This window comes from Frigoribacterium sp. AC512 (assembly GCF_979258295.1).
The window spans coordinates 3,012,653-3,125,940 of sequence record NZ_OZ409850.1 but is presented as its reverse complement, the minus strand read 5'-3'; the positions used below and the strand labels follow the sequence as shown (position 1 = coordinate 3,125,940).

At 71.0% G+C, this 113,288-nt stretch carries 105 protein-coding genes, 3 tRNA genes and 4 pseudogenes (2 of these 112 running past the window's edge); 58 read left to right on the top strand and 54 right to left on the bottom strand.

Annotated features, from left to right (window positions below; genetic code table 11):
• Positions 1–414, top strand: partial view of an SDR family oxidoreductase gene (locus tag ACZZ97_RS14400; RefSeq protein ID WP_463473810.1) — the 3' portion only. Its footprint begins 306 nt before the window's first position; only the last 414 of its 720 coding nucleotides appear in the window; the start codon falls outside the window, past its left edge; it ends in the stop codon at positions 412–414.
• A gap of 86 nt (positions 415–500) precedes the next feature.
• On the opposite strand, the gene ACZZ97_RS14395 is transcribed toward ACZZ97_RS14400, so the two are convergent.
• Complete coding sequence (locus ACZZ97_RS14395; RefSeq protein WP_463473587.1) at positions 501–938, bottom strand: ferredoxin reductase domain-containing protein; 438 nt, start codon at positions 936–938, stop codon at positions 501–503.
• A gap of 234 nt (positions 939–1,172) precedes the next feature.
• Between ACZZ97_RS14395 and ACZZ97_RS14390 the strand changes: the two genes are divergently transcribed.
• The gene (locus ACZZ97_RS14390) at positions 1,173–1,301 is read left to right on the top strand and encodes a hypothetical protein (RefSeq protein ID WP_463473586.1); all 129 of its coding nucleotides are present in this window, start codon (positions 1,173–1,175) and stop codon (positions 1,299–1,301) included.
• 193 nt (positions 1,302–1,494) lie between these two features.
• Here ACZZ97_RS14390 and ACZZ97_RS14385 read toward each other — a convergent pair whose 3' ends face one another.
• The gene (locus ACZZ97_RS14385) at positions 1,495–2,073 is read right to left on the bottom strand and encodes a molybdopterin-dependent oxidoreductase (protein WP_192170257.1); all 579 of its coding nucleotides are present in this window, start codon (positions 2,071–2,073) and stop codon (positions 1,495–1,497) included.
• A 177-nt stretch (positions 2,074–2,250) separates the two neighbouring features.
• Between ACZZ97_RS14385 and ACZZ97_RS14380 the strand changes: the two genes are divergently transcribed.
• The 4 genes from ACZZ97_RS14380 to ACZZ97_RS14365 all read left to right on the top strand — a co-directional run bounded on the left by ACZZ97_RS14380 (position 2,251) and on the right by ACZZ97_RS14365 (position 6,163).
• Positions 2,251–2,871: a superoxide dismutase gene (locus ACZZ97_RS14380; protein ID WP_314103193.1), complete on the top strand. Its 621-nt coding sequence runs from the start codon at positions 2,251–2,253 to the stop codon at positions 2,869–2,871.
• A 274-nt stretch (positions 2,872–3,145) separates the two neighbouring features.
• Positions 3,146–4,468, top strand: coding sequence for a sensor histidine kinase (locus ACZZ97_RS14375; RefSeq protein ID WP_463473585.1), 1,323 nt, complete (start codon positions 3,146–3,148; stop codon positions 4,466–4,468).
• On the top strand, positions 4,465–5,187 hold the full coding sequence (locus tag ACZZ97_RS14370; RefSeq protein WP_314103187.1) for a response regulator transcription factor: 723 nt from the start codon (positions 4,465–4,467) through the stop codon (positions 5,185–5,187). The genes ACZZ97_RS14375 and ACZZ97_RS14370 overlap by 4 nt, the downstream gene beginning before the upstream one ends.
• 25 nt (positions 5,188–5,212) lie before the next feature.
• Entirely contained in the window at positions 5,213–6,163 is a 951-nt protein-coding gene (locus ACZZ97_RS14365) for a hypothetical protein (protein ID WP_463473584.1), read from the top strand.
• Positions 6,164–6,281: 118 nt separating this feature from the next.
• Here the strand turns inward: ACZZ97_RS14365 and ACZZ97_RS14360 are convergent, their stop codons facing one another.
• Complete coding sequence (locus tag ACZZ97_RS14360; RefSeq protein WP_463473583.1) at positions 6,282–6,935, bottom strand: ScbR family autoregulator-binding transcription factor; 654 nt, start codon at positions 6,933–6,935, stop codon at positions 6,282–6,284.
• A gap of 185 nt (positions 6,936–7,120) precedes the next feature.
• Positions 7,121–8,071: an EamA family transporter gene (locus ACZZ97_RS14355; protein ID WP_463473582.1), complete on the bottom strand. Its 951-nt coding sequence runs from the start codon at positions 8,069–8,071 to the stop codon at positions 7,121–7,123.
• 71 nt (positions 8,072–8,142) lie between these two features.
• Between ACZZ97_RS14355 and ACZZ97_RS14350 the strand changes: the two genes are divergently transcribed.
• Positions 8,143–9,075, top strand: coding sequence for a LysR family transcriptional regulator (locus ACZZ97_RS14350; protein ID WP_463473581.1), 933 nt, complete (start codon positions 8,143–8,145; stop codon positions 9,073–9,075).
• A 190-nt stretch (positions 9,076–9,265) separates the two neighbouring features.
• Here the strand turns inward: ACZZ97_RS14350 and ACZZ97_RS14345 are convergent, their stop codons facing one another.
• Positions 9,266–10,609 carry a peptidoglycan DD-metalloendopeptidase family protein gene (locus ACZZ97_RS14345; RefSeq protein WP_463473580.1) on the bottom strand — a complete coding sequence of 448 codons (1,344 nt, stop codon included), beginning with the start codon at positions 10,607–10,609 and terminating at the stop codon, positions 9,266–9,268.
• Positions 10,610–10,899: 290 nt separating this feature from the next.
• Here ACZZ97_RS14345 and ACZZ97_RS14340 point away from each other — a divergent pair, with 290 nt between their 5' ends.
• Complete coding sequence (locus ACZZ97_RS14340) at positions 10,900–12,018, top strand: glycoside hydrolase family 6 protein (protein WP_463473579.1); 1,119 nt, start codon at positions 10,900–10,902, stop codon at positions 12,016–12,018.
• Between the two features lie 36 nt (positions 12,019–12,054).
• On the opposite strand, the gene ACZZ97_RS14335 is transcribed toward ACZZ97_RS14340, so the two are convergent.
• Positions 12,055–12,465, bottom strand: coding sequence for a MerR family transcriptional regulator (locus tag ACZZ97_RS14335; RefSeq protein ID WP_463473578.1), 411 nt, complete (start codon positions 12,463–12,465; stop codon positions 12,055–12,057).
• Positions 12,466–12,564: 99 nt separating this feature from the next.
• Here ACZZ97_RS14335 and ACZZ97_RS14330 point away from each other — a divergent pair, with 99 nt between their 5' ends.
• On the top strand, positions 12,565–14,172 hold the full coding sequence (locus tag ACZZ97_RS14330) for a SulP family inorganic anion transporter (protein WP_463473577.1): 1,608 nt from the start codon (positions 12,565–12,567) through the stop codon (positions 14,170–14,172).
• A gap of 123 nt (positions 14,173–14,295) precedes the next feature.
• Here ACZZ97_RS14330 and ACZZ97_RS14325 read toward each other — a convergent pair whose 3' ends face one another.
• The 3 genes from ACZZ97_RS14325 to ACZZ97_RS14315 form a co-directional block, all read right to left on the bottom strand.
• The gene (locus tag ACZZ97_RS14325) at positions 14,296–15,336 is read right to left on the bottom strand and encodes a C40 family peptidase (protein ID WP_463473576.1); all 1,041 of its coding nucleotides are present in this window, start codon (positions 15,334–15,336) and stop codon (positions 14,296–14,298) included.
• Between the two features lie 117 nt (positions 15,337–15,453).
• Positions 15,454–16,068 carry a DnaJ family domain-containing protein gene (locus tag ACZZ97_RS14320; RefSeq protein ID WP_463473575.1) on the bottom strand — a complete coding sequence of 205 codons (615 nt, stop codon included), beginning with the start codon at positions 16,066–16,068 and terminating at the stop codon, positions 15,454–15,456.
• A gap of 230 nt (positions 16,069–16,298) precedes the next feature.
• Positions 16,299–17,222, bottom strand: coding sequence for a PfkB family carbohydrate kinase (locus ACZZ97_RS14315; protein WP_463473574.1), 924 nt, complete (start codon positions 17,220–17,222; stop codon positions 16,299–16,301).
• Between the two features lie 335 nt (positions 17,223–17,557).
• Here ACZZ97_RS14315 and ACZZ97_RS14310 point away from each other — a divergent pair, with 335 nt between their 5' ends.
• Positions 17,558–18,079, top strand: a complete 522-nt coding sequence (locus ACZZ97_RS14310; protein ID WP_314103154.1) for an SRPBCC family protein — start codon at positions 17,558–17,560, stop codon at positions 18,077–18,079.
• 174 nt (positions 18,080–18,253) lie between these two features.
• Positions 18,254–19,309 (top strand): TerC family protein, encoded by a 1,056-nt coding sequence (locus ACZZ97_RS14305; RefSeq protein WP_314103152.1) that lies wholly within the window; start codon positions 18,254–18,256, stop codon positions 19,307–19,309.
• A gap of 492 nt (positions 19,310–19,801) precedes the next feature.
• Here ACZZ97_RS14305 and ACZZ97_RS14300 read toward each other — a convergent pair.
• From ACZZ97_RS14300 to ACZZ97_RS14285, 4 genes and pseudogenes are all read right to left on the bottom strand, one after another.
• Positions 19,802–21,303: pseudogene (locus tag ACZZ97_RS14300) on the bottom strand (PTS ascorbate transporter subunit IIC).
• 41 nt (positions 21,304–21,344) lie between these two features.
• Entirely contained in the window at positions 21,345–21,617 is a 273-nt protein-coding gene (locus ACZZ97_RS14295; protein ID WP_123548377.1) for a PTS sugar transporter subunit IIB, read from the bottom strand.
• Between the two features lie 113 nt (positions 21,618–21,730).
• A complete protein-coding gene (locus ACZZ97_RS14290) occupies positions 21,731–22,201 on the bottom strand; it encodes a PTS sugar transporter subunit IIA (RefSeq protein ID WP_123548376.1) in 471 nt (156 codons plus the stop codon).
• Positions 22,202–22,340: 139 nt separating this feature from the next.
• Complete coding sequence (locus tag ACZZ97_RS14285; RefSeq protein ID WP_314103158.1) at positions 22,341–23,531, bottom strand: ROK family transcriptional regulator; 1,191 nt, start codon at positions 23,529–23,531, stop codon at positions 22,341–22,343.
• Positions 23,532–23,622: 91 nt separating this feature from the next.
• On the opposite strand from ACZZ97_RS14285, the gene ACZZ97_RS14280 reads away from it, so the two are divergent.
• The 5 genes from ACZZ97_RS14280 to ACZZ97_RS14260 all read left to right on the top strand — a co-directional run bounded on the left by ACZZ97_RS14280 (position 23,623) and on the right by ACZZ97_RS14260 (position 30,461).
• The gene (locus ACZZ97_RS14280) at positions 23,623–25,812 is read left to right on the top strand and encodes a transketolase family protein (protein WP_463473573.1); all 2,190 of its coding nucleotides are present in this window, start codon (positions 23,623–23,625) and stop codon (positions 25,810–25,812) included.
• A gap of 583 nt (positions 25,813–26,395) precedes the next feature.
• Positions 26,396–27,427, top strand: coding sequence for an iron-siderophore ABC transporter substrate-binding protein (locus tag ACZZ97_RS14275; protein WP_463473572.1), 1,032 nt, complete (start codon positions 26,396–26,398; stop codon positions 27,425–27,427).
• A gap of 18 nt (positions 27,428–27,445) precedes the next feature.
• Entirely contained in the window at positions 27,446–28,492 is a 1,047-nt protein-coding gene (locus ACZZ97_RS14270; RefSeq protein WP_463473571.1) for a FecCD family ABC transporter permease, read from the top strand.
• A 95-nt stretch (positions 28,493–28,587) separates the two neighbouring features.
• On the top strand, positions 28,588–29,619 hold the full coding sequence (locus tag ACZZ97_RS14265) for a FecCD family ABC transporter permease (protein ID WP_463473809.1): 1,032 nt from the start codon (positions 28,588–28,590) through the stop codon (positions 29,617–29,619).
• Complete coding sequence (locus ACZZ97_RS14260) at positions 29,616–30,461, top strand: ABC transporter ATP-binding protein (protein ID WP_314102636.1); 846 nt, start codon at positions 29,616–29,618, stop codon at positions 30,459–30,461. The genes ACZZ97_RS14265 and ACZZ97_RS14260 overlap by 4 nt, the downstream gene beginning before the upstream one ends.
• Before the next feature lie 404 nt (positions 30,462–30,865).
• Here the strand turns inward: ACZZ97_RS14260 and ACZZ97_RS14255 are convergent, their stop codons facing one another.
• The 3 genes from ACZZ97_RS14255 to ACZZ97_RS14245 form a co-directional block, all read right to left on the bottom strand.
• Positions 30,866–31,897 carry a hypothetical protein gene (locus ACZZ97_RS14255; RefSeq protein ID WP_463473570.1) on the bottom strand — a complete coding sequence of 344 codons (1,032 nt, stop codon included), beginning with the start codon at positions 31,895–31,897 and terminating at the stop codon, positions 30,866–30,868.
• A gap of 183 nt (positions 31,898–32,080) precedes the next feature.
• On the bottom strand, positions 32,081–32,494 hold the full coding sequence (locus tag ACZZ97_RS14250; protein ID WP_463473569.1) for a hypothetical protein: 414 nt from the start codon (positions 32,492–32,494) through the stop codon (positions 32,081–32,083).
• Positions 32,495–32,585: 91 nt separating this feature from the next.
• Positions 32,586–33,050, bottom strand: coding sequence for a phage holin family protein (locus tag ACZZ97_RS14245; protein WP_463473568.1), 465 nt, complete (start codon positions 33,048–33,050; stop codon positions 32,586–32,588).
• Between the two features lie 302 nt (positions 33,051–33,352).
• Between ACZZ97_RS14245 and ACZZ97_RS14240 the strand changes: the two genes are divergently transcribed.
• The 4 genes from ACZZ97_RS14240 to ACZZ97_RS14225 all read left to right on the top strand — a co-directional run bounded on the left by ACZZ97_RS14240 (position 33,353) and on the right by ACZZ97_RS14225 (position 35,544).
• Positions 33,353–33,658: a Dabb family protein gene (locus ACZZ97_RS14240; protein ID WP_463473567.1), complete on the top strand. Its 306-nt coding sequence runs from the start codon at positions 33,353–33,355 to the stop codon at positions 33,656–33,658.
• A 6-nt stretch (positions 33,659–33,664) separates the two neighbouring features.
• A complete protein-coding gene (locus tag ACZZ97_RS14235; RefSeq protein ID WP_463473566.1) occupies positions 33,665–34,120 on the top strand; it encodes a hypothetical protein in 456 nt (151 codons plus the stop codon).
• Positions 34,121–34,187: 67 nt separating this feature from the next.
• The gene (locus ACZZ97_RS14230) at positions 34,188–34,724 is read left to right on the top strand and encodes a hypothetical protein (RefSeq protein WP_463473565.1); all 537 of its coding nucleotides are present in this window, start codon (positions 34,188–34,190) and stop codon (positions 34,722–34,724) included.
• Between the two features lie 112 nt (positions 34,725–34,836).
• Positions 34,837–35,544 carry a hypothetical protein gene (locus ACZZ97_RS14225; protein WP_463473564.1) on the top strand — a complete coding sequence of 236 codons (708 nt, stop codon included), beginning with the start codon at positions 34,837–34,839 and terminating at the stop codon, positions 35,542–35,544.
• 122 nt (positions 35,545–35,666) lie between these two features.
• Here ACZZ97_RS14225 and ACZZ97_RS14220 read toward each other — a convergent pair whose 3' ends face one another.
• From ACZZ97_RS14220 to ACZZ97_RS14205, 4 genes are all read right to left on the bottom strand, one after another.
• Positions 35,667–36,569: a phosphotransferase gene (locus ACZZ97_RS14220; protein ID WP_463473563.1), complete on the bottom strand. Its 903-nt coding sequence runs from the start codon at positions 36,567–36,569 to the stop codon at positions 35,667–35,669.
• A 149-nt stretch (positions 36,570–36,718) separates the two neighbouring features.
• Entirely contained in the window at positions 36,719–36,991 is a 273-nt protein-coding gene (locus ACZZ97_RS14215; RefSeq protein ID WP_314100679.1) for a hypothetical protein, read from the bottom strand.
• A complete protein-coding gene (locus tag ACZZ97_RS14210) occupies positions 36,988–38,793 on the bottom strand; it encodes a sensor histidine kinase (RefSeq protein ID WP_463473562.1) in 1,806 nt (601 codons plus the stop codon). Before ACZZ97_RS14210 ends, ACZZ97_RS14215 begins: the two co-directional genes overlap by 4 nt.
• Positions 38,783–39,487, bottom strand: a complete 705-nt coding sequence (locus tag ACZZ97_RS14205) for a response regulator transcription factor (protein WP_463473561.1) — start codon at positions 39,485–39,487, stop codon at positions 38,783–38,785. The genes ACZZ97_RS14210 and ACZZ97_RS14205 overlap by 11 nt, the downstream gene beginning before the upstream one ends.
• Before the next feature lie 133 nt (positions 39,488–39,620).
• On the opposite strand from ACZZ97_RS14205, the gene ACZZ97_RS14200 reads away from it, so the two are divergent.
• The gene (locus tag ACZZ97_RS14200; RefSeq protein WP_463473560.1) at positions 39,621–40,277 is read left to right on the top strand and encodes a hypothetical protein; all 657 of its coding nucleotides are present in this window, start codon (positions 39,621–39,623) and stop codon (positions 40,275–40,277) included.
• A gap of 117 nt (positions 40,278–40,394) precedes the next feature.
• On the opposite strand, the gene ACZZ97_RS14195 is transcribed toward ACZZ97_RS14200, so the two are convergent.
• Entirely contained in the window at positions 40,395–42,236 is a 1,842-nt protein-coding gene (locus ACZZ97_RS14195) for a carboxylesterase/lipase family protein (RefSeq protein WP_463473559.1), read from the bottom strand.
• Positions 42,237–42,337: 101 nt separating this feature from the next.
• Here ACZZ97_RS14195 and ACZZ97_RS14190 point away from each other — a divergent pair, with 101 nt between their 5' ends.
• Both ACZZ97_RS14190 and ACZZ97_RS14185 read left to right on the top strand, forming a co-directional pair.
• A complete protein-coding gene (locus tag ACZZ97_RS14190) occupies positions 42,338–42,964 on the top strand; it encodes a TetR/AcrR family transcriptional regulator (RefSeq protein ID WP_463473558.1) in 627 nt (208 codons plus the stop codon).
• Between the two features lie 365 nt (positions 42,965–43,329).
• Positions 43,330–44,907, top strand: coding sequence for an ATP-binding cassette domain-containing protein (locus tag ACZZ97_RS14185; protein WP_463473557.1), 1,578 nt, complete (start codon positions 43,330–43,332; stop codon positions 44,905–44,907).
• Positions 44,908–44,918: 11 nt separating this feature from the next.
• Here the strand turns inward: ACZZ97_RS14185 and dnaB are convergent, their stop codons facing one another.
• The 7 genes and pseudogenes from dnaB to ACZZ97_RS14150 form a co-directional block, all read right to left on the bottom strand.
• The gene (dnaB, locus tag ACZZ97_RS14180; RefSeq protein WP_314100672.1) at positions 44,919–46,322 is read right to left on the bottom strand and encodes a replicative DNA helicase; all 1,404 of its coding nucleotides are present in this window, start codon (positions 46,320–46,322) and stop codon (positions 44,919–44,921) included.
• Positions 46,323–47,013: 691 nt separating this feature from the next.
• On the bottom strand, positions 47,014–47,466 hold the full coding sequence (gene rplI / locus ACZZ97_RS14175; RefSeq protein WP_123547383.1) for a 50S ribosomal protein L9: 453 nt from the start codon (positions 47,464–47,466) through the stop codon (positions 47,014–47,016).
• Positions 47,467–47,494: 28 nt separating this feature from the next.
• Positions 47,495–47,755 carry a 30S ribosomal protein S18 gene (gene rpsR, locus ACZZ97_RS14170; RefSeq protein ID WP_055964231.1) on the bottom strand — a complete coding sequence of 87 codons (261 nt, stop codon included), beginning with the start codon at positions 47,753–47,755 and terminating at the stop codon, positions 47,495–47,497.
• 51 nt (positions 47,756–47,806) lie between these two features.
• Complete coding sequence (locus ACZZ97_RS14165; RefSeq protein ID WP_463473556.1) at positions 47,807–48,382, bottom strand: single-stranded DNA-binding protein; 576 nt, start codon at positions 48,380–48,382, stop codon at positions 47,807–47,809.
• Between the two features lie 102 nt (positions 48,383–48,484).
• A pseudogene (gene rpsF, locus ACZZ97_RS14160) lies at positions 48,485–48,847 on the bottom strand (30S ribosomal protein S6); the annotation flags it as partial.
• 203 nt (positions 48,848–49,050) lie between these two features.
• Complete coding sequence (locus ACZZ97_RS14155) at positions 49,051–50,457, bottom strand: ABC transporter substrate-binding protein (protein ID WP_463473555.1); 1,407 nt, start codon at positions 50,455–50,457, stop codon at positions 49,051–49,053.
• Between the two features lie 16 nt (positions 50,458–50,473).
• Complete coding sequence (locus ACZZ97_RS14150) at positions 50,474–51,904, bottom strand: CCA tRNA nucleotidyltransferase (protein ID WP_314100669.1); 1,431 nt, start codon at positions 51,902–51,904, stop codon at positions 50,474–50,476.
• Positions 51,905–52,077: 173 nt separating this feature from the next.
• Between ACZZ97_RS14150 and ACZZ97_RS14145 the strand changes: the two genes are divergently transcribed.
• From ACZZ97_RS14145 to ACZZ97_RS14120, 6 genes are all read left to right on the top strand, one after another.
• A complete protein-coding gene (locus ACZZ97_RS14145; RefSeq protein ID WP_463473554.1) occupies positions 52,078–54,345 on the top strand; it encodes a DUF6049 family protein in 2,268 nt (755 codons plus the stop codon).
• The gene (murJ, locus tag ACZZ97_RS14140; RefSeq protein WP_463473553.1) at positions 54,342–56,015 is read left to right on the top strand and encodes a murein biosynthesis integral membrane protein MurJ; all 1,674 of its coding nucleotides are present in this window, start codon (positions 54,342–54,344) and stop codon (positions 56,013–56,015) included. The genes ACZZ97_RS14145 and murJ overlap by 4 nt, the downstream gene beginning before the upstream one ends.
• Positions 56,016–56,240: 225 nt before the next feature.
• Complete coding sequence (gene trxB / locus ACZZ97_RS14135; protein ID WP_194614179.1) at positions 56,241–57,248, top strand: thioredoxin-disulfide reductase; 1,008 nt, start codon at positions 56,241–56,243, stop codon at positions 57,246–57,248.
• Between the two features lie 71 nt (positions 57,249–57,319).
• On the top strand, positions 57,320–57,646 hold the full coding sequence (gene trxA, locus ACZZ97_RS14130) for a thioredoxin (RefSeq protein ID WP_123547390.1): 327 nt from the start codon (positions 57,320–57,322) through the stop codon (positions 57,644–57,646).
• 123 nt (positions 57,647–57,769) lie between these two features.
• On the top strand, positions 57,770–59,077 hold the full coding sequence (locus tag ACZZ97_RS14125) for an aminotransferase-like domain-containing protein (RefSeq protein ID WP_463473552.1): 1,308 nt from the start codon (positions 57,770–57,772) through the stop codon (positions 59,075–59,077).
• A gap of 65 nt (positions 59,078–59,142) precedes the next feature.
• Positions 59,143–60,102 carry a D-alanine--D-alanine ligase family protein gene (locus ACZZ97_RS14120; protein WP_463473551.1) on the top strand — a complete coding sequence of 320 codons (960 nt, stop codon included), beginning with the start codon at positions 59,143–59,145 and terminating at the stop codon, positions 60,100–60,102.
• 406 nt (positions 60,103–60,508) lie between these two features.
• Here ACZZ97_RS14120 and ACZZ97_RS14115 read toward each other — a convergent pair whose 3' ends face one another.
• The 8 genes from ACZZ97_RS14115 to rpmH form a co-directional block, all read right to left on the bottom strand.
• On the bottom strand, positions 60,509–61,471 hold the full coding sequence (locus tag ACZZ97_RS14115; RefSeq protein ID WP_463473550.1) for a ParB/RepB/Spo0J family partition protein: 963 nt from the start codon (positions 61,469–61,471) through the stop codon (positions 60,509–60,511).
• Positions 61,471–62,373 (bottom strand): ParA family protein, encoded by a 903-nt coding sequence (locus ACZZ97_RS14110; RefSeq protein WP_314100662.1) that lies wholly within the window; start codon positions 62,371–62,373, stop codon positions 61,471–61,473. The genes ACZZ97_RS14115 and ACZZ97_RS14110 overlap by 1 nt, the downstream gene beginning before the upstream one ends.
• 509 nt (positions 62,374–62,882) lie before the next feature.
• Positions 62,883–63,533, bottom strand: coding sequence for a 16S rRNA (guanine(527)-N(7))-methyltransferase RsmG (gene rsmG, locus ACZZ97_RS14105; RefSeq protein WP_314100661.1), 651 nt, complete (start codon positions 63,531–63,533; stop codon positions 62,883–62,885).
• A 7-nt stretch (positions 63,534–63,540) separates the two neighbouring features.
• Complete coding sequence (locus ACZZ97_RS14100; RefSeq protein ID WP_314100660.1) at positions 63,541–64,140, bottom strand: Jag family protein; 600 nt, start codon at positions 64,138–64,140, stop codon at positions 63,541–63,543.
• 91 nt (positions 64,141–64,231) lie between these two features.
• Positions 64,232–65,194, bottom strand: a complete 963-nt coding sequence (gene yidC, locus ACZZ97_RS14095) for a membrane protein insertase YidC (protein WP_314100659.1) — start codon at positions 65,192–65,194, stop codon at positions 64,232–64,234.
• Positions 65,195–65,204: 10 nt separating this feature from the next.
• The gene (yidD, locus tag ACZZ97_RS14090) at positions 65,205–65,567 is read right to left on the bottom strand and encodes a membrane protein insertion efficiency factor YidD (RefSeq protein ID WP_123547398.1); all 363 of its coding nucleotides are present in this window, start codon (positions 65,565–65,567) and stop codon (positions 65,205–65,207) included.
• Complete coding sequence (gene rnpA, locus ACZZ97_RS14085; RefSeq protein WP_123547399.1) at positions 65,564–65,899, bottom strand: ribonuclease P protein component; 336 nt, start codon at positions 65,897–65,899, stop codon at positions 65,564–65,566. The genes yidD and rnpA overlap by 4 nt, the downstream gene beginning before the upstream one ends.
• Positions 65,900–65,907: 8 nt before the next feature.
• A complete protein-coding gene (rpmH, locus tag ACZZ97_RS14080) occupies positions 65,908–66,045 on the bottom strand; it encodes a 50S ribosomal protein L34 (protein ID WP_123356527.1) in 138 nt (45 codons plus the stop codon).
• A gap of 307 nt (positions 66,046–66,352) precedes the next feature.
• Here rpmH and dnaA point away from each other — a divergent pair, with 307 nt between their 5' ends.
• From dnaA to ACZZ97_RS14030, 10 genes are all read left to right on the top strand, one after another.
• Entirely contained in the window at positions 66,353–67,768 is a 1,416-nt protein-coding gene (gene dnaA, locus ACZZ97_RS14075) for a chromosomal replication initiator protein DnaA (protein ID WP_123547400.1), read from the top strand.
• Between the two features lie 490 nt (positions 67,769–68,258).
• A complete protein-coding gene (gene dnaN, locus ACZZ97_RS14070) occupies positions 68,259–69,407 on the top strand; it encodes a DNA polymerase III subunit beta (RefSeq protein WP_133739079.1) in 1,149 nt (382 codons plus the stop codon).
• A 56-nt stretch (positions 69,408–69,463) separates the two neighbouring features.
• Positions 69,464–70,348 carry a phosphogluconate dehydrogenase (NAD(+)-dependent, decarboxylating) gene (gnd, locus tag ACZZ97_RS14065; RefSeq protein WP_314100657.1) on the top strand — a complete coding sequence of 295 codons (885 nt, stop codon included), beginning with the start codon at positions 69,464–69,466 and terminating at the stop codon, positions 70,346–70,348.
• A 15-nt stretch (positions 70,349–70,363) separates the two neighbouring features.
• Positions 70,364–71,608, top strand: coding sequence for a DNA replication/repair protein RecF (recF, locus tag ACZZ97_RS14060; RefSeq protein ID WP_463473549.1), 1,245 nt, complete (start codon positions 70,364–70,366; stop codon positions 71,606–71,608).
• Positions 71,605–72,186 carry a DciA family protein gene (locus ACZZ97_RS14055; RefSeq protein WP_463473548.1) on the top strand — a complete coding sequence of 194 codons (582 nt, stop codon included), beginning with the start codon at positions 71,605–71,607 and terminating at the stop codon, positions 72,184–72,186. The genes recF and ACZZ97_RS14055 overlap by 4 nt, the downstream gene beginning before the upstream one ends.
• A gap of 165 nt (positions 72,187–72,351) precedes the next feature.
• The gene (gene gyrB / locus ACZZ97_RS14050) at positions 72,352–74,325 is read left to right on the top strand and encodes a DNA topoisomerase (ATP-hydrolyzing) subunit B (RefSeq protein ID WP_123547404.1); all 1,974 of its coding nucleotides are present in this window, start codon (positions 72,352–72,354) and stop codon (positions 74,323–74,325) included.
• 76 nt (positions 74,326–74,401) lie between these two features.
• Positions 74,402–77,074, top strand: coding sequence for a DNA gyrase subunit A (gene gyrA, locus ACZZ97_RS14045; RefSeq protein ID WP_463473547.1), 2,673 nt, complete (start codon positions 74,402–74,404; stop codon positions 77,072–77,074).
• On the top strand, positions 77,067–77,474 hold the full coding sequence (locus ACZZ97_RS14040) for a DUF3566 domain-containing protein (protein ID WP_123547406.1): 408 nt from the start codon (positions 77,067–77,069) through the stop codon (positions 77,472–77,474). The genes gyrA and ACZZ97_RS14040 overlap by 8 nt, the downstream gene beginning before the upstream one ends.
• A 71-nt stretch (positions 77,475–77,545) precedes the next feature.
• Positions 77,546–77,619, top strand: a tRNA-Ile gene (locus ACZZ97_RS14035).
• A 37-nt stretch (positions 77,620–77,656) separates the two neighbouring features.
• Positions 77,657–77,729: transfer RNA gene (locus ACZZ97_RS14030), tRNA-Ala, on the top strand.
• 330 nt (positions 77,730–78,059) lie between these two features.
• Here ACZZ97_RS14030 and ACZZ97_RS14025 read toward each other — a convergent pair.
• On the bottom strand, positions 78,060–78,605 hold the full coding sequence (locus ACZZ97_RS14025; RefSeq protein ID WP_463473546.1) for a hypothetical protein: 546 nt from the start codon (positions 78,603–78,605) through the stop codon (positions 78,060–78,062).
• 138 nt (positions 78,606–78,743) lie between these two features.
• On the opposite strand from ACZZ97_RS14025, the gene ACZZ97_RS14020 reads away from it, so the two are divergent.
• The gene (locus ACZZ97_RS14020) at positions 78,744–79,283 is read left to right on the top strand and encodes a peptidylprolyl isomerase (protein ID WP_123547408.1); all 540 of its coding nucleotides are present in this window, start codon (positions 78,744–78,746) and stop codon (positions 79,281–79,283) included.
• Positions 79,284–80,129 carry a rhomboid family intramembrane serine protease gene (locus ACZZ97_RS14015; RefSeq protein ID WP_463473545.1) on the top strand — a complete coding sequence of 282 codons (846 nt, stop codon included), beginning with the start codon at positions 79,284–79,286 and terminating at the stop codon, positions 80,127–80,129.
• Positions 80,130–80,331: 202 nt separating this feature from the next.
• Here the strand turns inward: ACZZ97_RS14015 and ACZZ97_RS14010 are convergent, their stop codons facing one another.
• A complete protein-coding gene (locus tag ACZZ97_RS14010) occupies positions 80,332–80,595 on the bottom strand; it encodes a cell division protein CrgA (RefSeq protein ID WP_123547410.1) in 264 nt (87 codons plus the stop codon).
• Positions 80,596–80,709: 114 nt separating this feature from the next.
• Between ACZZ97_RS14010 and ACZZ97_RS14005 the strand changes: the two genes are divergently transcribed.
• The 3 genes from ACZZ97_RS14005 to ACZZ97_RS13995 are packed head-to-tail and all read left to right on the top strand — an operon-like array spanning position 80,710 to position 82,282.
• Positions 80,710–81,483 carry a class E sortase gene (locus ACZZ97_RS14005; RefSeq protein ID WP_314100652.1) on the top strand — a complete coding sequence of 258 codons (774 nt, stop codon included), beginning with the start codon at positions 80,710–80,712 and terminating at the stop codon, positions 81,481–81,483.
• Positions 81,484–81,485: 2 nt separating this feature from the next.
• On the top strand, positions 81,486–81,647 hold the full coding sequence (locus tag ACZZ97_RS14000) for a hypothetical protein (RefSeq protein ID WP_314100651.1): 162 nt from the start codon (positions 81,486–81,488) through the stop codon (positions 81,645–81,647).
• Positions 81,644–82,282 carry an anthranilate synthase component II gene (locus ACZZ97_RS13995; RefSeq protein WP_314100650.1) on the top strand — a complete coding sequence of 213 codons (639 nt, stop codon included), beginning with the start codon at positions 81,644–81,646 and terminating at the stop codon, positions 82,280–82,282. Before ACZZ97_RS14000 ends, ACZZ97_RS13995 begins: the two co-directional genes overlap by 4 nt.
• 55 nt (positions 82,283–82,337) lie before the next feature.
• On the opposite strand, the gene pknB is transcribed toward ACZZ97_RS13995, so the two are convergent.
• The 7 genes from pknB to ACZZ97_RS13960 all read right to left on the bottom strand — a co-directional run bounded on the left by pknB (position 82,338) and on the right by ACZZ97_RS13960 (position 91,465).
• Complete coding sequence (gene pknB, locus ACZZ97_RS13990) at positions 82,338–84,047, bottom strand: Stk1 family PASTA domain-containing Ser/Thr kinase (protein WP_463473544.1); 1,710 nt, start codon at positions 84,045–84,047, stop codon at positions 82,338–82,340.
• Positions 84,048–84,239: 192 nt separating this feature from the next.
• A complete protein-coding gene (locus ACZZ97_RS13985; protein WP_314100648.1) occupies positions 84,240–86,024 on the bottom strand; it encodes a protein kinase domain-containing protein in 1,785 nt (594 codons plus the stop codon).
• Positions 86,021–87,493: a peptidoglycan D,D-transpeptidase FtsI family protein gene (locus tag ACZZ97_RS13980; RefSeq protein WP_463473543.1), complete on the bottom strand. Its 1,473-nt coding sequence runs from the start codon at positions 87,491–87,493 to the stop codon at positions 86,021–86,023. Before ACZZ97_RS13980 ends, ACZZ97_RS13985 begins: the two co-directional genes overlap by 4 nt.
• Complete coding sequence (locus ACZZ97_RS13975) at positions 87,493–88,986, bottom strand: FtsW/RodA/SpoVE family cell cycle protein (protein ID WP_463473542.1); 1,494 nt, start codon at positions 88,984–88,986, stop codon at positions 87,493–87,495. Before ACZZ97_RS13975 ends, ACZZ97_RS13980 begins: the two co-directional genes overlap by 1 nt.
• A complete protein-coding gene (locus tag ACZZ97_RS13970) occupies positions 88,970–90,214 on the bottom strand; it encodes a PP2C family protein-serine/threonine phosphatase (RefSeq protein WP_314100645.1) in 1,245 nt (414 codons plus the stop codon). The genes ACZZ97_RS13975 and ACZZ97_RS13970 overlap by 17 nt, the downstream gene beginning before the upstream one ends.
• Positions 90,215–90,221: 7 nt before the next feature.
• Positions 90,222–90,755 (bottom strand): FHA domain-containing protein FhaB/FipA, encoded by a 534-nt coding sequence (locus ACZZ97_RS13965; RefSeq protein WP_399539835.1) that lies wholly within the window; start codon positions 90,753–90,755, stop codon positions 90,222–90,224.
• Positions 90,752–91,465 (bottom strand): FhaA domain-containing protein, encoded by a 714-nt coding sequence (locus tag ACZZ97_RS13960; protein WP_463473541.1) that lies wholly within the window; start codon positions 91,463–91,465, stop codon positions 90,752–90,754. The genes ACZZ97_RS13965 and ACZZ97_RS13960 overlap by 4 nt, the downstream gene beginning before the upstream one ends.
• A gap of 109 nt (positions 91,466–91,574) precedes the next feature.
• On the opposite strand from ACZZ97_RS13960, the gene ACZZ97_RS13955 reads away from it, so the two are divergent.
• A tRNA-Leu gene (locus tag ACZZ97_RS13955) sits at positions 91,575–91,658 on the top strand.
• Between the two features lie 223 nt (positions 91,659–91,881).
• On the opposite strand, the gene ACZZ97_RS13950 is transcribed toward ACZZ97_RS13955, so the two are convergent.
• Together ACZZ97_RS13950 and ACZZ97_RS13945 are read right to left on the bottom strand one after the other, a co-directional pair.
• Positions 91,882–92,190, bottom strand: a complete 309-nt coding sequence (locus tag ACZZ97_RS13950; protein ID WP_194614162.1) for a pore-forming ESAT-6 family protein — start codon at positions 92,188–92,190, stop codon at positions 91,882–91,884.
• 18 nt (positions 92,191–92,208) lie between these two features.
• Positions 92,209–92,595 carry a WXG100 family type VII secretion target gene (locus tag ACZZ97_RS13945; RefSeq protein WP_314100643.1) on the bottom strand — a complete coding sequence of 129 codons (387 nt, stop codon included), beginning with the start codon at positions 92,593–92,595 and terminating at the stop codon, positions 92,209–92,211.
• Positions 92,596–92,807: 212 nt separating this feature from the next.
• Here ACZZ97_RS13945 and ACZZ97_RS13940 point away from each other — a divergent pair, with 212 nt between their 5' ends.
• From ACZZ97_RS13940 to ACZZ97_RS13915, 6 genes are read left to right on the top strand one after another with little or no spacing between them, the layout of a single operon-like run.
• Entirely contained in the window at positions 92,808–93,923 is a 1,116-nt protein-coding gene (locus ACZZ97_RS13940) for an RDD family protein (protein ID WP_463473540.1), read from the top strand.
• On the top strand, positions 93,913–94,278 hold the full coding sequence (locus ACZZ97_RS13935; protein WP_463473539.1) for a hypothetical protein: 366 nt from the start codon (positions 93,913–93,915) through the stop codon (positions 94,276–94,278). Before ACZZ97_RS13940 ends, ACZZ97_RS13935 begins: the two co-directional genes overlap by 11 nt.
• Complete coding sequence (locus ACZZ97_RS13930) at positions 94,275–95,603, top strand: EsaB/YukD family protein (protein ID WP_194614159.1); 1,329 nt, start codon at positions 94,275–94,277, stop codon at positions 95,601–95,603. The genes ACZZ97_RS13935 and ACZZ97_RS13930 overlap by 4 nt, the downstream gene beginning before the upstream one ends.
• Positions 95,600–96,616, top strand: coding sequence for a hypothetical protein (locus ACZZ97_RS13925; RefSeq protein ID WP_463473538.1), 1,017 nt, complete (start codon positions 95,600–95,602; stop codon positions 96,614–96,616). The genes ACZZ97_RS13930 and ACZZ97_RS13925 overlap by 4 nt, the downstream gene beginning before the upstream one ends.
• The gene (gene eccCa, locus ACZZ97_RS13920) at positions 96,613–100,611 is read left to right on the top strand and encodes a type VII secretion protein EccCa (protein ID WP_463473537.1); all 3,999 of its coding nucleotides are present in this window, start codon (positions 96,613–96,615) and stop codon (positions 100,609–100,611) included. Before ACZZ97_RS13925 ends, eccCa begins: the two co-directional genes overlap by 4 nt.
• Positions 100,608–101,249, top strand: coding sequence for a hypothetical protein (locus tag ACZZ97_RS13915; protein ID WP_463473536.1), 642 nt, complete (start codon positions 100,608–100,610; stop codon positions 101,247–101,249). The genes eccCa and ACZZ97_RS13915 overlap by 4 nt, the downstream gene beginning before the upstream one ends.
• Here ACZZ97_RS13915 and ACZZ97_RS13910 read toward each other — a convergent pair.
• Positions 101,230–101,616 (bottom strand): annotated as a pseudogene (locus ACZZ97_RS13910) (SOS response-associated peptidase); the annotation flags it as partial. The gene ACZZ97_RS13915 and the pseudogene ACZZ97_RS13910 sit on opposite strands and share 20 nt — an antisense overlap.
• 267 nt (positions 101,617–101,883) lie before the next feature.
• On the opposite strand from ACZZ97_RS13910, the gene ACZZ97_RS13905 reads away from it, so the two are divergent.
• Positions 101,884–102,573, top strand: a complete 690-nt coding sequence (locus ACZZ97_RS13905; protein WP_463473535.1) for an SOS response-associated peptidase — start codon at positions 101,884–101,886, stop codon at positions 102,571–102,573.
• A gap of 35 nt (positions 102,574–102,608) precedes the next feature.
• Here ACZZ97_RS13905 and ACZZ97_RS13900 read toward each other — a convergent pair whose 3' ends face one another.
• Positions 102,609–103,409 carry a DUF1883 domain-containing protein gene (locus ACZZ97_RS13900; protein ID WP_463473534.1) on the bottom strand — a complete coding sequence of 267 codons (801 nt, stop codon included), beginning with the start codon at positions 103,407–103,409 and terminating at the stop codon, positions 102,609–102,611.
• An 858-nt stretch (positions 103,410–104,267) separates the two neighbouring features.
• Here ACZZ97_RS13900 and ACZZ97_RS13895 point away from each other — a divergent pair.
• Positions 104,268–104,978 (top strand): DUF6338 family protein, encoded by a 711-nt coding sequence (locus ACZZ97_RS13895; protein ID WP_463473533.1) that lies wholly within the window; start codon positions 104,268–104,270, stop codon positions 104,976–104,978.
• Positions 104,979–105,068: 90 nt separating this feature from the next.
• Here the strand turns inward: ACZZ97_RS13895 and ACZZ97_RS13890 are convergent, their stop codons facing one another.
• A complete protein-coding gene (locus ACZZ97_RS13890; protein WP_463473532.1) occupies positions 105,069–105,686 on the bottom strand; it encodes a hypothetical protein in 618 nt (205 codons plus the stop codon).
• A 257-nt stretch (positions 105,687–105,943) separates the two neighbouring features.
• On the opposite strand from ACZZ97_RS13890, the pseudogene ACZZ97_RS13885 reads away from it, so the two are divergent.
• The 3 genes and pseudogenes from ACZZ97_RS13885 to ACZZ97_RS13875 all read left to right on the top strand — a co-directional run.
• A pseudogene (locus ACZZ97_RS13885) lies at positions 105,944–106,257 on the top strand (ArsR/SmtB family transcription factor); the annotation flags it as partial.
• A 44-nt stretch (positions 106,258–106,301) separates the two neighbouring features.
• Positions 106,302–107,249 carry an LAPAL motif-containing putative phage structural protein gene (locus ACZZ97_RS13880; RefSeq protein ID WP_463473531.1) on the top strand — a complete coding sequence of 316 codons (948 nt, stop codon included), beginning with the start codon at positions 106,302–106,304 and terminating at the stop codon, positions 107,247–107,249.
• A gap of 257 nt (positions 107,250–107,506) precedes the next feature.
• Complete coding sequence (locus ACZZ97_RS13875; RefSeq protein ID WP_463473530.1) at positions 107,507–110,245, top strand: NACHT domain-containing protein; 2,739 nt, start codon at positions 107,507–107,509, stop codon at positions 110,243–110,245.
• Between the two features lie 488 nt (positions 110,246–110,733).
• Here ACZZ97_RS13875 and ACZZ97_RS13870 read toward each other — a convergent pair whose 3' ends face one another.
• Positions 110,734–111,006, bottom strand: coding sequence for a hypothetical protein (locus tag ACZZ97_RS13870; protein WP_463473529.1), 273 nt, complete (start codon positions 111,004–111,006; stop codon positions 110,734–110,736).
• An 82-nt stretch (positions 111,007–111,088) separates the two neighbouring features.
• Positions 111,089–111,778 (bottom strand): hypothetical protein, encoded by a 690-nt coding sequence (locus ACZZ97_RS13865; RefSeq protein ID WP_463473528.1) that lies wholly within the window; start codon positions 111,776–111,778, stop codon positions 111,089–111,091.
• Between the two features lie 60 nt (positions 111,779–111,838).
• Between ACZZ97_RS13865 and ACZZ97_RS13860 the strand changes: the two genes are divergently transcribed.
• The gene (locus ACZZ97_RS13860) at positions 111,839–112,096 is read left to right on the top strand and encodes a helix-turn-helix domain-containing protein (protein ID WP_463473527.1); all 258 of its coding nucleotides are present in this window, start codon (positions 111,839–111,841) and stop codon (positions 112,094–112,096) included.
• A gap of 138 nt (positions 112,097–112,234) precedes the next feature.
• Here ACZZ97_RS13860 and ACZZ97_RS13855 read toward each other — a convergent pair whose 3' ends face one another.
• Entirely contained in the window at positions 112,235–112,534 is a 300-nt protein-coding gene (locus tag ACZZ97_RS13855; protein WP_463473526.1) for an SOS response-associated peptidase, read from the bottom strand.
• A gap of 130 nt (positions 112,535–112,664) precedes the next feature.
• Here ACZZ97_RS13855 and ACZZ97_RS13850 point away from each other — a divergent pair, with 130 nt between their 5' ends.
• Positions 112,665–113,201 carry a universal stress protein gene (locus ACZZ97_RS13850; RefSeq protein ID WP_314103430.1) on the top strand — a complete coding sequence of 179 codons (537 nt, stop codon included), beginning with the start codon at positions 112,665–112,667 and terminating at the stop codon, positions 113,199–113,201.
• A gap of 13 nt (positions 113,202–113,214) precedes the next feature.
• Here ACZZ97_RS13850 and ACZZ97_RS13845 read toward each other — a convergent pair whose 3' ends face one another.
• On the bottom strand, positions 113,215–113,288 hold the end of the coding sequence (locus ACZZ97_RS13845; protein WP_314103428.1) for a cation diffusion facilitator family transporter. 841 nt of this gene lie beyond the right edge of the window; the window shows 74 of its 915 coding nt (coding positions 842–915); its start codon lies beyond the right edge, outside the window; its stop codon occupies positions 113,215–113,217.

Genomic DNA, 113,288 nt, shown 5'->3' with positions numbered 1-113,288 from the left:
CACTACTGGGGCACCCTCGACGTGATCCGCGAGTTCGCGCCCGTGCTCGCGGCCAACGGGGGCGGGGCGATCGTCAACGTCCTCTCCGCCCTCTCGTGGTTCGCCGCCCCCGGCAGCGGGGCCTACGCCGCCGCCAAGGCCGCCGAGTGGAACATGACGAACGCCGTCCGGCTCGAGCTGGCCGCCCAGGGGACGCTCGTCCAGGGCGTGATGCTCGGGGCCGCGGACACCGACATCACGGCGAACTACGACGGGCCCAAGATCGACCCGCGCGACGTGCCCCGGAGCTCGTTCGACGGCCTCGCCGCCGGTGCGATCGAGGTCGTCGTCGACGACTGGAGCGCGATGGTGAAGGCGTCGCTCGCCGGCGACCCGGCCGAGTTCTACACGAAGATGCGCGAGCTGCTCGGCTGAGCTGCCGCTGGTGAGGCCGAGTGGTCAGCACCTGTCCTCGATCGCTCGCGACAGGACCGGACCTGACCACTCGGCGCCGGGCGGCGCTAGACGCCGCCGAAGCGCTCCGTGCGGACGCGGGTCGGGTCGTGGCCGGCGGCGACCAGCCAGCCGGCGACGGTCTCGACGAACGAGTTCGTGCCGCAGACGTAGACGAGCGGGTGCTCGGACGCCGGCAGCACGAGGTCGAGCAGCTCGTCGCGGGTCAGCCTGCCGGAGGCGCGGGTCGCCCCCGCGGGAGCCTCCCGCGTGAAGACCCAGTCGACCTGCACCGCGCCGGCCGACTCCTCGGCGAGCGCAGTCAGCTCGGCCTCGAACCAGCGGTCGGCCGGCGTCCGGACGGAGCAGAGCAGCCGCATCGGCGGCGGCGCCCCGGCCGCGCCGCTGGACGCCGCGTCTCCCGCAGCGGCAGCAGCGTCAGCGACGCCTGCGACATCAGCAGCACCGGCACCAGCACCGGCACCCGCGGCCCGGGCACGCACCATCGCGACGAGCGGGGCGATGCCCGAGCCTCCCCGATCAGCTGCACCGGCGACCGACGCGGCGCCGGTGCGCCGTCGGGCTCGGGCAGCACGGCGTGCACCGCCGAGTCGGGGTCGAACTCGGTCGGCGGCCAGACGAACCAGCCCCCGATCGGGCCGCGCACCTCGACCGGGTCGCCGACCTCGGCCGCCGAGACGAGGTACGGCGAGACCTCGCCGTCGGGGAGCTCCTCGACGGTGAGCTCGATCTGCGGTGCCCGGCCCGCGCCTCCTGCGCTCGCCCGCACGTCCGACAGCGAGGCGTCCGACGACGAGACGTCCGACGACGAGACGTCCGACAGCGAGTACGAGCGGACGGCCTGGTAGCCGTCGTCCGCGGTGAGACGGACGTCGACGTGCTGACCGGCCCGGGCCGGTCGCAGCCCCGGCACCTCGAGCACGATCGAGCGCCCGGTCGAGGTCTGCGCTGCCGCGGCGACGATCGTCGCCGGCAACCACCTGAACGGGTCGTCGGGCGGCGACGCAGGCGAGGAAGCGGCCTCGCCGCCGCCCGGGGCGCTCACGCGTAGCGCTGTTCGCGCCAGGGGTCGCCGAGCGCGTGGTAGCCCATGCTCTCCCAGAAGCCACGGCGGTCGGAGGCCATCGTCTGGATGCCCTGCACCCACTTCGCGCTCTTCCAGAAGTAGAGGCCGGGCACGAAGAGCCGGGCCGGGCCGCCGTGCTCGGACCCCAGGGGCTCGCCCTCGTAGGTGTCGACGACCCACGCCTTGCCGCCGAGCAGCTCGCTGAGCGGCAAGTTCGTCGTGTAGCCGCCGTAGCTCGTCGTCATCGCGAACTCGTGCGTCGTCTCGAGGCCGTCGAAGAGGGTGTCGAGCGAGACCCCCGACCAGTGCGTGCCGAGCTTCGACCAGCTCGTGACGCAGTGGATGTCGGTCTCGATCTGCTCGTGCGGCAGCGCCTGGAAGTCGGCCCAGCTGAGCGAGCGGCTGCCCTGCTCGGTGCCGAGCTGCAGCTCCCACCGCTTGATGTTCGGGGTCGGGCCGGCCGACAGCACCGGGAAGCCCTTCTCGAGGTGCTGCCCCGGCGGGAGGCGTGGGTCGGCCTCGCGACGTCGGCCGAAGCCCGTGAAACCTGCCATGGTGCGCCTCCTCGTGGTCGACGCCAGGCTAACCGGCCCGAGCCGCGCGCGCCGGGGCGTCCCGCTCCGGACCCCCGCGCCTCCACCGCCAGCCTGCGATCCCGCTGGGAGTTGCTCGACACGAGCCCCCGCGGGAGTCGTACGGTGGACGGAGGTCAACTGCGAAAGGACCCCCACATGGCTGAGTACACCCTTCCCGATCTCCCCTACGACTACAGCGCCCTCGCGCCGCACATCAGCGCGAAGATCATGGAGCTGCACCACTCCAAGCACCACAACACCTACGTCACCGGCGCGAACACGGCCAACGCCGCCCTCGCCGAGGCCCGCGAGACCGGCGACCTGGCGAACGTGAACAAGCTCGAGAAGGACCTCGCGTTCAACCTCGGCGGCCACGTCAACCACTCGATCTTCTGGACGAACCTCACCCCCGAGACCGGCGAGCCCACCGGCGACCTGCTCGAGGCCATCGGCCGCGACTTCGGCGACCTCGAGAAGTTCAAGGCCCACTTCACCGCCACCGCGCTCGGCGTGCAGGGCTCCGGCTGGTCGGTGCTCGCCTACGACGTGATCGGTCAGCGCCTCAGCGTCTTCCAGCTCTTCGACCAGCAGGGCAACGTGCCGTTCGGCCTCGTCCCGCTGCTGATGCTCGACGTCTGGGAGCACGCCTACTACCTCGACTACCAGAACGTGCGCGCCGACTACGTCAAGGCCTTCTGGAACATCGTCAACTGGGACAACGTCGGCCAGCGCTACGCCGCGGCGACCAGCAAGACGCAGGGCCTGCTGACCTTCTAGCAGCAGCCTGTCCTCCCAGGGAGGCGCGGTGCGGGATCTCCCGCACCGCGCCTCCTTCGTGTTCTCAGTCCTCGATCTTCGGGATCCAGGAAGTCGTCGCCTCGGGCTCCTGAACCGTGCACGACTCAGGACGATGCGTCCCCTCCTCGCGAGGATCAGGACCGATCTTCCTGAATGAGGGAGGAACAGCAGAGGCGGCGACGGGTCCGACCTCGGGATGAAAACCCGGGGCAGGAGGCGCGCGGCACCCGGCCCTGCACCTAACCTGGCGCACATGGCGGACGCGAGACGGTGGGGACGGCACGTCGTCGCGCCGGCCACCGCCCTCGTGTACTTCGTCTTCTGGGTCGCCAGCTCGTGGGGCCGCGGCGGCGTCGCCGACAACACGGTGGTCTTCGGCCTCTTCGCGATCGGGATCGCCCTCGCCTGGTGGATCCCGACCACGTCGCTCGCGCTCGTCGTGGTCGTCCCGGTGCTGCAGCTGCTCGGACTCGCCGAGGCACCGTCGCAGGACACCTGGACGGCGTACGTCGCCATCGCCCTGGTGATGGCCTTCGTCGCCGTGAAGCCGTCGCCCTGGCTCCGGCTCGCCGCGCTGCTCGTCGCCGCGGTCGCCGCCGGGCTCGCCGCCTGGCTGCTCGCCGTGCCGACGCTGACCCGGCCGCAGAGCTGGAGCACCTGGGTCGGCGCCGGCACGACGGGGCTCCGCATCGAGTTCTCCCTGCTCACCGCGGCCCTGTTCGGCGTCTTCGCCGGTGCGTGGGCGATCGGGGTCGCGTTCGCCAGCCTCCGACGGGTGCTCGTCATCCGCCAGGCCCTGGAGGCGACCGAGACCCGCTTCGAGGCGACCGACCTCGAGCTGCGGCTCGCCCAGGACAGGGCGCGGATCTCCCGCGACGTGCACGACGCCCTGGCGCACTCCCTCGCGGTCGTGGTCTCGCAGGCGCAGGGCGGGCTCGCGCTGCAGGCGACCCGCCCCGAGGTCGCGGAGGAGTCCCTCCGCACCATCGCCGAGGTCGGCCGCACGGCCCTGCTCGACGTACGGCGCCTCGTCGAGCGCATCACGCAGGACGACGACGTCACCGCTCCCCGCGAGACGCTCGCCGACGTCGACGCCCTCGTCGTCGCGATGCGCGAGGTCGGGATGGAGGTGGACGTCACGACCGAGGGAGCCCCCGGGCCCCAGGGGCCGGACGGCGCCCTCGCCCCCTCGCAGGAGCTCGCGGTCTACCGCATCGTCCAGGAGAGCCTGACGAACGCGCTGAAGCACGCGGGCACCTCGAGCCGCGTCGCGGTGCAGCTCGACTGGCGCGGCCGCGGGCTCACGCTGCAGGTCACGTCCCGGGGCCGCGGAGCCCCGCTCGTCGCGGCCCGCACCGGGGCCGACCGCGGCGCCGGCGTCCGCGGCATGACCGAGCGTGCCCGTCTGGCGGGCGGCTGGCTCACCGCGCAGCCCTCGGCGGACGGGACCGCCTTCGAGGTGACCGCGTTCGTGCCGACGACCGACGCCTCCTCGGTCGTCTCGCCCGGCGCCTCCTCCGCCCCTGCCTCTGCCTCTGCCTCTGCCTCTGCCCCCACCGAGAGAAGCTCCTCATGACCGACTCGCCCGCCGCCGGCACCGCCAGCCCGGCCGTCATCACCGTCGCCGTCGTCGACGACCAGCCCCTCTTCGCGTCCGGCCTGCGCATGCTGATCGAGGCGCAGCCGGACCTGCGCTGCGTCGGCACCGCCGTCGACGGACGCGAAGCGCTGGCGCTGGTCGAGCGCGAGCACCCCGACGTGGTGCTGATGGACCTCCGCATGCCCGTGATGAACGGGCTCGAGGCGACGGCTCGCATCCTGGAGGGAGTCTCGCCCGACGACCTGCCCCGGGTGGTCGCGCTGACGACCATCCAGCGCGACGAGGCCGTGTTCGGGGCCCTCAAGGCCGGGGCCTACGCGTTCCTCACGAAGGACGCGACGCCCGACGAGGTGCTGACGACGATCCGTGCGGCGTGGGCGGGCGACCCGGTGCCGACCGCCGCGGCCGCGCTCGACGTCGTGCACGAGTTCGCCGTGCCGACGTCCCCGGCTCCCCGCGTCGACCCGCTCGAGCCGCTGTCGCCGCGCGAGCGCGAGATGTTCACCCTCGTCGCCCGGGGGCTCAGCAACATCGAGATCGCCGGCGAGGCCTACCTCAGCGAGGCGACGGTGAAGAGCCACGTCCGCTCGGTGCTGCAGAAGCTCGGCATGCGCAACCGCGTGCAGATCGTCGTCTTCGCCTACGAGAACGGCCTCGTGCCCGTCTCCGACGGCGGGCCGAGGCTGCGCCGGTGAGGGCCGGTCGCCGAGGGGCCGGCCGGTGAGGGCCGGCGGACGGGAGCGCGTCGCGAAGCGGGTCACCGTCGTCGCCGTGGCCGCGCTCGTCGCCGCGGTCGTGGCCGTCGGCATCCCCGCCAACGCCGCCTGGACCCTGCCCGACCTGCCCGAGAAGGACCAGGCGTCGTGGACGATGCCGCTCGACCAGTACGTCGGGGTCGGCGTCGTCCGCCTCAACTACGCGACCGAGCTGCTCATCCAGGACTGCATGGTCGACGCCGGCCACGACGACGCGGTCGTGCCCTGGCGCGACGTCGACGCGGCCGCCGGCGCGACCGAGCGTCAGCCGCTCCGCGCCTTCGACCTCGACGCCGCCCGGGAACGCGGGTACCACGTGCCTCCGACGTTCGACGCCGGCGCCGACGCCTGGCGGGCCTTCGAGTACCGCGAGACCTCGCCCGACGAGGCGGCCGACCGTGCGACCTGCCTCGAGCGCGCCTACCGCCAGCACCCCGAGCTGTTGACGGGCGCCTCCGCGTCCTCGACCACGGGCTCGGTGGGCGACGTCGCCGTCCGGCTGAGCAACGCGGCGTTCCTCGAGGCCCGGCAGGACGCCTCCGTGCGCCGGGCGGCCGATGAGTGGCACACCTGCATGCTCGACCAGGGTGTCGGCGCCGGGCCCTGGGCCGACGACCTGCCGGACGACCCGGCGGACATGCCCACCACGAGGATGGCCCAGACCTTCACCTCCTACGACCCCGCGACCACCGTCGGCGACGAGGAGCGCGACCTCGCCGAGACCGACGCCGCCTGCCGTGCCGCCTCGGGCTACCTCGACGCGCTCTACGAGGCCGAGTGGCAGCAGCAGCTGACCGTGCCGCACGACTACGGCGAGCGCCTGGCGCAGATCGACACGGGCCCCCTCGTCGCGGCGCAGCAGCTCGTCGACCGCACGATCGAGCGGCTCGGACCCGAGCGGCCGGCGGGCCTGTAGGAGACGAGGACGCCTCGGCCCTCCGACGGGGGGTTACGAAACAGGTTGCGGAGTATGCATGATGGGGTACAGAGGGACACTGACGGGGCGGGGGCGCCTGCCGGTCGGCTGACGCTGGTCAGTCGATCGGGGGACGGTCCGTCGGCCTGATCAGCGCGGCGAGCTCGCCGGCGAGGCCGGCGGACCGCGGCGACAGGAACGACGGCAGCACGAAGCGCATCATGTCCTGCAGCCGCTCGAAGACGTCCGCGTGGCCGGTGCTGAGGGCCGAGAAGGTCTGCACCCCGCTGAAGGCGCCGACGGCGAAGCGGGCCGCACGGTCGACGTCGAGGTCGTCGCGGAACGTCCCCTCCGCGACCGCGCGCCCCACGTGCCCCGCGGTCTCGTCGACCCAGGCGAGAGCCGAGGGCGCCCGGCTCGGCACCTCGCCGATCGACTCGGTCGACAGCCGCAGGCCGGCCGCGACCATCGGCTCGGTCGAGAGCTGCGTCGCGAAGGACGCGCAGGCCAGCATCAGCGCACCGGCCGCCGACGGGGCGTCCGCGATCGCGAGCTCGGTCCACGACTGCGACAGGCGCTGCTGCTCGGCGACGACGGCCCCGGCCAGGTCGGCCTTCGAGCGGAAGTGGAAGTAGAGGGCGCCCTTGGTGACCCCGGCCGCGTCCGTCACCTGGTCGAGCGACGTCTCGGCGTAGCCCCGGGCGAGGAACACCGAGGAGGCGCCCTGCAAGATGGCCGCCCGCGTCTCGCGGGCCCTGCGCTGCTGCGCCACGGTCGCCTCCTGCACTCTGCTCGTCGCGTGCCCGTGGTCGGCGGGCATCGGCGAGGTGATCCCAGGGTAGGGCCACCGACCTCACTGCCCGGGCAGGACGACGCGACGAGACCGTCGTCGCCGTGCCGTCGTCGGCGTGCCGTGGATCCGCTGCCGCGGAGCCCGCACGGTGCCGCGGTGCCCCGTCACGTTCCGAGCGTCGCGTCCCGTCGTGGCGAGACGTCATGCTCGCAACGAGACGGGACAGCACGGCCCCCGGCTGCACGCGCGCCCCGCGGCGGGCGGCTCGCGAACAGCACCCCGGCGACGACGACGACCCCCGCGCAGACCTCCACGAGGTCGGGCACCTCGTCGAATGCGACCCACGACGCGAAGACGCCGACGACGGGCACGAGCATCGAGAACGGGGCGACGGTGCTCGACGGGTACGCCGCGAGCAGCCGGGTCCACAGCCCGTAGCCGAGCACCGTCGCGACGAGCACCACGTAGAGCAGGCCGATCACCGAGGGCAGGGCCGCGACCGTGAACGCGCCCGCGAGGCTGTCGCCGATGCGCTCAGGACCCTCGACGACGAGCGAGAGGGCGAGCATCGGCACGGGCGGAACGACCGACATCCACAGCGTCAGGCGCAGCGGGTCGGGGGCGGCCGCACGCCGGACCGCGACGTTGCCGAGGCCCCACCCGACCGCCGCGCAGAGCGTGAGCACCACGGGCAGCAGGGCCGCGACCTGCGACCGGTGCGCGGCGATCACCGCGAGCGCCAGCACGGCGACGCCGATGCCGATCGCCTGCCGCCGCGTGATGCGCTCGCGCAGCCAGATCGCCGCGATGACGACGGTGGCGGGCGCCGACGCCTGCAGCACGAGCGACGCGAGGCCCGACGGCATGCCCGCGGCCATGCCGAGGTACAGGAACCCGAACTGCAGGATGCCGAGCCCGACGCCCACCATCAGCAGCCGCGACCACGGGATCGCCGGCCGCGGCACGAACAGCAGGGTCGGCACCGCGAGCAGCGCGAACCGCAGCGCCACGAGGAACATCGGCGGGAAGTGGTCGAGCGCCAGCGCCGTCATCGGGAAGTTGACGCCCCAGCACACCACGACGACGAGGGCGAGGAGGCGGTCGCGGGGGCTCATGGGACCAGCTTGCCGGAGGCGCGGATGCAGGACCAGCGCAGGTCTCGTCATCGACGATGTAGCGTCCCTTCATGGAGATCCAGCACCTCGACCTGCTCCGCGAGCTCGCGGACCGCGGGAGCGTCACCGCCGTCGCCGCCGCCGTGCACCGGTCGCCGAGCGCGGTGTCGCAGCAGCTGCGGACGCTCCAGCGCCAGCTCGGGGTCGAGCTAGTGCGGCGGTCGGGACGCGGGGTGCAGCTGACCGACGCGGGGCTGGTGCTGGCGCGCGCCTCCGTGGCGGTCTCGACGGCGGTCGCCGAGGCGGAGGCAGCCCTCGAGGCGCACCGCGGCGGCCGGGTCGGCGTGGTGCGGCTGGCGATGTTCCCCTCGGCGGCGGAGCTGCTGCTGCCGGGCCTGCTCGTCCGGATGCGCGAGCACCCGGGGGTCGAGCTCGAGATCGACGACCGCGACGTCTCGGAGGACGAGTTCGCGCCCCTCACGGCCGACGTCGACGTGGTGATCGGGCACCGGTCGGACGGCGTCGTCCCGGTCGAGCACCCCGGGCTCACCGTCGTGCCCCTGCTGCGCGAGCCGCTCGAGGTCGCGCTGCCCCTCGACCACCCGCTGGCCGGACGCGAGCGCGTCACCGTGGCCGACGTGATCGGCGAGCCCTGGGTCGGCGTGCCGGAGGGGTACCCCATCGACCGCGTGCTCGTCTCGATGGCGCTGCAGTCCGGGGTCGTGCCGCAGGTCGTGCACCGCACGGTCCACCTGCCGGTGATCGAGGCGATGGTCGCCGCGGGGCTCGGCGTCGCGCTCGTCCCCCGGCACACGTCGGCCGGGCGGGCGCCGGGGCGGTTCCGCCTCGCGACGCTCGACAGCGTGCAGGCCGGCCGTCACGTCGAGGCGCTGATGCGGCCGGAGCGGGCGGCCCGGCCCGTCGTGCAGACGGTCGTCGCGGAGATCGCGGCCGAGGCGCGGGCGACCGAGGCCGCCTCCGAGGAGGCGCGTCGCGCCTCCTGAGGCCGGGTCAGGTGGCGCTGAGGCCGGGTCGCGTCGCCCGGAGGCCGGGTCGCGCCGCCCGGGACGAGGGATGGCCCCCGGCTCACGGGAAACGAGTCGGGAGCCGTGCCGCCGGACGGGGACCGGCGCGGTGGGCCCGAGGGCCCGCTGGTGACGACGGTACGCCGCCGGTCGGCCCCGCGGAAGGGGCCTAGCGCACGCCCTTCGTGGCGAGGAAGGCGACGGGGTCGGTCGCGATGCCGCCACGACGGATCTCGAGGTGCAGGTGGCAGCCGGTCGAGCCGCCGGCGGTGCCGACGCCGGCGATGTTCTGGCCGGCCGCGACCGACTGGCCGTTGGCGACGTAGATGCCCGAGCGCTCCATGTGCCCGTAGGCGCTGCTGATGCCGTTGCCGTGGTCGATGATGATGAGGTTGCCGTAGCCGCCGGCCACGCCCGCGTAGGTGACGGTGCCCGCCGCGACCGAGTAGATCGGGGTGCCGCAGCTCGCGCCGAAGTCGGCGCCGGCGTGCAGCTTGTGCTCGCCCGTGATGGGGTGCACCCGGTAGCCGTACGCCTGGTACGACGAGTACGAGCGGATGCCCGCGACCCAGCCCGTTCCCGGGTCGGGCACGGACGTGCCGGGCGAGCCGGGGCCGACCGGGCGCGATCCGCCGCCGCCCCGGGGAGGAGCGGGCGCGGCCGCGGCGGCACGCGCGGCCGCGGCCGCAGCCGCGTCGGCAGCCGCCTTCGCCTGAGCCGACGCGTACGCCTGCTCCAGCGTGAGCCGGTCGTCCTGCAGCGCTTCGGCCTGTGCGGCCAGGGTCGCCTTCTCCTCGTCGACGGCCGCGACGTCGCGCTGCGCGGTGTCGCTCGCGGCCACCGCCGCGTCGAGGGCGTCGGAGGCCTCGTCGGCGAGTTCGTCACGCTCGGCCAGGGCGACCGCCGCCTGGTCGGCGAGCGAGGTCGCGAGGTTCTCGGCCGAGACGGCGCGCTCGCGCAGCGTGCTCAGGTTCTCGCCGATCTTGGTCGACATGCTCAGGCCGCGCAGCACCGTCTCGGCGTCGGCGCCGGACGACAGCAGGTCTCCGGTGAGCCCCCCGCTGCCCGGACGCGCGAGCAACGCGGCGGCCTGGCCGACCACGACCTGTGCGGCGTCGGCGTCGGCCCGTGCGGCCGCGGCCTTCTGCTGCACCGTCTCGTACTCGCCGGTGGCCTCGTCGACGGCGAGCTGCGCCTCCGTCAGGGCGGCACCGGCCTCGTCCGCCGCCGTCTGGGCGTCGGCGGCCCGGCTCGACGCGGCCTCGAGGGCGACCTGGATGTCGGCGAGCGCCGCCTTCTTCGCCTGCTCGGAGCCGCGGGCGTCGAGCACCTGCTGCCAGCTCGGGCCGGCCGCCTGGGCCGGGGCGGGAGCCGCCAGCACGGGGACGGCCGCGAGGCCCACGACGAGCAGGGCGGCGATCGCCGCTCGCGACGCGGTGCGGAAGGCGCCGGCGCGGAACGAGGGAGCGGCGGCGGCGAGCGGGGCGGACGAGGGGGCAGGGCGGCGGAGCATGGTTCTCGGTTCGTCGTGTGGCGGCGGCAGGACCGGTGGTGGGCCGGTCGTGGTCACGCTGCTCGGGCGCGGCGGTCCGTCCACCCTACCGAGCGCCTCCTCGCCGCACCTCCCCCCGTGAGCGGTACACGACACGTGTGGACCATCCCGCCCCTGTGCAGGAGGCGCGGCGCACGCACCGGGGACAGCTCGTGTCCCCCGAAGGGCCCCCTGCGCCCGGGCGCACGCCGTGTTGTCATGGAGGTCCACCATCGTCGGGGCCCTCCCCACGGCGCCCGGGAACGGGCCCGATGTCGCACAGCCTGCCGCACCTCCTCCGCACCGCCCTCGGCGCGCTCGTCGTCGTCGCGGCCCTCGGCACGGCCGGCTGCACCTCCGACGGCCGCGACGCGACGGACCCGCCGGGGAGCCCCACGGCGGCTCCGAGCCGGTCGGACGACGCGACCGACGACACGACGGGCACGCCTGCCCCCACCGGGGAGGCAGCCCCGCGGCCCTTCGGCGCGATCACCCCGGACACGATCCGCTCCGCCCCGAACACCCTCGTCTTCGACGGCGGCCTGGCGGTCGAGCCGAACTCCCTCGCCGCCCGGGCCGCGGACCGCCTCACGGCCGACGGCGACGCCGACGCCGCCCGGGCCGCCGAGCTGATCGCCGAGCGCCCCGTCGCCCTCTGGCTCGGCGACGGCCACGACGACGCCGCGCTCGTCGACGAGATCACCGACTACCTCGTGGCGGCCGAGATCCAGGACGCGACGCCTGTCTTCGTCACGTACGCGATCCCCGACCGCGACTGCGGCAACTACTCGGCCGGAGGCCTCGCGGCCGACGACTACCCCGCCTGGAACCAGCTCGTCGCCGACACGCTGCGCGGCCACCGCGCGGTGGTCATCGTCGAGCCCGACTCGCTCGGCATGCTCACCCGCTGCCCCGACCTCGCCGAGGAGAGGATCCCCCTGATCCGGGAGTCGGTGGCCGCGTTCTCCGACGCGGGGGTGCCCGCCTACCTCGACGGCGGCAACTCGAACTGGGTGCCTGCCCGGGAGATGGCCGAGCGCCTCGAGCAGGCCGGGATCGACCGCGCCCGCGGCTTCTACACGAACGTCGCGAGCTTCTACCCGGTCGACGACGAGCGCGCCTACGCCGAGCGGGTCAGCGAGCTCACCGGCGACAGCCGCTACGTCATCGACGTCTCGCGGAACGGCCAGGGCTGGCGCGGCACCTGGTGCAACCCCGAGGGAGCCGGCCTGGGCCAGGACCCGCACGTCACCGGCGGCAGCAAGGGCCTCGACGCGTTCCTGTGGGTGAAGACGCCGGGCATCAGCGACGGCACCTGCAACGGCGGGCCGCCCGCCGGCGAGTGGTGGGCGTCGTTCGCCGAGGGCCTCGTCGAGCGCCGCAGCGACTAGCCCGCAGGAGGCGCGGGCCGGGCCCGCAGGACCGCGTCAGCGGCTGCGCAGCAGCTCCAGGAACTCGTCGGCCATGGCGAGCTGTCGCTCGAGCCGGGCCCGGCGCTCGGCGGCGTCCGCGATGAAGGCGTCGAGACGGGCGCGGGTGTCGGGCACCGCGCCTCCTCCGCCCTCGGCGCCGTCGGCATCGGCATCGACGGCCCCCAGGGCGTCGACGACGCGCAGCAGCTCGGCCATCTCGTCGAGCGAGAAGCCCAGCGGCTTCATGCGTCGGATCACCATCAGCCGCGAGAAGTCGGCGTCCGTGTAGAGGCGGAACCCGCCGTCGCTGCGCCCCGAGGGGGTGAGCAGCCCGACCTCGTCGTAGTGCCGGATCGTGCGCAGCGACATCTCGGCACGGTCGGCGAGCTCGCCGATCTGCATCATCGGTGCGTCGGCGTCCGTCATGCTCACTGGCCCATCTCTACCCTCACGTGAGGGTAGGGTCGATCACACGGCAGTGTCGCCGGTCCCCCGATCTTCTCACCACACCACCCGGAGCACACCGTGACCGTCGACTCCCCCCAGCCCCGCGCCGTCGCGCCCGCCCGTCCCGACGACAGCGTGCGCGCGGTGCTCCGCTCGCCGCGCCTCCTCACCCGGGAGGCGCTGGCCGGCATCGTCACCACCCTCGCCCTCGTGCCCGAGGTGATCTCGTTCTCGGTGATCGCCGGCGTCGACCCGATGGTCAGCCTGGTCGCGTCGGTCGTGCTCGCCGTCGTGATGTCGCTGCTCGGCGGCCGACCCGCGATGGTGACCGCCGCCGCGGGCTCGGTCGCCCTCGTGATCGCGCCGCTCGTGCGCACCCACGGCGTCGAGTACGTGCTGCCGACGGTGCTGCTGGCCGGCGTCATCCAGATCGTCTTCGGCACCGCCGGCCTGGCCCGCCTCATGCGGTTCATCCCGCGCTCGGTGATGATCGGCTTCGTCAACGCGCTCGGCATCCTGATCTTCGTCGCACAGGTGCCGCACCTGGTCGACGTGCCGTGGATCGTCTACCCGCTCTTCGCCCTCACGATCGCGATCGTCGTGCTGCTGCCGCGGTTCACGACCGTCGTCCCGGCACCGCTCGTCGCGATCGTGGTCGTGACCGTCGTCGTCGTGGCGGCGGGCCTCACCGACGTGCACACCGTCGGCGACGAGGGACCGATGGGAGGCGGCCTGCCGGGACTCACCCCGTGGCTGGTGCCGTTCAGCCCGGAGACCCTCGGCATCATCCTGCCCACCGCGCTCAGCGTCGCGTTCGTCGGCCTGATGGAGACGCTGCTCACCGCGAAGCTCGTCGACGACATCACGGAGACGCCCTCGCACAAGGGCAAGGAGTCGTGGGCCCTCGGCGTCGCGAACATCGCCGCGGGCGCCTACGGCGGCATCGCTGGCTGCGCCATGATCGGCCAGACCGTCGTCAACGTGAAGATCGGCCGTGCACGGACGCGGGTCTCGACGCTCGCCGCCGGGCTCTTCCTGCTGCTGCTGGTCACCGGGCTCAGCTCGGTGATGGCGCGGATCCCGATGGTCGCCCTCGCCGCCGTGATGATGGTGGTCGCGATCACGACCGTCGACTGGCACAGCGTCCGGCCGTCGACGCTGAGGCGCATGCCCGTGCCCGAGACACTGGTCATGGTGGTCACGGTGGGGGTCGTCGTCGCGACGAACAACCTCGCGATCGGCGTCGCCGTCGGCGTGCTCCTCGCCATGGTGCTGTTCGCGCGGCGCATCGCGCACGTCATCCGGGTCGAGCGGACCGTCGAGGCGCCCGCCGTCGAGCCGACGGCCGCCGCCGTCCCGGACGCGGACGGCTCCGCCCGCCCGCGCGCTCGCGTCCGCTACGACGTCGTCGGCCCGCTCTTCTTCGGCAGCAGCAACGACCTCGTCGAGCACTTCGCGTACGCCGACGACGCGGCCCTCGCCGAGGAGGCGGACGCCGCGTCGCGTCCGGACGCGACCGTCCTCGTCGACCTCAGCCGCGCCTCCGTGTGGGACGCCTCGAGCGTCGCGGCACTCGACTCGGTCGAGACGAAGTTCGCCGCGCACGGCCTCGCCGTCGAGTTCGTCGGGCTCGACGAGCGCAGCGGCTCGTTCCACGGCCGGCTCACGGGCAAGCTGGGCAGCTGACCGCGCCGCGACGCCGCCCGCAGCGCACCGCACCGCGTTCCGTGCACTGCACCGTGTCCAGACGCGGCGCAGTGCACGGAACGCGGTGCGATCCGTCAGAGCATGGGGGCGGCGAGCGGCGGGCTACGCGCCGATGCGCACGAAGTGGTGCGGCGAGTCCCAGATGGGCCGCACGCTGACGGACCCGCCGGGCTTCGGCGCGTCGAGGATCATCCCGTTGCCCGCGTAGATGCCGTCGTGGGCGAGGTTGTCGAAGACGACGAGGTCGCCCGGCACGGCGTCGGCTGCCGAGACCCGCGTGCCCTCGGTGTCCTGCGTGGGCACGTAGTGGGTCAGCGAGATGCCGAACTGGGCGTACACGAACGTGATCAGGCCCGAGCAGTCGAACGCGGTCGGGTCCTCGCCACCGTGCACGTAGGGCGTGCCGATGTACTGCATCGCGACGGCGAGCACCTGGTCGCGGTCGAGGGTGTCGTAGAGCGGGTCGGCCAGGTAGGAGGCGGTGGTCCGGCCGTCCCACTCGCTCGAGCTCGCCGCCTTCGCGTTGCGGAGCAGCTGGGTCTGAGCGTCGATCATCGACGTCGCCGAGTACTCGTCGCGCTCGACGTCGTCCAGGACGACCGTCGCGTCGACGGAGAGGTGCTGCTGCCCGCCTGCGGAGGCGGCGGCGGCGAAGCCCGAGCCGCCGGCCGCGGCCTGCGCCTCCTGGTCGGAGCCGGCGATGAGGGGCAGCGTGCCGCTGGCGGCGAAGCCCACGAGCACCGCGACGACGGAGACCTTCTTGACGACGGCGACGAGACGGCGCGAGACGGGAGCCGGCGAGGCCGATGCAGCTGAGGCCGGGGCTCCGGCGGACGACGACCGGTCGGCACGCGCGTCCCGTCGGGCCAGCGCGAGCACCCCGCGACGCTCGACACGGGCCGACAGGGCGGCGCGGGCCGCGCGTCGGCCGCTCAGCCCGGGCACCGTCACGACGGCGGCCTCGGCGGCGGCGACGGACGCGTCGACGAGCGCCTCGGGCTGCACGAACGACGCCCGGCAGCTCTGCGGCAGCACGGCGGCCTCGGCCCGGCGGCGACCTCGGGGACGCAGCAGCGGGGCAGCCTCTCCGCCTCGTCCGTGCGCGTCGTGACCTGACGGGCTCGGGGAGGCGGTGGTCGTCACGCGGGCGGTCCTCACGGTCGGTCGGTCAGGAGGGAACGTCCGACTGTATCGCGGTTCGTCCCCCGAGCCGAGTCCGCTCCCAGGTTCATCCGGGTCAGCGGCGGCGGGTGAGCCGCCTCACCCGTCGCGCCGCCGCCTCCTCAGCTCGCGGCGCAGCGCGCGTCGTTCGCGCCAGGTCGGCGGGGCAGGAGGGACCGCCGCGGCGCGGGCCGCGCGACGGTCCTCGCGGCGCTCGCGCCACCTCCTCAGCTCGTCGTCGACGTCGCGGGTGGGCGTCACGACGGGAGGTCCGCCGGTCAGCTGGCGCCGCGCCTCCACGATCCGGGAGTTGAAGTCGTCGAGGTGCGCGCGCACCGCGGCCTCGGTGCCGAGGCCGTCGAGCACGTCGTCGAGCTGCTGGTGCTCGGTGCGGAGCGAGAGCGCAGGAGGCGCCAGCCCGGTGAGCCCCTCCCTCTCGATCAGGCCACGGATCCACCAGTCGGGGTCGACCGTGCCGCCGGCGAGGCCGGGCAGCGGCTTGCCGGCCAGGGGCAGGTCGTCGAACTCGCCGCGCTGCACCGCGAGGTCGATCGCGGTGCGGGCCCAGGCGCGCATCTCGGCGGCGGTGCGGGTGTCGCGCGGGGCGTCGTCGGGCGGGCGCTCGCCCTCGGCCCGGTAGCGGGCTGCGGCGACTCGCGGGTCGCTGCGCGCCGAGTCGTTCCGGGCCGCCGGGTCGCCCTCCTCCGCTGACATGCCGTCGAGGGTACGCCGAGCCCGCCGAGCGGTCCCAGGCTGCTCGGGGTCGCCGTGGCCCGCAGATGCCGACCGTTGGGGGCTGCACTACGTGGATATCCGGGCATCGCGAGACGCCGAGGGGTTCCCCGGTCGGCATTTGCGGAAACGAGCGGAGGGGAGCCGAGTGAAGACAGCCGAGCCGAGCCGAGCCGAGCCGAGACCAGCCCAGCCCAGCCGGCAGCGACGGGCTACAGGTCGCGCACGCTCACGACCGCGCGCAACGCCGCGATCGCGTCCGGGTCGCCCGAGCCCAGCCCGTGGCGGGTCACGTTCAGCGCACCGGCCGCCGTGCCCGTGACGACCGCCTCCTCGAGTCCGCCGCCCGCGGCGAGCACGGCGGCGACGCCGGCCGTGAGCGAGTCGCCGGCACCGCGGGTGTCGACGACCTGCATCGAGGGCACGCTGACCTCGAACACGCGCGCGCCGGGCCCGTCGAGCACGAAGGTGGGCAGGTCCGAGCAGGTGACGACGACCGACGACGCCCCGCGCAGCCGCAGGTCGCGCATCGCCTCGACGATCCGCTCGGGGGTGCTCTCGGTGATCAGCTCGTCGGCGAGCAGCTCCTGGTCGCTGACCTTGAGCACGTCGACGCCGCCCTCGAGCACCGCCTCCAGCCGCTCGCCGGCGAGGTCCGCGACGACGACGCGGTCGACGGCGCGCAGGTCCGCGGCGAGACGGCGGTAGACGTCGACGGGCAGGGTGTCGTCGCCGGACGGGCCACTGAGCACCGTGACGTCCGACTCGAGCCCGGCCCGCAGCGCGAGCCCGTACAGCTCGTCGAGGTCGTGCCGGCTGAGGGCGTCGCCGGAGGTCTCGACGAGCTCGTCCCGCTCGCCGTCCCGCCGGTCGTGCACGTAGGCCGCGCCGCGCCCCTCGCGGCGGACCGACAGCAGCGGCACGCCCTCGTCGTCGCAGAGGTGCCCGACGACCGCGCCCGTCTCGCCGACGAGCGCGGCGACCACGACGACCTCGGCCCCGAGCGTCTGCAGCATCCGCGCCTGCCAGAGCCCCTGCCCGCCCGCGTGCACGTGCACGTCGGCGCCGGGACCGTGGTCCTCGACGGTGACCGTGAGCACGGGAGAAGGGGCGAAGACGGCGACTCGGCCTGCCATGGTGGTCCGTTCTGTGGGGCCCCGCGGGTGCGACGGCTGACAGGCCGAACGAACCACGTGGTGCGGTGCGCGGCTCCCAGCACTCTCCCGGCCGGCTCTGTGATGCGCGCGGCGGGGCAGGGCCCGCAATTCAGGAAGTGGGCATCCCGTCCTCCTGATACGTGCACGACCCAGGACCGCGCCTCCTGCGTCGTGCGTTCTCAGGACACACGTTCCTGAAGGAGGAGAGACCGAGTCGAGGAGGCGCGGTGGCAGCCCGCAGGCCGAGTCGAGGAGGCGCGAGGTCGCCCCGCAGGCCGACCAGTCCCCCGGGCGGGTGACTCCGAACCATCCTCATGACCACCACAGCGAGCGCGATCCGCGAGGGAGTGACGACGGCGTCCCTCGAGCGGGCGTGGGAGATCGGGACGCCGATGACGCCGGTCGGGTTCTACCCGCGCTCCGGCCCCTTGCCTGCCGTCGTCGCCGTCCACGGACAGACGGGCCCCTGGGACGCCCCGGGCCAGACCCGCCGCCTCGAGCTCTCCGGCGGCGGCCAACTGGTCGAGACGCTCGTGACCGTGGCCCGTCCGGCGCTGTTCGTCTACGAGCTGACCGACTTCCGTGGTCCGCTCCGCTCGCTCGTCGAGCGCGGCCGCGCCGAGTGGTGGTACGAGCCCCTCGACCGCCACGACGAGGAGGGGTCCGGCACCCGTGTCTGCTGGCAGTACTCGTTCGACGCGAAGCCCGGCCGCGGGCTGCTGGTGCGTGCCGTGGTCCGGCTGCTCTGGGGGCCGTACATGACGAAGGTCCTCGGGGGCGTGACCGCCGAGATCGACCGGGTCGCCGCCTCCACCGACCAGGCTCCCGCCGCCTGAGTCGGGCCGGTCCCCTACCGGCTGAAGCTTGCAGGGGCCGCAGCTTCACAGCACTGTCGAGGCTGCTTGGGGGCACGCTGACAGCGCCGATCGCCCTACGGTCGATCAGACCCCCTTCGCCGCGCGTGCGCAGGGCCCGCTGCCTCACAGCCCGACCTCTGCGGAGAGACCCCCGTGAACATCACCCTGACCACCTGGCTCATCACCATCGGTGTGACGATCGCCTTCTTCGTCTACGAGTTCTTCACGCACGTGCGCAAGCCGCACGAGCCCACCATCGGCGAGAGCGCCCGCTGGTCGGCGTTCTACATCGGCCTCGCCCTGCTGTTCGGCGTCGGGATCGGCTTCACGAGCGGCTGGGGCTTCGGCGGCGAGTACTTCGCCGGCTACCTGACCGAGAAGGCGCTGTCGATCGACAACCTCTTCGTGTTCCTGCTGATCATGACCGGGTTCGCCATCCCGCGGATGTACCAGCAGAAGGTGCTGATGATCGGCATCGTCATCGCGCTCATCATGCGTGCCGGCTTCATTGCCGCCGGTGCAGCGCTGATCGAGAACTTCTCGTGGGTCTTCTACATCTTCGGCGCCCTGCTCTTCGTGCTGGCCTACCAGCAGCTCAAGGGCGACCACGGCGGCAACGCGGCCGACAACATGTTCGTGCGCGTGGCACGACGCGTGCTGCCGGTGCACGACGACTTCAACGGCGACAAGTTCACGGTCAAGATCTCGGGCAAGCGCTTCGTCACGCCGCTGCTGCTCTGCGTCATCGCGATCGGCTTCGTCGACCTCGTCTTCGCGCTCGACTCGATCCCCGCGATCTACGGCCTCACCAACGAGGCGTACATCGTCTTCACGGCCAACGCGTTCGCGCTGATGGGCCTGCGCCAGCTGTACTTCCTGATCGGCGGACTGCTCGAGCGCCTCGTCTACCTGTCGCAGGGCCTCGCGGTCATCCTGGCCTTCATCGGCGTCAAGCTCGTCTTCCACGCCCTGCACGTCAACGAGGTGCCCTTCATCAACGGCGGCGAGCCGCTGCTCTGGGTGCCCGAGATCCCGATCTGGCTGTCGCTGCTCTTCATCGGCGCGACGATCACGGTCGCGACCGTGGCGAGCCTCGCCAAGACCCGGGGCGATGCCGAGAAGAAGAAGCGCGAGACCGTCGAGGGCGAGCCGATCACGCACGCGCACGACTCCTCCGCCTCGAAGAAGGACGACAGCGCGGCGCACTAGCCCGCACCGCTCCTCCTCGCACCGCCGCAGAGCGCCGCGTCCCCGTCTCGGGGACGCGGCGCTCTGCCGTGTCCTGCCCGTAATTTGAGAGTGATCTGCGGCGACCGGGCCGCTGATGCAGGCCCCCGCCGCCGCTGACAGCAGGATCCCTCTCGGTTTCAGGCCGCCGGAGTGGTGAATCCCGCAGACGCCGACTGACGCGCCCGGGATGCACCTCCCCACGCCGCGTGTGGACCTCCTGCGGTCGGCTTGTGCGGAGGGGAGCACCTCGTGACGCGAAGAACCGCGTTCCGAACCAAGAACCGGGACAGATCGCGGTTCATGGTTCGGAACGCGGTTCGAGACGCTGAACACCTGCCCACGCGCGCACGTCAGTCGCGGTGCACGCGCGCAGACACGAAGGAGGCGCGGTGCCGGTCAGACCGACACCGCGCCTCCTGCGCGCACCTGCCCCGCGCACCCTGCCTCAGCAGCAGCGCGCGGGGCGCAGGGTCACGACGTGGCTGCCGCCTCCTTGGCGCGCTTCGCCGCGGCGTCCGCCTCGGCCTTCTCGGCTGCGAGGCGCTCGTCGCGCCCCGCGCCGGGCACCCAGCCGCCGTCGACGAGCTTGATCTGGTAGATCGAGGCGCCGATGACGAGGGCCGCGCCGATGACGAGGCTGAGGACGACCCCGACGACGGGGCTGCCGAGGAAGCTCGCGCCGATCAGCGTGCCGAACCAGCCGAAGTCCGCGTCGCCGAACGTGCTGTTCGCGAAGCCGAGGTTGCCGAGCACGAGCAGGAGGATCGCGGGCAGGAACGTGATGATCAGGCCGTTGACGAATCCGCCGACCATCGCGCCGCGACGTCCGCCGGTCGCGTTGCCGAAGACGCCCGCTCCACCGCCGGTGAAGAAGTGGGGCACCATGCCGGGCAGGATCAGCGCGAGCCCGAAGACCGGGTTCAGCCACGCGGCGAGCACGCCCAGGGCGACGAGGCCTCCGGCGAACGACGAGAGGAACCCGATCAGCACGGCGTTCGCGCCGTAGGGGAACACCAGCGGGATGTCGAGCGCGGGCTTGGCGCCCGGCACGACCTTCTCGGCGATGCCCTGGAACGCGGGGACGAGCTCGCCGAGCACGGTGCGCACGCCGTAGAGGATGATCGCGACGCCGACGCCGAACTGCAGCGCCTGGGCGAAGCCGGCCATGATGAACGCGCCCGCGTCGGTCACGCCGAAGATCTCGAACGCCTCGGCCTGGGGCAGGCTGATCAGGCCCCAGATGGTGAAGACCAGGTAGATCAGCACCATCGAGAGGCTCGTGGCGACCATCGAGTCGCGCAGGAACTTGAGCCCCTGGGGAACCTGATCTCCTCCGTCGACTTGCTCTTCTTGCCCACCGCGATGCCGGCCGAGGCCGCCGCGACGTAGCCGAGGGTGCCGAAGTGGCCGATGGCGATCGAGTCGTCACCGGTGATCTTCTTCATGAAGGGCTGCGCGAACGCCGGCATGACGACCATGATCACGCCGAGCAGCACGGCGCCGAGCAGCACGGTCAGCCAGCTGAGGCCGTCGCCGAGGCCGACCGAGAGCACGACGGTGAGCAGCACCGACATGAACACCATGTGGTGCCCGGTGAGGAAGATGTACTTCAGCGGCGTGAAGCGCGCGAGCGCCAGCATCACGAGGAAGCCCAGCACGAGCACGTAGGCGCTCTGCGCGCCGTACTGCTCCTGCGCGACGGCCGCGATGACCTCGTTGGTGGGGATGACGCCCTGGGCGCCGGTGACCGCGAGGATCAGCGTGCCCAGCGGGTCGAGCGCCCCGGTGACGACCGTCGCGCCGGCCCCCAGGATCAGGAAGCCGATGGCCGCCTTGAGCGCGCCTCCCACGACCTGTCCCGCGTTGCGACGCAGGGCGATCAGTCCGATCGCCGTGATGATGCCGATCAGGTAGGCAGGCACGTTGAGGATCTGCTTGCCGATGAAGTCGAGTACGACGACCAGCCACTCCATTGGGACTCCTTAGTTCTTTCTCTCGCTCGACTGACCGGGGGTCAGGCGATCGAGTCCTGGATCTTCTGCTGGATCTCGGCGACGTTCGTGAAGTTGTCGATGACGACGACCTTCGCGGGGACCTGGCCGAGCTCCTCGACGAGGTCCTCGCTGGTGAGCACGAGCTCGGCGGTGCGGGCGGCGCCGCGGGCGGTGCCGATGTCGGCGGCCTCCACGTCGGCGTCGATGTCGAGCGCGCGGAGCGCCTTCTCGGCGTTCATCTTGAGCAGCACCGAGGTGCCGATGCCCATGCCGCAGACGGTGATGATCTTCATGGTGCTGTCCCTTCCGGGGGGGTTGAGTGCTGGTGTTCGGGTGTTCGGGGAGTCGTGGCGCAGGGCCCGTCCCGAGGAGGCGCGGGTCGCGCCGGCCTCGGGAGGCCGGTCGGCTAGACGGCCGCGGCCTGCGCTAGCTCGTGCAGCGTGGCGAGCACCTCGTCGGGCGTCTGCGCGGCACGGAGGCGGGCCAGGCCCTCGTCGTCGGCGAGCACGCCGGCGAGCGCCGACATGACCTCGATGTGGCCGTCGTGGTCGAGGGCGGCGAGGCCGATGACGAGGTCGACCGGGTCGTTCGTCTTGTGGCCGAAGGCGACGGGCTCGGCGAGGCCGACCCACGAGAGGCCGGTGCGCGCGACGGCGGGCGACGGACGGCTGTGGGCGAGCGCGAGGCCGGGGGCGATGACGATGTAGGGGCCGAGCTCGTCGACCGCCGCGATCATCTCGTCCGTGTAGGCGTCGGTGGTGGCGCCCGAGGCGACCAGGCCGGCGCCGGCGAGGCGGATCGCCTCGCGCCAGTCGGCGGCGTGCGCCGCGGTGGTCACGGCCTCGACGGAGAGTTCTTCTGCCAGGTCGACGGTCATGGGCGGGCTCCTTCGCTCGGCGCCGCGGGGGCGCGTGCCTGCTCACGCGAGCAGGGTCGCCCGACAGGTGTCGACGGGCGCGCCCCGACTCTAGCTCGGATCGAGCCTTTTGACCACTCGTGTTCCAAAGTCGAGCGCGTCAGCCCCGCAGCCCCGCGGGAGGCGCGGGCTGGGCGCCCGGGGCGCGCCGGCTCGTCGCGGCGCTCACGCGGGCGACGTCGAAGAGCTCGTCCTGCGCCATGAGGGAGGCGCCGCGCACCCCGGCCTTGTCGCCCAGCCGGGCCCGCTCGACCACGAGGCCGCGGCGCGAGAAGTCGTGCGTGCCCGTGAGCAGCGCCGAGCGGATGCCCGCGACGAGGCGCTCGCCCGTCTCGGCGAGGTTGCCGCCGACGATCACGGCCTGCGGGTTGAGCAGCCCCACGACGTCGGCGAGCGCCTCGCCGATGCGGGTGCCCACGGTGTGCAGCTGCTCGAGCACGAGCGGGTCGTGGGCCCGCGCCGCGGCGACGATGTCGGCGCTGGTGGCGACGTCGTGCCCGGCGTCGCGGAGGGCGCTGCGGATGGTCGCGCCGCTCGCCTCCAGCTCGAGGCGGTGGAGCGGCTCGCGGGAGGCGCGCGGCGCGCTCAGCTGGCCGGCGCCTCCTCGGGCCCCTCGGTACACGTGCCCGTCGAGCACGAAGGCGCAGCCGACGCCCATGCCGACCTTGACGACGGTGAGGTGCGAGTACTCGGGCCAGCTGAGGCGGGACTCGCCCACGGCGAGGATGTTGACGTCGCGGTCGACGGCGAAGACGGCGTCGAAGCCGGCGAAGTAGTCGTCGACCCGCACCTCTTCCCAGCGGGGGTCGAGCTGCGGGCTGCCGAGCCGGCCGGTGACCGCGTCGACCGGCCCGGGCACGCCGACCCCGATCGCGCGCACGTCGGCACGGCTGCGACCGAGATCGGCGAGGAGGAAGTCGAAGACCTGGATCGCCCAGCTGAAGATCTCGTCGGGGCCGTCGTGCAGGCCGATGTCGGCCTCGTCCTCGCTGAGCACGGTCGAGACCAGGTCCGTCACGCCGACGCGGGTGTGCGAGCCGCCGATGTCGATGGCCAGGATCACGCCCGCGTCCGCGGCGACCGCGAACTCCTCGGGCGGACGGCCGCCGCTGCTGCTGAGCTGGCCGGCGCTGACGATGAAGCCCGCCTCGAGCAGGTCGTCGAGCCGGCGGGCCAGGGTGACCCGCGACCAGCCGAGCTGCTCGATCAGGTCGCTGCGGGTCGTCGCCTCGCCCCGGCGGATCAGGTCGAGCACGACGCCGGAGCCGGTGGAAGGCGTCCTGGGGGTCATCACCACGCTGCGCTCCTCTGCGATGGGTGGGCGTCGACTCGTCGGGCCGAGCTCGGTTGACTTCAGTCTAGGTGTAGACGAAAGTGGGGCCATGGCCGACGACGTCCCCTCGACTCCCCCGACAGACACTAGCCGTGAGGCCGCGACCGACGGCGCCGCTGCCGCAGCCGCCTCGCGCGGCGACGCGGCCGCCGAGGCCGACGTGCTGGAGGCCCGTGCCGTCGCCGCCGCGGTGATGATCCCCGCGCAGGTGGTCCAGGCGAAGGGCCACGGCCACGCCGGCACCGCGATGGCGCTGGCTCCCCTCGCGCACACGCTGTTCCAGCACGTGCTCCGCCACGACCCCGCCGATCCCGAGTGGACTGGGCGCGACCGTCTCGTGCTCTCGGCCGGCCACGCCAGCCTGCTGCTCTACGTGCAGCTCGCCCTGACCGGCTACGGACTCGGGCTCGACGAGCTCGCCCTCAGCCGCACGCTCGGGTCGCGCACCCCCGGCCACCCTGAGCTGCACCACACGCCCGGCGTCGAGATGAGCACCGGGCCCCTCGGCCAGGGAGTCGCCTCCGCCGTCGGCCTGGCCCTCGCCGCCCGCCGCGACGAGGCGCTGCACGGCGCGGGCACGGGCCTCTTCCGCAGCACGACCTGGGTGATCGCGGGCGACGGCTGCCTGCAGGAGGGGGTCTCGGGCGAGGCGTCGAGCCTCGCCGGCACCCTCGGCCTCGACGAGCTGGTGCTCATCTGGGACGACAACCGCATCACCATCGACGGCGGCACCGACATCGCCTTCGGCGAGGACGTCCGCGCCCGCTACCGCGCCTACGGCTGGCGGGTGCTCGAGGTCGACGACGCCGCCGACCTCGACGCGCTCCGGTCGACGCTCGAGGAGGCGCGCGAGCCAGAGACGGGCGACGGCGACGGCGACGGCGGAGCAGGTGCCGACGGGTCCGCAGGAGGCGGCGCTCGCGCCGGCCGCCCGACGCTCGTCGCCGTCCGCTCCGTGATCGGCGCCCCCTCCGCCCTGCGCGGCGGCACCTCCGCGGCGCACGCGGGCGGGTTCGGCGACGACGAGGTAGCGGCGGTGGCGACCTCACTCGGGTTCGCGGCGGGCGCCTCCTTGACGGACCTGCTGCCGGACGACGTACGCGACTGGGCGCTCGGTGCCCGCGACCGCGGAGCCCGCCTGCACGCCGAGTGGGACGAGCGCGAGGCCGCCTGGCGCCGCGAGCACCCGGCCGCGGCCGACCGGCGCGACGCGGTCGCCGCGGGCGTGGACGAGGAGGCGGTGGCCGCGGCCCTGGCGAACGTCGCGGTCGACGACGGCGCCGCCACGCGCACCACCTCAGGCGCCGTGCTCAGCGCGGTGCACGGCGCCGCCCGGCTCTGGGGCGGCTCGGCCGACCTCTCGTCGTCGACGAACGTCGCGATCCCGGGCGAGGCCGTCAGCGCCGCCCTGCCCGGCGGGGACTTCGTGCACTTCGGGATCCGCGAGCACGCGATGACGGCGATCATGTCGGGCGTCGCGCTGCACGGGCTGTGGCGTCCCTACGGCTCGACCTACCTCGCGTTCAGCGACTACGCGCGGCCGAGCATCCGCCTCGCGGCGCTGATGCAGCTGCCCGCGCTGTACGTGTACACGCACGACTCCGTCGCCGTCGGCGAGGACGGGCCGACGCACCAGCCGGTCGAGCAGGTCGCGTCGCTGCGGACCGTGCCGGGTCTCGACGTCGTGCGTCCCGGCGACGCGCGCGAGGTCATCGCGGCGTGGCGGCGGCTCCTCGGCTCTGGCGATCGACCCGCGGGCTCGGACCGGACGGTCGCGCCGACCGCGCTCGTCCTGTCGCGCCAGGCCCTGCCCGACCTCGAGGGAGGCGACACCACAGAGCAGGGAACGCCCCGAGGCGGTTACGTCCTCTGGCAGCAGGGAGGCGGTGGCGACCTGGCCCTGATCGCGACCGGCAGCGAGGTGCAGGTCGCGCTCCGCACCGCGCGGCTTCTCGCCGACGAGGGCGTCGACGTGCGCGTCGTGTCGCTGCCGTGCCTCGAGTGGTTCGAGCAGGAGCCCAGGGCCTACCGGGACGAGGTGCTGCCCCCGTCGCTGCGGGCCCGGGTCACGGTGGAGGCCGGCTCGCGGCAGCCGTGGGGCCGCTACGCGGGGCTCGACGGGATCAGCGTCGGCATCGACGAGTTCGGCGAGTCGGGCTCGGGCCCGGAGTTGCTGCGCCTGCGCGGCGTCGACGACGCCGCGGTGCTCGCCGCCGCCCGCGAGCTCGTCGCCCGCTAGCCCCGCCTCCTCCCCCCGCCTCCTCGCCTCTCCCCCGCTAGCCCCGCCTCCTCGCCTCTCGCCCCTCACCCCTGCCCCTGCCCTTGGTCGTGCCCCTGGTCGTGCCCGTAATTTGAGAGTGATCGGCACCGTGCGCACCCGAATTGCCCGGCCCAGCCGCCGCGCGGAGCAAGATCACTCTCCGTGTGAGTTCGCCGGCGTCACCACCTCGGCAAATGCCGACTGACACGCCCGGGATGCACTTTCCTCCGCGGCGTGTCGCGCGAGATGGGAGCCCCCCGGTCGGCATCTGCGGAAAGACGGGTTGCCGACATCCGTCGCCCCAGGTAAGGTAAGGCACACCTAACACGGCGATCACCCGTGAGGGCCCTCGAGCCGGACAGCACCGGCGAGAGGGGCTGTCCGTCGACGCGGCACGCACCCGGCGTGCCCTCCCGACACCGGGCGATCCGTCGTGCCCGCGGTACGTCCGCCACGCCTCCCGCAGTCGTGGCCCGCGCCGCGGCAGGCTCGCGACACCGAGTCGCCTGCACCTCCCTCGCACCGCACATCACCGCCCTCGCCCCACCTCCGGAAGGCCCCCATGTCCCGCACCTCGCGCCTCCTCGCCCTGAGCGCCGCCTCCGTCCTGGCCCTCGGCCTGACCGCCTGCTCGACCGACGCCGGGTCCGCCGGCACCGACGCGGCCGGCACCGGCTCCGGCGACTTCACGCCCGTCACGATCGAGCACGCGCTCGGCACGACGACGATCGACGAGAAGCCCGAGCGGATCGCCACGGTGAACTGGGCCAACCAGGAGGTGCCCCTCGCGCTGGGCGTCGTCCCGGTCGGCATGGCGCGGGCGGACTTCGGCGACGACGACGGGGACGGCGTCCTGCCGTGGGTCAGCGAGAAGCTCGAGGAGCTCGGCGGCGAGGCCCCCGTGCTGTTCGACGAGACCGACGGCGTCGACTTCGAGGCCGTGGCCGACACCGAGCCCGACGTGATCCTGGCCGCGTACTCCGGCCTGACGCAGGAGGACTACGACACGCTCAGCGAGATCGCTCCGGTGGTCGCCTACCCCGAGACCGCGTGGGGCACCTCCTGGCGCGACATGATCGCCTTCAACAGCCAGGGCATGGGCATGGCCGACGAGGGCGAGCAGCTCGTCGCCGACCTCGAGGGCGAGATCGCCGAGGTCGCCGACGCGCACCCCGAGCTGACCGACTCGACCGCGATGTTCCTCACGCACGTCGACACGACCGACCTCAGCGAGGTCAGCTTCTACACGACGCACGACACCCGCGTGCAGTTCTTCGACGACCTGGGCCTGCAGCAGCCCGCGAGCATCCAGGAGGCGTCCGACTCGACCGACCTGTTCTCGCTGACGCAGAGCGCCGAGACGGCCGACACGTTCGACGACGTCGACGTGATCGTCACGTACGGCGACGACGAGCTCGTCCAGACCCTCGAGGGCGACCCCGTCCTGTCGCAGATGCCGGCCGTCGCGAACAAGGCGATCGTCGCGCTGCCGAGCACCGGCCCGCTGGGCACGGCCGCGAACCCGACTCCCCTGTCGATCTCGTGGATCCTCGCCGAGTACGCCGACCTCCTCGCCGAGGCGTCGCAGAAGTAGCGGGCAGCCAGCACCCACGTGACCGTCACCACCACCTCCGGGGCAGCCTCGGACGTCGCCGCCGTGCGCCGTCCGAGGCGTCTCCGTGCCGCCTGGCTGCTCGCGCTGCTGGGCGTGCTCGTCGTCGTCATGGTCCTGTCGCTGACGATCGGCTCGCGGTCGGTGTCGGTCGACGACGTCCTCGCCGCGCTGGGAGGCGCGACCGACGGCTTCGATCGCGCCTCCGTCGCGAAGCGGATCCCCCGCACCCTGCTCGCCGTCGTGGCGGGGGCGGCCCTCGCCGTCGCCGGGGCCGTGATGCAGGGGGTGACGCGCAACCCGCTGGCCGACCCGGGGATCCTCGGGGTCACGACCGGCGCCTCCCTCGCGGTCGTCACCGGCCTCGCGTTCTTCGGCCTGAGCGCCGCGACCAGCATCGTCTGGGTCGCGATCGTCGGCGCCGCCGCCACGGCCCTGTTCGTCTACACGGTGGGATCCCTGGGACGAGGAGGCGCCACCCCCCTCAAGCTGGCCCTGGCCGGGGCCGCGACCTCGGCCGCGCTCGCCTCGTTCATCACCGCCGTCGCGCTGCCCCGCGGCGACATCTCGGCGAGCATCCGCTCGTGGCAGATCGGCGGCGTGGGCGGCGGCACGTTCTCGAGCCTCGGCCAGGTGCTGCCGTTCCTCGCCGCCGGGCTCGTCGTCTGCCTGCTCTCGGCCAAGGCGCTGAACTCGCTGGCACTCGGCGACGAGCTCGCGGCCGGCCTCGGCGAGCGCGTCGCGGTCGTCCGCGGGCTGTCGGCCCTCGGCGCCGTCGTGCTCTGCGGGGCGGCGACCGCCGTCACGGGCCCGATCGGCTTCGTCGGCCTCGTCGTGCCGCACGCCTGCCGGCTGCTGACCGGCGTCGACCACCGCTGGCTGCTGCCGTTCTCGGCGGTCGGCGGCGCGGTGCTGCTCACCGCCGCCGACGTCGTGGGGCGGGTCGTCGCCCGGCCCGCCGAGATCGACGTGGGGATCGTCACGGCGCTGATCGGCGCCCCCTTCTTCATCTGGATCGTCCGCCGCGCGAAGCTGAGGGCGCTGTGAGCGGCGCCGACCTGCGCTCCGCGAGGGGCGCCTCCTCGACGGCTGCCGGTGCCGCCCTCGACGCGGGCGACACCCGCGACGACCGTGCCGCCCGCATCGCGAGCGTCGCCTCCGACGTCGCCCGCGGCCGTGTCCGACGCGGCCGCCGTCGCCGCGTGGTGATCGGCCTGCTGGCCGCCGCCGTGCTGGCCGTCTTCGTGCTCACCCTCATGGTCGGGCGCACCTTCTACGGGCCCGGCGACGTGCTCGGCGTCGTTCTCGGGCAGGACGTGCCGGGCGCCTCCTTCACCGTCGGCCGCCTGCGCCTGCCGCGGGCTGTGCTCGCGATCGCCGCCGGCCTCTGCTTCGGCCTGGGCGGCGTGACGTTCCAGACGATGCTGCGCAACCCGCTAGCGAGCCCGGACATCATCGGCATCAGCTCGGGCGCCAGCGCGGCCGCCGCGTTCGCGATCGTGACCCTGTCGCTCGACGACGCGCAAGTCTCGGCCTTCGCGATCGCTGCAGGGCTCGCCGTCGCCGTGCTCGTGTACCTCCTGTCGAAGAAAGGCGGCGTCGCGGGGACGCGCCTCGTGCTCGTCGGGATCGGCGTCGCGGCGATGCTCGACAGCCTGACGGCGTACGTGCTGTCGGGCGCGGCGCAGTGGGACCTGCAGGAGGCGCTGCGCTGGTTGACAGGGAGCCTCAACGGCACGAGCTGGCCGCAGGTCGTCCCGGTGCTGGTCGCGCTCGTCGTGCTGACGCCCGTGCTGCTCTCGCGGTCGCGCGATCTCTCGGTCACGCAGCTCGGCGACGACACGGCCTCGGCCCTCGGGGTGCGGGTCGACCGCACGCGGCTCGTCGTCGTCCTCGCGGCCGTGGGCCTCATCTCGTTCGCGACCGCGGCCTGCGGGCCGATCGCGTTCGTAGCCTTCCTGTCCGGCCCGATCGCGGCGCGCATCGTCGGTCCGCACGGCTCGCTGCTCGTGCCGTCGGCGCTCGTCGGGGCGCTGCTCGTGCTCGTCGCCGACGTCGTGGGGCAGTTCGCGCTCGGCACGAGGTTCCCCGTCGGGGTCGTCACCGGTGTGCTCGGTGCCCCTTACCTGATCTGGCTCATCGTCCGCACCAACCGTGCCGGAGGCTCGTTGTGACCACCGACCACTCGCTCGTCGCCCGACGACTCACCCTCGGCTACGGCGACCGCGTCGTCGTCGACGACCTCGACCTCGTGGTGCCGCCGGGCCGCATCACCGCGATCGTCGGCGCGAACGCCTGCGGCAAGTCGACGCTGCTGCGCTCGATGTCGCGCCTGCTCAAGCCGCGTGCCGGGCAGGTCGTGCTCGACGGTGCCGAGGTGCACCGGACGCCCGCGCGCCAGCTCGCCCGGACGCTCGGCCTGCTCCCCCAGTCGCCCGTCGCGCCCGAGGGCATCACGGTCGCCGACCTGGTCGGCCGGGGGCGGCACCCGCACCAGGGCCTGCTCTCGCGCTGGAGCTCCGCCGACGACCTCGCCGTCGCGGAGGCGCTCGAGGCGACCGAGACCACCGGCCTCGCCGACCGCTCGGTCGACGAGCTGTCGGGCGGGCAGCGCCAGCGCGTCTGGATCGCGATGGCGCTGGCGCAGCAGACCGACGTGCTGCTGCTCGACGAGCCGACGACCTTCCTCGACGTGAGCCACCAGGTCGAGGTGCTCGACCTGCTCACCGACCTCAACCGCAGCCGCGGCACCACGGTCGTGATGGTGCTGCACGACCTCAACCTGGCCGCGCGCTACGCCGACCACCTCGTCGCCCTGGCCGACGGGCGGGTGCACGCCGCGGGCACGCCGCACGAGGTGCTCACCGAGGACTGCGTCCGGGCCGTCTTCGGCCTCGACAGCCGGGTGGTCGACGACCCGACGACGGGCGCGCCGATGATGCTGCCGCTCGGACGGCACCACGTCGTGGGCGAGGGGCCCGTGCGCCGCGAGTCCCCGTCCGAGGCGACTCCGTAGGAGGCGCGGGTCCGTCCCGCCCGGAGCTCGCGCACCTCCTGCGGTCGCCGCTGCGCACCCTCGCATCTCCGCAAATGCCGACCTTCAGGCCCCCTCGCAGCCCGCACCACTTCAATATCCCGTCATTGCAGGCGCTCAGGTCGGCTTTTGCGGGCTCAGATCCGGCGGCGGGAATTCCGACCGCAGGAGGCGCGGGCGCGTCCCGCAAATGCCGACGGTCGGGCGAGAACGTGGGCTGCAACACCGGGAAATCCAGTTCTCGCGAACGGCGTTGTCGGCATATGCGGACCACACCGTGTTGCATCGACGCGTTTCGCCTGCTGGCGGCGGCGCGAACGACGGAGGGCCGCCCGACGATCTCTCGTCGGACGGCCCTCCGGGTGGTGCAGGTGCTGCGGTGCTGACTAGCCGGTGAACGCGGCGTTCGCGCGCACGGGCACGGCGACCGGGGCGACCGGGCCGGCGGGCACGGGTGCCACCGCGGCGTCGGCGGTGACCGTGACGATGCCCTCGAGCGCGATGCCCGAGTCGTCGCCGATCAGGTTGATGATGTACGTGCCGGGGCCCTGGAGCTGGTCGGCGGGGATGACGATGTTCGCCGCGATGCGACCCTGGGCGTCGGCGGTCAGGACGATGTCCTGGTCACCCGAGCTCTGGGCGTTCTCGTTCGAGAACAGCACGGACAGGGTCTCGCCCGGGAAGAAGCCGGCGCCCTCGACCGCGATGCCGGTCGTGCTGACCTGCGAGACGGTGAGCGTGGCGGGCACGTAGGTGCCGGAGGGCGCGGGGATGAACCACGTGCTCTCGTCACCGAACGCGACGGCCTGGACCGACGAGGTCAGGGGGTCGGGCGTGATGAAGCCGTAGGCGAGGATGGTCGCCGCGGCGGCCTGGTCGCCGCCCGCGTCGATCTGGGCGATCTGGGCCTGGAACTCGGCGAGCGTCGCGACGGCGCCGGCGGCGTAGGTGCCGAGGGCCTGCGAGGTGACCCACTGGCTCGTGGCGGTGAAGCCGGCGTCGCCGGTCGCGACCGGACGCAGCGTCGTGAACTGGGTGCCGGTGCCCGTGGCGTTGGCGAAGATCGGGACCTGGAAGGTCGCGTCCCCGAGCGACGCGAAGTCGGCGTCGAGCACGAGGTCGGTCAGGGTGCTGGCCGGCGCGTCGTAGGCGTTGAGCAGCTGGACGTTGCCGCCGGCCGAGTTGAGGCCGGCGCCGTCGAAGGTGACCGTGCCGGCGGGGGCCGTGACGGCGCCCTGGAACCAGCCGGTGGCGGGGTAGGGCGTGCCGGGCACTTCCTGGCCGAGCTGCGCGTTGGTGGTGACGCGGTCAGCCGTGTCGGGGTCGAATGCGGCGTTCGCCGTGCCGGAGACGGCGACGACGGAACCGAGGACCGCGGCGGACGCCACGGCCACGGAGAAGATGCGGGACTGCTTCACTGGTGATCCTTTTTCTCAGAGTGAGCCGCGCCGGGTGAGGGGCGGCAGAACGGTGATCCCCCCATCACGGCGTCTGCGCAGGGGTGCGCCGTCGCATCGAGAAAGGTTCTGAGTAAGTGTCACTGATTTGCGGCCGCTTGGGAAGTCCTGTGACGAACCAGTGTGCATCCGCGGGGCGCCCGGCTACCGGCTGAGCGTCTTCCCGACGGCGACCCCGACGAGCACGGCCGCCACGACCGTGACGACGGGTCGACGCCGTGCGTTCCGACGCACGAACGCCGCGACCCCCGTGCCCTCGTCGTCCGTGTCGAGCGATCCGACGGTGCGGTCGACGACGTCCGAGGTCGCCCGGCCGGCCTTGTCGGCGAACCGCTCGCCTCGGTCCTGGGCGCGGTCCAGCACCTCGGAGGCCGCCTCCTTCGCCTTCTGCAGCAGCCGGTCGGTGCTGCTCAGCCCACCGGTGTCGCTGTGCCCGTCGCCGTCTCGCCCGGCGGAGCTGCTGCCGTCCCGGTCGCCGGGGGCCGCGTACCGGCGCTCGGCCTCGTCGAGGGCGCGGCTGGCGACGCGCTTGGCCTTGTCGCTGAAGGACTCGCTCATGGGGTGTCTCCTGGTCTGCCCGCCGTGCGGGCGTCGTGTCGTGGGGTTCGTGGTTCCGGTCGAGTCGCAGTGGTGGTGAGCTGCCGGCTGGTCAGTCGCGGCCGGTCGGGGACTCGTCGCCGCGCGACGTGAGCCCGGCGATCGTGTCCCTCGGGACGGGCGGGACGCCGCGTCCCAGCGCCGAGACGCCGACCTTGACGACGACCGCCGCGGCGATCGCGAACACGGCGAAGGCGATGAGGGTCGCGGCCCAGAGCGGCAGCGCCACGGCGAGGGCCGCGACCACGACGGCCGCGAGCAGCCCGACGGTGACGACGGCCAGCACGGCGCCCACCCCCACGAGGACGAGTCCGGTGCGCGCACTTCGGGCACGGTCGGCGACCTCGGCCTTCGCCTTGCCGATCTCGCCGCGCACGGCACGCACGATCGGCTCGATCGCGCGGCTGCTCAGCTGGTCGGCCCGGCTGCTCAGCTGGTCGCGCAGGCGCGCTCCGGTGCGGCCGTCGTCGGTGCGCGTCTCGGCTGCGGCGGTGTCGGTGGTGTCCTTCTCGGCCACGGGGCTCCTCCTGGTCTCGGCCCTGCTCGACGGGCACCTCCCCGGGGGAGGCGCGGTGCAGGACTCCCCATCAAGTCGTGTCCCGCTCCCCTGCCGTCACGCACCTCCGGCTGGCTCCCAGCTTCGCGCGGCCCGGGACTCGCCCCCCGGCCAGCCGCGTCCGACCATGATGCGTCGCTCCTCTCTCTGTGCGCCCGGGCACTCTGCCTGCCCGGGCCGTCGGCGCCCCCGGCGCCGCGCCTCCTCGGGGTCCAGGCTGGGACGAGCGACCGGGAGCCGGTCGGCGACGAGAGGAACGCGACATGGCCGAGACGACAGAGGTGCTGCACGTGGTGCTGGCGGAGTGGAACGACGGGGTCGACGCGACGGCCAGGTCGACGGAGCTGTCGGACGAGCACCTGACCACCATCGACGGCGTGCTGTCCGTGTCGAGCGGCCCCACCGTCAGCGGCGAGGGCCTCGAGGGAGGCTTCGACTGGATGCTCGTGGTCCGCTTCCGCGACCGGGCCGCCCTCGACGCGTACCTCCCGCACCCCGAGCACCTGCCGGTCGCGGGCTTCCTGCGCGACTCGGCCGCCCGGGTCGTCGTCTTCGACATCGCGGCGTAGGGCGCGGTGTTCGAGCGCAGGCGACAGGCGCGTGCCGAGGCCGACGCCGCGGCCGCGGCAGCCCTCGAGGCGACCCTCGACGCGGTCGCTCCGTGGTCGGGAGCGGGGCTGACGGCCGAGGCGGCCACCCTTCGCGAGGGCCCCCGACAGCAACGAGCCCTGCCGGCGGTCGCCCTCTCCGACGGGGTCGCCCGTGTGCTCGTGAGGCACGACGAGCTCACGGACCTCGTGGCGGACCGGCAGGGCATCGTCGAGTCGGTCGGCGCCGAGTGGCCCGTCTACCTCGCGTGGCCCCGGGCGGCCGCGCGGTCGTCGGTCGTGGGCGACGTCACCGCCCACCTCCCCGACCGCTCGCTCGCCTTCGTGGTGAGCCCCGTCGAGGCCGCGCCCCAGGTCGTGCTCGCGGGCGACGACCTCGACTCGTTCACCACATGGGTGGAGTCGTTCCCGCTCCCTCGGTGACGACTCGACCGTGACGAGTCCGCGGCCGTGCGGTCTGTGGCCGCGCAGCCGTCCCTAGAATCGGCGCATGCCCTACGACGAGTGGTACGACGACGACACCCGCGAGGCGGCGACCGCGCGGGTCCTCGAGCGCAGGGCCACGAAGCCGGGCGACCGCAACGTGCTCACGGTGGTCGCCGACGAGTTCGGCATCCCGCAGCAGACGCTGCGCGCCTGGGTCGAGGAGGCGGCACCCGAGCCCGAGAAGTCGGCCCGGAAGCCCCGTCCCAAGTTCTCGCAGGTCGTGACGACGCGGATCGAGCCGGCACCGGTGCCGGCCCCCGAGGTCATGCCGGACGCGGACGTCGAGCCTGACGGAGAACACCAGTCGGAGGCGGAGCCGGAGCCGGAGCCGGACGCGGACGCGGACGCGGAGGCGGAGGCGGACCGCGAAGCCGGACCGGACGTCAAGACCCAGCCCGCACCTCCTGCCCCGACCCCCGTCGCTGCCCGCGCTCCGGTGCCGCACACTGACGAGATCGCGGCCCTCGAGGCGGAGGTCGTCGCGCTCCGTGCCGGCAACCGCGTGCTCACGGAGGCCATGCGAGTCCTGCTCGACCCCTGACCTGAGCCGACGGACTGCTGAGGTAACGGTCAGGTAACGCACCAATCCCATCCAGCGAGGGTGGCGAACCCCTGTCAACTCCCCACCGGGAACCACAGACAAGGAGAAACCCATGAACATCTCGCGCAAGACCATCACCAAGTCCGCCTTCGGCATCGTCGCCTCCGGCGCCCTCATCTTCAGCCTCGCCGCCTGCTCCTCGACCGACGCCGGCTCCGGCTCGTCGTCCTCCGCTGCCCCGTCGTCGTCCTCGTCGGCCGCCAGCACCGAGCCCGTCGCGTCGCTCCCCGACCTCAGCAAGGGCGTCGACACCCAGGTCGCCGTCGACGCGTCCTTCGTCGAGGCACTCACCAGCCTCGGCCTCACCCCCGGAGTCGTCGGCACCGCCGGCTTCGACGCCACCACCGGCACCTTCTCCTTCCCCATCACCGGCGGCAACGTCGACTACTACGACCCCTCCTCCGACGTGCGCCCCTACGTCCAGGGCGAGATCGACCACGACGGCTCCGGCCTGTCGCTGACCGCCGCCGACGGCACCGTCGTCGAGCTCACCGACTTCCGCATCGACCCGGGCGAGAGCAAGCTCTACGGCACCGTCACCGCCAACGGCACCGTCGCAGCAGAAGACGCCTACCTCTTCAACCTCTACGGCGGCTCGCTCAAGCCCCTCCAGATGGAGGGCACCAACGCCGTCCTCGAGGGCACCACCGTGCACATCAGCCCCGACGCCGCCGGCCTGCTGAACCAGACCTTCAACACCGACGCCGTCCAGGACGAGATGCTCGTCGGCGTCGCGAAGATCACCGTCGCCACCGAGTAACTCTCTCCCGCACGGTGTCGACCGCGCCGGTGCTGCGCCGTACCTCGTAGGGCCGGCATCCCGGTGGAACCCCATCCCGCTTCGTGAGCGGGATGGGGTTTTTCCGTGCGCCCGGGCGGGCCTCAGGCCCAGCGCCGCCTCAGCCAGCCCAGGGCGGCCGCGGCCTCTCGCCGTTGGAACTCCCGGAGGGTCGGCATGTCCGCCGGTGCGGGCGTCTGCAGCGCATCCGTCCACGAACCGGCGAGGCCGGCGAGGACCGCGTCGACCGCCTCCGGCGGCACCTCCCGCAGGGAGTCGTGCAGGAGGTGCCCCTCCACGTCGCTGCGCGGGTCGCGCACGAGCACGTCGAGCAGGTAGGTCACCGAGTCGAACCACGGCGCCCCGACCGAGGCCCACGGCCAGTCGACCAGCCACACGCGCGAGCTGGCGTCGAGGAGGAAGTTGTCGGCACGGCAGTCGAGGTGCACCAGGTGCTCCCCCGCCGCTGCGCCCGGGAGCTGCGCAGAGGCGTCGCGCAGCTGGTCGAGGTGCGCAGTGGTCCAGGGTCCGAGCTCTCCCGTCACCCCGGCCTCGCTCAGGCGCTCCCAGCTCGTGGAGTCGGGCGTGAGCTCGTTCGAGAGACGCGGCAGTAGCGACGCCTCGGTGATGCGGGGCAGGCCGGCCAGCGCGTCGAGCACGAGCGTCGTGTCCTCCGGCCCGGGGTGCCGGCCGTCGACGTCCTCGAACGCCACGACGACCCAGCCGTCCTGCTCGACCGTCGCGACCACTCGGGGTGCCGACACCGACGCGGGCAGACCCCGGACGACCATCGCCTCCCGCCGATGCAGCTCGTGGGTGCCGGCGTTGCGCGATCGACTCACCGACTTCGCGAAGACTCGCCGTCCGCTGCGGAGCACCAACCGATCGGCACTGCCGGACGAGAACCCTCCCGGCTGGCTCGCCGCCTCCTCGACCTGGTCGCCCAGCGCCTCCTCGAGTGCACGGCGCACCGTGGTGGGCACCTCCGCCCAAGTCGTCCTGGTCACGTCCGCTCCTCTCGGTGAGATGCCTCGACCGGGACGACATGCCCTCGGGCCCCCGGGCACGTCGTCCCTTTCCGGTGTTCCTCGCGCCTTCGCCGTCCCGTCCCGTGCCGTGCTCGCGCCTTCCCCGCTCGACGACGGTCAGCGGCGGGTCACTCGTCTGTGTCGACCGCCCCGGCAGGACGCCGTCGTCGAAGGAGGCGGGCGAGCACCGTGCCCGCGATCCAGACGCCCGCGAGGACGACGAAGGCGACCCACATCGGCTCCTCGAGCCGATCGGCGACGAACCAGAACAGGGCGCCGCCGACGAAGACCAGCAGCAGGTTGGTCACGACCTCCCTGAAGGGCAGCCACGGTGACGACGGCTCGACGACTTCACGGACCTCGACGGGGCGAGCACTCGGCAGGTCTCTCGCATCGCTCATGGACCGAGGATGCCAGACGTCAGGAAGTGAGGAGGCGCCGCTCGCCACCCGACACTCGACGGACTCGACGGGATGCGGAACGTGAACCGGGCCCCGTGCGGCCGCACGTTCGCGACGTCGATCGTCCCGCCGTGCAGCTCGACGACGCGTCGGGTGATGGTCAGGCCGAGGCCGTGCCCGGGCCCGTCGCGCCGGCGTGACCGGTCCGCTCGCCAGAGGCGGTCGAACACCGACCCGAGGTCCTCTTCGCGGATGCCGACCCCGTCGTCCTCGACGTCGACCTGGACCGAGCCGTCCCCGGGCAGGAGGCTGACGACCACCGTGCGGGGGCGACCGTGCACGAGGGCGTTGTCGAGCAGGTTGCCCACGACCTGGCGCATGAGCACGGGATCCGCGACGACGACCACGCGGAGGGGTCCTCGGTACTCGACCACCGGCCCCTGCAGCCGCCGCGCGTCGACGGACTCCTCCAGCAACGCCGCGAGGTCGACCTCCTGCGGCTGCAGCCTCAGCTCCCCTGCGTCGGACGACGCGACCGTCCGCAGGTCGTCGATGAGACGCTCGAGGTGCTGGGCCTCGCGGCCGATCACCCTGACGACCTCGTCCTTGTCGGAGACCACCCCGTCGTCCCAGGCCTCGGCCCAGCCGCGGATGTTCGTCAGCGGGGTCCTGAGGTCGTGGGCGATGTCGGCCGTCAGCTGGTCTCGTTGCTGCCGCGCCTGCTCGAGACCGTCCGCGAGCTCGTTCACCGCGCTCCCGAGCCTCGAGATCTCGTCCTGCCCCGACTCCGGTGCGCGAGCGGCGTGCTGCCCTGCCGTGAGCCGTTCGGTGACGAGCTGCAGGCGACGGATGCGACGGACCGCCTGGCCGCTCGCGACGAGCACGAGGGCGCCGCTGAGCGCGACGAGGCCGATGACGACCGCCGCGATCCGGGCGAGGGAGTCGGTCGTCAATGAGTCCAGAGCCGGCCGGGCGCCGTCGACCGGCGAGGTGACCAGGTAGGCGCGGGGCGGGACGAGGTCCTCGTTGATCGTCGTCCAGGCCCTCGTGACGCAGCTCCTCGTCCGCTGCAGCGTCTCCAGGGGGACCGCCTCGTCGCCTCCGACGACGCGGAGCGAGATCCCCTCGGCGGCACCGGGCGACACGAGGTCGAGCTGGACCGCGCTGACGGAAGTGATGGACTGGACGGCCAGGCACTCGTTCGTCTGCGCGGTGAGCAGGCCGAGGGCCGCCTGCTCGGGGCCGTGCGGTGCCGTGTAGGCCTCGGTCTCGCAGCCGGGCGGGAACGCACCCGAGACGACCGCCCGGCCGTTCGGCCAGAGCGAGACCGACGACGACGGCAGCCCTGCGCAGGCGGCGACCGCCTCCGCCGCTGCACGGGACGACCGTGCCTGCGACTCGTCGAGCACCATCGCGCCCGCGACCGTCGTGCTGATCGGGCTCAGCGTGTCCGCGAAGGTCTCCGAGAGCGGGTCGACCGGCGTGCCGGGCAGCTGGGGCACGGGCCGCGACGCGTCGGTGTCGCCGATGGTCCGGCCGTCGACGTCGAGGAGGACGAGGCGCCGATCGAACCGGTCGCCGAGCCGGTCGAGCTCCGTCGCGACGTCGGCCCAGCTCTGCTCCCGGCCTGCCCAGCTCCGCACCGCCGCCACGATGTCCTGGTCGGTGCGGGCGTCCCGGTCGATCTGGACGGCGTCCCGGCGGGTGACCGCCGTCGAGACGATCCACGTCGTGCCCGCGATCGAGAGGGTCACGATGACGATGCCGATCGCGAGGAAGCGGACGAGCAGGCTACGACGCACGAGGCCCCGTCTCCCCGGTCGAGGAGAAGCGGTACCCGACGCCGTAGACGGTCTCGATGCCGCAGGGCGCCTCCGAGTCGAGCTCGAGCTTCGCCCTGAGGTTCTTCACGTGGGCGTCGATGGTCCGCTCCGTGATGAAGCGGCCGTCACCGTGCAGGGCGACCAGCAGCTGCCCTCGGCTCAGCACGCTCCCCGCTGCCGACATCAGCGCCCTCAGCAGGTCGAACTCGGCACGCGTGAGGTCCACGAGCCGGCCGGAGGTCCGCGTCTCGCGCCGCGCCGGGTCGAGGGAGACGTCCCCGGCGCGGAGCACGCCGTCCACGCGCTGGGGCGCGCTCCGCCGCAGCAGCGCCCGGACCCGGGCGAGGAGCTCGCGCGGGCTGTACGGCTTCGTGAGGTAGTCGTCCGCGCCGTGGTCGAGGCCGAGCAGCAGGTCGTTCTCCGCCACGCGGGCGGTGACCATCAGGATCGGCAGCTCCGACCCCTCCTCACGGAGGCGGGTGCTGACCTGCAGGCCGTCGAGGCCCGGGAGCATCACGTCGAGCACCAACAAGGAGGCGCGGCCGTCCCCCACGCTCTCGAGCGCGCGGACGCCGTCGGAGACCACCTCGACCTCGTGCCCCTCGCGTTCGAGGTAGCGCCGGAGCAGCTCCCCCTGGAGCTCGTCGTCCTCTGCCACCACTATCCGCGCCACGTGAGCCACGCTACGGGGCCGTGAGCCCGGCGATCGTCCTGCTACGGCTCTTCTCACCGAACCGGCACGGCGAGCGCACAGGTCCTTCACACTCCTGGTCGACGCTGAGATCTCCCCAACCGAAAGGACCGACATGTCCCTCACCAAGATCAGCGCCGTCGTCGGCGGCGCACTCGTCCTCGGAGGCGCCGCCGTCGCGGGTCTCTCGATGTCCGCCCAGGCTGCCGAGGCTCCCGCCACCAGCGCGGCGAGCACGGGCGCCCAGGCTCAGGTCTCGTCGACGACGTCGACCGGCACGGCGGCGAACGAGGTCACGAAGGCGCTCGACGCCGCGGCGATCCAGGAGTACGGCACCCCGGCCCGGGAGTCGCTCGCCTACCTGGCCGCGGCCGACCCGGCGAACGACCTGTACCTCAGGTGCATCGCCGATCGCACGGTCTCGGCGAAGGGCAGCGCGACCGCGATCACGGAGACCGCGGACTCGTCGTCGCTGACGCGGCCCGCGACGGCGGCCGAGACCGCGGTCGGCGAGCAGGCCGAGGCGTTCTGCGCACCGCTCGAGCCGGCACCGCCGTGGGAGCTGGACCGCAGCAACCCCGAGGCACCGGCGTTCGCCGCCGAGGTCGTGGAGCGCCTGGAGGCGGCCGGGGTCACCGAGGTGGCCGTCGCTCCGGACGACGGCGGCGACCGCGTCGGCATCGAGTTCGGCGGCGCCGGGAACGACGCCTCTTCGATCTCGAAGGGCACGGAGCTCCTGCCCTCGGTCGCGCTCGAGGTCGCCCGGGGCTGAGCTCCGCTCCCCCGCTGACCCGTTGACCCGTTGACCCGCAGGGCCGTCGCCGACACCGGCGGCGGCCCTGCGGCGTCAGCCCTGCGGCGCCAGCCCCGCAGCGCCAGCCCCGCAGCCTCAGCCCTCCCGGCGCAGCCAGAAGTCGACCGCCTCCGCCGACGGGCGCGACGTGACGGAGGTGACGTCACCGAGCTCGAGGACGCTGTCGGGCGCCTCCTGCAGGGTCGGCCATCGTTCACGGTCGGCTCCGTTCGGATCGCCGCGGGTGACGAAGTCGAGCCAGTACCCTGTCATCTCCGACTCGAGCCGGCGGTCGACGGTCGTGTAGTCGATGTCGCCGTCGGCGCCGAGGTTGCCGTACGCGTACATCACCTCGGACCCGTGGTACGCGCCGAAGCGCTCGAGGTCCGGGTCCGGGGGGACGCGCGTGAACCAGTACGGATAGACCGGCGACTCCCCCGACCGGGCGGCCGTCAGGCCCCACTTCCGCATCGGGGCGGTCATGGACTGGTCGGTGCCGGACCGGATCCGTGACTCGACCACCTCCTCCTCGTCGCCTCCCGGGTACAGCGCGAGGAACTCGTCGGCGTCGTCCCCGTACTCGTCGCGGGCCTCCCGGGCCCACGTCGCCGGGTCCGAGTCGACCCCGCCGACCAGGTCGAGGGACGTCTCGTCGGCGTTGCTGCCGAGCAGCAGGGGGACGTCGTTCTGCAGCCCCGCCTCGTAGAGGGCAGACGGGGTGTCGGGCAGCACGGCGTCGCCCACGACCGGCCACCAGTGCGTCGTGAGGTCCGCGGCCGCCGCGGCCTCGGCGATGCGCTCGGCCGGCATCTCGCGCATCTCCGCGAGGGTCGCGCCGCCAAGTGCGTCGCTCAGGCCGCGAGCGGCCTCGCGCGCGTGCTCGGCGTCGTCGTAGAGGTCGCCCCCGTCGCGGTCGCCCGCGCTGCCCAAGCACCCCCCGCTCTCGCCGATGAGTCCGTGCACGAGGCCCGTGGCCAGGGGCGAGACGCCCAGGATGCACGCGGATCCCGAGCCCGCCGACTCCCCCGCGACGGTGACCTGCCCCGGGTCCCCGCCGAACTCGCCGATGTTGTCGTGCACCCACTGCAGGGCGGCCAGCTGGTCGAGCAGGCCCTGGTTGCCCGGGGTCTCGCCGCCGAGGGCGTCGCCGGCCAAGGCTGTGCTGTCCAAGAACCCGAACACGCCGAGCCGGTAGTTGATCGTGACGACCACGGCTCGGCCGGTGGAGGCGAGGGCCGTCCCGTCGTAGGCAGGCAGCGCACCCGAGCCGGCGACGAACGCGCCACCGTGCAGGTAGACGAGCACGGGCAGGGGCGCAGGAGGCGCCTCCGACGGTCTCCAGACGTTCAGCCGCAGGCTGTCCTCGTCGGTCGTGTACCCGCCCAGCAGGGTCTGCTCGAGCGGCAGGTCGAGCACGCGGGTCGCGGCCCGGGTGACGACGCTGGGCTCGGCCTGGACCACGGAGGTGCCGAAGTCGTCGGCGACGAGGGTCTCGGATCGTGCGGGGGCCGGCTGCGGCGCCTCCCACCTCAGGTCGCCGACGGGCGGGGCGGCGTAGGGGATGCCCGCGAAGGCGTCCACCCTGGCGCTCGTGTCGTGCACCCCGACCACGTCGCCCTGGGCGGTCGTCACCGGGTCCGTGTGGGGCCCGTCCAGGGTCCGCGTGCCGACGATCGGGCCCGCCGCCAGGGCCACGCCGCCGGTGAGGGCGGCCACCGCGACCCACGCCGCGCCGCGGACGAACCACCGACGACGTCGCCACGTCCGCGAGAGGAGAGCGGCCGCCGCGACGGTCGCGGCCACGAGCAGCCACCCCCACCACGGAGCCTGGTTCAGCCAGGCGACCACCGCGCCGACCAGCGCCACGGCTGCGGTCGGCAGCCACCACCTCCTGCCGTGTGATCTGCTGCGTGTTCCGTCCTGCGTCCTCTTCGTCACCCTGATCCCTTCGATGCGGTCCGTACTCGATACGAACCGTACTCGATACGAACTGCATCAAAACTGGAGGAGGTGCTAGCCAGGGCGCATAGGCTCGTCCCGTGAACGACGGAGAAACCCCCTCGGTGCGCCGGCGGACCGACACGCGGCGTCGCCTCCTGGCGGCCGCGGCGGACCTGTTCGAGGCGAGCGGCACGATCGGCCAGAGCGTCGAGGCCCTCTGCGCGCGGGCGGGCTTCACCCGCGGGGCCTTCTACTCGAACTTCACCAGCGTCGACCAGCTCTACCTCGCGCTGCACGAGGAGCAGGCGGGCCGGGTCTGGCACCGCCTGGGGGCGGCCCTCGAGGCGCAGACGTCAGGTGAGGGGCGGCAGGGATCCCTCGAGGAGGCGGTGGGCCACCTCCTGGACTCGCTCCCCGACAGCAGGGAGTGGTTCTCGTTGCGGTCGGTGCTGCTCGCGCGGGCGGCGGCCGACCCCGTCTTCGCCGACCTGATGAGGATCGACGACGGCGCCGTCGCGGCCGAGCTGGGCGCTCGCTTCGTCGCCCTCGCCGCCGTCCACGGACGCGAGCCCGTCGTCGAGCCGGCCCTCCTGGCGAAGGCCGTGGTCGCCGCCCACGTGGGCGCGGTCGGCCAGGCGGCGGTCGACCCCGACGGCGTGCGGACACAGGTCGTCACCGTGACGGCGGTCATCCGCGGGCTGACGGTCGAGTCGGCTGCGCCGTAGGACTCGCCGCGGGTGCCGGGTGCCGGGCGCCGTGCACGGCACCCCGTCACGCCCTTGCGCCGCTCCGCAGCCTGCGCCTAGCATCGGCGCGTACCTCGTCGCGAGCCGCGACGTCGGTGCGGCCACCTCACCGGCCGACCGGACGGCTCGCGGACACGGGGGCTCCCCGCACGGAAGACGGCCCATTGCGCACCAGCACCGGTACTGCGTCCACGACGCAGCAGCTGCCCTCGCACTGACTCCGCCCGTGCCCGCCCGCTGACCCGGGCGAGGCCGACGCTCCCCCGCCTCCGGCCGGGAGCGCGGTGGTGTCGTGCGCCGACACCACCCCCGGGAGCACCGTGCCCTCCACCCTCAGCACCACCATGCCCTCACCGTCCGTCGTCCTCACCGACTGCTCGTTCGCCTGGCCCGACGGCGCCGTCGTCCTCGACCGCGTCACGACGGCCTTCGGGCGGGGCCGCACCGGCCTCGTCGGGTCCAACGGCGCCGGCAAGTCGACGCTCGTCCGCCTCGTCACGGGCGATCTCGCCCCCACCGGCGGGAGGGTCTCGACGACCGGCCCGGTCGACCTGCTGCCGCAGCGCCTCCGTCGCGGACCGGACGACACCGTCGCCGACCTGCTCGGCATCCGTCCGCGGCTCGACGCCCTGCACGCGATCCTCGGCGGAGATCCCGATCCGCGGCACTTCGACGCCCTCGGCGACGACTGGGATCTGGAAGCCCGGGCCGTCGCCGCCCTCAGCGAGGTCGGGCTCGACCTCGACACGTCTGACCTGCTCCGTCCGGTCGCGACCCTGTCGGGCGGCCAGGCCGTCCTCACCGCCGTCACCGGCGTGCGGCTGCGCGACCGACCCGTCGCCGTGCTCGACGAGCCGACGAACGACCTCGACCTGCGGTCGCGCGGGCTGCTGCTCGACCTCGTCGATCACTGGCGTGGCACCCTCGTCGTCGTGAGCCACGACCGCGAGCTGCTCGAGCACGTGGACGAGATCGCCGAGCTGCGCGACGGCTCGATCCGCACCTCGGGCGGGACCTGGTCCGACTTCGAGCAGCGCCTGGCCGTCGAGCGGTCGGCGGCCGAACGCGACCTGCGCGACGCCGACCAGCTGCTGCGCGCCGAGCGGCGACAGCGCATCGAGGCCGAGACGACGATCGCCCGGCGGGCGCGCGCCGGGCGACGCTCGGCGGAGTCGATGCCCGCGATCATCGCCCACGCGAGGAGGAACAAGGCGGAGGCGACCGCGGGCCGGCTGCGCTCGGGACACGGGGACGCGGAGGCGCGGGCCAGGGACCAGGTCGACGTCGCCTCACGAGCGGTGAGGGACGACGACGCCGTCCGGGTCGACCTCCCCGATCCGGCGATCCCGGCGGGACGACGCCTCGCGGAGCTGACCGTGCGGGGCAGGACCACCGTGCTGCAGGGGCCGGAACGGATCGCGGTCGTCGGCGCGAACGGCACGGGCAAGACGACGCTGCTCGAGCAGCTCGTCGGCGCCCCCGGCGCGCGGCCGCACCCCCTGGTCGACACGGGGGCGACGTCGTTCACCGAACGGGTCGCCTGGCTGCCCCAACGTCGCGACGGGCTGCTCGCCGACGACGACACCGTCCTCGAGCACGTCGCCCGCGCGGCCCCCGCCGTGCCCGACCGTGAGCTGCGCAACGCCCTCGCGCGTCTCCTCGTCCGTGGCTCCGTCGTCGACCGGACGACGGCCACCCTCTCTGGAGGAGAACGATTCCGCGTGGCCCTCGCGGGCCTGGTGCTCGCCGACCCGGTCCCCCAGCTGCTCGTGCTCGACGAGCCGACGAACGACCTCGACATGACGACGACCGACCACCTCGTCGACGTGCTCACGGCCTGGCGCGGAAGCCTCGTGGTCGTCAGCCACGACGAGAGGTTCCTCGACCGGCTGGGGCTGCACGCCCGCGTGGCCCTCGACTGACGGCGCCGTGACTAGCTGGGCATGTCCACGAACCGCGAGAACATGCCGTGGAACGCCACGGTGATCGTGTCCGTCGGGCCGTTGCGGTGCTTGGCGACGATGAAGTCGGCCTCGCCCTGGCGCGGGTTGTCCTTCTCGTAGGCAGACTCGCGGTGCAGCAGGATGACCATGTCGGCGTCCTGCTCGAGCGAGCCGGACTCACGCAGGTCGCTGATGGCGGGCTTCTTGTCGGCACGCTGCTCGGGGCCACGGTTCAGCTGCGACAGCGCGATCACGGGCACCTGCAGTTCTTTCGCCATCAGCTTCAGCGCACGCGAGAACTCCGAGACCTCCTGCTGACGGCTCTCGACGCGCTTGCCCGAGGTCATCAGCTGCAGGTAGTCGATCACCACGAGCTTGAGGTTGTGCTGCTGCTTCAGCCGACGGCACTTCGCCCGGATCTCGACGAGCGTCATGTTGGGCGAGTCGTCGATGAACAAGGGCGCATCGTTGATGCGACCGCGCACCTGCGCGATGTTCGTCCAGTCGCGGGCGTCGACGGTGCCCTTGCGCATGTTCTGCAGCGGCACGCTCGACTCGGCCGACATCAGGCGCATCGCGATCTCGCTGCGCCCCATCTCGAGCGAGAAGAAGACCGACGCCTGGCCGTGCTTGATCGACGCCGCCCGCGCGAGGTCGAGCGCGAGCGTCGACTTGCCGAGCGCGGGTCGCGCGGCCACGATGATCAGCTGACCGGGGTGGAACCCGTTCGTCAGCGCGTCGAGCTGCGCGAAGCCGGTCGGCACTCCGGTCATCTGCCCGTCACGGCCCTTGGCCGCCTCGATCTCGTCGATCGCCACCGTCACGGCCTCGTTCAGGGGCACGTAGTCCTCGGTCTGGACTCCCCCGGCGACGTTGTAGACCTCGGCCTGCGCGTTGTTGACGAGGTCGACGACCTCGCCCTCGCTCGCGTAGCCCATCTGCACGATGCGGGTGCCGGCCTCGACCAGGCGCCGCAGCACCGCCTTCTCGGCGACGATCGACGCGTAGTAGCCCGCGTTGGCGGCCGTGGGCACGACGCCGGTGAGCGTGTGGAGGTACTCGGCACCTCCTGCCCTCGACAGGTCGCCCGACTTCATCAGCTCGTCGCTGACCGTGATGACGTCGGTGGGCTCGCCGTGCGAGTACAGGCCGAGGATCGCGTCGTAGATGACCTCGTGCTTCGGCACGTAGAAGTCCATGCCGCGGACGGTCTCGATGACGTCGGCCACCGCGTCCTTGCTCAGCAGCATGCCGCCGATGGTGCTCTGCTCGGCCAGCAGGTCGTGCGGGGGCACCCTGTCCATGCCCGTGCCCATGCCGCCGCGGTCGCTGCGCTGCTGCCGGTCGTTGTCGCCGGAGGTGCCGCTCGCGAGACCGAGGTGAGCGATCGACATGGGACCTCCTGCAAGGTGTTCGGGTGCGTGCCGGACGGCGACGGACGTCGTCCAGGACGGTTCTACAGCGAGCGACCGACATCCCTGTGCCGAGCCCCCGCGACCCCCGTCTGGCGAGCGCGGTACACCTTATGGACACCTAGTTCTCCACAGCAAATGCACCTGTGGATAACTTTGGGGAGAACCGGTGAGAAACGCCGGGGGTGCTTGTTGACAACTGTGGATCATCCTGTGGACAAAGAGATACTTCACACCGACTAGGCACCCCTGACCTGGGGTTTATTTTCCCGCAGCCTGTGTGTAGAAAGTTCCTTGAACCGTGGGTTGAGAGTCCCGATTTGACTTCTGGCTGTGCACAGAGAAGTTGACAAGGAGGCGCGGCACCCGGTACGAGCGCAGCCCGCGTTCAGCTTGACGTAACCCCCTGTTCGGGGGCCGTTCCCCGCCTCCTGCGGGCCCTGTCGGCTCACCTCGTGCCCTCCATGCCGCGTTCCGGACAAGATGGCGCGGCACGCGGGCGCATCCTGTCCGGAACGGAGCACGACGTCCCGCGCCCGGAGTAGGGCAGGCCGTCGAGCACACCCCGGGGGCCGGCTGACCCGCGCCCCGCGCACGCAGAAGAGCGGCGACCCCCGAGGGGGCCGCCGCTCTGTTGTGCTGCGGTGGTGCTGGCTGCTGACGCAGCGCGGGACTACTTCGCGCTGACCACCGTGAGGGTGATCGTGGCGACGACGTCCTCGCGCAGGCGCAGGGTCGCCTCGTGGTCGCCCACGAGCTTGATCGCGGTCGGGATCTCGACCTTGCGCTTGTCGATGGTCGCGACGCCCTGGGCGTTGACCGCGTCCGCGACGTCGCCGGGACGGACGGAGCCGAACAGGCGGCCGTCGGCACCGGTCTTGACCGTGAGGCGGATCTTCTGGGCCTCGAGGCGGGCCTTGAGGTCGTGCGCCTCCTCGATGGTCTTGAGCTCGCGGGTCTCGCGGGCGGTGCGGATCTGCTCGACCTGCTTCTCGCCACCACGCGACCACGCCACGGCGAAGCCCTGGGGGACGAGGTAGTTGCGGGCATAGCCGTTCTTGACGTCGACGACGTCACCGGCCGAGCCGAGGCCGGAGACCTCGTGCGTGAGGATCACTTTGGACATGGTTGCTCTCTCTTCCGTTCGCCGCTGATCAGCGGCCGGAGCCGGCGTAGGGGAGGAGCGCCATCTCGCGGGCGTTCTTCACGGCACGGGCGATGAGGCGCTGCTCCTGGACGGAGACGCCGGTGATGCGACGGGCGCGGATCTTTCCACGCTCCGAGATGAACTTGCGGAGGGTCGCGACGTCCTTGTAGTCGATGACGCCGACGCGGATCGCCTTCGCGGGAGCGGCGTTCTTGCCGCCCTTGCCGCGGAGGGGCTTGCGGCGGTCGCCGCTGCTCTTTCCAGCCATTGTTTTTCTGCTTTCGAGTCCAGATGAAGAAGAAGTGAGGTGCGACGAGGCCTAGAAAGGCGTCTCGTCGTTGTAGGTGCCGCTGCCGCCGGGGGTGTTCCAGACGTCGCCGCCCTGGGAACCGCCGCCCTGCTGGCCGCCGCCCTGAGCCGGTGCGGACTGGCCCCACGGCTCGGACTGCTGGCCGCCGCCGACCTGGCCCTGCTGGCCGCCGCCGCGGTTGCCCCCGAAGGAGCCACCACCGCCGCCGCCCTCACGGGACGAGGCCGCACGCGTGACCTGAGCGGTCGCGTAGCGGAGCGAGGGGCCGATCTCGTCGACGTCGAGCTCGAAGCTGGTGCGCTTCTCGCCCTCTTTCGTCTCGTAGCTGCGCTGCTTCAGACGGCCCTGCACGATGACGCGCGAGCCCTTCGTCAGCGACGACGCCACGTGCTCGGCGAACTCGCGCCAGACGCTGGCACGGAGGAAGAGCGCCTCGCCGTCCTTCCACTCGTTGGACGCGCGGTCCAACGTGCGGGGGGTCGACGCGATGGTGAAGTTCGCGACCGCGAGCCCGTTCTGCGTGTAGCGCAGCTCGGGGTCACTGGTGAGGTTGCCCACCACTGTGATGACGGTCTCGCCTGCCATCGGCTACTCGGCAGCCTTCGGTGCGGCGGGCGCGGCGGGCGTCGCGGAGCCGGCAGGCGTCGCGGCACCGGCGGAGGCCGGTGCAGCAGCGGCGGCCGGAGCAGCGGCGGGAGCCTTGGCGGCCTTGCGGGCAGCCTTCTCGTCCGAGAGCTTCTTGGCCTCGGCGACCATCGCGATGGCCTCCTCGGCGCGCAGCACCTTGGTGCGGAGCACGGCCTCGGAGAGACCCAGCTGACGGTCGAGCTCGACCGTGGCGGCCGAGTTCGAGGTCATGTTGACGACGGCGTAGATGCCCTCGGTCTTCTTCTTGATCTCGTAGGCGAGACGACGACGACCCCAGATGTCGATGTTGTCGATCGTGCCGCCGTCGTTGCGGATGACGTTGAGGAACTTGTCCAAGCTCGGGGCGACGGTGCGCTCATCGATCTCGGGGTCCAGGATGACCATCAGTTCGTACTGGTGCATGACTAACCCACCTCCTTCGGACTTCGCGGCTACAGACGTTCTGCAGCAGGAGGGTGTTCATGACGTCGCGCCCGCCCGGGGGCAGACGCAACCTTCCCAGCGTAGCCGGTCGCCCCGCCCCGCACAATGCCGAGCCAGCCCGGCACCCGGCCAGCCCCGCACGATGCCGAGCCAGCCCGGCGCGCGGCCAGCGCGGCACCCGATCAGCGAGGCGTCCCGCGCCCGCCCTCGCCGGGGTCGTCCTCGAGCGTGGCCGTCGCCAGCTCCTGGGCCCTGGCCAGCGCCTCCTCGACCGTCGTCGTGCCGAGGAACATCTCGTCGAGCACCGGGTCGACGACCGGCTCGGCGTCGCCCCAGATGCCGGTCGGGGCCGGGATCGAGCGCCCCGACGCGACGACGTCGAAGAACGGCGCCACGTCGACGCCCTGGTCCGACCAGTGCTCGTAGTAGGCGGCCTGGGCGCCGAGCACCGCGGGCACGGCCGCCCCGTCGGCGCCGATGTAGCGGGAGCCGTCGGTCGAGCCGAGCCAGGCGAGCACCCGCGCCGTGGCGCCGAGGTGGGGCGTGTGGGCGTTGCCGGCCGCGACGATGCCGTTCGACACGCTGACGCGCCCCTCGGGACCGGCGGGCATGCGCGCGACCCCCCAGGTGAAGTCGGACCCGGCCGCGACCGGCGCCAGGCTGTACAGCCCCGACTGGAACAGCGCCATGTGGCCGGACGTGAACTGGTCGCGGCTGTAGTCCGGGTCGGCGTTGGTGAGCGACGCCGGGGGAGCGACCCGGTGCTCCTGCACCAGGTCGACCACGTACCGGAACGCGGCCTGCGCCTCCGGCGTGTCCAGCTCGAAGGAGGTGCCCGTCGCGTCCTCGAGGCTCGCCCCGTTCGACCCGAGGTAGTCGAGCCAGATCGCCTGCAGGTCCTCGCCGGCGTTGTAGCCGTACTGCACCGGCGTGCCGTCGAACGCGGGATCGGCGGCGCTGCGGCCCTGGGCGTCGCGGGTCAGCTGCTCGAGCACCGGCAGCAGGGTGTCGCCCTCGCCGCCGCCGGGCGCCCAGGTCAGCTCGTCGAGCGCCGCGGGGTCGACGCCCGCCGCGGCGAGCAGGTCGGCGTTGTAGTAGAGCGCGACGCCCCCGTCGCTGAGCTGGGGCACGCCCCAGAGCCGGCCGTCGAGCGTGTACTGCTCGGTGACCTCGGGGCTCCAGGCGCGGTGCGCCGAGGCGCCGAGCACCCGGTCGACGTCGAGCAGATCGCCCGCCTCGGCCTGGTCGGCGTAGGCGGCGCTGTTCAGCCAGTAGACGTCCGGGGCGCTGCCGTCGTCGACGTCCGACTCGAGGTCGGCGGCGTAGTCGGCGTAGGGCACCACCTCGACGTCGACGTCGATCGTCGGGTTGTCGCGCTCGAAGGTCGCGAACGACTTCTCGTAGCCGGAGGCGACGCCCTCGTCCCAGAGCCGCACGGTGACGGTCGTCCGACCGTCGCGGCCGGGGGAGGCCGTCGCGCCCTCGGACGAGTGGGAGGCGCCGAAGGCGGCGATGCCCGCCGCGGAGCCGGCGACCACGACGACGCAGACGGCGGCGGCGATCGTGACGGAGCTGGGTCGGGTGGGCACGACCCGACAGTACGGCCTAGGAGGCGCGCGTCGCCCACCAGGCCAGCAACCGGTCGGTCGCGACCTCGCTGCCGAGGGGCCCCTCCTCGGTGCGCAGCTCGAGCAGGAACCGGTACGCCTCGCCGACCTCGCGGCCGGGGGAGATGCCGAGCACGCGCTGGATGTCGTCGCCGTCGAGGTCGGGACGGAGCGAGTCGAGCGCCTCGCGCTCGCGCAGGTCGGCGATGCGGGCCTCGAGGTCGTCGTAGGCGAAGCCGAGCCGGTCGGCCTTGCGCTTGTTGCGGGTCGTCACGTCGGCACGGGTCAGCATGTGCAGGCGCTCGAGCTCGTCGCCGGCGTCGCGGACGTAGCGGCGCACCGCCGAGTCGGTCCAGGCGCCCTCGGTGTACCCGAAGAAGCGGAGGTGCAGCTCGATCAGACGGGACACGGCCTTGGTCGTGTCGTTGTCGAACCGGAGGGCGCGCAGGCGCTTGCGGGCCAGCTTCGACCCGACGACGTCGTGGTGGTGGAACGTGACGACACCGCCCGGCTCGAGCCTGCGGGTGTCGGGCTTGCCGCAGTCGTGCAGCAGCGCGGCGAGCCGGAGGGTCAGGTCGGGCGCCTCGCCCGGGTGCCGCTCGCGCTCGTAGCCGATGGCCTGGTCGAGCACCGTGAGGCTGTGCTCGTAGACGTCCTTGTGGTGGTGGTGCTCGTCGACCTCGAGGCGCATCGCCGCGAGCTCGGGCAGGACGTGGTCGGCGAGGCCGGTGTCGACCATCAGCCGGACGCCGTCGCGGGGCGTGTCGGTGCGGAGCAGCTTCGAGAGCTCGTCGGCGACGCGCTCGACCGAGACGATCGACAGGGTGGAGGCGCGGGCCGAGATCGCCTCGCGCACCTCGTCCGACACGGAGAAGCCGAGCTGCGCGACGAAGCGTGCGGCGCGCATCATGCGGAGCGGGTCGTCGCGGAACGAGTCGACGGCACTGCCCGGCGTCGCGAGACGACCGGCCAGCAGGTCCTCCACGCCGCCCGACGGGTCGACGAGCACCCGCTCGGGCAGTCGCAGCGCCATCGCGTTGACGGTGAAGTCGCGCCGCACGAGGTCGCCCTCGAGGGTGTCGCCGAACTCGACGACGGGCTTGCGGGTCTCGCCGTCGTAGACGTCGCTGCGGTACGTCGTGATCTCGACGACCTCGCCGTCGACCCGGGCGGCGATGGTGCCGAACTGACGCCCGACGTCCCAGTGCGCCTCGGCGAGGGGCACGACGATCTCGAGGATCTCGTCGGGGGAGGCGTCGGTGGTGAAGTCGAGGTCGTTGACCCGGCGGCCGAGGAACGCGTCACGGACGGGGCCGCCGACGAGGGCGAGCTCGTGGCCGGCCGCGGCGAACGCGGCGGCGAGCTTCTCGATGCGGGGGGCGGCGGCCAGTCGGTCCAGTCGCTCGACTGCGGAGGCGACGGTGTCCATGACCGACCACTTTGCCACAGTGCGCCCGGCGCACCGGGCGGCGGGCGCCTCCTCCCTAGGGCTGAGGCCGTCCGTCGTCGGTCGCGTCTCGGGACCCTCACCGCGACCAGGGGGTCTCGATTGCCTAGACTCGGCATGCTCGTCGGCCGTCCCGCGCCGGCCGCACCCTGCCTATGAGACGACTCCACGCCCTGCTCGCCGCGCTGACGGCGGTGTTCGTCGTGGTCGTCGGGCTCGGCCTCGGGTCGTCGGGCGCGTCGCCCGCCCGCGCGGCCGCCGCCGCGTCGAGTGCCCCCGACGACGCCGTCACGCTCTCGTTGGCGCCCGCCGAGTCGGGCGTGCTCGTGCCGGACCGCGACCTCGTGCTCGACGTCGTCGTCACGAACGCGACCGAGGACGACCTGGCGGCCTCCGTCGCGCGCATCTACCTCGACCGGCAGGCCTTCGTCACCCGCGCGAAGCTCGCCGGCTGGCTCTCGCCCGCCTCGACGAGCGGGAGCGACTACCTCGGCACCTCCCTGACGCGCGTCGACGTGCCCGAGGTCCCGTCGGGGCAGTCGCGCACCGTCGGCTCCGTGACCGTGCCGGCCGCGACCGTCGCGCTCGGCGGCTACGGCTGGGGTGCGCGCGCCCTCGGCGCCCGGCTCGTCGACGCGGACGGCGCCCAGCTGGCCCAGGCGCGCAGCAGCGTCGCCTGGTTCCCGGCCGAGAGCTTCCAGGCGACGAAGCTCGCCGTCGCGGTGCCGATCACGACGCCCGAGACCGAGAACGGCGTGCTCGACGCGAACGCCCTCGCGGCGTACACCTCGATCGACGGCACGCTCACACGCCAGCTGAGGGCGGTGCAGGGCACGCAGGCCGCCGTGGCCGTCGACCCGATGATCATCGCCTCCGTCCGGCTGCTGGGCACGTCGGCGCCGGCCTCGGCCCTCGACTGGCTCGACCAGCTGCAGCAGTCGGGCCTCGAGATGTTCCCGCTCGCGTACGCGGACGCCGACGTCACGGGCCTGAGCCAGGGAGGCGCGACGACAATCCCGACGCCCGTCTCGTTCGACTCCCTGATCGACCCGACGCTGTTCGCCGAGGCGACGCCGAGCGGCACGCCCGAGCCGTCGGCGAGCGGCACCTCCGAGCCGTCGGCCGTCGAGCCGCCCGCCGACGGCGGCGACGGCACCGACGGCAGCGGCACCGGTCAGACGGACGACCCCTCGGCCGCGCCGGCCCTGCCCACCACCGAGTCGCTGCTGAGCTGGCCCTGGTCGACCACCGGCGTCGCGTGGCCCGAGGCCGACACGGTCGTCGCCGCCGACCTCGACGTCCTGGCCGCGAGCGGGTACACCTCGACGATCGTGTCCAGCTCGAACGTCGAGGTCTCGACCGGGGCGACCGAGAACGCGGCGACGCAGCTCGGGGCCACCGCGGGACTCGTCTCGGACGACACGCTCTCGACGCTCCTCTCGGACGCGGCCGGCGCCTCCGACGACGCAGCCTGGGCGACGGCGATGGCCGAGCTCTCCGCCAGCGTCGCCACCGTCGCCCGAGAGCGTCCGAGCGACGCCCGCACGCTCCTCGCCACGCTCGGGCGCGGCTGGTCGCCCGACAGCGCCTACCTGACGCGGACGCTCGCAGCGCTGCGCGACCTCCCGTGGTCGGCTGCCAGCACCCTGCAGGAGGCGGTGGCCAGCGCCCCGTCGACCGCCACCGTCCTCGACGAGCCCGAGGACGACGCGCGGGCCGCCCTGCTGCGCACGCTCGCCACGGCCGACCGCCGCGTCTCCGACTTCTCCACGGCCCTCGCCCAGCCCCAGGCCGTCACGGGCCCCGCGCGCCTCCGGACGCTCGCCCTCGCCTCGCACGCCTGGCGAGACAACCCCGACGGCCTCGCCGCCGAGGTCGCGGCGGCCGACGCCGAGTCCGTCGCCACGTCGGGCCTCGTCTCGATCGTGCAGGGCAGCGACCTCTCCATCCTCGGCGACCGCACCTCCCTGCCCCTCTACGTGCAGAACTCGACCTCGTCGGCAGCCACCGTCTACCTGATGGTGCAGCCCTCGAACTCGTTGCTGTCGGTCGAGCAGAACCGCATCGAGGTGACCGTCGCGTCCGACTCGCAGGCCCGTGTCCGCGTCCCGGTGCAGTCCGTCGCCAACGGGACCGTCGACGTCTCGCTCAGCCTCGTCAGCGCGGCCGGGGTCGCCATCTCGACGCCGTCCACCGTGTCCATCTCGGTGCAGGCCGGCTGGGAGACCGCGATCACCTGGGTGTTCGCCGTCGGGTTCCTGGTGCTGTTCGGCGGCGGGATCTACCGGACGTTCCGCAAGCGGCGGCTCGCTCGCGAGGAGGCCACGACACGGACCTCCGACGGAGGCGCCGGTGCCGTCGGCAGCGACACCACCGACACCGGTGTCCGACCGGACACCACCGAGACAGGTGTCAGCTCGTGAGCGCGCAGCAGGCGGGCCTGGGCCGCGCGAGCGTGCTGCTCGCCTCGGGCACGATGGTGTCCCGGGTGCTCGGCTTCGTCAAGACGGCCGTGCTGGCCGCGGCGATCGGCCAGTCGGCCAGCCGCGCCGCCGACTCGTTCGCCCTCGCGAACCAGCTGCCGAACAACATCTACGCGCTCATCGCGGGCGGTCTGCTGAGCGCGGTGCTCGTGCCGCAGATCGTGCGCGCCGCCACCCAGGACGACGACGGCGGCCAGCGCTTCATCAACAAGATCGTGACGCTCGGCACCATCGTCTTCGCGGCGGTCGGCCTGGTCGGCACGCTGCTCGCGCCCCTGCTCGTGCGGCTCTACGCCCAACAGGCGGGGTCGACCGGTCAAGGTGGTTACACGCCGGACGCGATCGCCCTCGCCACGGCGTTCGCCTACTGGTGCCTGCCGCAGATCTTCTTCTACGCGATGTACTCGCTGCTCAGCGAGGTGCTCAACGCCCGCCAGGTCTTCGGGCCGTTCACCTGGGCACCGGTCGTCAACAACGTCGTCGCCATCGCCGGCCTGGTCGTCTTCATGGTGCTCTTCGGCGGCTCGGCCGAGAACTCGGTCGTCGACGTCTGGACCCCCGGCCGCATCACCGTGCTCGCCGGCACGGCGAGCCTCGGCGTCCTGGCGCAGGCGGGCTTCCTGCTGCTCTTCTGGCGACGGGCGGGGCTGTCGTTCCGTCCCGACTTCCGCTGGCGCGGCGTCGGCCTCGGGGCGACCGGCAAGGCCGCCGGCTGGCTCTTCGGCATGGTCCTCGTGACCCAGCTCGCCGGTCTCGTGCAGAGCCGCGTCGCCTCCGAGGGCAGCGGCACGGGCGCCTCGAACGCCGTGCTCGCCAACTCGTGGCTGCTCTTCATGCTGCCCCACGGCATCGTCGCCGTCTCGATCGCGACCGCCTACTTCACGCGCATGAGCGGGCACGCCTCCCGCGGCGACCTGCGCGCGGTGCGCACCGACCTCTCGCAGTCGCTCCGCACCATCGGCATGTTCATGGTCTTCGCGGCGGTCGCCATGTGCGTCGTCGCCTACCCGTTCGCGAGCTTCTTCGAGAGCACCTTCACCGGGGCGAGCCAGATGGCGCAGGTCATCCTCGGCTTCATGCCCGGGCTCGTGCTCTTCAGCGTCCTGTTCGTCGTGCAGCGCGTCTTCTTCGCCCTGCACGACCAGCGCACGCCGTTCTTCATGCAGATCGTCCAGTCGGGCATCTTCGTCGTCGGCACGCTGATCTCGTCGGCGGTCGTGCCGGACGAGCTCATCGCCGTGGCCATCGCGATCACGACCTCGGTCGCCGGCTCGGCCCAGACGATCGTCGCCCTCGTGCTCGTGAAGCGCCGGCTGGGCGGCATCGACGGTCGCTGGGTGCTGCGCCGCTACCTGCAGTTCGCCTTCTTCTCCCTGGTCGCCGGGGCCGTCGGGCTCGTCGTCGTGACCGTGCTGGGTGGTTTCACCCCCGACGGATTCGCGCACTCGGGCCGCATCGCCGGCATCCTCACCGTCGTCGTCGCCGGGCTCGTCATGGCCGCCGTGTACCTCGGGCTCCTGGCACTGATCCGCCTGCCCGAGCTGACCGACCTGACCGCCCCAGTGGTCCGCCGGGTGCGCCCGCTGGCCGCGCGCCTCCTTCGTCGCTGACGCGGTCGCTGACGCGGTCGCCGAGCCAGTGGCTGACCCGGTCGGCGCCGCGGCCGCCGAGCGAGCGGCTCGCAGGCCGGTCGCTGGGCGCCGTCTGCGAGCCCCGGGCCGACGGAATGCGCCGACCCTAGGATGTGTTGCACCAGACGGTCGAGCGAGGGCGAGACGGGCAGACGGCCCGCAGTCCCTCTCCCGTCATCCACGAACGTCACTGAGGAAGGTGCCATGCGCCAGATCATCATCATCGGCTCCGGACCCGCCGGCTACACGGCGGGCATCTACGCGGCGCGCGCCGGTCTCGAGCCGCTGATCGTGGCGAGCTCGGTCGAGGCGGGCGGCGAGCTCATGAAGACCACCGAGGTCGAGAACTTCCCCGGGTTCCCCGACGGCATCCAGGGTCCTGAGCTCATGTTCAAGCTCCAGGAGCAGGCCGAGAAGTTCGGCGCCGAGGTGCTGCTCGACGACGTCACCAGCGTCGACCTGACGGGCGACGTCAAGAAGGTCACGCTCGGCAGCGGCACCGTCGAGGAGGCGCTGACCGTGATCTTCGCGACCGGCAGCGCGTACCGCAAGCTCGGCCTGCCCGACGAGGAGCGCCTCAGCGGCCGCGGCGTCAGCTGGTGCGCCACCTGCGACGGCTTCTTCTTCAAGCAGAAGGAGATCGCGGTCGTGGGAGGCGGCGACTCGGCCATGGAGGAGGCGACGTTCCTGACGCGCTTCGCCTCGAAGGTCTACGTCATCCACCGCTCGGAGACGCTGCGCGCCTCGAAGATCATGCAGGACCGCGCGCAGGGCAACGACAAGATCGAGTTCCTGTTCAACAAGCAGGTCACGGCGATCCTCGGCGACGAGAAGGCCACGGGCGTGCAGCTGACCGACACGGTCGACGGCAGCACGAGCGACCTCGACCTCGACGGGCTCTTCATCGCCATCGGCAACGACCCCCGCGTGCACCTCGTCCACGGCCAGGTCGACCTCACCACGAGCGGCACCATCGCCGTCGAGGGCCGCAGCTCGAAGACCAACCTCCGCGGCGTCTTCGCGGCGGGCGACGTCGTCGACGACACCTACCGCCAGGCGGCCACCGCGGCCGGCTCCGGGGTCGTCGCCGCACTCGACGCCGAGCACTTCCTCGCCAGCCTCGACCAGACCTTCCTGGCCGAGCACACCGAGGGCGCCGCCGAGGGCATCGACACCGCCGAGTCGGTCGCCCCGGAGCCCGTCTCAGCCTGACCTGCGACCGCAGGTCGGCGACGTCGGCCCGCACGCACGAACACACGAACCCCCTGACGAAAGGAACCACCATGAGCAGCGCCAAGGCAGTCACCGACGCCTCCTTCGAGGCCGACGTCCTCAAGTCCGACAAGACGATCCTGGTCGACTTCTGGGCCGAGTGGTGCGGCCCGTGCCGCGCGGTCTCGCCGATCCTCGACCAGATCGCGGCCGAGAACGCCGACAAGATCGAGATCGTCAAGCTCAACGTCGACGACAACCCCCAGACCGCCATGCAGTACCAGATCACGTCGATCCCGGCGATGAAGGTCTACAAGGGCGGCCAGGTCGTCAAGACCGTCATCGGCGCCAAGCCCAAGCCGGCCCTCGAGGCCGACCTGGCGGAGTTCCTCGCGTAGGTCGACCTCCCGTCGACGCACCGCCCGAGAGCCCGCCCAGCACCCGCTGGGCGGGCTCTCGCCGTCTCCGGGCCGCTCCGGGCATATCCTGAACCGCACCACCTCTGACCGACAGGGACGCACATGACCGACAAGGGCACCAACCTCGACCCGTGGTACGACTCCTACGCCGACCGCACGGCCGGCCTGAGCGCCTCCGAGGTCCGAGCCCTCTTCGCCGTCGCCAGCCGACCCGAGGTCGTCTCCCTGGCCGGCGGCATGCCCTTCGTCTCTGCCCTGCCGCGCGAGCTCGTGACCGGGGCGATCGACCGGGTGATGTCGCAGAACGGCGGGGCCATGGCCCTGCAGTACGGCTCAGGGCAGGGCACGCCGGCCATCCGCGAGCACATCATGCAGATCATGGCGATGGAGGGCATCCGGGGCAGCGCCGACGACGTCGTCGTGACCACCGGCTCCCAGCAGGCCCTCGACCTGGTGACCCGGCTGTTCGTCAACCCGGGCGACGTCGTGCTGGCCGAGTCGCCCAGCTACGTGGGCGCCCTGGGCGTCTTCAAGGCCTACCAGGCCGACGTCTCGCACGTCGCGACCGACGCCGAGGGCCTCGTGCCGGAGGCGCTGCGAGAGACGATCGCCCGGGTCAGGTCCGAGGGCCGCACGATCAAGTTCCTCTACACGATCCCCAACTTCCACAACCCGGCCGGCGTGACCCTGACCTGGGCCCGCCGGCTCGAGATCCTCGAGATCTGTCGCGACGCCGGGATCCTCGTCCTCGAGGACAACCCGTACGGCCTCCTGTACTTCGACCAGCCGGCCCCCCAGGCGATGCGCTCGGTCGACGACGAGGGCGTCATCTACCTCGGCTCGTTCTCCAAGACGCTCGCTCCCGGCTTCCGCGTCGGCTGGGCCCTCGCCCCGCACGCCATCCGCGAGAAGCTCATCCTCGCCAACGAGTCCGCGACGCTCTCGCCCAACTCGTTCGGCCAGTTCGTCATCACCGAGTACCTCGACCAGGCCGACTGGCGCGGTCAGATCGAGTCGTTCCGCGGCCTCTACCGCGAGCGTCGGGACGCCATGATCTCAGCGCTGGGGGAGTACCTCCCGTCGCTCAGCTGGACCGTGCCCGACGGCGGCTTCTTCGTCTGGGTCACCCTGCCCGACGAGCTCGACTCGAAGGCGATGCTGCCCCGTGCCGTGAAGGAGCTGGTCGCGTACACGCCCGGCACGGCGTTCTTCGCCGACGGCGGCGGGCGCCAGAACATCCGTCTGTCGTTCTGCTACCCGACGTCCGAGTCGATCCGGACCGGAATCGCCCGGCTCGCGACCGTCGTCAACGGCGAGCTCGACCTGCTCGCGACGTTCTCCGGCGCCCGGCTCGGCTCGCCCCTGACGATGCGCACCGGCGTGTCGACACCGCCGCCGAACATGAACTGATCAGCACTTAACCCGAAATGCCGCCACGGGACGATCGCGTGGCAGACTCACGAGAGAGAGCCCCGATGACTCAGAGCGCCGTCAAGAAGGTCACCGTGCTGGCCGGGGGCATCTCCCACGAACGGGACGTCTCGCTGAGGTCGGGGAGGCGCGTGGTCGACAGCCTGGTCGCCAACGGCATCGAGGTCGACCTGCGCGATCCCGACGCCTCGCTGCTGGAGCACCTCACCACGACCCGACCCGACGTCGTCTGGCCGGCCCTGCACGGCGCCAGCGGCGAGGACGGTGCCCTGCGCGGCTTGCTCGAGGCGCTGGACATCCCCTTCGTCGGCAGCAGCTCGGCGGCGGCTCGGCTCGCGTGGGACAAGCCCACCGCCAAGGAGCTCGCGTACCGTGCGGGGGTCCGGACGCCCCGTGGCATCACGCTCTCGCACGACGCCTTCCGTGAGCTCGGCGCTGCGGGCGTGCTCACCGCCATCTCGGAGGAGCACCCCGTCCCGGTCGTCGTGAAGCCGGCCCGCGGCGGCTCGGCACAGGGCGTGACCGTCGTCGAATCCGCTGATCAGCTGCCCCGAGCGATGGTGGACGCCTACACGTACTGCGACGACGTGATCGTCGAGCAGAAGATCACCGGCACCGAGATCGCGGTCGGCGTCATCGACACGGGTGACGGCCCGTCCGCCCTGCCGGCCGTCGAGATCGTCCCCCGCAACGGTGTCTACGGCTTCGAGGCTCGGTACAACGCCGGCGAGACCACGTTCTTCACGCCGGCCCGCCTCGACGACCGAGCGCAGGAGGCGGCGGCTCAGACCGCGGTGACCGTCCACCGGGCGCTCGGCCTCCGCCACCTCTCCCGGGTCGACCTGATCGTCGACGCCGCGGGCACTCCGTGGTTCCTCGAGGTGAACGTGCTGCCCGGCCTGACCGAGACGTCCCTGGTCCCCATGGCACTCGACGCCGCCGGCTTCGAGCTCGGCCTCGTCTACGCCGCTCTCGCCGAGAAGGCAGTCCTCGACCACGCGTGACACCGTTTCACGTGGAACGCCCGCTTTCTCGATGAAGAAGGCGGGCGTTTCACGTGGAACATGCGAATCCGACCGGCCTGAGAGATCAACGACTGCCATCCTGCCTTCCCTGATGACGACGCAACCGCTCCCTGCGAGGGGCATGCTGACAACCGCCTGAGGGCTCGTGCACTACTCGAAGCCTGCCTCGCCCCTACGACAGGGCGACCGTGGGCGACGACACTCACATGAGGCCGGGCGCGTAACGGTCGCCCAAAGCGCAAGCGTTCTTCCCGACACGAGGGAATGTTTCACGTGGAACGGGGCGACTAAGGCATCGTCCGCAGCAAAACGCCCGCCTCCTCGGACGAGAAGACGGGCGTTTCACGTGGAACGGACCATGACCCGGTCGGCCAGAGCACCAGAGCTACTGGGAGAAGGGATCCTGCCCCAGGGCAGCGAGGATCCGGTTGAGGTCCTGCATCGACGCGAAGTCGATGGCGATCGAGCCCTTCCTGGCACCCATCTTGACCTTCACCTTGGTCTCGAGCCGATCCCCGAGGTTCTCCGCGACTTCGTCGAGATGAGCCTGATGGCGGCCCACCGCAGCCCGGGTGGTACGGGGCTTGAGGCTCGTACCTGCGGCTGCGGCCTCGGCTGCACGCACCGACAGGTCCTCGTTGACGATCTTCTCCGCGAGACGCTCCATCAAGAGCGAATCACCGGTCGACAGGATCGCCCGGGCGTGGCCCGCCGAGAGCACACCGGAAGCGACGCGTCGCTGCACGCTCGCAGGGAGTCGGAGCAGGCGGAGGGTGTTCGAGATCTGTGGCCGGCTGCGCCCGATGCGGCTCGACAGCTCCTCCTGGGTGATGCCGAAGTCCGCGAGAAGTTGCTGATAAGCGGATGCTTCCTCGAGAGGGTTCAGTTCCGCCCGGTGCAGGTTCTCGAGCAGGGCGTCGCGGAGCATCGACTCGTCGGCTGTCTCCTTGACGATCGCAGGGATCGTCGCCAGGCCCAGCTGCTTCGTCGCCCGCAGCCGTCTCTCACCCATGACCAGCTCGTACTGCGGGGCCGCGGTGGCACCCTTCGCCGACGCGTCACGGGGGAGGGGCCGCACCACGATGGGCTGGAGGACACCCACCTCCCGGATGCTGGTGACCAGCTCAGCCAGCTCCTCCTCGCGGAACTCCGCACGGGGCTGCTGCGCATTGGGGACGACATCGAGCGGGTTGATGTTGGCGAGCCGTGCCCCCGGCACCGCCACCAGCTCGTCTGCCGTCTGCTGTCCTGTCGGGAAGAAGACGTCGACGGGCCTGTCCTGGCCTTCTTCTGCCACGGGGATGAGGGCGCCGATGCCGCGCCCGAGGCCCGTTCTCTTGGTTGCCACTACTGGGGTGCTCCTCGTCGTGCTAGTTCTGCTGCGGCCTCGAGGTACGAGATCGAGCCGGGTGAGTTCGTGTCGTAGCTGATGACCGTCTGTCCGTACCCGGGCGCCTCGCTGATGCGGACGGATCGGGGGATGAGAGTGTCGAGTGCCTCGGCCGGGAAGTGCTCGCGCACGTCTGCGACGACCTGTCTCGCCAGGTTCGTGCGCCCGTCGTACATGGTCAACAGGATGCTCGACACCTGCAGCGTCGGGTTGAGGTGCTTCTCGATCAACTGGATGTTGCGGAGCAGCTGGCTGAGCCCCTCGAGGGCGTAGTACTCGCACTGGATCGGTATCAGCACCTCTCCGGCCGCGACGAAGGCGTTGATGGTGAGCAGGCCGAGCGACGGCGGGCAGTCGATGAACACGTAGTCGAACCGCTCGCCTGCCGCCTCCGTGGCCGACAGGTAAGCGTCGAGTTGGGTACGGAGCCTCTGCTCGCGAGCCACGAGCGACACGAGCTCGATCTCCGCACCCGCCAGGTGGATGGTCGCCGGCACGCAGTACAGGTCGGGGAACTCGGGACTCTGCTGCACGACGTCCGAGATGTCGCCCTCGTTGACGATCACGTCGTAGACACTGGGCGTGTCCGCACGGTGCTCCACTCCTAGTGCGGTCGAGGCGTTCCCCTGCGGGTCGAGGTCGATCACGAGGACGCGAGCGCCGCTCCGGGCGAGGGCGGCGGCCAGGTTGACCGTCGTCGTCGTCTTGCCCACCCCGCCCTTCTGGTTCGAGACGGTCAAGATGCGGGTCTTGGTCGGCGCGGGGAGCGGGTCCCTCGACAGTGCCTCGCGCCTGCGGCGGAGATCAGCGAGCTCGCGCGCCAGGGGAGTGCTGTCGTCGTACTCCGTGGATGAACTCACCGGGGGATCTCCGCATCGCTGTGTTTCACGTGAAACGGCCTCGCGCGTGGTGACGATCGACGATGATCATCACTGCTGAGCCGAGCCTCCACTCTATCTCGCCGGGTCGTGCAGACAGGCATCGGAGCCCTTCCCATCGTGTTCGCGTTTCACGTGAAACGAGAGGCGAGTGACGGCGCGGGATGCGCAGGACGAGCGCCAGACATGTTTGTGCACAGGCTCGCCAACATGTGCATAACTGTGTCGCAGGCACGTCGAGCAAGTCGCCGGCGGCGCGTCACGGCCCCACGAGGAAGCATCCCGGACGAGCTGTCGCGCTCGGGACCCGAGAACGCCGAGATCAGCGACATCTCAGTGCGCTCCAGCAAATACCCTGATCCACGGTCACATACAACTCGATCGACGGCTAGGCCGATCTCGGACGCTGAACGGCGACGTGCCAGACGGTGGATCACCCGCGGCGCTCAGATCGCTTCCTGTGGAGCCGACCGGCGCCTCCTCGGCGCTCGTCAGTCGAGCGTGGCCCGGAACACCCGGGTCGTCTCCGCGGGGTCGACGACCCCGACGCCGAGCTCGAGCACCTCGACGTCCACCAGGTGCGTCCTGGCGATGACCTTGCGTGCCGCTTCGACCTCCTGGTCGACACGAACGCCCTTCATCAGGATCAGCTCGCCGCCGGTCCGCACGAGTCGAGCCGTCAACGGGATCAGCTTGGACAACGCCGACACGGCGCGCGCGGTCGCCTGGTCGAGCCACGTGTCGAGCTCGACGTCCTCCGCGCGGGCACGGACCACCTCGACGTTGGTCAGGCCGAGGCGCTCGGCCTCGGCGGACAGCCAGTCCGTCCGTCGCTCCATCGGCTCGATGAGCAAGAGCGTCGTGTCCGGGCGCGCGGCTGCCAGCACCAGGCCGGGCAGGCCGGCGCCGGAGCCGATGTCGCCCACCCGCGCACCCGGTCGGAGGAGCGGAGCCACCAGCCCCGAGTTGACCACGTGACGTGTCCAGAGGCGGGGGAGCTCGAGGGGCCCGATCAACCCGAGCTCCTCGCCGTGCTGTGCGAGGTCGGCGGTGAACTGTCGGACGACCTCGAGGCGGTCGCCGAAGATCTCCCGCGCGACGGCGGGCTCGGCCTCGAGGAGGCCCGCCTGGTCGGTGCTCACGATCGGGTCAGCCGCGCTTGATGACGGTGTGACGGTCGCGGCCTTCGCCCTCGGACTCCGAGACGAAGCCGCGGGCGGCGACGATGTCGTGCACCAGCTTGCGCTCGTACGACGACATGGGCGGCAGGGACGCCGCCTCGGCGCCCTCCTCGAGACGCTCGACGGCCCGGTCGACCATGGCCCCGAGCTCGGCCTCGCGGGTCTGGCGCGATCCGCCGATGTCGAGGATGAGACGCGAGAACTCGCCCGTCTTGGTCTGCACCGCGATGCGGGTCAGCTCCTGGAGGGCCGTGACCGTGTCGGGCTTCGACAGTGCCCGCAGGGACCCCTCGCCGGAGGCGTCGACCGAGATGTACGACCGGCCGCCGCGGACCTCGATGTCGATGTCGCCGTCGAAGTCGCAGATGTCGAGGAGCTCCTCGATGTAGTCGGCGGCGATCTCGCCCTCGTCGATGACGGACGCGGCGTCGGCCCCGTCGACCGAGTCGGCAGCGCCGGAGGTGCGCTGCCGGTCGTCGGTGACCGTCGCCTCCTCGGCTGCCGCCGCGGTGCCCACGGGGAGGTCGGCGCCGGTGGTGTCGATGTCGGCAGTGTCGTTGTCGGTCATGCTCGTCGCCTCTTCCGGGTAGATCGGTCACACGTCGCCGGCATCGGCTGCCGGACGTGCTCCCCCCGCACGAGGCCGGGGGAGCACGGCGCTACTTCTTGGCGCCGTTCTGCTTCTTGGCGCGGTTCTTGCCGACCGGCTGCACGCGCTGCGTCGCCTTCGGCACGGCGGGGGCGGACTCGATCTCGGTGACGGTGATGTCACCGAGCCCGAGGCCCTTGCGCTGGGCCTTCTTCGCGAGACGTTCCTCGCGGGCCAGGGCCGCCTCGCTGCCCGGGGTGGGCATGTTCCGGATGACGATGAACTGCTGCGCCATCGTCCAGATGTTCGAGGTCAGCCAGTAGAACATGACACCGAGGGGGAACGAGAGGCCCGAGAAGACGAACACGAGGGGGAGGAAGTAGAGCAGCATCCGCTGCTGCTTGAACATCGGGCTCGCCTTGGTCTCGGGCGACATGTTCTTCGAGACGATCTGCAGCTGCGTGATGAACTGCGACGCGGTCATGACGACGACCATGATGCCGGCCATCAGCCGGACCTCCCAGGTCGTGGCGCCGAGGAAGGTCTCCTTGAGAGGGGCGCCGAAGAGCGACGACTCGCCGAACGAGGTGGAGAGCGCCTGGCTGAGGAGGCCGATGCCGACCTTGTCCTGCTGGGCGTTGTGCAGCACCGTGTAGAGGCTGAAGAAGATCGGCATCTGGATCAGGAGCGGCAGGCAGGAACTGAGCGGGTTCGTGCCCGTGTCCTTGTAGAGCGCCATGGTCTCGCGCGACATCGCCTCGCGGCTGAACTGGTCGCGCTTGCCCTTGTACTTGTCCTGGATCTTCTTGAGCCGGGGCGCGATCTCCATCATGCGTCGCTGGCTCTTGATCTGGCGGACGAAGATCGGGATGAGGGCAGCTCGGACGACGAGCACGAGGCCGACGATCGACAGGACCCAGGTGCTGCCGGCGGCCGTGTCCATGCCGAGCGCGGTGAGCACGTTGTGGAAGCCCACGAGGATCGCCTCGACGACCCACCTGAGGGGCCAGAGGATGGTTCCGATGAAGTCCATGGTGTTCGGGTCAGCCCTTTCCGTGGCTCTGGACGATGAGACGGGGCACGCCGCTCGGGGCGGGCGCGACCACGTCGGATCGAGGGACCACGAAGCCGAAGGCCGTGGTGGTGTACTTCTGTCGCCGGGGCGGGGTCACGTCGTCGATGCCGCCGGCAGCCCAGGGGTTACAGCGTCCGATCCGCCACGCGCCCATCGCCGAGCCCCGCACGACGCCGTGCTGCTGGATGGCCTCGAGCGCGTACCGCGAGCAGGACGGGTGGTACCGGCAGACCTCGCCGTAGAGGGGAGAGACGACGGCCCGGTAGGCGCGGAGCAGCACGACGCACACGTTGCGCGGCAGCAACGTCACGAACTGCACCGCTTGCTTCACTGTCCCACGACCTTGTCGACGACCCCCGAGATGTCCCTGAGCAGGGTAGACCACGGAACGTCGAGGCTGCCTGGCAGTGCCCGGACGACAACGTCGGTGCCCGGGGGCACCCCCGGGAGGATGTCGTGGCAGACGTGCTTGAGCCGACGACGGACGGTGTTGCGCGCCACGGCGTTGCCGACCGTCTTGGCCACGATGAAGCCGAACCGGACCAGGTCGTCGTCTCGACGACGCACGTAGACGACCGAGTGCGCCGTGCCCGACTTGCGGCCACGGCGCACTGTGTTGCGGTAGTCGTCTGCGCGGACGATCCGGTTGGCCCGGGCCAACACGGAGGCTGCTACGCGGAGAGCTCGGTGCGGCCCTTGCCGCGGCGGTGCGCCAGGATGGCGCGGCCGGCACGGGTGCGCATGCGGGCACGGAAACCGTGCTTCTTGGCGCGGCGGCGGTTGTTCGGCTGGAACGTTCTCTTGCTCATGGTGTTCTCTCCAGGGGGATGCGGACCTGGCCTGGTGCCGTGATCCGAGAAGTCTTCGTCAGCCGAGTCGGCTGGGATTCAACTGATTAAAAGTACGCGGCTTCTGTCCTGCGGTCAAACGACAGCCCTCCCCGGAGTTCTCCACAGTGTTGACAACCTCGGTTGCGGAGGGTGCGGCCCGACGAACTAAAGTGGGCACCTCCCGCTCCGCATCCGCGTAGTTCTGGGGAAGTAGCAGTGTTCCTGGCTCTGACGTCGCTCGTCGGCCAGTGGAGAAACCTGTGCATAAGTAGGTAGGAAGAGCCCCGTGGCGAACACCGTCGATCCGGTCCAGGACCTCTGGCGATCCGTGCTCGCGACCCTGACGACCGACGATCGCATCACTCCTCAGCTGCACGGCTTCATCAGCCTGGTCGAGCCCAAGGGCGTGCTGGGCGGCACCCTCTACCTCGAGGTGCCCAACGACCTGACCCGCGGCATGCTCGAGCAGCGCATCCGCACCCCGCTGCTCGAGTCCATCGCCGCGCTCGGCGACACCTCGGTCGCGAGCTTCGCCATCACCGTCAACCCCGACATCACGCCCGACACCCTCACCCAGCAGCCCGAGGAGTCGGAGCCGGCCCACTACATCGAGGCCCCGTTCGTGCCGGCCCCGGTCGAGTCGCCGTCGACCGGCAAGCGCAACGACTCGCGGCTGAACCCCAAGTACAGCTTCGACAACTTCGTGATCGGCGCCTCGAACCGGTTCGCGCACGCCGCGGCGGTGGCCGTCGCCGAGGCGCCGGCCAAGGCGTACAACCCCCTCTTCATCTACGGCTCGTCCGGGCTGGGCAAGACGCACCTCCTCCACGCCATCGGCCACTACGCCGAGACGATGTACCCGGGCATCCGGGTCCGCTACGTGAGCAGCGAGGAGTTCACGAACGACTTCATCAACTCGATCGCCAACAACCGGTCGAACCTGTTCCAGCAGCGATACCGCGAGATCGACATCCTCCTGATCGACGACATCCAGTTCCTGCAGGGCAAGGACTCGACCCAGGAGGCCTTCTTCCACACCTTCAACACCCTGCACGACCACGACAAGCAGCTCGTGATCACGAGCGACCTGCCGCCCAAGCACCTGACGGGCTTCGAGGACCGCATGCGCTCGCGCTTCGAGTGGGGCCTGATCACCGACGTGCAGGCGCCCGACCTCGAGACCCGCATCGCGATCCTCCGCAAGAAGGCGCAGAGCGAGAAGCTGCAGGTCCGCGACGAGGTGCTCGAGTTCATCGCCACGAAGGTGTCGAGCAACATCCGCGAGCTCGAGGGCACGCTGATCCGGGTGACGGCGTTTGCCAGCCTGAACCGCACCGCGGTCGACATGGCGCTCGTGCAGACCGTCCTGAAGGACCTGATCACCCTCGACGAGGACAACATCGTCGCGCCGGTCGACATCATCAACCACACCGCCGACTACTTCAAGCTCTCGGTCGACGACCTCTACGGGTCGTCCCGCTCGCAGGCGATCGCCACGGCTCGACAGATCGCGATGTACCTCTGCCGCGAGCTCACCAGCCTGTCCCTCCCCAAGATCGGCCAGCTCTTCGGCAACCGCGACCACACCACGGTCATGTACGCGAACAAGAAGATCAGCGAGCTCATGAAGGAACGCCGCTCGATCTACAACCAGGTGACCGAGCTGACGAGCCGCATCAAGCAGGACACCCGCTACAAGTAGGCGAGTCGAGGCGCTGTGCCTGCGCCTCCTCGCCGCGTGCCCCGGACGGGCGTCGACCTCGGGTCGGCGCCCGTTCGTGCGTCCACGAGCCCGCAGGAGGCGGCCTGCAGCACCTGAGGACAGCCATCGATCCCACAGTGTGGATAACTTGTGGAAAGACGTGGACAACTACAGCTCAGGTGTTCACGGATCGCTCGGGCCTGTGGGAACCGCCCTCGGCGGACGGGCAGGACGTCGACCGATCACCCCGTCGAGTCCACACTCCGTGCACAAGTCACAATCGTGTAGTTCCCTCTGGCCTCGGGGTTTTAAACAGGTTATCCACACTGTGCACAACGGTTAAGACTGTTAATCCTGATTACAAGAAATTGTTGGAGAGACAACCTTGTGGACAGCCGGCGGCGGTCCACGGAGCAGGGACCGCCCGCCTCCTCGCTGTGGCAGTATTGGCGGGCCATCCACGAGCGAGAAGTCGAACAGGGGTCCCCGCGTGAAGTTCCAGGTCAACCGCGACGTCTTCAGCGATGCCGTCTCCTTCGCCGTGAAGCTCCTCCCGCAGCGGACGACGCTGCCGATCCTCAGCGGCGTGCTGATCGAGGCGGACGCCGACGGCCTCACGCTCTCGTCCTTCGACTACGAGGTCTCGGCCCAGACGAGCATCGCGGCCGAGGTCGACGAGCCCGGCACGATCCTCGTCTCGGGGCGGCTCCTCGCCGACATCGCGAACCGCCTGCCCAACGCACCCGTGACGTTCTCGACCGACGAGAACCGCATCGCCGTGAGCTGCGGCTCCGCCAACTTCTCGCTGCTGAGCATGCCCGTCGAGGAGTACCCGACGCTGCCCACGGTCGGGGAGCGCTCGGGCGTCGTCCCCGGGGACGCCTTCTCGCTGGCCATCTCCCAGGTCGCCGTCGCCGCCTCCCGCGACGACGTGACGCCGGTCATCACGGGCGTGCAGCTCGAGGTCACCGAGAACGCGCTGTCGCTCGTGGCAACCGACCGCTACCGGGTGGCCGTCCGGGGGATCGAGTTCGACCCCGGCACCGCCGCGAGCACCGAGACGACCACGGCGCTCGTCCCGGCCCGCACCCTGCAGGAGGTCGGCAAGACCTTCGGCAGCGCCAGCACCGTCTCCGTGTCGATCACCGGCAGCGACGACCGCGAGCTGATCGCGTTCCAGGCCGGCGACAAGACCGTGACGTCGTTGCTGATCAAGGGCAACTTCCCCCCGGTCAAGCGGCTCTTCCCCGAGACCGTCGAGAACTTCGCGGTGATCAACACCGCCGAGCTCGTCGAGTCCATCCGCCGTGTCTCGCTCGTGCTCGAGCGCGAGGCGGCCCTCAGGTTCACGTTCACGATCGACGGCCTCACCCTCGAGGCGGTCGGCAGCGAACAAGCGCAGGCATCAGAGTCGATCGACGCGTTGTTGACGGGAGAGGACACGGTGGTCTCGTTGAAGCCCCAGTTCCTCCTCGACGGCCTCGGAGCCGTCCACTCCGAGTTCGTGCGGATCTCCTTCACGAAGACGGAGAACCCGAACAAGCCCGGTCCTGTGCTGATCACCAGTCAGTCCTCCAAGGACCAGGCGGGCGCTGACAGCTACCGCTACCTGCTGCAGCCCAACCTCCTCCTGCGCTGACAGCGCGACACGACGGAGGCGCCACGATCGACGCCTCCACAGAACGAAGGATCCTCATGCACATCGGCCTCGTCGGTCTCGGCAAAATGGGCAACAACATGCGCGCTCGCCTGCGCAACGCAGGCATCGAGGTGACCGGCTACGACGCCAACCCGGCGGTCTCCGACGTCGCCGACCTGGGCGCCCTCGCCCAGGCGCTCCCGTCGCCTCGTCTCGTCTGGGTGATGGTCCCCCACGGCCAGATCACCGACGCCGTCATCAAGGACCTCGGCGAGGTCCTCGAGCCGGGCGACCTCGTCATCGACGGCGGCAACTCGAAGTGGCTCGACGACGAGGTCCACGCGACCCTCCTCGACGCCAAGGGCATCCGCTACATGGACGCCGGCGTCTCCGGCGGCGTGTGGGGCCTCGAGAACGGCTACGGCCTGATGGTCGGCGGCGACACCGCCGACGTCGAGCGCGCGATGCCGGTCTTCGACGCGCTCCGCCCCGAGGGCCCTCGCGAGGAGGGCTTCAGCCACGCCGGCCCCGTCGGCGCGGGCCACTACGCGAAGATGGTCCACAACGGCATCGAGTACGCGATCATGCAGGCCTACGGCGAGGGCTACGAGCTCCTCGAGGCCAAGGGCCTCGTCGAGGACGTCCCCGCGGTGTTCAAGGCATGGCAGCGCGGCACGGTCGTCCGTTCCTGGCTGCTCGAGCTCATGGTCCTCGCGCTCGACGCGGACCCCAAGCTCGACGCGCTCTCGGGCTACGTCGAGGACAGCGGCGAGGGTCGCTGGACGCTCGAGGAGGGCATCGCCCACGCCGTGCCGATGCCGGCCCTGAGCGCGTCGATCTTCGCGCGCTTCGTGTCGCGCCAGGGCGAGGGCTCGCCCACCATGAAGGCCGTCGCCGCCCTGCGCAACCAGTTCGGCGGCCACGCGGTCAAGAAGGCCTAGTCGCCTCCGGCCCGCGTGCGAGTACTCCATCTGAGCCTGACCGACTTCCGGAACTACGCTTCCGCCGAAGTCGCGCTCGCGCGCGGGCCCAACCTCTTCGTCGGCCGCAACGGCCAGGGCAAGACCAACCTGGTCGAGTCGCTCGGCTACCTCGCGACCCTCGGGTCGCACCGCGTCTCGTCCGACGCCGCGATGATCCGACAGGGCACCGACTCGGCGATCGTCCGCGCGCGCCTCGAGTCCGAGGGGCGCGAGCTCCTCGCCGAGGTGCAGATCAACCGCACCGGGGCCAACCGTGCCCAGGTCAACCGCAGCGCGATCAAGCCCCGCGAGCTGCCGCGCTACTTCACCAGCGTCTTGTTCGCTCCCGAGGACCTCGCGCTCGTCCGGGGCGAGCCGTCGGGCCGGCGCCGGTTCCTCGACGAGCTGCTCGTGACCCGGGCGCCCCGGTTCGCCGGGGTCCAGGCGGACTACGACCGTGTGCTCCGCCAGCGGAACACGCTCCTCAAGTCGGCCCGCGCCTCCGGCGTCAAGGCGGGTCAGCTCGGCACCCTCGACATCTGGGACGAGCGCCTCGTGGCGCTGGGCACGGAGATCGTCGTCGCACGCGAGAGGCTCGTCGCCGATCTCGCCCCCGAGGTGGCTCGTTCGTACGCCGCCGTCGCGGGCGAGGACCACGCGGCACGGCTCTCGACCGTCCTGAGCATCCGGGGCGCGACGGTCGACGACGACGCCCCGGCGCCAGAGGCGCCCACCGAGCAGGTGGCGCCGGCCGAGGTCGCCGACGTGTTCCGCGAGGCACTCGCCCGGGTCCGGCCCAGCGAGCTCGACCGGGGCCTCACCCTGGTCGGGCCGCACCGCGACGACCTCTTCCTCTCGCTCAACGGCCTGCCCGCCCGCGGCTATGCGAGCCACGGCGAGTCCTGGTCGTTCGCCCTGGCCCTGAAGCTCGCGTCGGCGGCGGTCGTCCGCGCCGAGGCGACCACGGGCGACCCCGTCATCGTGCTCGACGACGTGTTCGCCGAGCTGGACGGGTCCCGCCGCGAGCGGCTGGCCGACGCCGTCGCCGACTACGAGCAGGTGCTCATCACCGCAGCGGTCGAGGAGGACGTGCCCGACCGGCTCGCCGCGCACACCGTGCGCATCTCCGCGGGCACCATCGTCGAGGAGCCCGACACGGCAGGCGTCACGGGCACGGCCGTGACCGCGGACCCGGCAGCGCCCACCGACGCCGCGGGCGCGACCCCGGACCCGTCGTGAACGCCGACGACGAGGACCCGACCGGGCGCGCCGCGGAGGACGCGCCCTCCTCGACGACGGGACCGCCGCTTCCTGCGCCCCCCGAGCCGCTGCCGGACGACGAGGCGCAGCGTGTCTACCTGAGGTTCCGCCGCGTCTTCGGGGACCCGAACGGACGCTCGCGCGACGGCCGGCGGCGGAAGGCCATCAAGCTCGGCTCGCCGAGCCAGCCCTTCGGCACGGGACGCGAGCCCCGCGGGATCGCCGACGTGCTCGCCAGCGTCACGTCCGAGCTGGGCTGGAAGTCGCCCCTGGCGCAGTCCGACCTCATGGCGGCCTGGCCCGACATGGTCGGCGACGAGCTGTCCGCGCACTCCCACCCGGTGTCCATCGACGACGGCACCCTGACCGTGCAGTGCGACTCGACGGCCTGGGCGACGCAGCTCCGCCTGATGCGCGGCACGGTGACGACGACCATCGTCCAGCGCTACCCCGACGCCGGCATCCAGTCGGTGCGTTTCCTGGCACCCAACGCCCCGTCCTGGAAACGCGGCCCCAGATCGGTCCCAGGGCGCGGCCCTCGCGATACCTACGGCTAGGGAGGGTGAATCGTCCACCCGGCTCGGGAAAATCCCTCTGAGGGCGGAATCAGCCCCGTGGGGGACAGGCCTGCGGTAGACTCACAAGGTCGTCCGCGAGCCGTCCTCAGCGAGGTCGCGGCCGGGCGACGACCCTCGTCCCAGACGCCAGGAGCCCCCGCGAACATGACACCGAACCCCGCCGACGCCCAGCCCGACGACTCCTACGGCGCCAGCGCGATCCAGGTGCTCGAGGGTCTCGAGGCGGTGCGCAAGCGACCGGGCATGTACATCGGCTCGACGGGCCCGCGCGGTCTGCACCACCTGGTCTACGAGATCGTCGACAACTCGGTCGACGAGGCCCTGGCCGGCTGGTGCGACCACATCGAGATCACCATGCGAGAAGACGGCGGCGTCCGCGTCGTCGACAACGGCCGTGGCATCCCCGTCGACGTGCACCCCGTCGAGGGCCGGTCGACCGTCGAGGTCGTCCTCACGGTGCTGCACGCCGGCGGCAAGTTCGGCGGCGGCGGCTACGCGGTCTCCGGCGGCCTGCACGGCGTCGGCAGCTCGGTCGTGAACGCGCTCTCGAGCGAGCTCGACGTCGAGGTCCGCCGACAGGGGAACGTCTACCGCCAGAGCTTCACCGACGGCGTCCCCGTCGCGCCGCTCGCCAAGGGCGAGGAGGACGACACCACCGGCACGACGATCACGTTCTGGCCCAACGCCGAGATCTTCGAGACGGTCGAGTTCGACTACGAGACGCTCCGCACCCGGTTCCAGCAGATGGCGTTCCTCAACAAGGGCCTGCGCATCGAGCTCAGCGACGAGCGCCCGCAGCCCGACGACGCCGAGCCCCGTCACGACGTCTTCCACTACGAGAAGGGCCTGGTCGACTACGTCCAGTACCTGAACGCGGTCAAGAAGGTCGAGACGGTGCACGACGACATCCTCGCCTTCGAGCAGGAGGACACCGAGAAGAAGATCTCGCTCGAGGTCGCCATGCAGTGGAACACCTCGTACCAGGAGAGCGTCCACACCTACGCCAACACGATCAACACCCACGAGGGCGGCACCCACGAAGAGGGCTTCCGGGCGGCGCTCACGACGCTCATCAACCGGTACGCGCGCGAGAAGAACCTGCTCAAGGAGAAGGACGACAACCTCACGGGCGACGACGTCCGCGAGGGCCTGACGGCCGTCATCTCGATCAAGCTCGGCGAGCCGCAGTTCGAGGGCCAGACCAAGACCAAGCTCGGCAACACCGAGGCGAAGTCGTTCGTGCAGAAGGTCACCTTCGACCAGATCACCGACTGGTTCGACCGCAACCCCAAGCAGGCCGCCGAGATCGTCCGCAAGGGCATCCTGGCCGGGCAGGCGCGCATGGCGGCCCGCAAGGCGCGCGAGCAGACGCGGCGCAAGGGAGTGCTCGAGTCGAACGGCATGCCCGGCAAGCTCAAGGACTGCCAGAGCAAGGATCCCTCGCGCAGCGAGATCTTCATCGTCGAGGGCGACTCGGCCGGCGGGTCGGCCGTCCAGGGCCGCAACCCCGAGACGCAGGCGATCCTGCCCCTCCGCGGCAAGATCCTCAACGTCGAGAAGGCGCGGCTCGACCGCGCGCTCGGCAACAACGAGGTCCAGGCGATGATCAAGGCGTTCGGCGCCGACATCGGCGAGGACTTCGACCCCGACAAGGCCAGGTACCACAAGATCGTGCTGATGGCCGACGCCGACGTCGACGGCCAGCACATCACGACCCTGCTGCTGACGCTGCTGTTCCGGTACATGCGCCCCCTGATCGACCTCGGCTACGTCTACCTCGCGCAGCCGCCGCTCTACAAGCTCAAGTGGAGCAACGCCGCGCACGAGTACGTGTACAGCGACGCCGAGCGCGACGCGGTCCTCGTCTCGGGCAAGGCCGCCGGCAAGCGCATCCCCAAGGAGAACGCGATCCAGCGCTACAAGGGCCTCGGCGAGATGGACTACAAGGAGCTGTGGGAGACCACCATGGACCCCGACACGCGCACCCTGCTGCAGGTGACCCTGGAGGACGCCGCGGCGGCCGACACGATCTTCGACACGCTCATGGGCGAGAACGTCGAGTCGCGACGCAACTTCATCCAGCAGAACGCGAAAGACGTCCGCTTCCTCGACATCTGACGCGTGCGCCGGCTGAGCCGGAGCACGCCCGCGCCCCGCGGAGGACACCGGGGCAGACCACGACAGACGGAGAATCATGGCCGACGAGCCGAACGACACCCCAGAGGGCACCGACGCCGAGGGCACCACCGCGTTCCCCGCGGCGATCAAGCGCGACAGCATCGAGCAGGTCGACCTGCAGCTCGAGATGCAGCGCTCGTACCTCGACTACGCGATGAGCGTCATCGTCGGCCGTGCGCTGCCCGAGGTGCGCGACGGCCTCAAGCCCGTCCACCGTCGCGTGATCTACGCGATGTACGACGGCGGCTACCGTCCCGACCGCGCGTTCTCGAAGTGCTCGCGCGTCGTCGGCGACGTGATGGGCCAGTTCCACCCCCACGGCGACACGGCCATCTACGACGCGCTCGTCCGGCTGGTCCAGCCGTGGAGCCTCCGCTACCCGCTCGCGCTCGGCCAGGGCAACTTCGGCTCACCCGGCAACGACGGCGCCGCCGCCCCTCGGTACACCGAGACGAAGATGGCACCGCTCGCCCTCGAGATGGTCCGCGACATCGACGAGGACACCGTCGACTTCCAGGACAACTACGACGGCCGCACCCAGGAGCCGGCCATCCTGCCGGCACGCTTCCCGAACCTCCTCGTCAACGGCTCGGTCGGCATCGCCGTCGGCATGGCGACGAACATCCCGCCGCACAACCTCCGCGAGGTCGCCGAGGGCGCGCAGTGGTCGCTCGCCCACCCCGAGGCCTCCCGCGAAGAACTGCTCGAGGCGCTGATGGAGCGCATCAAGGGGCCGGACTTCCCCACCGGCGCGCAGATCCTGGGCGTCCGCGGCATCCAGGACGCCTACCGCACGGGTCGCGGCTCGATCACGATGCGTGCCGTCGTCAACGTCGAGGAGATCCAGGGCCGCACCTGCCTCGTCGTCACCGAGCTGCCCTACCAGGTCAACCCCGACAACCTCGCGATCAAGATCGCCGAGCTCGTCAAGGACGGCCGCATCGGCGGCATCGCCGACATCCGCGACGAGACCTCGGGCCGAACCGGCCAGCGCCTCGTCATCGTCCTGAAGCGCGACGCCGTCGCGAAGGTCGTCCTCAACAACCTGTACAAGCACACCTCCCTCCAGGAGAACTTCGGCGCCAACATGCTGGCCATCGTCGACGGCGTGCCCCGCACGCTGGCGCTCGACGGCTTCATCTCCGCCTGGGTGGCGCACCAGATCGACGTCATCGTCCGGCGCACCCAGTTCCGCCTGCGCAAGGCCGAGGCGGACGCCCACATCCTCCGCGGCTACCTGAAGGCGCTCGACGCGCTCGACGAGGTCATCGCCCTCATCCGCCGCTCGCCCACCGTCGAGGAGGCGCGCGCCGGCCTGATGGACCTGCTCGACGTCGACGAGGTCCAGGCCTCCGCGATCCTCAACCTCCAGCTGCGCCGCCTTGCCGCCCTCGAGCGCCAGAAGATCCAGGACGACGCGGACAAGCTCGAGCGCGAGATCGCCGACTACAAGGACATCCTCGCCAAGCCCGAGCGCCAGCGCACGATCGTCAGCGACGAGCTGCGCGAGATCACGGACAAGTTCGGCGACGACCGGCGCACCGAGATCATGCTCGGCTTCGACGGCGACATGAGCGTCGAGGACCTGATCCCGGAAGAGGAGATGGTCGTCACCATCACCCGCGGCGGCTACGTGAAGCGCACCCGCAGCGACAACTACCGCAGCCAGCACCGCGGCGGCAAGGGCGTCCGCGGCGCGCAGCTGCGGGCCGACGACGTCGTCGACCACTTCTTCGTCACGACGACGCACCACTGGCTGCTCTTCCTCACCGACAAGGGACGCGTCTACCGGGCCAAGACCTACGAGCTGCAGGAGGCGGGACGCGACGCCAAGGGACAGCACGTCGCGAACCTCCTCGCCATGCAGCCGGACGAGTCGATCTCGCAGGTGCTCGACATCCGCGACTACGAGGTCGCCCAGTACCTCGTGCTCGCGACCCGCGACGGCCTGATCAAGAAGACGGCCCTGACCGAGTACGACACGAACCGCACCGGCGGCATCATCGCCATCAACCTCCGCGACGACGACGAGCTCGTCTCGGCGCTGCTCGTCGACGAGAGCGATGACCTGCTGCTCGTCTCGCGCCACGGCATGTCGCTGCGCTTCACGGCCACCAACGACTCGCTGCGCCCGATGGGCCGCTCCACGTCCGGCGTGAAGGGCATGACCTTCCGCGAGGGCGACACGCTGCTGTCCGCCTCCGTGGCCGACGACACGGGCTACGTCTTCGTCGTCACCGAGGGCGGCTACGCCAAGCGCACCGGTGCCGACCAGTACCGCGTGCAGAACCGCGGCGGACTCGGCATCAAGGTCGCCAAGCTCGCCGAGGCCCGGGGCGACCTGGCCGGCGCCCTGATCGTCGGCGACGACGACGAGGTGCTCGTCGTGCTCTCGAGCGGCAAGGTGGTACGTTCTGCCGTGGCCGAGGTACCGGCGAAGGGACGTGACACCATGGGTGTCGTCTTCGCGCGGTTCGCCGCCGACGACCGCATCATCGCACTGGCGCGCAACACCGAGCGCAACCTCGTGGCACCGTCCGACGAGGCCATCATCGACGCCGTCGGCGACAACGACGCCGTGCCCGCAGTCAGCCCCGGAGACGTGATCGACGCCGTCGAGCCCGTCACGGAGGCGCCCGCGGACACGGCCGACGACAGCAGCACCGGAGAGGAACCGACCAATGAGTAGCGTCGCCGAGAAGCTTCAGCGCAAGACCGCGCGCCCGTCCGGCACCAAGCAGGTGCGCCTGAAGCTCGTCTACATCGACTTCTGGTCCGTCGTGAAGCTGTCGTTCCTGATCGCCGTGGCGCTCGGGATCGTCACCGTCGTGGCGACGTTCCTGATCTGGCTGATCCTCAACCAGACGGGCATCTTCAACGACCTCGACCAGGTGCTGCGCGACATCCTGGGCGACCAGAACTTCACCATCCAGGACAGCTTCAACGTCGGGCAGGTCATGCTGTTCTCGATCGTCGTGGCCGTGCTGAACGTCGTGGTCGGCACCGTGCTCGGCGCCGTCGTCGCCGTGCTCTACAACCTCAGCGTCCGGGTCACCGGCGGCCTGCTGGTCGGCTTCACGAACAACTGATCCGGGTCGGATCGGCCCCCGCGGCCGATTCGTCATCTCCGTCGTGGTGCTGTAGGCTTTACGACGGTCCGGGGGCTATAGCTCAGGCGGTTAGAGCGCTTCGCTGATAACGAAGAGGTCACAGGTTCAAGTCCTGTTAGCCCCACTCCCGAAGGTCCTCCGACGGGTTCACCCGGTACCTCGGGGCCTTAGCTCAGTTGGTAGAGCGCCTGCTTTGCAAGCAGGATGTCAGGAGTTCGATTCTCCTAGGCTCCACGAAAAATAGGCCTTTCCCTGCTCGCCCACGTCGTGGGTTCGCGGGGATTTTTCGTTCGTGCTCGTTCGGCTGCGCCGCCGCTCCTGCGGCGCAGCGCGTCGGCTCCGCCGACCCAGATGGCACAGCCGCCTGCGGAGCGGGCGACGTCGCTTCGCTCGTCGCGGGGGGGGGCAACGTCGCTTCGCTCGTTGCCGCGGGGCGAGGGGCGACTTCGCTTCGCTCGTCACCGCCGTGACGTCGCTTCGCTCGCCGCGGAGGCGCGGGGGTGCACGGAGGGCCCGACTCCGGGGAGGAGGCGGGCCCTTCGGGGTGGTGCGGGGGCTGAGCGACTAGGCCTTCGTGTCGGCGTCGTCGTCGGCGACCCAGAGCTCGTCGTCGGCACGGAGCGTCTGCACGGCGGCGAAGACGAGGCCGCCGAGCGCCACGACGCCGAGGCCGATCAGCAGCACGCCGCCGACTCCGGGGCCCGACTTCTTCTTGGCGGGCGCGTACTTCGCGGCCTGCGAGGCGAACTTGCCGCCCTGCTTCTTGGCCTTCTTGACGGCCTTCTTGACCTTGGGGTCGTTGACGAGGTCGAGACCGCCGAAGTAGGAGGAGAGGGCCGGGTAGACGTCGTGCTTCAGACGGTCCTGGGCGACGGTCGCGGCGTGGCTGCCGGCCGAGAGGCCCTGCGAGACGGCCGGACGGACGTTCTGGTCGACGGCGTGCTTGATGCGCGGCGTCACGTTCTTGTTGGCGTACCGGACTCCGTGGTCACGGGCGTCGCCGATCACCTTGCCTGCGTGGCTCACGACCTCGCGCTGCTCGGACCACACGTCGAACGCGTGCTTCTTGAACTTCTTCAGTTCTTTCTTCTGCTTGCGTGACAGGGCCACAGTGTTCCTCCAACGACTAGTGCGCAACGGCTCGGTTCGATGCTGGCCTCCCAGTCTGGCACGAGGCTTCCTGGCAGGTAACACCGCGCTCGCTGGGCACCCGCTGATGTGCGGAGGGCCCTGTGGGAGAATGGCGTCATGTCTACGCACACCGCTGTCGCCACCATCAAGACCAACCACGGCACCATCACCGTGAACCTCTTCGGCGACCACGCACCCAAGACCGTCGCCAACTTCACCGGCCTCGCCACCGGCACCATCGAGTGGACCCACCCCTCCACGGGCAAGGTCAGCACCGACCGGCTCTACGACGGCGTCGTCTTCCACCGCATCATCAAGGACTTCATGCTCCAGGGCGGCGACCCGCTCGGCCAGGGCATCGGCGGCCCCGGCTACCAGTTCGACGACGAGATCCACCCCGAGCTCAACTTCGGCGAGCCCTACGTCCTCGCCATGGCGAACGCCGGCAAGCAGGGCGGTCGCGGCACCAACGGCTCGCAGTTCTTCATCACCACCGTGGCCACGCCGTGGCTGCAGGGCAAGCACACCATCTTCGGCGTCGTCGCCGACGACGAGTCCAAGAAGGTCGTCGACGCCATCGAGGCCGTCCCCACCGACGCCCGCGACAAGCCCCTCGAGGACGTCGTGATCGAGAGCGTCACCATCGACGAGGTCTAGGTGACACAGGTCCCCGCCGACGCCGCGAACTACTGCTACCGGCACCCCGACCGGCAGAGCTTCGTGCTCTGCCAGCGGTGCGGCCGCACCATCTGCGGCCAGTGCCAGACCCCGGCCGCGGTGGGCGTGCACTGCCCGGAGTGCGTGCGCGAGGCCCAGGCCTCCGCTCCGCGTGTCCAGCCTCGTGTCATGGGCAGCATCCGCAGCGCCTCGCGCGGCGGGGCCCCGGTCGTCACGTACGGCCTCATCGGCGTCAGCCTCGTCGTGTACCTCGCGCAGGTGCTCACGGGCGGCGTGGTCAGCTCGGCGTTCTCGTACTACGCGCCGATCGCTCTGGTCGAGCCATGGCGCATCGTCACGTCGATGTTCACCCACGGCAGCGTCCTGCACATCCTCTTCAACATGTACGCGCTGTACATATTCGGAGCGCAGCTCGAGCGGACGTTGGGCAGGGCGCGCTACGCGGCGCTCTACTTCATCAGCGGGCTGGGCGGCGCGGCCGCGGTGACGCTCCTGTCGCCGACCACTCCGGTGGTGGGCGCGTCCGGGGCGATCTTCGGCCTCATGGCGGGCTTCTTCGTGATCGCGCGCAGCCTGGGCGGCTCGAACGGCGTCCAGCTGCTCGTCCTGCTGGGCATCAACCTCGCCATCGGCTTCGTCTCCCCGAACATCTCGTGGCAGGCGCACGTCGGCGGGCTCGTCGTGGGCGCCCTCGTGTCGTTCCTCTACACGAAGACACGCCACCGCTCGAAGGCCGGCCTGCAGACCGCGGGGCTCGTCGCCGTCGGGGCGGTCTGCCTGCTGATCGTCCTCGGGCGCTCGGCGATGTACCTCGGCTACCTCTGACCCTGCCCCCGGGCACCTCCGACGCGAGGTGAGCAGAACGAAGGAGGCGGCACCCACCTGGGTGCCGCCTCCTTCGTCGTCGGGCCGGTCCGATCTCAGCGAGTGGCGTTCTCCACCGACTTATCCACAAGACTGTCCACAGTGGGGATAGTTACAGCGGTGTAAGTGCGAACGCCTGTTCGAGAGACGGGGCCCCGAGCGCCTAGCGCCAGCGGGTCGTCATGAGGAACCCGATGAACATGATGCCGAAGCCGATCAGGATGTTCCACGAGCCGAGCGAGCCGATGGGAAGGGCGCTCTGGCTCACGTAGAAGACGACGATCCAGGCGAGGCCGATCAGCATGAAGCCGAACATGACCGGCTTGAACCACACCGGGTTCGGGGCGTCGGCCGCGGGGCGCGCCTCGGCGGAGCGGTCCGCGCGGGCGCGGGCGGGCTTCGAGGTGGGGTTCTTGTCTGCAGCCATGGCGCACATCCTAGCGTGGCGGCCCTGACGGGCTCCTCGGCCGGGCGGCACCTCGTCCACAGGGTCCGGCCCGCAGCCCCCGAGGCCCCAGGCGCCGCGGTTAGGATCGACCCCATGACCGTCGACGCGCGCCTCGCCTCCGTCGACGGCCGTCGTCCCCGGCGACGACGCCGACCGGTGTCGTTCGTCGGCGTGCTCGGCGAGCTCCTCATCACGGCAGGCGTCCTGGTGCTGCTCTTCATCGCGTGGCAGCAGTGGTTCAACGACCTGGTCGTGGCGGGCGAGCACCGGGACCAGGCCTCGCAGCTCTCTCAGCAGCTCGAGCGCCAGGCGCAGGAGGCGCCTCCCGCCGCTGCAGACGCGGCCGGCGACCCCCCGGTCACCGCCGCCCCCGCCGAGGCCGAGCAGTTCGCGAACCTGTACGTGCCGCGCTTCGGCGCCGACTACGCTGTGCCGATCGCGGGCGGCACGAGCACGGTCCGCACCCTGAACAAGATCGGCATCGGGCACTACGACGACACGCAGATGCCCGGCGAGGTCGGCAACTTCGGCATCGCCGCGCACCGGACGACCTACGGCGCCCCGTTCAACGCGGTCGCCGACCTGCGACCGGGCGACGAGCTCTACGTCCAGACGGCCGACGGCTGGTACACCTACGCCTTCCGCAATCTCCAGTACGTGCCGGCGACCCAGGTGTCGGTGCTGCAGCCCGTGCCCGACTCGCCCGACGTGTCCGCCGCCTCCGGGGAGCGCCTCATCACCCTCACCAGCTGCAACCCCATGTTCACCGCCCAGGAGCGCATCGTCGCCTACGGCGTCTTCGACTCGTGGCAGCCTCTCTCGGACGGCCCGCCCGCCGCCCTGGCCGCGGCCGGGATCGGGGGCTGACCGTGTACGGCGCCCTCTGGCGCGTGCTGCCGGGCCCCTGGTGGCTGCGGCTCCTGCTGCTGCTCGTGCTCCTCGCCGCCGTCCTGTTCGCCCTGGTCGAGTGGGTCTTCCCGCTCGTGAACGAGCTGATCCCCGCCCCCGACGTCACCGTGGAGGAACAATGACGCGCATCCTGGTCGTCGACAACTACGACAGCTTCGTCTACACGCTGAACGGGTACCTGCAGCAGCTCGGGGCCGAGACCGACGTCGTGCGCAACGACGCCTTCGGCCGTGACGAGATCGCCGGTCGCATCTCCGAGTACGACGCCGTCCTGCTCTCGCCCGGCCCCGGCACCCCGGCGGCGGCGGGCGTCTCGGTCGACGTCGTGCACGCCGCCCTCGCCGTCGACAAGCCGCTGCTCGGCGTCTGCCTCGGCCACCAGGCCATCGCCGAGGCCCTCGGCGCCACCGTCACGCACGCCGAAGAGCTGATGCACGGCAAGACGTCGCGCGTCGAGCACGACGACAGCGCCTTCTACGCCGACGTGCCGCAGCCCTTCACGGCCACCCGGTACCACTCGCTGGCCGTCGTCGACGAGACGGTGCCGGGCGACCTCGAGGTCACGTCCCGCACCTCCGGCGGGGTGATCATGGGCCTGCAGCACCGTTCCGCGCCGCTCTACGGCGTGCAGTTCCACCCCGAGTCGGTCCTGACCCAGGGCGGCTACCAGATGATCGGCAACTGGCTCGGCGTCGCCGGCCTGCCGGAGGCGGCGGTCACCGCGCGCTCGCTGAGCCCGCTGGTCGACCTGAGCTGACGTCGGCCCCCCGCCGCGTCGGCGGTGGGGGGCCGTGGCCTTCAGCAGGCGCGGGTCAGCCTGCGCTGCACACCCCGAGCGTGATCTCCGAGCCCTGCGGCTGGTCGCCCGGCGGGAGGGACTGGTTGGACACGCTGCCGCCGGAGCAGCCGGGGTCGACGTACGACTTGACCGTCAGGCCGAGCTGGTCGCCGAGGACCGAGACGGCCTGCTCGAACGACTGACGGGTCACGTCGGGGACGCTCACCTTGCCGTTGCTGACGACGAGGTCGACAGTGGTGCCGACGTCCACCTGGGTGCCGGCGGCCGGCGTCGACTCGAGGACCCCGTTCTCGGGGACGTCGGGCGAGTAGTCGGAGACCTGCTGCCCCTGGACGAGCCCCGCCGCGGTGATCGCGGCCCACGCCGCATCGAGCTGCTGGCCGTCGACGGAGGGCATCGCGACCTGGACGGGCCCCGAGGACACCGTGACGGCCACGGCGGAGTTCTTCAGCACGGCCGTGCCGGCCTCCGGGTCGGTCGAGATGACGAGGCCCTCGTCGACGGTGTCGCTCGGGGCGTCGGTGCGCGTCACCGTGAGGTCGAGGTCGCCCAGCTGCGCGGCGACGTCGTCGTAGGTGCTGCCCGCGACGACGGGGATGATCGAGGTCTGGGCGTTGTCGATCTGGGGCGGCTGGAGGTTCACCACCCAGAACACCACGGCGACGATCACGATGCCGACGAGCACGATGCCCGCCCAGATCCAGGCGACCGGGGGTCGTGTCTGCGTGCGCTGGGGCCGGTCGTTGTCGTCGGAGGAGAGTTCCTTCAGCGCGGCCTCGCTGCCGACCCGGCTGTGCGGGTCGACGCCGAAGAGCGTCGAGCCGGCCTCGGGCGCGGCCCGGCGTCGTTCGGGCGCGCGCCCCTCGCCGGCGGCGTGGACGTCGTCCCGGAAGTCGGCGGCCGTCTGGAAGCGCTCGAAGCGGTCCTTCGCGAGGGCACGGAGCACCACGGCGTCCAGGGCCGGCGAGACCGCGGGCGCGACCGTGCTCGGGGGAACGGGTGCTTCGCTGACGTGCTGGTAGGCGACCGCGACGGGGGAGTCGCCCCGGAACGGCGCGCGGCCGGTGAGCAGCTCGAAGAGCAGGACGCCGGTCGAGTAGAGGTCGGAGCGGGCGTCGACCGTCTCGCCCCGTGCCTGCTCGGGGCTGAAGTACTGGGCAGTGCCGAGGATGGTCGTCGTCTGCGCGACCGTGGCGGAGGAGTCGGAGATGGCTCGGGCGATGCCGAAGTCCATGACCTTGACCTGGCCGGAGTGCGTGATCATGACGTTGCCGGGCTTGATGTCGCGGTGCACGACGCCCGCCCGGTGCGAGTACTCGAGGGCGGTGAGGATGCCCTCGGTGATCCGGACGGCCTCGGTCGGGTCCATCGGGCCCTCGCGGACGACGTCCTTGAGGAGCCGCCCCTCGACGTACTCCATGACGATGAAGGGGACCTGCACCTCGTGGCCGCTGCGGTCACGGGTCGACTCCTCGCCGGCGTCGAAGACGCGGACGATGGTGGGGTGCGCCATGCGGGCCGCGGCCTGCGCCTCCTGGCGGAAGCGGGTGCGGAACGCGGGGTCGGTGGCGAGCGACGGCTTCATCAACTTGATCGCCACACGGCGGCCGAGCCGCGCGTCGGTCCCGACGTGGACGTCGGCCATCCCGCCCCGGCCGATCAGCTCGCCGATCTGGTACCGGTTGGCGAGGAGGTGGATGCCCTCTCTCACGCCTTCAGCCACGCGCCAGTCTCCCCTCTGGGACCCCGCTGCCTGCGCGACCCTTCCGAACCGGACCCAGTGTATCCGGGCCTCGACCCCCGGACGGGGCCGCCGCCTACGCCAGAGGGATGATTGTCAGCGCTTCGTGACACCTCTGGACGACCGAGGCCACGATCGTCGCTGACGATCGTGGCCTCGGTCGGCGCGGAAGGCCTAACCGTCGTTGCCGTCGCCCGGGCTCGGGCTCGGGGTCATCGGCGGTGCTGTCACGGCGACCGTCACGCCGGCCGACGGAGCGGAGCTCAGCTGACCGCAGACCGCGACGTACTGGACGGTCATGTTGCCGGGCGTCGCCGACTTGACCGAGACGCTCGTCACGTTGGTGCCGAGCTGCCCGCTCGTCTGGCCCGCCGAGTCCGTGCCGCCCGTGATCGAGTACGTGTAGCCGGTCAGCGTGTACCCCACGGGGCAGTTGCCGTAGGCCTGCCACGAGATGGTGACCTGTTCCTGGCCGTTGCCGCTCACCTGCGGGGCGGAGGCGGTCGGTGCGGTCGGCTGCGGGGGTGTCGGGGCCGCACGGTAGATGTACATCGTCACGGAGGCGCCGATGGGCACGTTGCCGCTGCGGTCGAGACCCGCGACGGTGCCGACCGCGGCCTGGTCGGGAGCCGGGGTCGTCGCGTCGACGGACGTGACGTCGAGCCCGAGGTCGCCGAGGCGGCCGCGCGCGTCGTCCTCGGCGAGGCCGACGTAGACGCTCTCGTCGACGGCGACCGTCGTCGGGCTCGGCTCGGGCTCCGGCGTCGTGGTCGACGGCGACGGCGCGGGGGCCGACGACGAGGGGGTGGTCGGTGCCGGTGTCGGGTCGCCCGAGGTGACCGCGAACGCGATCAGGGCGCCGACGCCCGCGAGGACGATGACGCCCAGCACGATGAGGGGCCAGAACCACGGGCTGCGCGGCTTCTTCTCGTCGTCCAGCTCGTCGCCCTCGCCGCGCTGGGCCTCGGGGTCGGCGGCACCGGGCGTCCAGGCAGCGGCGCCCGGCTGCTGGCGCGTGCTGCCGGTGGGGTCGTAGAGCTGGGTGGTGGCGTCCTGGGCGCTGAAGGCCTGGGTCGCGGCGTCGCCTGCCCCGGCGGCGGCCATGCCGATCATCGGGACCGCGACGGTCGCGGCGGCCACGTCGCCTCGACGCAGGGCCCGGGCCGCCTGGGCGAGCGCCGAGGCGCTGGCGGGACGGTCGGCCGGCTTCTTGGCGATGCAGGAGAGCACCAGGCGGCGCACGGGCTCGGACACCGTCGAGGGCAGGTCCGGCGGCTGCTCGTTGATCTGGGCCATCGCGATGGCGACCTGCGACTCGCCCGTGAACGGGCGTCGGCCGGCCAGCGCCTCGTACGCCACGATGCCGAGCGAGTAGATGTCGGTGCTCGGCGACGCGGGGTGCCCGCTGGCCTGCTCGGGCGACAGGTACTGCACCGTTCCCATGACCTGGCCGGTCGCGGTGAGCGGCACCTGGTCGGCGATGCGCGCGATGCCGAAGTCGGTGATCTTGACGCGGCCGTCGGGCGTCACGAGCAGGTTGCCCGGCTTGATGTCGCGGTGCACGAGGCCCGCGGCGTGCGCGGCCTGCAGGGCGGACGCGGTCTGCGCGACGATGTCGAGCACCTTGTCGGTGGGCAGCACCCGGTCGCGCTCGAGCACGGTCGACATGGCCTCGCCGGGGACGAGCTCCATCACGAGGTAGGCGCTGCCCTCCTCCTCGCCGTAGTCGAAGACGTTCGCGATGCCCTCGTGGTTGACGAGGGCGGCGTGCCGCGCCTCGGCGCGGAAGCGCTCGAGGAACCCGGGATCGCCGAGGTACTCGTCCTTGAGGATCTTGATCGCGACCGTTCGGCCGATGACCAGGTCCGTGGCTTCCCAGACCTCGCCCATGCCGCCGATGGCGACGCGGGTCGACAACTGGTATCGCCCACCGAAGGTGATTCCGCCGGAAGGTCTCATTTGTTCAGCACCGCCTCTAGTACTTTCTTCGCGATTGGTGACGCGACACTGTTCCCGAACGCGGACTGTCCGAGTCCGCCGCCGTTCTCGACGACCACCGAGATGGCCACTTCTGGGTCCGCCGCCGGCGCGAAGCCGGTGAACCACAACGTGTAGGGGTCGCCTGGGCCGTTCTCGGCCGTTCCCGTCTTGCCCGCGACGTCGACACCAGCGATTCTCGCACCGCTGGCGGCGCCGTCCGCGACGTCCTGCACCATCATGTCGGTCATCGTCTGAGCCGTCGCCGTGCTGACGGGCTTCCCGTACTCGCTGGGCGAGAAGTCCTCCACGGGGCTGAGGTCGGGGTTCAGGACGCTCTCGATCAGCGTCGGGTCCATGAGCGTGCCGCCGTTGGCGATCGCGGACGAGACCATGGCCATCTGCAGCGGCGTGACCCGGTCCGAGCCCTGGCCGAACGACTGCAGCATGAGCGTGGCGTCGTCGATCGGCTCTCCGTCGCGCTCGATCGGGAAGCGGCTCGGCGTGACGGCCTGGGGGATGTCGATCGAGTCGTCGCCGAAGCCGAACGCCGCGGCCTGGTCGGCCATGGCGTCGGTGCCGAGGGCCTGCCCGAGCTGGGCCATGGGGATGTTGCACGACAGGCGGAGGGCGGTGGCGATGGTGGCCGTCTCGCCGCCTCCGCAGCTGCCGCCCTCGGCGTTGTTGATGCTGAAGGTGGATCCGGGCAGCTGCAGGGTCGCCGGGTTCGGGAACTCGCTGTCGGGCGTGTAGTCGCCGCTCTCGAGGGCCGCGGCCACCGTGACGAGCTTGAACGTGGAGCCGGGGGCGTAGAGGTCGCCCTGGATGGCCCTGTTCTGCAGCGGGTCCGACGGGTCGGCGACGAGCGCGTCGTACGAGCTCTTGACCGACGCGGGGTCGTGCGACGCCAACGGGTTGGGGTCGTAGCTCGGCTTCGACACCATGGCGAGGATCTTGCCCGTCGCCGGGTCCATCGCGACGACCGAGCCCGAGTTGTCGCCGAGGGCGTCGTACGCCGCCTGCTGCACCACGGGGTCGAGCGTGAGGTTCACCGTGGCGCCCTCGGGGTCCTGACCCGTGAGCAACGAGTTGATCGAGTCGAAGAACTGCGAGTTCGCGTTGCCGGTCAGCTGCTGGTTCATGGCGTCCTCGACACCGCGCGAGCCCTGGCCGAGCGTGTAGTAGCCCGCCACGGGGGCATAGAGCTCGGGCTGCGGGTAGGTCCGCTGGAACTCGTAGACGTCGTCGACGGGCACCGACTGCGCCACGGGCTGGCCGCCGACGAGGATCGGACCGCGCTGGGCCGAGTAGCTCGCGAGCAGGGACCGGTAGTTGCGCCCGTCGGCGCGCAGCGTGTCGGCCTGGATCGTCGTGATGTACGAGCTCGAGATGAAGAGCGCCACGAACATGGCGAGCACCACGAAGCTCACGCGCTTGAGTTCTTTGTTCATCAGCCGATCACCAGCCTCGGTTGGTCGCGGACGGAGTCGGACAGCCGCAGCAGGAGCGCCACGATGATCCAGTTCGCCACGAGGGAGGAGCCGCCCGCGGCCATGAAGGGGGCCGTCAGCCCGGTCAGGGGGATTACCCGCGTGACGCCGCCCATCACGACGAACACCTGCAGGGCGATGACGAAGGCGATGCCGACGCCGAGCATCCGCCCGAAGTCGTCCTGGCCGACGAAGCCGATGCGGAAGCCGCGGGAGACGAGCAGCAGGTAGAGCGCCAGGATGGCGAAGATCCCGGCCAGGCCGAGCTCCTCGCCGAGCGAGGCGAAGATGTAGTCGCTCTCGGCGAGGGGCGTCGTCTGCGGACGGCCCTGGCCGAGCCCGGTGCCGACGAGGCCGCCGTTCGCGAAGCCGAACAGGCCCGTCACGAGCTGGAACGAGCCGCCGTCGGCCGAGTACTCGGCAGGGTCGAACGGGTTCAGCCAGGCCCGGAAGCGCCCCTGGACGTACCCGAGGAACGTGCTGGCGACGATGGCGCCCCCGAGGAACAGCGTGAGGCCCAGCACGATCCAGCTGCCGCGGCCCGTGCCGATGTAGATCATGACCAGGAACAGGCCGAAGTACAGCAGCGAGGTGCCGAGGTCGCGCTGGAAGATCAGCACGCCCATGGCGACGACCCAGACGATGAGGATCGGCCCCAGGTCGCGGGCGCGCGGGAACCGCATGCCGAGGATCTTGGGCCCCATCAGCGACAGGTTGTCGCGGGCGGTCACCAGGTACCCCGCGAAGAAGATCGCCAACGTGATCTTCGCGATCTCGCCGGGCTGGAACGAGAACGGCCCGATGTCGATCCAGACGCGCGCGTTCAGCCCCTCACGGCCGAGCCCCGGGATCAAGGGGAGCAGGAGCAGCGCGATGGACACGAACATCGCGATGTAGCGGTACCGCGAGAGCACCCGGTAGTTGCGCACGACGATCAGCGCGACGAGCGCGATCGTCATCGCCATGACCGTCCACGCGATCTGCTTGACGCCGAAGGCGGCCCAGCCCTCGCGCCCGTAGGCGAGGTCGATGCGGTAGATCATCGAGATGCCGATGCCGTTGAGCGTCAGCGCGATCGGCAGGAGGAACGGGTCGGCCTCTCGGGCGACCACCCGGAGCACGAGGTGGAAGATCAGCCCGAGGCCGAGCACGGCGGAGCCGGCCACCAGCACGGAGGCGTCGATCGCCCCGGTCGCTCCGAGCTGCACGAGGACGATGGCCCCGGCGCCGATGCCGGCCGCCACGATGAGCAGCAGCAGCTCGAGGTTCCGCAGCTTCGCGGGCTGGCGCAGCCGCAGCGTGATCGCCTGCGTCAGGTTCTGGGCCTGCCCCGGGTCTCGAGGCGAGGTGCCGGAGGCGCGGGCGGGTCCACGGGACGCTCCCGCGCCTCCTGCGGGACGGCCGATCAGCTCGGTGGAGGCCTCGTCGGACCGCTGGTCATCGAGCGACGGCATCGGCCAGCCTCTCGACGATGGCGCGGGCGTCGCCGAGCGAGTCCGCGTTGATCGTGTCCTCGACGGTCTGCTGCGTGTAGTTCGGCAGGTCGTCCACCCGGACGTCGGTGACCTCGTGCACCTCGCTGAGCGTGATCGGGCCGAGCGTCTGCTGGACGCCCTTGTAGATCACGACCGTGCCGTTGCGCTCGCCGACGTAGTAGTGGTCCTGGGTCCACTGGTAGGCGAGGAACAGACCGGCGACGAGGGCGCCGACGGCCACGACCAGCGCCACCAGCCAGGTGACGCGGCGACGGCGACGGCGACGTCTGTCCTCGGCGATGAGCTCGGCGAGGTACTCGTCGGACTCGGGCTCGAAGTGGCTGTCCTCCGGAGTCGAGGCGACCTTGAGGGGGTGCAGCAGGATCGTCGGCAGCCGCAGCGACTTGCGACCGGCCTCGCCCTCGAACGTCAGCGGGGCCGAGGCCGAGCCGACCGTGACCGGGGGCTCGACGGACGAGTCGCCGGTGTCGTCGACGTCGACGATCACGACCGTCACGTTGTCGGGGGCGCCGTGGTCGAGGGTCTCCTTGACGAGGCGGCGCGTGGTCTGGTCGGCGTCGAGCCCGGCGGCGAGGGCCTTCTTGATGCGGTCCTCGGCGAGGTAGCTGCTCAGTCCGTCGGAGCAGATCAGCCACCGGTCGCCCGGCTGGGTGCCGATGATGGCCGTGTCGATCTCGGGGGCCGCGTCGACGTCGCCGAGGACGCGCATCAGGACGCTCCTGCGGGGGTGGACCGCCGCCTCCTCGGCCGTGATCCGGCCGCTGTCGACGAGCCGCTGGACGAACGTGTGGTCCGCGGTGATCTGGCTCAGCTCGCCGTCGCGCCACAGGTAGATGCGGGAGTCGCCGATGTGGGCGATCGTCATGCTGTCGCCGACGCGGAGCAGCGCGCTCACGGTCGTGCCCATGCCGGTGAGCTCCTGGTGCTCGAAGACCGTCTCGGCCAGCAGCTGGTTGGCCGCGATCAGCGACGACTGCAGCGCGAACTCCGCGTCGCCCGGCGACGTGTACTGCTTGTCGGTCTCGCGGATGCGGCGGATGGCGATGGCCGAGGCGACGTCGCCGCCGGCGTGGCCGCCCATGCCGTCCGCGACCACGAACAGCTGCTGACCGGCATAGCCGCTGTCCTGGTTGTTGGACCGGATCTTGCCCACGTTGGACAGGGCGGCACTCTTGGGCGTCGTCATCGGGCGGCTACCGTCGCAGCTCGAAGCTCGTCTGCCCGATCGTCACCGTGGCGCCCGTCGGCACCGGAGTGGGCACGGTGACGCGCTCGTCCGCCAGGAACGTCCCGTTCGTGCTGTCCAGGTCCTGTACGACCCACCGTCCGTTCCAGAGCATGAGCCGGGCGTGGTGCGTCGAGGTGTAGTCGTCGCGGATGACCAGGTTGCTCTCCTGCGACCGACCGATCGTGAGGGGGCCGTCGCCGAGCGGCATCTCGAGACCCGCCTTGGCGCCCTTCGTGATGACGAGGCGCGTCGCGGCGCCGTCGGACGAGGGGGCGACGGGCGGACGCTGCTGCGCGGGCGCCGGCGTGGACACGGGCCGGGGCGCAGGAGGCGCGGCGGCGGAGGACGAGGCGCGTCCCGGCTGCTGGTCGGTCGGCATCTTGCGCGCCCGCTGGCCGAAGAGGTCGGACCGCAGGGCGAAGACGACGGCGAAGACGAAGAGCCACAGCACGGCCAGGAAGGCGAAGCGCAGGGCGAAGAGGGTCAGCTCACTGGTCACCAGGATCCCCCTCGGACGTCGGGCCCGTCGAAGGGGTCGGGCGTCGATGACTGGGGGAGCACCCGGAACACGATACGCGTACGACCGATCTCGATGACCGAGTCGGGCTGCAGGGCGGCCTTCGTGAGCGGCGCCCCGTTGAGCTTCGAGCCGTTCGTGGAGCCCAGGTCGCGGGCCTGGGCACGCTGGCCGTCCCAGAGGATCTCGACGTGCTTGCGGCTCGTGCCCGTGTCCTGCACCGTGATGTCCGCGTCGCTGCCCCGGCCGATGACGGTGCGCTGGCCGGTGAGGGCGTGGCGCGTGCCGTCCACGTCGACGAACGGTCGCCACGTGACGTCGCCCTGCACGTTGCGCGAGTCGACGGCGAGGATGCCGACGCTCAGCGCCTCGTCCTCCCGGAGCCGGACCCGGAGCGGACCGGCGAACTGGTAGCCCTGCGCCGTCGCGTGCCGCTGCGTGAGCTGCGTGAGCTCGTCGATCAGGGCAGGCCCCACGGCTGCCATCGCCTCGTGGTCGACCGGGGACAGCCGGACCAGGAGCTCGTTCGGCACGAGGATGCGGTCACGGGAGACCACGGCCGCCTTCGTGTCGAGCTCGCGCCGCAGCGCGCTCGTGATCTCGAGGGGCTGCACGCTCGAACGGAACGTCTTGGCGAAGGCGCCGTTCACGGCGCGCTCCAGCCCGCGTTCGAAGTTGTCGAGCAGTCCCATGGGTCTCCAGGTTCGGGGGTCGCTGGTCGCCCGATCTTAGCCGGACGGCGTGGACGGCCCCCGCAGGTGCTCTGACGGGGCGCTCGGACATGATAATGTTCTCGAGTTCGCGCGAGTGGCGGAATTGGCAGACGCGCTGGCTTCAGGTGCCAGTGCTCGAAAGGGCGTGGGGGTTCAAGTCCCCCCTCGCGCACGAACGAAAGGCCCTCCTACTGGAGGGCCTTTTTCGTTCGTCGTGCCTTCTGTCGCGCCGCCGCCCCTGCGGCGCGACGTCGAAAGGCCCTCCTACTGGAGGGCCTTCTTCGTTCGTCGTGCCTTCTGTCGCGCTGCCGCCCCTGCGGCGCGACGACGAAGGGCCCTCCGGTGGAGGGCCCTTCTCGGTCGGTCCGTGAGAGCGTCACGGGCGGCGACGTGACTCAGATGCCGTCGACGGCTGCCTTGGCGCGCTGCATGGCGGTCTGCGCCGACTCGTCGTTCGACTGCAGGGACGTGCGGAGGGTGTTGATGATCGTGCGCACCTCGGTCGCGACGCGGTTCCAGCGCTGCTCCTTGGTGGCGTACTCCTCGCTCGAGCCGTCGGCCTGGTAGTCGGCCATCGCCGTCTTGACGTCGGCGTCGCGCTGCGTGATGAGCGCCTCGAGCCGACCGGCGACGGCGTTGAAGTTGTCCTGGGCGTTGCCCGAGGCCGCGAGGTCGTAGTCGCGGCGGTCCGTTGCGTTGGCCATCTGTCTGCTCCCCTTGCCTTATGCCTGCGTGCCGAAACGGGCCGACTCGAAGCCGGCGCCCGCCTGGGCCGACGAGGTCTCGTCGGCGATCTGCTGCTCCCCCTCGAGGAACGCGCGGTTCTGGCCCGTGATGCCGGTGAGCACCGACGACAGGGCCGCGTTGAGCTCGACGGAGATGCCGTCGACCTCGTTCTTGAAGCGGTCGAAGGCTGCTCGTCCGGCGCCGTTGAAGCGCCCCTCGAGCGGCTCGGCGGCGTCGGCCAGCTGGCGGACCAGGGCGCCGAGGTCGTCGCCGGCCCCGCTCGTCTTCTGGCTCAGCTGCGTGAGTGTCTCGCTCCCCATGGCGAACTTCATCATCGTCTCCTCGTGCGTCTCGAACTGGTGGTCGACATATGAGGAAACCACGGGGACGGCGCCTCCGCCACCCGTCCCAGGGGTACATCTCGATCGCCGAGGAGGACGGACAGATCGGTCTGCCGCCCCCTTCGATCGTCACCGACCCGCGCAGCTCGTGATCCGTTAGATTGGGGCGGTTCGGCGGTCGAGGGGACCTCGCCGGGCGCGCCGCCGGTCGCGGCGGGCGGCACGGCTGGTCCCGGGGACGAGAGGCGACGCCGATGGGTGCTCTGGTGGGCGCGCGGAGCTGCGGTCGGTGCGGGGCCCCGCTCGCCACAGGCGGCTCGTGGTGCTCGTCCTGCGGCGTCCGCATCGTCCCGGCCGCACCCGGCAGCGCCATCGGGACCTACTCGGGCCTGCTCGCCGGCGTGCAGCCCGCTGCTCCCTCACGACGTCGCGGCGCCGTCGCGCTCGACTGGGGCGTGCCCCTCGCGCTGCTGGCCGTGCTCGTCCTCGGGGTCGTGACGGGCGCCTCCTCGGCTGCTCCCGGCGCCGCCCTCGTGCCCCTGCCCGTCGAGGTCGCCGTCGCCGCCGCCGCCGTGGCGCTCGTCGTGGTCGACGTCGTCGCCTTCGTCACGCGAGGCCGCTCGCTCGGCCGGCTCGCCCTCTCCCTCCGCACCGTCGACGACCTCACCGGGCGGCCGCCCGCGGTGCTCCGCGTCGACCGTCGCGGCAGGTTCTCGATCCGCCGACAGACCGTCACCGTCGACCTGCGGCGCGGACGCGACCCGCTCACGTCGTCGGCGCCGGTGGTCCGGCGTCCCGTGCTCGCGCCTCCGGGAGCCGGCATCGGTGCCGGTCCCGTGCGGCAGCACGAGGCCGCCGACCCGGCCTGGCGCCCCGACGAGGCCACGCTCGGGCGGACCGGCTCGGGCCGGGCGACCCAGGGCGACGCCGTCGTCGTGCTGGTGCTCGACAGCGGCGAGCGGCTCGAGCTCGAGACGTCGTTGTTGATCGGCCGCGCACCCGTCGTCCGCGAGGGCGACGACCACCCCGTGTTCGCCTGGGCCGACCTCGGGCGGAGCCTCACCAAGACCCACGCCCTGCTCGAGTGGCAGGGCCCCGTGCTCTGGGTCACCGACCTCGGCTCGACCAACGGGTCGTCGCTCGTGGCGCCCGACGGCACGCGGCAGCCGCTCGTGCCGGGGCTCCGCGGCCCGGCCGCCGTGGGGTACACGATCGAGCTCGGCGAGCGGACGGTGCTGGTGCAGCCGTCCGGCGTCGTCGACGACCGCCGTCTCGCCGCCGGGGCGCCCGCCCGGGCCGCCGTGTCCGTCGGCGCCGGCGCGCACGCGGCCGCCGGGACCTCCGGGGAAGGAGCGTCCCGTGAGCGGTGACCGCGACGTCGTCCTGCTCGAGACCGTCAAGACCCACCGGGCACGACTCGTCTCGGCCCTGCTCTTCGGCGAGCTCGACGAGCGCCGGCCCGTCGTCGACAACGTGCGCCGCCTCGTGGTGAGCCTCGTCGTCGCCGCCGTCGCCTGCGCGGGCTGTGCCGGCACCTCGTTCGTGCTCTCGGTCCTCGCGGACCAGCGGGAGGCCCAGGCGCAGCAGCAGCTCGAGCAGCAGCAGCGGTCGGGCAGCACAGGAGGTGCGACGACGTCGCCGACGCCGGCCGACACCGCCCCCGCCGACACCGCACGGACCGACGGTCCCGACCCCAGCCAGATCCCGACGACGGAGCCCCGATGACCGACTACACCCGTCTGACCATCGTCGGGTCCACGCGGCGCGCCGATCTCGTCGTGCCCGCCGACGAGCCGATCGGCGGCCTCGTGCCCCGGCTCATGGAGCTGCTCGGCGAGGTGCCCGGCGCGGTGTCGCGCCCGCTCGCCCTCGTGCGCTCGACGGGCGAGCAGCTCGACTCGTCGCTGTCGGCGGCGGAGCAGCGCGTGGTGGACGGCGAGCTGCTGCGTCTGCTGCGCGAGGACGCCGCCCCGCCGCCTCCCGAGGTCGCCGACGTCACCGACGTGCTCGCCGAGTCGCTCGCCTCGCGGCCGGGACTCTGGACCCGTCGTTCGAGGACGGCCACCGCGGCCGTCACGATCGGTGCGCTCTCCGGGGTGCTCTCGCTGGTCGCCGTGCGGCTCGACGAGGTCGAGCCGCTCGGGTCGCTCGGCGGCGCCTGGCTGTTCGCCGTCGCCGTCGCGATCGTCGCGGGCCGGTTCCGCGGCCGCTGGCTCTCGGTCGCCGCGACCGCCGTCGCGCTCGGCACCTCCGTGCCGCTGGCCGCGACGATCGTCGCGAGCGGCACCTCCGGCCTGCTCGTGCCCGCCGTGGACCTGCCGCTCGTCGCGCTGGTGCTGGTCTGGGCGGCTCTCGCCCTCGGGGTCGGAGCGGGCCTCGGCCACCGGTCGGCGTGGTGGGCCGGCGTGCTCGGCACGGTGCTCGCCGCGACCCCGGTCGTGCTGCGGCTGCTCGGAGTCGACGACGCCGGGGCCGTCGGGACGGGGGCCGTGCTCACCGTCGTCGTCTGCGGACTGCTGCCCTGGTACGCGATGAGCGCCTCCGGCCTGACCGGGCTCGACGACCAGGTCGTCGACGGTCGACGGGGCCGGCGCGACGAGGTGCTCGTCACCGTCTCGGAGGCGTACCGCACGCTCACCTGGGCGACCTTCGCGGTCGCCGGACCGATCGCCGTGACGACCGTGGCCCTCGTCGGTGCCGACGACCTCTGGCAGGTCGGGCTCGGCGTCGCCGTGGTGCTCGTCGTCGCGGCCCGCACCCGCGCCCTCCCCGTGGCCGTGCAGGGCTGGGCGCTCTGGGCCGCGGCCCTCGTCGGCCTCGCCGGCGGCGTGCTCGTGCAGGCCCTCGCTCCCACGTGGCTGCTCGTCGTCGTGCTCGCGGCCGGCGTGGTCGTGGCCGTCGTCGCGGGCGGCGTCGACCCGGTCGCCCACCAGCGCGCCTCGCTCCGCCGGTTCGGCAACACGGTCGAGGCCCTCGGCGTCGTCGCGCTGCTGCCCGTCCTCGTCGGCGTGTTCGGCGTGTACGGCGAGCTCCTGGCGGCCTTCTCGTGACCGCCTTCGACGCCTTCGTCCGGTCGGCGCCGCTCGCCCTGCTCGGCAGCGTGTCGGCGCGGGTGCACGAGCTCAGCACCGTCGACGAGGTGCTGCGGCGACCCCTCCCGGTCTCGCGACGCATCGGTGTCGTGCAGGCTCGGGGCGGCGCGGGCGCCAGCTCGACCGCCGGCTACGTCGCGTCGTTGCTCGCCCGTCGTCGTCCCGGGCTCGTGCTCGGGGTCGACGCGTCCCGTGGGCCGCGCGGCATGCTCTGGCACGCCGGGGCGCCCACGGGCGGGGGCTCGGCGCACCGGGGCCGTCGACGCGGCGCCACGAGCTCGGCGGAGGCGGTCGACGGCCTGGCCCGGACACCGTCCGGACTGTGGGCCCTCGACCTCGACCCCCGGGACGAGTCGCGCGCCGTCGCGTCCGCCGAGACCTGGTTCGACGAGGTGACGCCCGTCAGCCGGTTCTTCGAGCTCGTCGTCACCGACTGGGGAGTCCGCGACTGGCGGGCCGACCTGACGGACGTCGTCTCGGCCAGCCGCACGGTCTGCATCGTCGCCCGCGCCGACCGGCACGCGGCCGAGGAGGCGGCGGCCCTCGTGCCCGCGATCAAGGACCACCCCGACCGGCCCGACGTCGTGATCGCGCTCGTCGACGTGGGGGCGGCCGGGCGTGCGGCCCCGAGGACGGTGGGCGACGACCCGACCGTGCCCGTCGTGCACGTGCCCTACGACGCGAGACGCGGGGCGGCCCGGCCCGTGGGCAGCGCCGCCCTCGGCACGCGGACCCGCATCGCGTACGCGCGGCTGGCGGCGGCGCTCATGCCCGCGGCCGGCTCGTCGACAGCAGCAGGCGCAGCAGCAGCGGGCGCAGCCGCGTCGCCGGGGGCGGAGGCGGCCTCCGCCCGGGACGCCGTGCCGGGTCGCGACCCGAACGCCACCGCCGGGCGCGACCCCGAGCGCCGCAGCGGGCGCCGGTCCGCCGGGCCGACAACCGCCACGCGGAGCCAGGAGGGACGGCGATGACCGTCAAGCTCGTCCACCGTCCGACCCGGATCACCCGGCCGGTGAAGCCGGCCGAGCACCAGGACGTCACGCCGCCGCCCCAGCTGGCCGACGGCAAGGTCGGCGGCGTTCCCGTCCAGGCGCTGCTGCCCGTGGTCGGGGCGCTCTCGTCCGTCGTGATGATCGTCGTCTACCGCGGCAGCTCCAACCCGCTGTTCCTGCTCGTGGGCGGCGTGCTGCTGCTCGTCGCCCTGATCGGCGGCCTGGCGGTCACCCTCAGCCAGCGCGGCAACGCCGTGCGGCAGCGCCGGGTGCAGCGTGAGCGCTACCTCGACTTCCTCGAGCGGCTGCGCGCCGCCATGCGGACCAAGGGCCGGGCCGTGCGCGCGACCGCGGCCGTGCTCGACCCCGAGCCCGCAGCGCTGCTCGAGCTCGTCCGCGACCCCGCACGGCTCTGGGAGCGCCGCCGTCAGCACGACGACTTCCTCTCCGTCCGGATCGGCGAGGGCGACCTGGCCTGGTTCCCGATGTCCGTCCCCGACGACCCCGACCCCGTCCAGCCGTTCGACCCGATCATGGTGAGCGAGGCCCAGTCGGTCGTCGACCACCTCTCGACGGTGCGCGGCATGCCGATCACCGTCGACCTCGACCGTGCCGGATCGGTCGCCGTGCTCGGCGACCGCGAGTCCGCTCTGCGCGTCGCGCGCTCGATGATCCTGCAGCTGGCCGCCCTGCACTCGCCCGACGACGTGCACATCGCCGCGGCCTTCCCCGAGAGCGCGGCCGCCGACTGGAAGGGCGTCGACCTGCTGCCCCACGCCGTGGTCGACTCGCTCTTCGACGGGCCGGTGCCGGCGCGCCGGGTCGCGCCCAGCGCCTCCTCGTTGCTCTCGGTGATCGGCGGCGAGCTGGGCGACAGGGCGCAGGAGGCGGCGACCACGAAGCGCTCGATCGGGACGACCGCGCGCACCGACGGCTCACGGCTGGTCGTCTTCGTCGACGACTGGGGCCACGTCGCCTCGAGCATCCCCGTGCCCGACGCCGACCTGTCGCTGACCGACCTCGGCGTCACCACGGTCCACCTGCTCAGCGACCGCCTGCACGAGCCGTCGGACGTGACGCTCCGCATCACGGTCGAGGGCGAGGAGGCGGTCGTCACCGACGCGCGGGTGGAGGACGACGGCCAGGTGCGCGTGCAGCGGGCCGTCATCGACACCACGACCCCTCAGCTCTTCGAGGCCGTCGCCCGCACGCTCACGCCGCTGCGCCTCAGCCTCAGCCGCCAGGACGAGGTCGACTCCGCCCGCTCGATCAGCGTCACCGAGCTGCTCGGCATCGACGACGTCACCACGCTGACCCCGGCGACGGCGTGGACGCCGCGCTCGCCGCGGGACTTCCTGCGGGTGCCGATCGGGCTCGACGACTTCGGCGCGCCCGTGCTGCTCGACCTCAAGGAGTCGGCGCAGCTCGGCATGGGCCCGCACGGCATCTGCATCGGCGCCACCGGCTCGGGCAAGAGCGAGCTGCTGCGCACGCTCGTGCTGGGGCTCGCCCTGTCGCACCCCCCGGAGGACCTCAGCATGGTGCTCGTCGACTACAAGGGAGGCGCGGCCTTCGCGCCCTTCCAGGGCCTCCCGCACGTCGCGGGTCTGATCGACAACCTCGCCGACGACGCCCAGCTGACCGAGCGTGCCCGGGTCAGCATCCAGGGCGAGGTCGTCCGGCGTCAGGAGCAGCTCCGCGACGCCGGCGGGGCCGCCTCGATCAGCCACTACCGCGAGATGCGGGCCGAGCGGCCGGAGCTGCCGCCGATGCCGCACCTCTTCGTCGTCATCGACGAGTTCGGCGAGCTGCTCACCGCCGAGCCCGAGTTCGTCGACCTGCTGCTGACGATCGGCCGCATCGGCCGGTCGATCGGCGTGCACCTGCTGCTCTCCAGCCAGCGCATCGAGGCCGGCAAGCTGCGCGGCCTCGACACCTACCTCTCGTACCGGATCGGCCTCCGCACCTTCTCCGAGGCCGAGAGCTCGATCGTGCTCGACCGGCCCGACGCGTTCCACCTGCCCGCCGTGCCGGGCTACGGGTTCCTCAAGGTCGACACGTCGGTGTACCGGCGGTTCCGCGCGGGCTTCGTCTCGGGTCCCCTCCCCTCGGAGGCGGCGCGCGCCCTGTCGACGGAGGACGTGCGTCCCGTGCCCCTGCTGCTGCCGACCTACAACGGCATCGCGTCGTCGGACGACGACCAGGGCGAGGAGGAGCTGAGCCGGCCCGACGTCGGGCGTGCGGTCATCGACGAGGCCGTCGACCGCCTCATGGCCGGCGGATCCGCGGTCGACCCGGTCTGGCTGCCGCCGCTGCCCGACCGGCTCGCCCTCTCGAGGGTCGTCGGCGAGCCCGGCGCGGGCGGGCTGCGCGTGCCCGTCGGGCTGCTCGACGACCCCGTGCGCCAGCGACAGGACCCCTGGCTCCTCGACCTCTCCCGGGCCGGCGGGCACGTCGCCGTGATCGGCGCCCCGCAGACCGGCCGCAGCACGTTCCTGCGCACGGTCGTCGCCTCCCTCGCCCTCACGCACACCCCCCGCGAGGTCACCGTCTACGGCATGGACCTGACGGGCGGCGGGCTCGCGCGGATCGAGGGGTTCCCGCACGTGGGAGGCGTCGCGACGCGCGCCAGCAAGGACCGCCTCCTCCGGCTGCTCGAGGAGCTCGCGGCGATGCTCGTGGTGCGCGAGCGCGTGTTCCGCGACCACGGCATCGACTCCCTCGCCATGCTCCGTCGCCTGCACGCGGCGGGCGAGGTGCCCGAGCTGATCTCGGCCGACGTCGTGCTCGTCGTCGACGGCACGGGCGCGCTGCGGAACGACTTCGCCGAGCTCGAGACGCCCTTCGGCGACCTGCTGCAGCGCGGCGGCGGCTACGGGCTGCACGTCGTGCTCGGCATGACCCGCTGGAACGAGCTGCGCATGGCGCAGCAGCCGCTCGTCGGGACGCGGGTCGAGCTGCGCCTGAACGACCCCGCCGACTCGGTCATCGGCCGGAAGCTCGCCCAGACCATCCGCTCCGACCAGCCCGGCCGCGCGCTGACGGACGACCACCTGTTCGCCCAGGTCGCCCTCCCGGTGCTCGACGACACGGACGACGACGACCTCGGGGCAGCCCTGGAGGCCCTCGCGCGCCGCTCGGCGACGAGCTGGAACGGGCCGGCCGCCGCGCCGATCCGCCTCCTGCCGACGGAGCTCTCGCCCGACGAGCTGCCGGACGTCCGCGACGAGCCCGTCGCGGTGCCCTTCGGCCTGCGGCAGGACACGATGCAGCCCGTGCTGCTCGATCCGGCGCTCGAGCAGCACCTGCTGGTGTTCGGCGACTCCCGCTCGGGCAAGTCCACCGTGCTGCGCGGCCTGGTGCGCGGCTTCGTCGAGCGCGCCTCGCCGGACGACCTCGTCGTCGCCCTGATGGACCTCCGCGGCGACCTCGTCTCGGAGGTGCCCGACGACTACCTGGGCGGACACGCCTCGACCTCGACGGACGCCAGGGCGCTCGCCACGGCCGTCGCCGGCGAGCTCGCGGCGCGCCAGGCGGGGGACCGGGCCGCGGGGCCGCGCATCGTCGTCGTGGTCGACGACTACGACATCGTCGCGTCCGGCGGCACCGAGCCGCTGCGTCCCCTGCTCCCGTTCCTGCCGTCGGCGCGGGACCTGCGGCTGCACGTGCTGCTCAGCCGGCCGGTCGCCGGGGCCTCGCGCGCGCTCTACGACTCCGCTCTGCAGACGATCCGCGACACGGGCGGGTCGTCGCTGGTGATGTCCGGCGAGCGGAGCGAGGGGCAGATCCTGCCGCAGGTGTACGCCGAGCAGATGACCGCCGGGCGCGGCCGGCTGGTGCGCCGGGGGCAGTCGCCCCGCATCGTGCAGGTGGCCGACTTCCGGCCTGCCGGGCCTCCTGGTGCGGGCGAGCCTGCCGGTGCGGGCGAGCCTGCCGGTGCGGGCGAGCCCTCCGCGTCCGGGACGGCGTCGTGAGCGGCGTCGCCGGCAGCCGTCGCGTCGTCGTCGCGGGCGTGGCGGGGGGCGTGGGCACCACCACCGTCACGGCCCTGCTCTTCACGACGCTCTCCGGCGACTCGTCGCCCCGGCTCGTCGACCACTCGGGAGGCGACCTCGGCGCACGCCTGACCGGAGGGGACGACGCGGGCCGCGTGGACCGGTCGCTGTCGCTGCACGACCTCGGGGCGCACGCCGACGGGGCCCTGATCGACCTGCTGGCCGAGCCCGACGTGTTCGGCGTCGTCGTCGGGCCGACCACCGAGGCCGGCACGGCCGACGTCCGCCGCGTGCTCGAGAAGGTGCGCGAGCGCCACGGCAGCGGCGGGCTGAGGCGCATCCTCGTGGTCGTCGTGGGCACCTTCGGCCAGCACTCCACCGCGCGTGCCGAGGAGGCGCTGCAGAACGAGTTCGGCCGGCGGTCGCTCGTGGTCGTCCCGCGCGACCCGGCGCTCGCCGCGGGCGGCCGGGTGCCGCTCAACCGCGTGAACGCCGAGTCGCGCCGTGCTCAGGCCACCCTCGCGTCGTACCTGCGCGAGCGGCTCGTGAGCCACGCGGGCGCGAGCACGACCGCGCCGCCTCCGGTCGCCCCGGGCCTCAGCCCACCGGCTCGATGAGCCTGGGCCCGGTGTTCCGCACCGAGCCGACGTCGCGCGTGACCTCGTGGTGCACGAGGTCGTGGGCCACCTCGAAGGAGGCGCGGTCGAGCAGCGAGAGCAGCTCACCGGTGTCGAGGTGGTCGCCCAACGAGTCGTCGTAGGCGTCGGGCGTGAGGCAGGACGGCATCCGGTCGTGGACCTCGCCGGGCGCGACGTGGGCGTCGCGGGTGATGATCGACATCGAGAGCACCCACCTCGTCGGGTCGTCCTCGTCCTTGGCGGGGTCGGGCCAGGCGCTCGTCACGCCGGCCATGGCGAGGCCGGCGTCCGGCTGGTGCACGAAGTGCGGCTGCTTGCCCGTCTCGGTGACGACCCACTCGTAGTACCCGAGCGCCGGCTTATCCGGTAGTTGCTTGCTCTGTCGGTGATGGTGGCTATCCGTCTAGGTTGAGGCAAAGCCACCACTTGCGGCTGCGTTATCCGGTAGTGATCGTCAACGGTGTGGTCGAAAGTCAACGAGGAAGTTGGTGAGCGTGGCTCTCATGGAAGAATCCTCGAGCTGAGCCGACAGGTCGACGTCTCTGTGGACCGGAGCTGAAAACGGCGCTGGCCTCGGGGCTCCTCGCCGCCTGCGCGGGTGGATACTGGCGGCATGTGCGGACGGATGGTGATAGCTCGAGCTGCCGGTGACCTCGTCGCAAGCCTGGGCATCGATCTTCGTGACGAGTCGCCTGGGGGAGAGTCCTACAACGTCGCTCCGACCCAGACCGTGCCGGTTCTCAAAGCCGATCAGGACACACGCAATCATCGCGTCGCACTCGAGAGCGCACGGTGGGGACTGGTCCCGTCCTGGTCACGAGGACCCCAAGGAGCACCTCTGATCAATGCTCGAGCTGAGACTGTCACCGCGAAACCCTCCTTCCGCTCTGCAGTGCTCAAGAGGCGAGGACTCGTTCCTGCGGACGGGTACTACGAATGGACAACCACCGCGTCAGGAAAAGAGCCTGTGTACCTGCACCGTGCCGACCATGAAGGGCTGCTCTTCGCGGCTGTTGTGGAGTACTGGCGCGACCCCGTAGATGGTCAGGCGTGGCTTCCCTCTCTCGCCATCATTACTCGCCCCGCCGCCGACGACATCGGGCACGTTCACGACCGGTCCCCAGTCATAGTTCCGGAGTCGCGTCTTGATGAGTGGCTTGATCCGAGCGTTTCAGACCGTGCCACCGTGGAGGGCCTACTCGGCTCCCTCCCCGAACCGCACCTCACTCCGACAGGGGTCGGCAAGTTCGTCAACTCCGTTAAGAACGACGGCCCACACCTGATCACCGCGATCTCGCAGTAGAGGCGCCAAGCTCCGTCCAAGGGTGCATAGGCCCGTCAGCCTTTACGAACCGCCAGTACCAGTTCCGCGATCTCGTCTGCGATGTCCTCGATCTCTGTGTCGCCCGTGGACCGTGCAAATTTGTCGGCCAAGGAGGGGCTGTGAGCGGCAACTGCAGCGCGATCAATGTCGTGCCAGACCGGGAGCAGGTTCTGCTCTCCACCCACCGAGAGAGTCACGATTCCGTCCAGCTCGTACTGGGTCCAGCCCTTGGCGAAGTAAGCCTCGCTGAGAATGACGGCCGCAAAACTGCTGCTTCTGATGCCGCGGTCGATGCGTCGACGAAGGCTGTCCCCGATGCGCAGTTCTGCTTGGTCCAGCCACACAGAGATGCCTCTCTCTCCGAGCGCTTCGGCCAAGGGCAGTGCGACGGCTGCCTTATCTTCACTCGCGTGCGAGAGGAACACGTCCCAGACCTGCCCATCGAACTCGGCGGGAGACTCGGGAGGCAGGGGGCGTCTTACCGACACCTGTCCGGCTACACCGGCGTCCGGAGCGCTACGAAACTCCGGCAGATTGCCACGGGGTGGGGGCTCAACAACAACAGAAGCGTTTACCGTGCCAGCAGCCCCGCCTAGGTCGACTGCGATGAACCAGTGGCCATTGGAGGGGACGGTCAGACGGGCAGGGCTTTTCTTCACTAGGCCCCCGGTGTACTTGAAGCGCCCGCCACGTCCACTCGAGTAAGTGCGGTAGTTGGACGAGTCCATCAGCAGCACATTTGCTTGTTTTCGAAGGGTGACGACAACCGTCGAGCCCTTCTTCAACTGCCCCAGATCCTTCTTCAGGTGCTCCATGCCTGGATAGTAGGGCGTACCACCGACAGGAAGCCCAAGGTCTGGACAACTCAAACAATCGGCGCAGTTTAAGGGCGTGGCTGCCCGCTTCTAATGAGTAAGGGCAGTCACTACCCATCGGCTATGTCGGCGGCACCTCGCAAGGACAGCGCTAGGCGGTCATTTTGGTCATCACGAGGGTGTCGACCTCACGGCAAGATGCCTGCGTCTCACTCAGGCCTTGACGGTCCACGTTGCCCCGTTCGTGCCCTGTCGCCGTAGATTGGCCGCGTCACTTCGCGCTCTGAAGGAGCCAGTGCTGCCTTGTGAGGTCCTAACCGTCGGATAGGCGGGCTTAGCCGACCGGCGCCGTGGAGTTCAGTCGGCAGTCCCACATGGGGAATTACCTATTTAGAACAGCCGGATGCGCATAGCTGCTAGGAAGTAATCAAGGCCAGAGATCGTCCGGAGGACGATCGCTGGCCTCCTATAAACGCATACGTCCTAATCGCGCGGTCGCGGCTTAGGCGTCGGCGTGGTGTTCATGTTCGAAGTCGTCAAGGGCTTTGCGTTCGGTGCCTCCCGCTGGCCATGCTCAAGATGCGTTTGATTCTCAAAGGTCTGGGTCTTCTTCGTTGGATCGCTTTTACCGGGCATGAATCCTCCTAATCTCGAGGGCGGGGTTTCGGGGCGCTGCCTTCGCGACTGACTTTCAAAGGCTTGGAGTTGGGAGCGGCCTGCTGTCCCTCGACAACTCTGCCTACGCGAGGTGAGGGCACTTTAGGCTGCTTTTTCTCAGATTCGGCCATGTTGCTCCTCGAAGTATCTGACGGAATGGGCGAGTGCCGAAGGGTTGCGGCGCTGCGCTAAGGGCATGCTGTGCTGGTGATACCTACGACTCTAAGCGGCATTTTTCTCTTCCTCGTAGTCCTTATCCCCGGATTTATTTACGTCAGCGTGCGTGAGGGGCATCGACCGATCCGAAAGCTGTCTGCGTTTCGTGAGACGGCCGCGGTTGTTTCGGCTAGCGCGGCGTCCTACGTTCCGGTCGTCGTTGTCTCCGCAGTGCTGGCGCTGACCGTGCCGAGCTTCAACGGTGAAGTGGGACAAGCCCTTGCAGGCCCGGAGAAGTACTACGCCGCACACGCCTACCGATCAATCGGCGGGCTGCTCGCATTCGTGGCGACGGGCTCTGTCGTTGCGTTCTTGCGAGGTAGGCACCGCGCGTTCTCCAAAAAATCAGATGCGGGGGCCTCGGCCTGGTGGCAAGTCTTTTCTTCCGACAACGGCAATGAGCCACACGCTGTCCGCCGTGTGAGCGTCTATCTCAAGGACGGATCGATGCTTGTGGGGAACCTTAAATCGTTCAATAACGAAGCCGAGGAGCATGCGGATCGGGACTTTATTCTCCAAACTCCGCTGAGCTTCCAGAACGCCGGCTCGGATGAGCTTTACGCTCTTGAAGGCACCGCTGTCGTTGTCAGCGCTAGGGAAATTCAGTTCTTCGAGCTTTTCCTCGACCCCGTCATGGATGAAACCTCTGCAGAGCCGGAAGAAGACTTGGGAAGTCGGCAAGGCCGCAGCCAGTGACGTCGGGACACGGCCTGTTCCAGCTGCAACAACGGTGTGACCTCGACAAAAGAGTGATTACCCCTACCTCGGGTTTTGCGCCGGGGCCGCTCAGCCAGCGTCAGGCGTCTGGTACATGCTCGGTCCTGTTCCAGGAGTCACGGGAAACCTCTCAAGCCACGTCCTCAGCGCATCGGTCTCGCTTGCGGATGTGTCTTCGGGCATGTCGTTCTGAGCTTGGGTGAAGATCTCGTGCCAGAGCGTGGCCATGGCCCGCCGCCGGTCTCGTTGTCCCCCGCTGAACCAGACCACGGTGACCGCGAACAGCACGACCATAAGTGCGGCTGCGACCCAGAGCAGAGCTGTTGTCAGGAAGTCTTGGTTAGCGCGGGCATCCTGCGGGGTGAGTTGATCAACGAGCCCTAAATACGCGGCCAGGAGGACAGCCACGACGGCCGTGATTACGGTTGCGACGTTTGTAAGGCCACTGACGAGGACAGAGGAGGCAATTCCCCGATTTCCGGGCTCATGGGTAAGGCTGTCGCGTCGCAGCAGCAGGAGAGTCGCACGCTGGACGCCAGGAGGCTCGGCCAGGAACCGTTCGGTGCGGATGTCGATGTGGCGGAGCGTCTGATGGGTGGTGTGACGTCCTGCCCGGCGGTAATCATCGTCACTGCGGACGGACTCGAGAGTGCGGAGCTTGGCCCAATGCCAGTCAATTTTCATCACGTAGCGGGCTAGTCCTCGGTGGCGCGGTCGAGCGCACCCAGGATCATGTCGAGCTCCTCGTCGTCCATGGCCCCGTAGGTGGTGAGATCGCTTGGATCGTATCGGCCGCGCATGGTCCGACCGTAGCTAGCGAGGTGGGGCGGGTGGCAGTCCCCAGAAGGGGCCCTGCCATCCGTCAACACTCGTCTCGGTCGTACTCGACGGGGTCAGAAGGAGAATGGATATCTGAAACGTAGTTCTGAGCGCACGCCCGAACTAGCCTGAAGGCGATCGCCGATCCGGCCAGGCTCCGTCTTATCTCGATGGTCGCCGCGCACGACGGGGCCGAGGCGTGCATCTGCGACCTCCCCGACCTCTCGGGCTCAGCCAGCCGACGGACTCGCACCACCTGAAGGGGCTCGTCGAGGCCGGCATCCTCACCCGCGACATGCACGGGATCTGGGCGAACTACGCCCTCGTCCCCAGCGCCCTCGACTCTCTCGGGAAGCAGCTCGTCAGTGCTAGGTCGTCGCCTCTCTGCGCGTCCGGTGACGGATCGGCTCGCGAGAGACAAATGGGGTGCCGGGGGTGAGTGTTGCTCAAGGGTTGGGGCCTGAGCCGGTACGTTCCTATCTCATGGCTAATAAACCGACCGAAGATGCTGCGGCAGACACCCTGACTTTGCGTTTCACTGGGGAGGATGAGGACGGGACACAGCTGCACGAGCTCCGTGCTGCCCACGTCGCGGAGGTGCTACAGGGTCTGGTCGGTCTGACTAGCGACTTCGACAAGGCTGGTGTCTTCCACCCTGAAGGGCCTAGCGGGTCAGAGGTTCTCGTCCGTCCCGCTCAGGAGGGGTCGTTCCTCATTGAGGTCGTCCGGTTCACGACCGACAACTGGCCGGGAATCTTTGCGGTGGGCGGGGCAGCGGGCGTGCCTTCACTTGCGAGCGTTCTGTGGTGGGCGACAAAGTCGGCCCGTGCCGGCGTGAAGGACTTCGACCACCTCGACAACGGGAATGTGAAGGTTGTTTGGCAGGACGAAACCGCACAAGAGATCCCGGTTGCGGCTTGGGAGGAGCTGCAGAAGCGAACTCGGCGACGGAAGAAGCAGCTGCGTCAAATCCTGACGCCACTGAGTGACCGGCGGGTGTCCGCGCTTGATGTCAGTGGTCCTCCGGATGATGTTCTTGAGGCGCCCGGCGCGGAGGCTGCTCCGACCACATACGTTCTGACTCGTCCCGACTACGATGCGGTCAAGCCGGATGACGAGGTCGAGGAGACCTCCGAGATCTTCGAGACCGAAGCGCAGATGTCTGCGATCGACTTCGATGATTCGACCCGGTGGAAGGTGAAGACGGCCGCGCGAACCCGTTCGGCCACGGTCGAGGATGCAACGTTCCTCGGTCAGGTCGCGGGTGGGCTCGCAATCCGGAAGACGGACGTCTTCCGGTTGCGCATCCGTGAGGATGCAGTAACGAAGAACGGCAGCACACGCACGAGTTGGACAGTGCTACGAGTAGAGAGCCACAGGAGGGCTGCAGGTGACGACGACACACAGGCATCCGTCGCATCGACGTCTTGACATTGCCGGTTTGATCCTGACTCTGATCGGGCTCGTGTCTGGTGCCTTTGCGTACTGGTTAATCGACACTGCGCACATGAACATTTTGCTGATCGTCCCCGCAATCGTCACGACTACTCTCGGGGTGACGCACCTAACAAAGCGCGAGGCGCCACGCCCTTAGGTGGTGGGAATTACGGCGTCCCTACTTCCCTGGCCTGGTTCTAGGGCGTCTCTAGCGCGAGTCATGTGCCGGTGTCTCAAGGAGGGGCAACGAGATGGGCGACTATGACCTCAATCGCATGGGCTGGCAGCAGTTTGAGCACATGGTGCAGGCACTTGCCAAGGCGGAATTGGGTAACGGGGTGCGCCCCTTCGGGGCAGGCAAGGACGGTCAACGAGACGCCACCTTTGACGGACCCGTGCCCTTCCCCGTGGGCACGTCAGGTACGTGGAACGGGTACGGAGTCATCCAGATCAAGCACAAGGAGAAATCCACCACCGCCACGGCGGACTGGAGATGGTTCATAGATGAGGTCCGGGGGGAGCTCCGGGGTTGGGTCGCTAAGAAACGACTAGGCAGCACGAAGATTCCGGCTTACCTGCTCTTTGCGACCAACGTGGCGCTCTCCGGAACAGAGGGCACGGGGGGCAAAGACCAGTTCGAGCTGCTCATGAGCAATGCAGCGTCAGAACTGGGTTTGCGCGGCTCGTATGTCTGGGACGAGGCGGAGATCCGCACAATGCTCGACAAGCACACCTCAATTCGACAGCGTTACCTGGAAGCAATCGTTACAGGAGACTTCCTGGCGCAACTCGAATCACTACTCCCTAGGAAGACCGCCCTCGAGGCCGAGAGGCTTGCAACCCATGCCGTGGCCGAACTCATCACCCGACAGTGGGTGCGTACCGGTGACGCAGGTTACAGCGACACCTCCAAAGTGCGGCTAGCTGACATCGCAATCGACCTTCCCTGCAGACGGCGCGATGAGGCGGTCCAGGGTCAGAGGGTGCGGCGTGCGACGGCCCAGGAGACGCTCCTCATGGGCGATCGCAATCTGTCCAGCCTGGGGGGCTCTGGCCCGCGAGGTGTTGTACTCGTTGGTGGCCCAGGTCAGGGAAAAAGCACCATTGCGCAGGTGATCGCACACGCCTACCGAGTGGCGTTTCTGCGCGACACGGACATAACCAGGTACGGGGCGAACGCTAAGCAGGCCTTTGACGGCTTGAGCGACCGCCTTCAGGCTGCCGGCATCCCAATCCCTGAGCGGCGCCGTTGGCCCGTCATCGTTGAGCTGGCCAAGGCGGGCACGATGATCGGGCGCCAAGATGGACCTTTCTCGCTTCTTCGTTACATCGCTGACGGAATCCTCGTCCAAGGGCGGCCGGCCGATCCGACCGCCCTGCTCGAGTGGATGAAGAGCTGGCCTTGTTGCCTTGTCCTTGACGGTCTTGACGAGGTCCCCGATGCCAAAGTCCGCAGTCGACTCATCGACGCCATCAGCGGATTCGTAAGCGAACTCAGCGCACAACGTGCTGATGTTTTTGTCGTTGCGACCACTCGGCCTCAGGGGTACCGCGGAGAATTCCGAGACGCTCTTCCGTGTGACCAGTTGGAGTTGCTCGAATTCACTGAACGCGAGGCCTTGAGTTACTCAGAATCTCTCACGTCGGTCCGAACCTCGGAGGACCCAGACCTTGCTGCTCAAGTGACTGAGCGGCTCCTCACTGCGGTCCATGAAAGGGTTACGCAGAGGCTGATGACGACTCCCCTTCAAGTGACGATCATGACTGCACTCGCCGAGGAGGCTGTCGAGCTTCCGAGCGATCGTTTCGAGCTCTTCGATCGCTATTACAAGGTCGTCTACGAGCGCGAACTCTCCAAGAGCGAGGCCTTCGCCGAGCTCAGAACATTGAGGCAACACATCGATCACCTCCACGAGCAGGCTGGCGTGAAGCTGCAGGCGCGCACGGAGCAAGCTGGGAACTCCGATGCACTCTTAACGAAGAGCGAGATCGCCCGGATCCTCCGAAGGCGCCTATCGGCCGCTGGTTTCGAGGAAGCTGAATCGGAGACCATCGCAGAGAAGCTTCTCCGCCTGTCGACCGAACGCGTGGTCATGCTTGTCTCCCGCCGGCCCACAAAGTTTGAGTTCGAGGTCAGATCCCTCCAGGAGTACATGGCAGCCCGGGCTCTCACCGATGGTGACGATGTCACGGTGCTAGGTGGATTGCGACAGCTCCTGCCATCGAGTCATTGGAGAAACACCTGGCTCTTGGCGGCAGGGCGGCTCCTCAAGCGACGGGAGCATCTCACTGACGAGGTTGTGAGGATGGTGGTTGAGTATGACTCCGGGTCGCCGGAGAACGCCTTGACCGCCCTCGGGGCCGGACTTGCCGGTGACCTCTACCTCGACAATCTCGCCGCTGAGTTTCCCGCCGTCAGGCGAAAGTTGCTGACGAGCGGCATGACGCAATTCAGTGAAACTGTCTCTGAGGTGCCTCGGGCTCTCACCGATTTGGTCGAGCAAGCCCTAGGTCAGACTGACCGCGAGCAGGCCATCGCGCTTACGTCGCTTCATGAGATAAGTCGAAAGAATCCGTCGAACCTGGCGTCGAAGTACCTAAGCGACCACAGCGGCGGCATGTCGCCGCTAGCCAAACAAGCCCGGGCCACGCTCACGGAAGGCCGGAAATACATCAAGCCCATTGGTCAGCCGACACGCTCCAACGCGGAGATCCTCGGCCGGCAGCTCGCCAGCGTCGCAGCCACGGTGCCCGAGGCTCTCGTCTTGGTTGAGCGCCTGTACGAAGAGTCAACCTCTGGCCACGGTCAGACCGCCGCAACCGGGTCGATCGATGTCCTCCAGGCCTTGGAGCAGCCACAGGCGCGAGCCCAGCTCGCCGTAGCCGTCAAGGCAATGATCCTCAGTCAGCCCGCTGCGGCTCACTACGGATCCGCCCTTTTGCGCGAGCACGCGTCCCGCTCGTTGCGCGGTCAGGTTTTTGCGAAGTAGGCAAGAGCCCCCACGAAACTCACGTGTCCGCCACTGCCGCGGCCCGGCTCACTCCGGATGTTCGGTCGTCACGGCGTCTCCGTAACCCCGGGCGGCGAGCCTTGATAGATCAGCCCGCGGCGCAAAGGAAGTCCTTCTGAGCGGTCGCGCTGCGAGCACTGCTGCTCCCGAGGTGGGCGTAGGCAGTCAACAGGCATCCAGCTCGGAGTCTGGCGTCTCGCTCAAGCCCCGCGAGCTCGTCAGTGTCCACCGATGTATCCACCGCAGTGCATTGCAACTGACCTTCGTGCTGGTTCCACCGCACGGCAACGACCGTGACTTGTTCCGTTCCGGGCTGGGCGTACCGAATCCAGCCAAACGGGTACCCGTCTTTTATTGCGACGTCGCTCTGGGTGACTGTCCACGTAGTCCTGATGAGATCGGTGTTGAGGTTCCAGGCGTAGAAGGCTCCCAGTACTGCGTCGAGATCTCGGATGTGAGTGCTGTCCTCAGCCAAGATCTGCAGCTCTTTTCTCGTCTTCGCTGCTTGCCCACTTGGCGAAGATGAGCTCTGACAGGCCCTGCGCCGTGGTCTCGACATCCGCAGTCAAGTCAAAGGATGCGGCGAAGATGCCGTACTTGATGGTGGCGTGGCTCACGGTAAAGCTTGCCCACGGTGCGCTGGATTCACCGGCGACGAACAACGTCTTGTGGTTGATCGAGATCGGTAGGGAGCGGGTCAACTCCTCGACGCGAAGGAGTGTGCGCTGAGCGAGGTCCATCTCTAGCCCGGACGTTCTCACGACATTGCCTGCAGATCGTGTGCGGCACGAGGTGGCTCACGCAACAGCCCGCTCCGGGTCCTCATGAGGTGAGAAGGGACATGTCCAGGGCGCCCAGTCTCGAGCCTTCGAGATGCCTGGCCAGGGTTGCCGCCACCGGAAAGGGACTCCCGCCAAGAAGAAGCCAGTCGCGGGGACTGATGGGCTCGCCTGATCGTGCCGGCAGGCTCGGATCCTCCAGGGTCATGATTCCGCGAACCAGCGCCGGAGGAGATGCGAAGGGAATGGCCTCAACGACGCGGTGAAGATTGGTAGAGATGACCTGGACGGGCATGTTGCCCTCGTCAAGTACGAACTGCCAGCCCGGAAGCCTTATGCCCTCACCGCTGTCGTACCCGTAGAGGTGTCGCGTGGCCAGCAGCTGAGAGAGAGTCTCCGGCGACTCATCCAAGGCTCTAGCTGTCTCGTCAACGCCAAACGATGTCGAGGCGTCCAAAACAGCCATCCTCACCAGAATGTTGGCCAGGTCCTCCTTTGCCAGGAAGCCCCTGCCACGCCTGGCCACGTCGCGCACTCCGAACCACTCGAGCATCAAGACGCGGTATGCAGCGCTGAGTGCTGACGGGGCGGCGTAGCTCTCGATGAGAGCAGCCATCTCGTCAATGGTGGCTGTGGGTTCCAAGCCCAAGCCGCGAACGGCGTCACTCAGGCGTTGGTACCTCCCAGGCTCGCCGGAAGCTCTTTCGTCGCTCTTGCTGCTTGTCACGGCCACCACAGAAATAGTACTAGATCTAGTACTGCGCTCCAGATCGCATCCGACCAGCCTCGATGGGTGCCCCTTGATTCGAGTCCCAACTTCGAATCCCTCCGACTGGGCCTCGTTCATCTGCGGGCCGAACGGGGCATCAGCTTCGATGAACTCGAGCGCCGATCCGGTGTTGCCCGCTCTAGCCTCATCTGGCTTGAGCAGGGACGTCAGAAGGGCTCGCTCACCACATGGTGGAAGATTGCACACGGCCTAGATGTCCCCTTCGGGGAACTCGTTTCCCATCTCGACGACCCGCACATTCAGGACGCACCCGCCGACTGACCCGGCGCCAGGCGGCTGTGCAAGATTCGTGCCCCGCTTGGGAATCACCCGCAGGGTGAATCTCGATCTCGTTGCGGTCATGTCTTCACGGCACGATCGCTGCTTTCGTGCGGTCGTGCGCTGGAACTCGACCTGCAACTACAGATAAGCGGGTACGATGCAGCGTCCCTGCGCGAACGGTCGCCGGAATATGCCGCTCGTCGCGACGGTCTCGACACGGGCGTTGATCGGCTGGGGCCGCTTCTTCAGGTCGGGGTACCAGGAGGGCGTCAGCCCCCAGCGTGCCTGGGCGAGCTCGCGCTCGCCGTGACGCGTGCGCACCACGGGCACCGTCGTGGTCGGGGCGACGTTGAAGTCGTCCGGCAGGGTCCCGAGGCCGGCGAGCAGGTCGGGCATCAGGTCGGACGTGGCCTTCGCGATGACGTAGCGGCCGCACATCCTGACAGTGTGCTCTCGTCGGGGAGCCGGCGGAAGGGGCAGACCGGCGGTTCCCCTCGGGGGCACCCGCGTGGTTCACTGTGGCCACGCGCGGCGGCGCCGCCGCTCGGGAGCAGGAGAGGTGGTCGCCGTGGCTCGCTCAGGAGACATCCCGGACCCGGCGGAGGAGCTGCGCGGCTGGGTGGTCGTGGGCGTCGTCCCCGTCACCGCCGAGGCCGTCGTGGCCCGGGCTGCGGAGTTCGCCCGGCGCTTCGGCACCGGGCTCGCCTGCGTGGCCGTCGAGCCCGACCGGATGGCCTTCGCCGAGAGCATCGACGGGACCGTGCTCTCGTACCCGATCGCCGCGGAGGACTGGGCGGACGAGATCGCGTTCGAGCCGGAGCTGCGCGAGCGCTTGCTCACGGTGCTCGTCGACCACGCCGGGCCCGTCGCCTTCGTGGCCCTCACGGGCGACCCCGCGACCGGCCTCGCGTCGTTCGCCGGGACGATCGACGCGCCGATGATCGTGGTGGGCAGCCGGGAGGCGGGGCTCCGGGGGAGCCTGCGCGAGTTCTTCGCCGGCTCCGTGGCGCTGCACCTCAGCCACCGGCAGACGCGACCCGTGGTCGTCGTGCCGCTCTCGCCCGTGTCGCGCGCACAGGCGCTGCCGTGGGAGGACGAGCTGTAGCGGCCCCTCCTGCTCAGGCGTGGGTGGTGCGCTCGTGCTCGGCGTGGTCGGCCGGCTCGAGCTGGAACGTCGCGTGCTCGACCTCGA

Coding starts and splice junctions, on each gene's coding strand:
- ACZZ97_RS14345 (WP_463473580.1), bottom strand. CDS start 10,609: ATGCTCCGCCGCCCTGCCCCCTCGTCCGCCCCGCTCGCCGCCGCCGCT.
- ACZZ97_RS14010 (WP_123547410.1), bottom strand. CDS start 80,595: ATGGCTGCAGACAAGAACCCCACCTCGAAGCCCGCCCGCGCCCGCGCG.
- ACZZ97_RS13960 (WP_463473541.1), bottom strand. CDS start 91,465: ATGGGACTGCTCGACAACTTCGAACGCGGGCTGGAGCGCGCCGTGAAC.
- ACZZ97_RS14275 (WP_463473572.1), top strand. CDS start 26,396: ATGTCCCGCACCTCGCGCCTCCTCGCCCTGAGCGCCGCCTCCGTCCTG.
- ACZZ97_RS13985 (WP_314100648.1), bottom strand. CDS start 86,024: ATGAGACCTTCCGGCGGAATCACCTTCGGTGGGCGATACCAGTTGTCG.
- ACZZ97_RS14150 (WP_314100669.1), bottom strand. CDS start 51,904: ATGGACACCGTCGCCTCCGCAGTCGAGCGACTGGACCGACTGGCCGCC.
- ACZZ97_RS14145 (WP_463473554.1), top strand. CDS start 52,078: ATGAGACGACTCCACGCCCTGCTCGCCGCGCTGACGGCGGTGTTCGTC.
- trxA (WP_123547390.1), top strand. CDS start 57,320: ATGAGCAGCGCCAAGGCAGTCACCGACGCCTCCTTCGAGGCCGACGTC.
- ACZZ97_RS14285 (WP_314103158.1), bottom strand. CDS start 23,531: ATGACCCCCAGGACGCCTTCCACCGGCTCCGGCGTCGTGCTCGACCTG.
- ACZZ97_RS13930 (WP_194614159.1), top strand. CDS start 94,275: ATGACCGACTACACCCGTCTGACCATCGTCGGGTCCACGCGGCGCGCC.
- ACZZ97_RS13950 (WP_194614162.1), bottom strand. CDS start 92,190: ATGGCCAACGCAACGGACCGCCGCGACTACGACCTCGCGGCCTCGGGC.
- ACZZ97_RS14230 (WP_463473565.1), top strand. CDS start 34,188: ATGCCCTACGACGAGTGGTACGACGACGACACCCGCGAGGCGGCGACC.
- ACZZ97_RS13900 (WP_463473534.1), bottom strand. CDS start 103,409: ATGGAGCACCTGAAGAAGGATCTGGGGCAGTTGAAGAAGGGCTCGACG.
- gnd (WP_314100657.1), top strand. CDS start 69,464: ATGCACATCGGCCTCGTCGGTCTCGGCAAAATGGGCAACAACATGCGC.
- ACZZ97_RS14340 (WP_463473579.1), top strand. CDS start 10,900: ATGTCGCACAGCCTGCCGCACCTCCTCCGCACCGCCCTCGGCGCGCTC.
- ACZZ97_RS14240 (WP_463473567.1), top strand. CDS start 33,353: ATGGCCGAGACGACAGAGGTGCTGCACGTGGTGCTGGCGGAGTGGAAC.
- ACZZ97_RS14165 (WP_463473556.1), bottom strand. CDS start 48,382: ATGGCAGGCGAGACCGTCATCACAGTGGTGGGCAACCTCACCAGTGAC.
- ACZZ97_RS14185 (WP_463473557.1), top strand. CDS start 43,330: ATGCCCTCACCGTCCGTCGTCCTCACCGACTGCTCGTTCGCCTGGCCC.
- ACZZ97_RS14005 (WP_314100652.1), top strand. CDS start 80,710: ATGACCGTCGACGCGCGCCTCGCCTCCGTCGACGGCCGTCGTCCCCGG.
- ACZZ97_RS14295 (WP_123548377.1), bottom strand. CDS start 21,617: ATGAAGATCATCACCGTCTGCGGCATGGGCATCGGCACCTCGGTGCTG.
- ACZZ97_RS14310 (WP_314103154.1), top strand. CDS start 17,558: ATGACCACCACAGCGAGCGCGATCCGCGAGGGAGTGACGACGGCGTCC.
- ACZZ97_RS14120 (WP_463473551.1), top strand. CDS start 59,143: ATGACTCAGAGCGCCGTCAAGAAGGTCACCGTGCTGGCCGGGGGCATC.
- ACZZ97_RS14290 (WP_123548376.1), bottom strand. CDS start 22,201: ATGACCGTCGACCTGGCAGAAGAACTCTCCGTCGAGGCCGTGACCACC.
- ACZZ97_RS14215 (WP_314100679.1), bottom strand. CDS start 36,991: ATGAGCGATGCGAGAGACCTGCCGAGTGCTCGCCCCGTCGAGGTCCGT.
- ACZZ97_RS14040 (WP_123547406.1), top strand. CDS start 77,067: ATGAGTAGCGTCGCCGAGAAGCTTCAGCGCAAGACCGCGCGCCCGTCC.
- ACZZ97_RS13880 (WP_463473531.1), top strand. CDS start 106,302: ATGGCTAATAAACCGACCGAAGATGCTGCGGCAGACACCCTGACTTTG.
- ACZZ97_RS14280 (WP_463473573.1), top strand. CDS start 23,623: ATGGCCGACGACGTCCCCTCGACTCCCCCGACAGACACTAGCCGTGAG.
- ACZZ97_RS14125 (WP_463473552.1), top strand. CDS start 57,770: ATGACCGACAAGGGCACCAACCTCGACCCGTGGTACGACTCCTACGCC.
- ACZZ97_RS14020 (WP_123547408.1), top strand. CDS start 78,744: ATGTCTACGCACACCGCTGTCGCCACCATCAAGACCAACCACGGCACC.
- trxB (WP_194614179.1), top strand. CDS start 56,241: ATGCGCCAGATCATCATCATCGGCTCCGGACCCGCCGGCTACACGGCG.
- ACZZ97_RS13980 (WP_463473543.1), bottom strand. CDS start 87,493: ATGAACAAAGAACTCAAGCGCGTGAGCTTCGTGGTGCTCGCCATGTTC.
- ACZZ97_RS14250 (WP_463473569.1), bottom strand. CDS start 32,494: ATGAGCGAGTCCTTCAGCGACAAGGCCAAGCGCGTCGCCAGCCGCGCC.
- ACZZ97_RS13970 (WP_314100645.1), bottom strand. CDS start 90,214: ATGACGACGCCCAAGAGTGCCGCCCTGTCCAACGTGGGCAAGATCCGG.
- ACZZ97_RS13905 (WP_463473535.1), top strand. CDS start 101,884: ATGTGCGGACGGATGGTGATAGCTCGAGCTGCCGGTGACCTCGTCGCA.
- ACZZ97_RS14375 (WP_463473585.1), top strand. CDS start 3,146: ATGGCGGACGCGAGACGGTGGGGACGGCACGTCGTCGCGCCGGCCACC.
- gyrB (WP_123547404.1), top strand. CDS start 72,352: ATGACACCGAACCCCGCCGACGCCCAGCCCGACGACTCCTACGGCGCC.
- ACZZ97_RS13870 (WP_463473529.1), bottom strand. CDS start 111,006: ATGGACCTCGCTCAGCGCACACTCCTTCGCGTCGAGGAGTTGACCCGC.
- yidC (WP_314100659.1), bottom strand. CDS start 65,194: ATGGACTTCATCGGAACCATCCTCTGGCCCCTCAGGTGGGTCGTCGAG.
- ACZZ97_RS14100 (WP_314100660.1), bottom strand. CDS start 64,140: ATGACCGACAACGACACTGCCGACATCGACACCACCGGCGCCGACCTC.
- ACZZ97_RS13995 (WP_314100650.1), top strand. CDS start 81,644: ATGACGCGCATCCTGGTCGTCGACAACTACGACAGCTTCGTCTACACG.
- eccCa (WP_463473537.1), top strand. CDS start 96,613: ATGACCGTCAAGCTCGTCCACCGTCCGACCCGGATCACCCGGCCGGTG.
- ACZZ97_RS14200 (WP_463473560.1), top strand. CDS start 39,621: ATGTCCCTCACCAAGATCAGCGCCGTCGTCGGCGGCGCACTCGTCCTC.
- rpsR (WP_055964231.1), bottom strand. CDS start 47,755: ATGGCTGGAAAGAGCAGCGGCGACCGCCGCAAGCCCCTCCGCGGCAAG.
- dnaB (WP_314100672.1), bottom strand. CDS start 46,322: ATGTCGATCGCTCACCTCGGTCTCGCGAGCGGCACCTCCGGCGACAAC.
- gyrA (WP_463473547.1), top strand. CDS start 74,402: ATGGCCGACGAGCCGAACGACACCCCAGAGGGCACCGACGCCGAGGGC.
- ACZZ97_RS14380 (WP_314103193.1), top strand. CDS start 2,251: ATGGCTGAGTACACCCTTCCCGATCTCCCCTACGACTACAGCGCCCTC.
- ACZZ97_RS14395 (WP_463473587.1), bottom strand. CDS start 938: ATGGTGCGTGCCCGGGCCGCGGGTGCCGGTGCTGGTGCCGGTGCTGCT.
- ACZZ97_RS14370 (WP_314103187.1), top strand. CDS start 4,465: ATGACCGACTCGCCCGCCGCCGGCACCGCCAGCCCGGCCGTCATCACC.
- ACZZ97_RS14320 (WP_463473575.1), bottom strand. CDS start 16,068: ATGTCAGCGGAGGAGGGCGACCCGGCGGCCCGGAACGACTCGGCGCGC.
- ACZZ97_RS14225 (WP_463473564.1), top strand. CDS start 34,837: ATGAACATCTCGCGCAAGACCATCACCAAGTCCGCCTTCGGCATCGTC.
- rpmH (WP_123356527.1), bottom strand. CDS start 66,045: ATGAGCAAGAGAACGTTCCAGCCGAACAACCGCCGCCGCGCCAAGAAG.
- ACZZ97_RS14350 (WP_463473581.1), top strand. CDS start 8,143: ATGGAGATCCAGCACCTCGACCTGCTCCGCGAGCTCGCGGACCGCGGG.
- ACZZ97_RS14315 (WP_463473574.1), bottom strand. CDS start 17,222: ATGGCAGGCCGAGTCGCCGTCTTCGCCCCTTCTCCCGTGCTCACGGTC.
- ACZZ97_RS14385 (WP_192170257.1), bottom strand. CDS start 2,073: ATGGCAGGTTTCACGGGCTTCGGCCGACGTCGCGAGGCCGACCCACGC.
- ACZZ97_RS14335 (WP_463473578.1), bottom strand. CDS start 12,465: ATGACGGACGCCGACGCACCGATGATGCAGATCGGCGAGCTCGCCGAC.
- ACZZ97_RS13875 (WP_463473530.1), top strand. CDS start 107,507: ATGGGCGACTATGACCTCAATCGCATGGGCTGGCAGCAGTTTGAGCAC.
- rplI (WP_123547383.1), bottom strand. CDS start 47,466: ATGTCCAAAGTGATCCTCACGCACGAGGTCTCCGGCCTCGGCTCGGCC.
- ACZZ97_RS13855 (WP_463473526.1), bottom strand. CDS start 112,534: ATGTGCGGCCGCTACGTCATCGCGAAGGCCACGTCCGACCTGATGCCC.
- ACZZ97_RS14355 (WP_463473582.1), bottom strand. CDS start 8,071: ATGAGCCCCCGCGACCGCCTCCTCGCCCTCGTCGTCGTGGTGTGCTGG.
- ACZZ97_RS13940 (WP_463473540.1), top strand. CDS start 92,808: ATGGGTGCTCTGGTGGGCGCGCGGAGCTGCGGTCGGTGCGGGGCCCCG.
- ACZZ97_RS13975 (WP_463473542.1), bottom strand. CDS start 88,986: ATGCCGTCGCTCGATGACCAGCGGTCCGACGAGGCCTCCACCGAGCTG.